Source organism: Flavobacterium cryophilum (genome assembly GCF_048286555.1).
Lineage (GTDB): Bacteria > Bacteroidota > Bacteroidia > Flavobacteriales > Flavobacteriaceae > Flavobacterium.
Map to the genome: position 1 here is coordinate 115344 of NZ_JBLVPZ010000007.1, position 104402 is coordinate 219745.

Consider the following 104402-nt stretch of genomic DNA (forward strand, 5'->3'; position numbering starts at 1 on the left):
TTTAGCTAATATAGATCAAACGACACCTGGTAGTTTTAAAGAGAAATTACTGAAAGAAAGGCGCGTCGAGCTCGCATTTGAAAACCACAGGTTTGCCGATTTAAAAAGATTTGGCGTACTAAAAGAAAAGGTACTTGCGGCTGAGCCTTTTATTGAAAGTTCAAGAATCAGGGAATCTTTTCTAATACCACAAAGAGAATTAGATATTAATAAAAATTTTGTGCAAAATAAATAATGAGATACCCGTTATGTGTAATTGCTGAAAAAGTCAATTTCGGGTATTTTTTGTGAAGTAAAATCCAATAAAAAAAACGTATCGAGAATCGGTTTTCAATAAATTGTTATTGTTCTCGATACTGTTTTCTTGTAAAATCACTCGGACTTATTAAAAATTATTATCAAATAATAATTACACCTAATTGGTTAATAAAATGTCTTAAAAAAATTAAGCCTTAAACATAAAACATTTAAACATGTCGAACAAATCTATATTACTAACGGTTATAAGTGTAGTTCTCTTTTGTGGTACACAAAATATAAAAGGTCAGGAAAGTATGAAAAAATTAAATATAATCGTTTTTGGAGCACATCCAGATGACTGCGATAATAAAATAGGAGGGACAGCGGTACTCTTTGCAGAAATGGGACATAATGTAAAGTTTGTTTCTGTAACCAATGGAGATGCCGGTCATTTTGAAAAAGGAGGAGGGGCTCTGGCTAAAATTAGAAGAGCAGAAGCAATTGAAGCAGGAAAAAGATTAGGTATAAAGGAATATACTGTTTTGGATAATCATGATGGAGAACTATTTCCTTCTTTAGATATAAGACACCAAATAATTAGAGAAATAAGAAATTGGAATGCTGATGTTGTCATAACCCATCGCCCTGTAGATTATCATCCGGATCATAGGTATACAGGTGTATTAGTTCAAGATGCTGCCTATTTAGTAATCGTTCCCAATGTAGTGTCGGATGTTCCACCACTTGAAAAAAACCCTGTATTTCTCTACTTAGAAGATCATTTTCAAAAACCATATCCTTTTCATGCTGATATAACGGTAGACATTACAAGTACTTTTAATAAGAAATTGATAGGCATGGATGCACATCAATCGCAGTTTTACGAGTGGTTGCCCTGGACAGAAGGTGATCTTGCAAATGTGCCTATGGATGCGTCTAAGAGAATGGATTATCTAAAGAGCAATTGGTCACGGTCTATATCTCCAGAAATAAGAAAATCACTAGTTAAATGGTATGGAGAAAAACAGGGGAATAGTGCTAAACATGCAGAATCTTTTGAAATCTGTGAATATGGAAAACAACCAACAGAAGATGAGATTCGAGCTCTTTTCCCAATGTTAAATTCTAAACTATAAAAAATGAAAAACACATACATATTATTATTTATGTTTTTATTTTTTTTGGGTATAACTAGTGCTCAAAACAATACAAGGGCATTGAATATAATAGCATTTGGAGCACATCCCGACGATTGTGATGCTAAGTTTGGAGGAACAGCAGCATTATATGCTAAAATGGGTCACAAAGTAAAATTTGTATCTCTAACTAATGGTGATGCAGGTCATCAGAGTATGGGCGGTGGTGTCTTAGGAAAAAGAAGACGTGCCGAAGCACAAAATGCAGGAAAAATTTTAGGGGTTTCTTATGATGTTCTTGACAATCATGACGGAGAACTTATACCAACACTAAAAGTTAGACATCAAGTAATTAGAAAAATAAGGGAATGGGATGCAGATATCGTTTTAGGTTTGCGCCCTAACGATTATCATCCAGATCATAGAAATGCTGGGATAGTTGTTCAGGATGCAGCCTATTTAGTAATAGTACCGAATGTAACTTCAGATACTCCTGCTCTTAAAAAGAATCCAGTATTCTTATATATGAAAGACAACTTCCAAAAACCTTATCCTTTTTCTACAGATATTGCTGTAATTATAGATGATGTTGTAGATCAAAAAATAAAAGCATTATCAGCTCATGAATCACAGATGTTTGAATGGTTGCCATGGGTAAGAGGAGATCAAGAAAAAGATATACCAATAGGAGAAACGGAAAGATTGGCATGGTTAAAAAATAATTATGCACCGAAACTTAATTTGACAGAAAAGGAGAGGTCATCCGTAAAGAAATGGTACCCAAATTTTGAAAGTACAGCGGTAAAGCATATTGAATTTTTTGAAATCTGTGAATATGGAAAACAACCCACGGATGCGGAAATAAAACAATTGTTCCCCATGTTAGGGAAAATTTAAATCTGTTTTAAGAATAATAATATATTTAGATATGATAAAAAATAACAGTTCGAAAAATAAAATTCATTATTCAATAATTACTCTGGTCATTTTAATTTTTTTTGTGATCTCTTTTATAACTAACATCCTTAATTCAATTATTGTTGATGTAAGAACCAGTTTTGATCTTAGTTTAACCTTAACGGGTTTGTTGCCATTTTCATTCTTTATAGCTTATGGTGTCATGTCGGTTCCAGCCGGATTATTATCAGAGAAGTACAGTGATAAAAAATTGTTGTCTATTTCTTTTTTAGTGATGATGATAGCTTCCTTGCTTTTTGTTTTGTACCCGGGTTATTTTGTTTTTAGTATTACCCTATTTTGTTTGGGATGTTGTATGGCCGTTTTACAAGTTGTTATTAATCCTATGTTAAGGGTAGCTGGCGGTGAGGAGCATTTTGCCTTTAATTCCGTATTGGCTCAATTGATATTTGGCCTTGCTTCCTTTTTAAGCCCTCATTTATATCAAACTATTGTAAGTAAGGATTCTAAGGAAGATGGGGTTATTCAATTATTAACAAGTATGGTTCCAGATAATTTATCGTGGGTATCCTTGTATGTAGTTTTTGCATTAATATGCTTTGTTTTGTTTCTGATCGTAATCATTACAAAATATCCGAAATTTGAGAAAAAGGAAGAAGAAAAGGCTGGAGATTCAAGTTCTTATTTTAGCCTTTTGAAAAACAAATGGACCCTTCTATTCTTTATTTCCATTTTTTGTTATGTAGGTGTTGAACAGGGTATTGGGAATTGGATTTCTCAGTTTTTATCAGAATATCATGGTTTTGACCCACAAACAGTAGGAGCAAGTACAGTAGCTTATTTTTGGGCAATGCTTACTTTTGGATGTCTTTTAGGGCTTTTTCTATTGAAGATTATGGACAGTAGAAAACTACTGATAGGTACAACAGTAGCTACTATTGGAGCTTTGGTCTTTGCTTTAACAGGAAGTTCGGATGTAGCTTTAATTGCTTTCCCTATGGTTGGTTTTTTCATTTCCATCATGTGGTCAATTATCTTTTCTTTGGCATTAAACTCGGTCTCGACAAATCATGGAACATTATCAGGTATTTTATGTACTGGGATTGCAGGAGGCGCAATTGTGCCTTTTATAGTTGGTTGGATAGGAGAATTAACAAGTTTAAAAATGGGAATGTTTTTTCTGATTGTCCCTTTGGGTTTTATACTGAGTATTGGTTTTTGGGCTTCACCTTTAGTAAACAATAAAACTATAATTATAAAAAAATAGGAGGTATGATTAAGGATAGTACAATTTTAGGAATTGACATTGGAGGAACAAACCTAAAAGTTGGGAGAATTGAAAACAGTAAAATTGTAAAACAAACGTATAATGCTGTCAATCTAAATGCATCAAAAGAGGAAACCCTTTCCTCTCTTTTTGAAGCTATAGATCGAGTGATTAATTCAGAAGTTAGCTCAATTGGTGTTGGAGTACCAGCTATTGTAGATCCTAGTTCAGGTGTAGTATATGATGTGCAAAACATACCAGTATGGAAAGAAGTTCCCTTAAAAGAAATATTAGAGCAACGTTATAAACTTAAGGTGAGTATAAATAATGATGCTAATTGTTTTGCACTGGGTGAAAAAATATTTGGTAAAGGACGAGGCTATGATAACTTCATAGGATTATCTATTGGAACTGGTATTGGGATGGGAATTATATTAAATAACCAATTGTACAATGGTATTCTTTGTGGCGCAGGAGAAGTAGGTATGCTACCTTATAAAGATGGAATCATCGAAGATTATTCCAGTAGTTTTTTCTTTACCAATAATTATAACATAAGCGCAAAAGACATGAGTCAGAGGGCCTCGAAAGGGGATATAGCAGCATTAAAATCCTTTGACGAATTTGGAAGACATTTTGGAGAAACAATTAAGGCTATTTTATACATGTTTGCTCCTGAGGCTATAATTTTAGGCGGCTCAATCAGCGAGTCCTTTCCTTTTTTCAAGAAGTCTATGGAATTTTCGCTAGAATCATTTGCTTATCAAAGTCAAATTAAAAATTTAAAAATTGAGCTCTCAGATCTAAATGGAATAGCTCTTTTGGGAGCAGCTTCTCTTTGTTTACAAGATTTAAATAATCATTTAAAAAAATAAATATGAAAACTAGAATTATATTATTGATGCTATTATTTCAAATAGTGGTAATGAATGCAGGCACTATAAAACAAATACCCATTAAAATTGAAAATAATATAGCTGGTGCTCCAATTACTATAGGGGTTCCGTTTCCAATAGGAGAGTTAGCCTCGATTGATCATATTCGATTGATAAACAGTCAGGGGAAAGAAATTTTAAGTCAGGTTACAGAAGTGACGACTTGGAAGCCTGCAGATGCGAGTGTAAAGTGGATTTGGGTGTTTTTCTTTGCAGAAAAATCTTCTGAGTATACGCTCGAATATGATAAAGATATTCAACCAATTAGAATTAAACAACCAATTATTTCTACTAATAATATGCGCCCTCAGGGCGGAATTACCGTAAATACAGGTCCATTGTTTTTTAGTATAAATAAACTTGGAAACGGTTTTTTAGATGAAGTAAAATTAGATTTAAACAAGGATGGGAAATTTAGTAGTGATGAACTTATTTCCTCGGCAGCAGAAAACAAGAGAGGATCTTTTTTAGATATACTAGACGAGTCAGGAATTGATTTTTCAGAAGCCAAAATTAATCAAGTATATAGAGAAAAAGGTTCTGGTCCAATGCATGTTATTTTTAGAGTTGAAGGAACTTATTTATATAGTAAGAAAGATAACAATAGTTCCCCTTTCACAATACGAATTCATGCTTATGCTGGAAAATCATATATACGAGTACTTCATACTTTAACTTATACTGGGGTTCCCGATAAACACAAAGTTGAGAAGGGAGAACACTCCAACATTGCTACCCAAGGAATAGATATACTATCTGAAGATACTGCAAATGATCCGGGATGGACGCAGCCCAATGATCAAATTTCGGGTAGTGGATTAACCCTTTTATATCATCTGGATAATAATCAAAAAATACAAACTCCTATATATGAATCCACGGGGCCTACTGGAGATTTAAAAGTACGTTTAGTAGAAATGAATGGATCACCCACAGATAAAACAAAAGTTATTCAAACAGGACCTAAACAGAATGATCCAAATGGATCTTCGAGCCCCACCCAGCCAATTAGTGGATTTGAAGCAAAAGTAATTCAAAACAAAATGGCGATGCATAAAGCGGAAAAAGCGAAAGGATGGATTGATATTTCAGATGCTTCAAAAGGTGTTGCAATAGGAATTAAAAATTTTTTTCAAGAATACCCTAAAGAGTTAGAAATTGATCCAAAAACAGGAACTATTACTGGATATATATGGCCTTCGGATATTGATCCGATGAGTTTTGAAAGAGAGAACACAAAGTTGGATGGAGAAATGTTAGGGAATTTTGCTCAGGGTTTAGCTAAAACAACCGAGTTTATCTACTATTTCCATGAAAAAACATCAGCAAAAGATATAGACCAAGTTATGGATTATTCCCTTAAGTCACCCGTAGCGCATGCTTCTTCAGAATGGTATGCTAAATCAAAAGTATATGGAAATATGGCACCTTTTTCTAAGAAAAATCCTGAATTTGAAAATGCACTTCAGTATAAATATGACTGGTGGATTTTTAATCAAAATTGGGAATCATGGTACGGAATGTTCAATTATGGTGATGGTAAGACCTATTATCACGATGGAAAATGGTTTATGTGGCAGAATAATGAACCACAAGCTGATTTCATGTTTTGGACCAATTTTATGAGAACAGGAGATGCGAAATACTATTATGCTGCTCAAAATATGAGTAATCATACCATGGATGTTGATAATATACATTGGCCTAAAAAAAGGGAGTATATTGGAGACAACAATGAATCAATAGATTATTGGAATTATGAAAATGAGCCAAAATCTACCCCTTATTTAGGAATTGGTAGAAGACATGGAAATGAACATTGGACAGCTCTTTTAAGCGCACATGTTTGGGTAGAAGGATGGATTGCTTCTTATTATTTAACAGGAGATGTTAGAGGTCTTGATGTTGCTAAAATGACAGGGGATACCTATTTGAATCGTATTTGGGAGGATCACGATTTAAGGGGGAGAAGGTTATATTTGTCTATCTTAAATTTAGTTGAAATATATGATGCCACTAAATTAGACAAATATAAAATAGAACTTGACGAGAGAGTTCAGATTTTAATCTCACTTCAGAAAGCGCAAGGAGGAAATATAATACTTGATCGCTATGGGTATAGTCAAAATTATGTAGCACAGGGCCTTCATAAGTATCTGCAGTTAACAGGAGACAAAGAAGTGAAAAATGCACTGATAGATCATGCTCGATGGGTGTTGGAAGTTCCTCCATTGAATCATCAGATGGAATCTTATTTAGCAAGTATTTATCCTTTACTGATTGGTTACGAATTAAGTGGGAATAAAATTTATTTTGATGAAGCGTGTAAAAGAGCAGAGGTTCTAAAAGTATCAAAATTAGAGAAGTCAAGTGGTGATTTTTTATCACAGAAGGAATATAGTGAGGCACTGTTAAAAGTTTCAAATTTACCTAGTGATGAAGGCAAACCTGCTATCTGGGACATAAATAATGGTTTACGTGTTTTTGGCTGGACGCATGCTTACAATATACCATATCTTTTATATTGGATGGACCAACAAACGCAAATAAAAACATTCTCAAAAGAAATAAAATTATGAAAAACCTTAATTCTATTAAATATTTTTCACCAGGAGCTTTTGAAGAAACCAGATTTGAAAAGATCCATAATGAAATTTTCATAAACTCTACAAATGCTTCAATAATTGTTGCCCAAGAAATAGGGCAATTAATTAAATCAAAACAGGAAGAAAAAAAGTTATGTGTTTTAGGATTGGCAACAGGTTCTTCCCCTATAAAAGTATATGAAGAATTAGTACGAATGCATAAAGAGGACGGACTTAGTTTTAGTAATGTGATCACTTTCAATTTAGACGAGTATTATCCGATGAATAAGGAGAACAATCAGAGTTATCATTATTTCATGTATCAGCATCTTTTCAACCATATTGATATAAAGCAGGAAAATATTAATATTCCAGACGGGACAGTGACGGTATCCGATTTAAAACAATATTTTATTGATTACGAGCTGAGGATTAAAAAAGCAGGAGGGTTAGATTTTCAATTATTAGGAATTGGACGTACAGGCCATGTAGGGTTCAATGAGCCAGGTTCGCATATTAATTCAGGAACACGGATTATAACTCTGGATCACATTACCAGAGTCGATGCCTTTTCTGACTTTAACGGTATCGATAACGTTCCTAAAAGGGCGATTACAATGGGGGTGTCAACAATCCTTAGATCAAAGAGAATTGTTTTGTTGGCTTGGGGTCAAAACAAGGCGGATATAATAAAAAGGACGATTCAGGGCGATATAAGCCCTGAAGTTCCCGCAACATTTTTACAAAATCATACCAATACGACATTCGTTTTGGACCAATCTGCAGCCTCAGAATTAACACGATTTAAAACGCCATGGTTGGTTGAGGAATGTATTTGGACACAGGAATTAAAAAGCAAAGCTATTGTTTGGCTTTGCCAAAAAACAAATCAATCGATATTAAAACTTACTGACAGAGATTATAATAATAATGGGATGTCTGACCTTCTGGCTTTGGAAGGTTCTGCTTACGATTTAAATATTAATATGTTTAATGTATTACAGCACACCATAACTGGATGGCCTGGAGGTAAGCCTAATACAGACGATTCCAATAGACCAGAAAGAACTAACCCAGCTCAGAAAAGAATTATACTTTTCAGCCCACATCCAGATGATGATGTGATTTCTATGGGCGGTACTTTTTCAAAATTAATAAAACAAGGGCACGATGTTCATGTGGTTTACCAAACCTCAGGAAATATAGCCGTTACTAATGATGAAGCACTCAAGTTTGTGGAAGTTTGCAGTGATTTTGTTGGAAATAATGAAACTAAAAGTGATTTTAAATCGATAATAGAATTCTTATGTAATAAAACGGTGAATCAGATTGACTCACTAGAAGTCCGTAAACTTAAAGGTCTTATCAGACGACGTGAAAGCTACGCTGCCACAAGATATATTGGTGTAAGAGAGGAGAATGTCCATTTTTTGGATATGCCTTTCTATGAAACGGGTCAAATAAAGAAAAAGCCATTGGGAGTAGATGATATTGCTATTGTAAAGAGTATCATCGATAAAATTAAACCTCATCAAATTTTTGCGGCTGGAGATCTTGCCGATCCGCACGGTACCCATGAAGTTTGTTTAGATGCCATTTTTGCGGCTTTGCATCAATTAGAAGCAAAACCTTATATAGAGGATTGTTGGTTATGGTTGTATCGAGGGGCTTGGCACGAATGGAATATTCATGAAATTGATATGGCTGTTCCATTGAGTCCTGATGAGGTTTTACTGAAAAGACATGCTATTTTGTACCATCAATCCCAGAAAGACAACGTGATGTTCAGAGGTGATGACAGTAGAGAATTTTGGCTTAGAGCTGAAGATAGAAATAGAGACATTGCAAAGAAGTATGATTTGTTAGGAATGGCAGAATATGAGGCTATGGAGTGTTTTAAAAGATATCACTATAAAACAAAATAATTTCATACTAAAATCGTAATGGGTGCCACTTCAGCTAAAACAGACGTCTGGACATGCTAACTTAGCCATCACAGAAAGTTAAGAAATAATCTTAATTTTAACCTAAGAAACAAGTGCGCAAAATTTGCGACAAAGCATTCAAAGAAAAAGCCGTCCAATTGAGTTATGAGAGAACAAACATATCAGAGCTGGCCAGAGAGCTGGGAGTAACAGCACCACAGTTGTACAAATGGCGCAAAGAGTTCGAGGAGTTTGGAGAGGGAAGTTTTCCTGGAAAAGGGAATTTAAAACTAAGTCCCGAACAAGAAAAAATTCACGAACTGGAGAAAAGACTCAAAGATGCCGAGTTAGAGCGCGATATATTAAAAAAAGCAATCGGCATTTTTTCCAAGAGCGGTCGATGATTTACAGTTTCATTAAAAACAATGAACAAGTGTTCCCGATTGAAAAAATGTGCAAAGTTCTACAAGTCAGTAGTGGAAGTTATTACCGATGGAAAAAACAGACAATCAGTGCAAGACAGCAACTAAAAATCGCCATAAAAGAAAAGATAACATTGATTTATTTTAAATCCAAACAACGATACGGAAGTCCTAGAATAACATTAGAACTTTGGAGTGTTGGTTATAAAATTTCAAGAATTACAGTAGCAAAATATATGAAACAGCTAGGCTTACGAAGTAAATTAAGCAAAAAATTCAAAGTAACAACCAACTCAAATCATAATTACTTAATCGTCGAAAACATATTAAACAGAGAGTTTACTGTAAAAATGCCGTCAAAAGCTTGGGTTTCGGATATTACCTACATCCAAACCAAAGAGGGTTTTGTATACCTGACAACGATTATGGATTTATATGACCGAAAAATCATAGGTTGGAGTTTAAGCGATGGAATGAATACAGATGAAACCTCGCTTAACGCTTGGAAAATGGCGGTTAAAAACCTAAATATTGAGGAAGGTTTGATTTTTCATTCCGACAGAGGTGTTCAATATGCAAGCAAAAAATTTGTAAATGTTCTTAATTCATATAAAAAAATAACCCGCAGTATGAGTCACAAAAGAAATTGTTGGGACAATGCGGTAGCGGAAAGTTTTTAAAACCTTGAAAACTGAATTAATTTACGGAAACAAACTAATTTCTAAATAACAAATGAAACTAAAAATCTTTGAATACATTGAAATTTGGTACAACAGAAAAAGGAGACATTCTGCTTTGAATTATGCAACTATTGAAGAATTTAACAATCAAATTAATTACAAAAATGTAGCTTAACTTAATGTGCAGTTTTCATTTGCATATCCAGTCTATTATTGATAATCAATTACTGTCATTTTATAATGATAATTTGGAATACAAATCAGAACCTGGGGATTTCGATTTGATGATCGGTTCCACATCTGAAGATATTAGAGTCAAAGACACCTTTGAATTGTTAAAATGGAACTATATTGTTATAAAAAAATACGCCTAAATTTTTAAGAACTGTGTGTGTAAATTAAAATTATTATTTATCATGAAAAAAATTCTGACAAATCTTACTACTTGGGTTTTAGTAGCCATTATTTCGGGAGCAATTTTAGGGCATTTTATGCCAGAAACAGCAACAAAAATGCAGCCATTAGGTACTTATTTTATAAATGTTGTAAAAATATTTATCAACCCAATAATATTCCTTACAATTTCTCTTGGAATTAGCGGAATGGGAAGTCTAAAACAAGTAGGAAGAGTTGGTGGAAAAGCGTTATTATACTTTGAAATTGTTACTACAATTGCTCTTTTAATTGGAGTTGCAGTTACTTGGATTATTCAACCCGGAAGCGGAGTTGCAACTGTTGTTGCCCAAAATGAAGAAATTTCAAACTACACAACCAGTGCAGAAAATTTTAGTTTATTAAATTTTTTAAAAAGCAATTTAACAATCCAAGTGTTAATGTTTTCTATCCTTTTTGGGATTTTTCTAAATAAATATAAGAACAGCGACAGAATTAAAAATGTTCTTACTTTCTCATCAAAATATGTATTTAAAGCACTTCATTTTGTAATGTTTTTTGCTCCAATTGGTGCTTTCGGCGGGATTGCTTATACCATTGGAAAATTCGGAATTGCAACTATGATTCCGTTAGCTAAACTGATGCTTACGGTTTATATCACAATGGCATTATTCGTTTTCGTTATATTAGGGTTTATTCTTCGCTATTATAAGGTCAGCATTTTACAATTTTTGAATTATATAAAAGAAGAATTATTAATCGTTTTGGGAACTTCATCATCAGAATCGGCATTGCCTTCTTTAATGGAGAAATTGGAAAAAATGGGTTGTTCAAAATCTGTGGTTGGATTGGTTGTTCCTGCAGGATATTCCTTTAATTTAGACGGGACCACAATTTATTTGTCAATGGCAGTTTTGTTTTTAGCGCAAGTTTATAATATTGATTTGAGTTGGGCACAAATGGGAACAGTTATAGGAGTTCTTTTGATTACATCCAAAGGAGCTGCTGGAGTTACAGGTAGTGGTTTTATTGTCTTGGCATCAACACTTTCTGCAGTAAAAGTTATTCCAATCGAAGGACTGGCTTTGCTTCTTGGTGTTGACCGATTTATGAGTGAAGCACGATCTATCACTAATTTTATAGGAAATGGTGTAGCAACAATTTTTTTATCAAATAATGAACAAGAATTTGACAGAGAAAAAATGAAAACTGCATTTTCAAAAGAAGTCTATGAATACAACTTAGAAGAGTTATGATTTATCGATGCATTTTTGTTGCGCCGAAAAGTTGCAAGTACGGATTCCTAAACGATTGGTGATATTAAGACACCTTTTGAATTATATTAGTTTTAATATAATTAGGTAATAAAATTTAAAATTTTATTATGACATATATGGTCTAGTTCTTCCTGTCTAATTCCCATGGACCTTTTTGTAATTTCAGGTGAGGAATTATTAAACAATTCACTGAGATAAAATAAAGCCTTGTCCGTTTCATTATTATTTGACCATAGTACAAAAATGTATTACGTTAAAACTGTAGTAATTTTTTCTTCAGTTGTACTAAAATTATGATGCAAACTCGTGTTAAGTTTTTCCTTTGGAAAAAAAAATAAATGGTATCGATGAACCTGAGGTCTGGATGTATATTAGTCACATTATCAAAGATATAGAAGTGAAATCTTTTGAATATTCTCACTCTTTGTTCGCACTAAGTGAGGTGTTATTTCTAATAAAAAAACCCTTAAACAGTTGTTGTTTAAGGTTTTGTATGTAGCGAGGACGGGATTTGAACCCGTGACCTCAGGGTTATGAAAATTGAAATCCCGATTTTTTAATTCGCTAAGTTGTTGATATTTAGCAGTGCTGTGTTTTACCAAATATTGGTTTATATCGTTTTTTTTTTACTTTTCCTCACTCCTTTTCCTCACTTCGTTGTTTTTAGTGATCATTTGTATTGCTGGATGAATATTCGGTTTTAAGATGATCGTGTGTTAAATTAATTTTTATTCAAAGTAATTGTTAAAATGTCAAATTTTCTAAGCGTAAAACATGGCATTTTAAAGCCATTGAATTTATATTAGTCTTAATTCGAGTCATATAAAAGGGGATGTATAATGAGTAGTTATTAACTTATTATATAATTAAGACAGTTCAAGAGTTTTAATATTGTTGCTATTTCAGCAATTTTAGGTGTTTAATTAGTTATAGGGTAATGCTTTTTAATTTAAAGTATATTAAAATATACTAATAGTGTGTTTTTTGTTATATTTGTATATTAAAATATACTAGTTATGTTAGGTGAAGCGAATATTAAAGATGTGAAAATTAAGATTGGAGAATGGTGTAAGCAGAAGAGACGTATGTATGAACTGTCTCAAGATGATTTAGCACAAGCATTAGAGATGTCACGACTCACAATCAGAAAACTGGAAGATGGTAAAAATGTTACCTTAGATACTTTACTAAAGGTAGTGAGTCATTTTGATATGTTGGAAGTTGTTTATAACGCAATTGATAATAATATTTCGGATAGTAATATTAACTCTTTATATTAATTTATGGCTACTAATGCACTTATAGATGTTTTTGCTTTTGGAATCGAAATCGGAAAATTGGGTTATGATATTGATGGGAAAAGAAGTTATTTTTAATATAATCCTTTTTTTTTAGATTCGGGTCAATACAGTAAGATGTTTCCCTATATCTTTAAGCGACATAAATATCCTCAGATATTTACCCAATATGAAGGTGCTGCTTTCAAGGGTCTACCACCAATGATTGCTGATTCACTTCCTGATATGTTCGGGAATATAATTTTTAAGGAATGGTTTGAATCAAAGTCTATGGCATTTGATAAAATTAGTCCATTAGATCAGCTTAGTTATGTTGCCAATAGAGGTATGGGGGCTTTGGAATATAAACCAGTAGCTGATATACCAACAACAGCGAATGTGAATTTTGATGAAATTGTTGCTGTGTTGCAGAAAGTACTTGAAATTAAAACAGGAGCTTCGCAGGAAAGCCTGAGTGATTTAGCACTTTTAAATATTTTTAAGATTGGAACTTCGGCTGGGGGTGCGCGCCCTAAAATATTGGTATCCGAACATTAAATAACTAAGGTTATTATTCCCGGAGATATTGAATGTTCTGAAGACTATAATCATTATCTCGTTAAGTTATACATGGATGAACTGGGTGGATATAACCGAGAAAAAGTAGAGTATGGGTATCATTTGCTGACACAGGCGGCTAGTGTCGAAATGATGGAGTGTAAGCTTATTGAGGATAAACATTTTGCCACATTGCGTTATGACAGGCAGTATGGAGAAAAGCAACATGTATTGACGGCTTCTGGTTTGACTGGTTGAGACTACAGTAGACCTGAGGATTCATCATATGAAAATTTATTCAAATTAGCGCTGGGACTAAAAGTTCCACACAAAGACATCAGGGAATTGTATCGTAGAATGATTTTTAATGTGGTTTTTGCTAACACGGACCATTTGAAAAACCATAGTTTTATCTATGACAGTGTGAATAATTCATGGAATTTAAGTCCTGCCTATGATATTACGTATCCTATTGATGCGTTGCATAAATTTTTAAATACGGCAAGAGCATTATCTATAAACGGCAAGCGTATCGATATTAAACTTGAGGATGTAGTATCTATTGCTGAAGCTATGGCTATTAAGAATCCGATTAAAATTATTGAAGAGGTACAAGGTGTAATTCCGGAATGGGATAAAATTGCAAGAAAACTTGAAGTTCCAGTCGCTTTTCGCTTATCGATAAGTAAAGATTTTAAAATTTTAAGATAATTATATCTTCAAAAATACCAAGTAATAAATATAAATGAAACTAATTCCATTAGCGAATTTATCAAAAACGCATAAGTCCTTAATTGACTTGAGGGAAAATAAAATTTTATAAGAATTATAATAACAAATCAGATCGTTTCCGTATCGATTCTCTTTCTTCCGATCCAATCGTGATGAAAAGATGATGTGAATTACTTTGTTTGTAAAATATTTTATTGACGGCGTTTATCGCCGTTATTTTTGTTTTTTTTAAATATTTCTGTCTTAGGTATTGTTTTATTTATTTAAGGAAAAAAAGTAATAGTATTATTGAACCTGAGGTCTGTTTACGTATTGTTCACATTATTAGGGTGATACCTTAGTGTTTTATTTGATTCCCTCACTCTATTTCCTCACTAAGTGAGGAAATAATTTCAATAAATAAACCCTTAAACAGTTGTTGTTTAAGGGTTTATGTGTAGCGAGAACGAGATTTGAACTCGTGACCTCAGGGTTATGAATCCTGCGCTCTAACCAACTGAGCTATCTCGCCATTGATCCCGAATGGATAACCATCCCTGAATGCGGGTGCAAATATAAAAATAAAATTAATGCATGCAAGTATATTTTTAATAAAAAAAAATATTTTTAAAAACGCTTTTTTTTCGGCGTTATATTTAATATATTTCGAAAAAAATTAAATGTAGCTCATGGATCAAAAAGTACGTTACGAAATCGAATTTCCTATAAATTCTTCGCCTCAGTTATTATATCAATATATATCGACTCCTTCAGGTTTGTCAGAATGGTTTGCCGATAATGTGAATTCTCGCGGTGAGTTTTTTACTTTCATTTGGAATGATTCAGAAGAAAAAGCTAGACTTGCTTCAAAGAAAACAGGTGAAAAAGTAAAATTCAAATGGGTAGATGAGAATAGTAAAGACACGGAATACTTTTTTGAACTGCATATTTTAGTGGATGAGCTTACCAAGGATGTCTCTTTAATGGTGGTTGATTTTGCTGAGAAAGATGAGGTTGACGAAGCTACATTATTGTGGGAAAATCAAATTTCAGACCTTAAACATCTAATTGGTTCTGTATAGTAAAATAGTATTTTATACCTTATATTTGCCCTGAATCAAATTTAGGGCTTTTTTTATGATTAATTTTAATGGGACTTTTGTAGCTGAGGATGCTACTGTATTGACACAAAATCGCGCATTTTTATATGGCGATGCTGTTTTTGAAACGGTTAAATTAGTAGACAATAAAATCCTTTTTCTAGAGGATCATTATTTTAGGCTAATGTCTTCAATGCGTGTCGTTCGAATGGAAATTCCAATGGATTTTACCATGGAATATTTTGAAGCACAAATACTTTCATTGGTCGCAAAAAATCAAGTAGGCAATTCTTCACGTGCTCGAATTACTGTTTATAGAAATGACGGTGGCTATTATCTGCCATTAACGAACACGGTGTCGTTTCTGATCCATGCTACAGCACTAAAAAACACGTTGTATTCTATTGAAAAACTACATTATGAAGTTGATTTGTACAAAGATTTTTACGTTACAAAACAACTGCTTTCGTCTATTAAAACCACTAATAAACTCATAAATATAACTGGAAGTATTTTTGCGAAGGAAAACAGTCTAGAGAATTGTTTGTTATTGAATGACAGTAAAAATGTTGTTGAAGCATTACAAGGAAATATTTTTATGCTGTTGGGCAATAAATTAATTACACCGCCGGTTTCTGAAGGATGCTTAAATGGCGTTATGAGAAAACAAATTCTGAGCTTGGCTAAAAAAATAGAAAATTTAGAAGTTGTAGAGGAAATAATATCACCATTTGACCTGCAAAAAGCAGATGAATTATTTATCACAAATGTCATAAAAGGAATCCAACCAATAACGCAATACCGAAAAAAAGGATTCAGTACGCGTTTAGCAATACAACTAGTAGAAAAACTTAATGAAATGATCCGTAGTACTTAATTTAAGTATGGATTTTCTGGAGCATTGGACCAGATAAGATATTCTCCACCCAATTCCATGATTTGCTCTTTCCAGAAATGTGTTGCTGATTTTCCAATTATTTTATTTTCATAGCTATTTGCAGTTATAATCCAGGAATGACTTTCCATTTCATTTTCTAATTGGTTTTCATTCCAACCTGTATACCCAAGAAAGAAACGGATGTTATCATTATTAATTGCACCTTTATTGATAAGTTCTTTTGTAGACTCAAAATCACCTCCCCAGTATATTCCATTTGAGATTTCGATACTATTGGGAATCAATTCTGGAATGTTATGTATGAAATACAGATTATCTTGTTCAACCGGACCACCATTGTAAATCCTAAATCGCGCATCAATATCCGGGATTAAATCATGTATAGTATATTTCAACGGTTTGTTAATTATAAAACCAACAGAACCTTCTTCATTGTAATCAGCTAATAAAATTACCGATCGGTTGAATGATAGATCCTCAATTATCGTAGGCTCTGCTATAAGCAAATATCCTTTTTTAAGTTTGTCTGTAATCATCGGGATATATTTTTTAATAAAATTAATTTTTTATTATAGTAGTACAAAATAAAGTCGATGAAACGTATAAAAAAACCTTCCATCTGGAAGGTTTTGATTATATTGGGGGAACTAAAATTAGTTTACCGCACCTTCTAATTCTGCACCTGCTTTAAATTTCACTACATTTTTAGCAGCGATTTGAATAGTTTTTCCTGTTTGAGGATTTCTACCGTCTCTAGCAGCTCTAGCAGAAACTGACCAAGATCCGAAACCTACTAAAGATATTCTTCCACCTTTTTTCAAAGTTCCACCTACATTACCTAAAAATGACTCTAAAGCCAATTTTGCAGCAGCTTTAGTAATTCCTGCATCAGCAGCGATAGCATCGATTAATTCTGATTTGTTCATAATAATTAGTTATTAATTGTTGGTTAAAAAAAATTGTTAATACACAAATTTAGTAGGAAATACGTTCCTTGCAAGTGTTTTGCGTGATTTTAGTTTATTTTGTTAATAACTTATATGTTTTGTCAATAAGACAAGAGTTATTTCTTGTTAAAATAATTTGAACACCCGCTTTTGTTGATGTTAATGAGCCTTTGCTTCAGCTGAAAACGTAATTCCATTAAGAAATTCTGGTGTATTCATCTTCTTTTTGCCCGGAAACTGTAAACTTAGCACTTCAATAAATCCATTTTCTACCGCAATCTTCATTTCTTTTTTGGAACAAATTATACTTCCAACAGTGTAATCATGATCTTCTAAAACAATTTTACTTTCATATATTTTTGCATTCCATTGTTCATTTTTGTCTTCAATAAAACACCAAGCCGCAGGATAAGGACTTAAACCTCGAATTAGATTGTTGATTTCTACAGCCGATTTTGTCCAATCGATTTTACAATTCTCTTTATTAAGTTTGTAAGCCGTTTTGATATCGGCAGTATCTTTTTGAATAATTGTCGTGACAGTGTTTTTTTTAATCATTTCCAAAGTGCCAATAACAGTCTTGCTTCCCAAATCCATTAATCGGTCATGCAATTGACCTGCACTTTCGGTTTCATTAATTAGTGTTTCAGTGCTTAAAATCATTGCGCCGGTATCAATTTTATCATCGATAAAAAAAGTAGTCACGCCCGTTTTAGTCTCTCCATTTATTATTGCCCAGTTTATAGGTGCCGCTCCCCGATAGTTCGGTAGGAGCGAGGCGTGTAGATTGAATGTTCCTAAAGTTGGCATTTCCCAAACCACTTTTGGCAACATTCTAAAGGCAACTACGATTTGTAAATTAGCGTTCAACATTTTTAATTCCGATAAAAAAGCTTCCTCTTTAAGATTTACAGGCTGTAATAACGGAAGATTTTTGGCCAATGCATATTCTTTTACAGCGGAATATTTTAATTTTTGTCCACGACCGGCAGGTTTGTCTGCAGCGGTAATGACGCCCACAACGTTGTACTTGTTTTGAAGTATTGTGTCTAATATTCCCACGGCAAATTCAGGCGTTCCCATAAAAACAATTCGTAATTTTTCCATTATGATCTTAAAGTATATTTATTATTTGGTTTAACCAAAATAGTGTTGTTTTCTAATAAGTCTTGGAGTATAGCGATAACTTCCTCCGGGTTATTTTTAGTTCTGTTTTGTATGTCTCTCGAATTTAAATCCTCTAATTGCAATAAAGTGATGATTTCTTTGGAAAGTGAGGTGCACTCTTTTTTCTTTTTTTTCTTGCTAATGCAAAAGGAACAAATTCCACAATCAACGTTTGTTTTTTCTCCAAAATAATTCAATATGAGCTTATTCTTGCACGTCTTTTTTTCGGAAATGAAATTCAGAACGGATTGGAGTTGTTCTTTTTTTAACTGATTTTGGTTTTCTAAATATTTTGAAACCCGACTGATGGTTCTTTCATCTTCGCGAACTTCATTAAAAATCAATGTCGAATCATTATTTTTTGAATGATATTCTATTATGTCTTTTCCTTTCAATTTATGCAAAACAGCTTGTATTTCAGCTTCCTTATGATTTGATTTCTTGGCAATCAATTGTAAGTTGAAAGCGGTTTGCATTTCATAAATTCCGGGATACGTTCGCAATATTGCCAAAATAATTTCCTCATCATTAGGATTTAAGCTCATATAACGAATCACTTCTTTGGAAGGAATTAGAAACTGCAACGTTATTTTTTCAGAGAATTCTTGAGACAAATTAATAATTCCCTGTCTGTCTAGAAATTGCATTGCATTGTACGTTTTCAATGTTGGAAATTCATATTTCAAACAAAAATGATGCAAATTGAATGTAAACTGCTCATTGATTCCTTCTCCGTAAGCAATCTGAAAATAATTGCAGAGTTTGACATACATGAGATTCAAAAATTTTTTATCGGGGAGAATATTTATAAATTGGTTTTTAGCCTGAGCAATATCTGATGGGCTTGTTAATAAAACAGCGTAGGCTTTTTCGCCATTGCGTCCTGCGCGTCCCGCTTCTTGGTAGTAATTTTCTAAATTTTCGGGTAGCTGAACGTGAATTACGGTTTTTACATTGGCTTTGTCAATTCCCATCCCAAAGGCATTCGTTGCTACAATAACTTGCACCTCTTGATTCATCCACAACTGCATGTTCTTATCTTTTTCTTTGGATGGAAGTCCACCGTGATAATAGGTTGCTTTAAATCCTAACGAATTCAGTTGTGCGGAAATATCCAGACAGGATTTTCTGTTTCGAACATAAATGATAGATGATTCCGGATTTTTAGTCAGGATTTGTTCTATTCTGAAAAGTTTATCTTCTACTTCAAAAACCATGTAGGCAATGTTTTCTCTTGCAAATGATTTCTCAAAAACGTTCGCATCCTGCAATCCCAGTTCTGTGATAATTTCTTGTTTGACCTTTGGAGTCGCTGTAGCGGTCAATGCAAGGAACGGTATTTTTGGAAAATGTTTTTTTAATGCTGAAATCTTCAAATACGCTGGTCGGAAATCATGTCCCCATTGGGATACGCAATGTGCTTCATCAATAGTAATTAAATTTATGGGAAGGTTTTTTATTCGTTCAAGAATCCAGTCAGATTGCAAGCGTTCCGGGGATAAATACAGGAATTTATAAGTACCAAACTGGCAGTTGTCCAGTAAATCAATCATTTCGTCAGATCTAATGCCGCCAGTCAATGCAATGGCTTTAATATTTCGCTTTTGCAAATTCGCAACTTGATCTTTCATCAATGCTACCAATGGCGAAATTACCAGACAAATTCCTTCGTTCATCATTGCCGGAATTTGAAAACAGACTGATTTTCCCCCGCCGGTTGGCATCAATGCAAAGGTGTCTTGACCACTTAAAACGGAATCGATAATTTCCTTTTGCAGCGACCTGAATTTGTCGTGTTTCCAATATTTTTGAAGAATAATTAATGCTTCTTGCATAGAGTACAGATTTCAATTCGTAGAAAACATCCCAAATTGTAAATTCAAAAATCACTTAGAAATTTCATCTAAGATAAAAAGAATTCTGTTATCCAAGGTGTTTTTAGGAACTTCTATGAGTTCGTAACCGTAACTTTGATACGTTTCTGTAAGGTGATTGTAAATGAGTTTAGCTTGTTCAAAGTTTTCATAACGTTCGTGATCGCTAATATAAATTTCTTCCCAAGGCGGAAGAATGAAGATTTTTGAATAAGCATGTTCGCGACAAGCAATGTCAAAAGAAGCAGGATAGCTATCGCCGATGTAGTGCATATAAGCCAAAACATCTGGAATTCCTCGGTCAATAAAAACCACTTCATGCGGCTCTTTGGAAGCATTATAAAACTGTTTCTTTCTGCCTTCAAGAAGTAATTCACTAAAGAGCAGTGGTTTTTCAAGGAATAATTGTTCAATTCCTTGTTTTTTTGCTTCCAAAGTTACTTCCCGTGAAATTTCGGGATAACAACAATGTCCTTTGGCTATCAATCCATCGATGATAGTTGTTTTGCCTGTTCCCGGACCGCCAATGATAACTATAATTTCTTTCTGCACTTTTAAAAAATAAAGGGCAAATTTACTTAAACTTATTGGGATTTGAAAAAATGATTGCTGTTAAAATAATATTAGGTAAAAAATCATAATTCAAAATTCATAATTTACTTTTGAAACTGTATATTTGCCTTTATTTTCAAATAAAAAATGGACAAGAACACTCAAGAATTTTATGATAGATTAAAAGTAGAGTTGGACCTGAGCAATACATGGCCGGCAGTGTACTTATTTAAATTTATTGTGCCAACAGAGAATGATAATATCGAACGTGTTCAGTTGGCTTTTGATTGTATGGGAGCGGTTGTAAAAACAACAAAATCGAAGACGGGAAAGTTTACCAGTATATCTGTAGACGTAACCATGAAAGATTCACAAGCAATAGTAGATAAATACCTAGAAGTTTCTACAATTAAGGGGATTATTTCTCTTTAGATATAAAACTAATTTTGATCCATGTACTATCGAATATTTAAATAATTTCGAAAAAGAGCAGGTTAGATCAAAAAATATACATTCCAATATGAATTCAAAATATATTAAAGAAAACTCGAATGATGTGGTTCACCATTTGGAATATAATGCAGAAAGATCGCATTTAATTATTCCAGAATATGGACGCCATTTGCAAAAACTAATTGATCAGGCGACGAAAATTGAAGATGATGTAGAACGCAACAAAGCGGCAAAATACATTATTCAGGTTATGGGAAGCTTGAATCCACATTTGCGTGATGTCCCTGATTTTCAGCACAAGTTATGGGATCAGATTTTTATTATGTCTGATTTTAAATTGGTAGCTGATTCACCCTATCCAATTCCATCCCGTGAAGTTTTACAATTGAAGCCGGATGTGCTAAGTTATCCTCAGAATTTTCCAAAATACAGGTATTATGGCAACAATATAAAATACATGATTGATGTAGCCAATAAATGGGAAGATGGTGAAATGAAAAGTGCTTTAGTGAAAGTTATCGCTAATCACATGAAAAAATCCTATTTGAGTTGGAACAAAGACACGGTGAAGGACGATGTTATTTTTGAACATTTATTTGAATTGTCAGGCGGCAAATTGAATTTGATTCAAAGTACCGAAGAGCTTCTTAATACGACAGATTTATTACGAACCAACAAGCGAGTTTCTAATAAAATCTCACCGGTAGGACCTCCAAAAATTCAAAGTAATAAGAATACAAAAACAGGAAAACCAAATCCGATACACAAAAACCAAAACAGAAAACCTTTATAAGTCAGTTATGATATAGGTGTCATAAGTTCTGAACTTTTTTAACAGTAACTTTTAGCCCGTAACTTTTTAACGGATAATTAATAATTTATAACTCATAACTGTAAAAAATGGGAATTTTTAAAATAGAAGGCGGTATTAGTCTTAAAGGAGAAATCACACCACAAGGAGCCAAAAATGAAGCACTGCAAATTTTATGTGCAGTTCTTTTGACTCCTGAAAAAGTGACCATTAATAATATTCCTGATATTATTGACATTAACAAACTAATTACACTTTTAGGAAATTTAGGCGTTAAAATCCACAAAACAGGATCTGGCTCGTATACATTTCAAGCTGATGAAGTAAATATTCAGTATTTAGAAACCGAAGCATTTAAGAAAGAAGGCGGTTCTCTTCGCGGATCTATTATGATTGTTGGACCGCTTTTGGCACGTTTTGGAAAAGGATATATTCCAAAACCAGGTGGAGATAAAATTGGACGTAGAAGATTGGATACTCACTTTGAAGGATTTATAAATCTTGGAGCAAAATTCCGTTACAACAGAGAAGATCATTTTTATGGGGTAGAAGCACCGAAAGGACTTAAAGGTGCTGATATGTTGTTGGATGAAGCATCGGTAACCGGGACAGCTAATATTGTTATGGCTGCGGTTTTGGCCAAAGGAAAAACTACAGTTTATAACGCTGCTTGTGAGCCTTATTTGCAACAATTATGTAAAATGTTAAACTCCATGGGAGCTAAAATTACAGGGGTTGGATCTAACTTATTGAGCATTGAAGGTGTTGAAAGTTTAAGCGGTTGTGAACATAGAATTCTACCCGATATGATTGAAATAGGCAGTTGGATTGGTCTTGCTGCAATGACAAAATCAGAAATTACAATAAAAAATGTAAGTTGGGAAAACCTTGGCGTTATACCTACTACTTTCAGAAAACTTGGAATTACACTAGAACGCAAAGGAGATGATATTTACATTCCTGCTCACGTAAATGGGTATGAAGTAAAAACGGATATTGACGGATCTATTTTAACAATTTCCGATGCTCCTTGGCCTGGATTTACCCCTGATTTATTGAGTATTGTTCTCGTAGTTGCTACGCAAGCTAGAGGTGATGTCTTGATTCATCAAAAAATGTTTGAAAGCCGACTGTTCTTTGTGGATAAATTAATTGATATGGGAGCTAAAATTATGTTGTGTGATCCACACCGTGCCGTTGTTATGGGACATGATTTCAAATCACAATTGAAAGCCACAACAATGTCTTCACCAGATATTCGTGCTGGCATCTCCTTATTGATTGCAGCGCTTTCAGCAAAAGGAACGAGTACTATTCAAAATATTGAACAAATCGATAGAGGGTACGAACACATTGACGAACGATTGAGAGCTATTGGAGCTAATATTGTACGCGCATAAAGCAAACAAATAATTACAAAAATTCGTTTAAGTAAGCCAAACAGGATTTGAATCTAATTATTCAATACGGTTTACTTAAGCGTTTTTAATTTTAATTAATCTTTAGGAAAAGCTTATGTCAATAGAACAAACAGCGATAAAGGCCACTTATTTCAGTATTATTGGAAATACATCGTTGGCCATTATTAAGGGTCTGGCAGGTTTTTTTGGGAATTCATATGCTTTAATAGCAGATGCAATTGAATCGACTACTGATATTTTTGCTTCATTTTTAGTCTTATTTGGAATCAAATACTCTAATAAACCTGCGGATAAAAATCATCCTTATGGTCACGGAAGGGCAGAACCTTTAATCACCTTTTTGGTTGTTGGTTTTCTAATCACTTCGGCCACCATTATTGCGTATGAAAGTATCATTAATATTGGAACCCCACATCAATTGCCAAAACCTTGGACATTAATTGTTCTCGGGGCAATAATTATTTGGAAAGAATATTCCTTTCGATTAGTGATGAAAAGGAGTATTCAAACGAATAGTTCTTCATTACGAGCTGACGCGTGGCACCACCGCAGCGATGCAATAACATCTGTGGCGGCATTTCTTGGGATTTCAATTGCTTTGATTTTAGGGAATGGGTACGAATCAGCCGATGATTGGGCCGCACTTTTTGCTTCTGGATTCATTCTTTACAATAGCTATCAAATATTTCGACCTGCTTTGGGCGAAATAATGGATGAACATTTATATGATGATCTGATAAAGCAAATTCGAATAGTTTCACTTCAAGTAGAAGGAATAATTGATACCGAAAAATGTTTTATTCGAAAAGCAGGGATGCAATATCATGTTGATTTACATGCAATTGTAGACTCGAATATTTCTGTAAAAGAAGGACATGACTTAGCTCATAAACTCAAAGATACCTTGCAAAATCAAATGCCGGAATTAGGTCACGTTTTGATTCATGTGGAACCGAATTAATTCAATTATTTAAACCTTATAATATTTAAAAAAGGCACAAGAAAATTGTTTCTTGTGCCTTTTTTAAATACTAAACTATTTATTGCTGAAGTTTTTATTCCAATATATTTAAAAACTTAAGTCCAAAAACAACACCGTCACCTTGAAAACCATTTTGGTACGAACGTACATAATCAACACGTAGCATTTTAAATTTTCCAAAACCTAAATTGTCAAGGCCAACTGTGATTTCAGTATAAGGGTTGTTATTTGGTGTAGAAAGTGCGTGAGCGCCCAGTATTAAAATTGATTTTAATTTATTCAACAATGGTATTTTATTCATGATATAGCCTTGGTCATTGTATTCCGTATGGGCTTCAAAATAGCTGTTATTTGTACTGTTAGAATAATATGGGAGCAAGTTAAATACATTCAAATAGCGTGCTGCCTGACCTATGTGTGTTTGATTGCCATTAAAGTGTTTGTAATCTACAAAGGAGATATTCTCAGCATTCAAAAATTTTCCGGCTTTTAGATTCAATCCTAGAATTCCCTTATTTCCCATTGTCAAATCATATGTTAGTCGGGTACTGAAGTGGTCGAACTCATATTTTTTTTCGTTCGCCGCAATTGCTTTTTCATAGCCCACATAAAGAGTTGGATATTTTTCATTTCGGATGTTAAATTTCCCATCGGGACGAGAGGAATATTTGTTTCCAAAATTGATTTTTGCAAGCAAATTAATTTTCGTCAAATGGTGTTTTTCAAATGCTGGAGTGTTAAAATCATCCGGTGCCAAAGGGTTATTAGAAGTATATAAATCATCCTTGTTAAAGTAAGAAAAAGCGGTGTTGTTGAATAATGGTTTGCGTTGCTGGTAGTCTATCTTTCCATTTAGATTCACTCCATTTGCAACATCCTGGCTGTAGCCAATTGCCGCCGATTCTAGGTTGTACAGCTTCATGAAATTGTTCTTGAATGCCAATGAACTTATCGTGTTTATCGCTTTACTGATGGGTTCATTCGGATTAAATTGCTTTACAGAACTTCCTGCTGTCAGATATAAAGTAGCATAATTCTTATTATTGAACCGATGGATAAATTGTCCCGTTGCACGCAAGCGATCTTCAGCAAAACCGTAATTGAGTTTTGTGCTTATTGACGTGTATATCCCTTTATTTTCTTGATTTTTCCAGTTGGTGTATCGAAACCCAGAATCAAAATTATAACCTTGTACGGTATTGAAACTTAAAGAACCCAGATTTAGTAATCCTTCATAACTAAAGGAATTTTTCTCTGAGCTATTTCTATATGTATAGCCGCTCAGTATCTTCATTAGTTTGAATTTATTTTCTTTAGTGTCAATAGAATCTAAATATTTTTTAGAATTTCGAACCTTGTAAATACTGTCTTTTCGAATGTAATCACTGCTTTCTTCGATGGTTAAAGGAATGGGTCTGCTGCTATTCCAAAAAATAGAATCTTTTTTATTTGAATTTATTTCAACACTAGTAATTTCATTTGTAAACGTTTTTTTTGCAAAGGAGTTTACAAATTCATAATTACTGTATACATAGGTATATTTTCCAATTAATTTTATGCCAAAAGCTCCGGCTGCAATATCAAGACTTTGAGTGTTTTTTGCCCAAATGGCATTACTTTTATTGTAACTAAAGTTTTGTTTTAAAGTCATGACATCGACTAACTCCTCTTTCATTCGGTATCCTTTAATGTCCAAGTCAACGGCATATATGGCCCAAGAATCTTCAACAATATAAACGTAGCCTTCAAAAACAGGTTCGCTGTCACGTTTTGGAATAACTTTTATTTTATTAACCAAATGATTATTGGCATCATAAAACGTACTCTCTAATTTGTATTTATAATAATTGAAAGCATTAATTGCGATAGGAGAAATCATATTAACTCCAAAGTCAATCGTGTTATCATAGAAGTCATAAAACGAAGATCTGGCCGTATTGTAGCTGTAACCGTTATCTTTTCCACTTACTTTAGAGGCGGTTACGACTTCTCTTAAATTATTGGGTTTCTCAAAAGTAATTTTAGAAAAAGTCTCTGACAATGAAATAATCCCCGTTCCTGTAGAATCCAAAGAACCATTTAGATCCCCAATTTTTTGACCAAATATTTTTTTAGGAGTATTTTTTAGTTTGAAAATGCCGCGGGAGTAAAAATCGGCATTAAATCGTGCTGTTTTTTGGGTGTTTTCTTTTTTGCTGGCAATTGCCTTTTTTATGATAGCAATAGCAGGATTAATTTTAGTGTTGATTACCACTTCATTCAATGAAAAGCTTTCTTCCATCATTCTGATATCAAAAGAATAGGGTAACTTATCCGTCTGAATTGTTATTTTCTGCGTTTTAAAACCTAAAAATTGAAATACAACGGTTTGCTTTTCCATTTTCTTCAAGTTTAATTCATATTTCCCTACTTCATTTGAGGTAGTTCCATTATAGGTTTCTTCTTGAAAAATAGTAACAAAAGGGAGAGGATTCCCTTTTTCATCAGAAACGGTTCCTTTTATTTGTGCATAGTTGGTAAGGGATACCAATGATATTAGAAGTAAGTAGTATTTTCTCATGAAAGTTTTTTCTTTCACAAAAATAGAAGAAGTTTAAAAAGAGGCTATTAATTATTTGTTAAACATTTATTAGAATATTTTTATTTTAATTTGGAGCTTACAAGAAAGATTGGATCGCCAATTCATAACTTTTTAAACCAAAACCTAAAATGACTCCTTTTGCATTTCCAGAAATATAGGACTGGTGTCTAAAACTTTCCCGTGAAAACGTATTCGAGATATGGACTTCAATAACTGGAGTTGTAATAGCTTTAATAGCATCTCCAATGCCAATAGAAGTATGGGTGTAGGCGCCTGCATTGAGAATAATGCCGTCGTTAGAAAAACCAAATTCTTGAATTTTATCGATCAGTTCACCTTCAATGTTACTTTGAAAATAAGTAAATTCAATAGTTGGAAATTTTATTTGTAAAGTTGTAAAATATTCTTCAAAAGTTAAACTTCCGTACACTTCTGGTTCGCGTTTTCCCAAAAGATTAAGATTTGGTCCGTTGATGATACTAATTTTCATAATTCTAGTTTTTGTAAAAATAAAAAAACCGTTCTAATTTAAAGAACGGTTTTGATAAATTAATTTTTTATTGGAATTAGAACGTAAATCCAGCTGATATTTGCACAACAGAATTTTTAACTTCAGCCGTTTTCGACGCTTCGGTTAATCCTAATACGTAGCGACCTTGTAGAAAAAAGTGTTTCGTAATATTAAATCCTAATCCGCCTGCAACACCAAACTCAAACGTTTCAGCGTTTTCTACGTCAAAATTATTTCTTTCACTTAATAAAAAGGAAGCTTGTGGTCCAAGATCCAGACTGACCGTTTTATTCAAATGAATTTTGGCTAGCACGGGGATAGACAAATAACCCAATTCATTTTTGAATTCTTCAAAAGCATTTTTATAAGTTGCGCCTTGAGTCGAATACAACAGTTCGGGCTGAATAGAAAAACCGTCCGTTAATTTAAGTTCAGCTACTAATCCTACGTGATAACTAGTTATACCATCAGTTTGGTAATTGTCACTATTTATTGTAATATCACTACCAGTTTGGTTCGCATAGTTTAAACCACCTTTAAGACCAAACTTTACCAATTGTGCTTGCATGTCAACAGACGCGGCAAGAAGTACTACAGCAACAAGAATTATTCTTTTCATAATTTTTTTTTTAATATTAATAATTAAATTGGAACTTTTACTTAAAACTATTTTGTTTAAGTATTATTGTCTAATTTTTCTTAAATACAATTCTTGCAAAAATTAGTCCAAAAAATTGTTAAAGCAATATTAATTGTCCGATTTTGACTGGTTTTTTATGTTTTAAAATGCAATAAAAATATAAAGGTAACACAATCAATTACTTGGGAACTATATTTCTATTGTTGTTGCTCTGATTTATTTAATGCACAATGAGTTTTTATTTCAGATAAGTTGTTTCCTATTTTTAATCAAAAGATGTTAATAACTTATAATAGGTAAGAAGTGTATTACTTTAAATATAGTTACTTTTATAGTATTATTAACAATTAAACATTAAAGATGAAAAGAATTATTTTAGTAATACTCGTTACTTTGCTTGGCTTCAACGGTTATTCGCAAAAAAAAGACGGTTTTAGAGTGGGTTTAGATTTAGGTGTTGTGCCCTCAAATGGAGGAGGAGGTATCTTAATATCATTGGAACCTAAATACAATATTCAGGATAATATGAATGTGGGTTTAAGAATGGGTGTTGCAGCAATAGTTCGTGATGTTGAAAGTACTAATGGCGAAATTGACAATGCTAAACTTTCAGCGAGTAGTTCATTTGTAGGAACGTATGATTATTATTTTAATGCATCAGGAAAATCGTTCGTTCCGTACGTAGGAGGAGGAGCGGGTTATTACGCTGTCGGAAATGTCGAATTTAATGAAGCGGATGTTAATGCTGGAACTGAATTGCAACCCAAAGCGAGCGGAGTATTTGGCGGTTTGGTTAGAGCAGGTTTTGAATGGGGAAAATTTAGAATGGGATTGGAATATAATTTAGTTCCTGACACTACGTTAGAAGATTCTAATGGAGCGAATAAAGGTTCAGTTGCAAATTCTTATTTAGGAATTCATATCGGATTTTATCTAGGAGGAGGGAAATGGGGAAAATAACCGATTATTCTATAAAATTTTTTTAAAACCACTCTTCGTAGGGGTTTTTTTATGCTCAAAAAAGCGTTACTTTGCAGCTATGAACTGGATTTCCTGCATAAAAAGTTATCAATCCTACTTGAAAATTGAACGCGGTTTGTCTAAGAATACGATCGATAATTATTCTTTTGATATTGAACGGTTATGTCTGTTTTTGACTAAAAATAAAATTGTAGTTACGCCGATTAAAATTGGAGAAGAAACGGTGCAGCAATTTATCTATAGTGTGGCTAAGGAAGTCAATCCACGTTCACAGGCCAGAATCATATCAGGTCTTAAAAGTTTTTTTAGTTATTTGATATTTGAAGATTATCGCCAAGACAATCCATTAGAACTTATTGAAACTCCTAAAACGGGCAGAAAGCTTCCAGACACTTTATCGGTGGATGAGATTGATAGCCTTATTTTCGCTGTAGATCTAACCACTAATGAAGGAGAACGCAATCGCGCCATGCTGGAAACCCTTTATGGTTGCGGATTACGGGTTTCAGAACTTGTTTCTTTAAAAATTTCCGACTTATTCTTTGAGGAAGAGTTTATTAAAATAACGGGTAAGGGGAATAAGCAACGTTTTGTACCAATTAGTGATTTGACGCAGAAATACATTCAAATCTACAGGAACTCTATTAGAAAGCATATCACAATTCAAAAAGGTTTTGAGGACACCCTCTTTTTAAACAGAAGAGGAAAACAGTTAACCAGAGCTATGATTTTTACAATTATTAAAAACTTGGCAGTAAAAATAGAGCTGAAGAAAACGATAAGTCCGCATACTTTCAGGCATTCTTTTGCCACTCATCTTTTAGAAAACGGGGCTGATTTACGCTCTATACAATTGATGCTTGGACATGAATCGATAACAACAACAGAAATATATGTGCATCTTGACAGAAAGTTTTTGACACAGGTTTTGAATTCATTTCATCCCAGAAAATAAAATTGGGTGATAATTTCTAAATTTAGCACGGAGAAACAAGAAATAGTTACTTATTGAATGTAAAGCGAGATTTTTAAAAATGCAGTTTAACATCGCATTGAACTGGCACAATTTTAATAATAGGCTGACAAATAAAAGAATATACTTTAAATTGTATTGGATTAAAATATTATAAAAAAATAGATGGTTTTTGATTTATCCCAGAACGAAAATTGCCAAGAGGTAAATGATTTTTACAGTAAATTATTTAAAGAAATTCCCGATTTAATTTTTGAATTTGTGATTGCTCCTAACAATACCTATTTATTTCCTTTAGTCAGTAAATCGGTAAACGATTTTTTTGAGTTGTCTTCAGACCATTTTGTCGACAGAGATAAGTTTTTTATTTATGACAGGATATTTGAAGCGGATCGATTGCCGTTTTTTCAGTCCCTGGTAAATGCTAAACGAAACATAGCGCGATGGGATTTTGAGTTTCGAGTTTTATTGCCTGCAAAAGGATTGAGATGGCTCAAAGTTTCTTCAAAACCAGAATTGTATCCTGATGGAAATATTGCTTTTTATGGAAGAATTTCAGATGTAACAGACATAAAAGAACAGGAAATCAAACTTAGAATTTCTGAAGAACGTTTTAAATTTGCTCTTGAAGCATCAACAGCCGGAGTATGGGACTGGGATTTGAGGACTAATAAAGTTTTTTATTCCTCGCAATCAATGAAAATCCTTGAGCAGGAGTCCTTGGATATTTTTGATAATCCAGAACGTTGGGACGAAATTGTGCATCCCGATGATTTAGAAAAATATTACGCTGAAATTCAGGATCATTTTGATAATAAAACACCTTTTTATGAAAATCACCACCGTGTGTTGACTTCCAGCGGTAAATACAAATGGATTTTGGACAAAGGAAAAGTAATTGAACGTGATCAAGATGGAAAACCGTGGAGAGTCATCGGTACTCATACTGATATCTCTTCACAAAAAGAAAAAGAATTAGAGTTAGTAAGAACTATGGAATTGTATAGTCAGCAAAATAGCCGACTATTGAATTTTTCGCATATTGTTTCCCATAATCTAAATACGCAAGCGGGTAATATTAAATCACTTTTAGACATTATAGATGGTGATGATGATGTAGAGAGTAACAAAGAAATGTTATCTCATTTACGCACTGTTTCGAATGATTTAAACGAAACTATAGCAAATTTGACCCAGCTGGTACTCATACAAAGTAATTCGAACATTCCGATTAAATCATTAGACTTAAATGTGTATTTAAATAAAACGTTGGACTTAATCAAGAATTTAAAAAATTATAATCTGGTAACCATCATAAAGGATATTCCTGAGGGCGTTTTTGTCGATTTTAATCCGGCATACTTAGAAAGTGTTTTGCTGAATTTTACAACAAATGCGATAAAATATTCCAAATTGAATAATCCTATTGTGATAAAGTACGCGTTTTCAATCGAAAACGCTAAGAAAACCTTATCAATTTCGGACAACGGATTAGGCATCGATTTGAAAAAATATGGAGATTCGCTTTTTGGGTTGTACAAAACATTTCACAAGCATGAAGAAGCCAGGGGATTAGGATTGCATCTTACAAAAAATCAAATAGAATCGATGAAAGGAACTGTTTCTGTCGAAAGTGAAGTTGGCGTTGGAACTACTTTTAAAATTATTTTCAACGACAGCGGGAATAATCAATAAATGGGTTTCAATTAATAAACTAAATATTTTTTAAAGCAAAACGACTTATAAAAAGGCAAAAAAAAACTTCTCAGTGATGAGAAGTTTTTTTTATAAGGTTTAAATCAAATATATTATTTAGCAATATTTACAGCTCTTGTTTCACGTATAACAGTTACTTTGACCTGTCCAGGATACGTCATTTCCGTTTGGATTTTTTGTGAAATATCAAAAGATAAGCTAGCGGCGTTTTCATCCGAAACTTTTTCGCTTTCCACAATTACACGAAGTTCTCTACCTGCTTGAATTGCATAAGCATTTTTCACACCGCTGAATCCGTACGCTACTTCTTCAAGATCTTTTAGACGTTGAATGTAAGAATCCAATACTTGTCTTCTCGCTCCTGGTCTTGCGCCTGAAATAGCATCACAAACCTGAATGATTGGCGATAATAATGATTTCATTTCTATTTCATCATGGTGTGCACCAATAGCGTTGCAAACCTCTTCTTTTTCACCATATTTCTCTGCCCATTGCATTCCTAATAATGCATGTGGTAAATCACTTTCAGCATCTGGTACTTTACCAATATCGTGCAATAAACCAGCTCTCTTAGCCAGTTTTACGTTAAGACCAAGTTCAGCTGCCATGATTCCACAAAGTTTAGAAACTTCACGGGAGTGTTGTAATAAATTCTGTCCGTAAGAAGAACGGTATTTCATACGACCTACCACTTTAATCAATTCAGGATGTAATCCGTGAATTCCTAAATCAATTACGGTACGTTTACCCACTTCTATAATTTCATCATCAATTTGCTTCGCAGTTTTGGCAACTACTTCTTCAATACGTGCCGGATGAATTCTTCCGTCAGTTACTAATTTGTGTAATGCTAAACGCGCAATTTCTCTACGCACAGGATCAAAACAAGAAAGTATAATAGCTTCCGGCGTATCATCGACAATGATTTCCACTCCAGTTGCAGCTTCTAGCGCACGGATATTTCTACCTTCACGACCAATGATTCTACCTTTTACGTCATCGGATTCAATGTTAAATACCGAAACACAGTTTTCTACTGCTTCTTCTGTACCAACTCGTTGAATGGTATTGATAATGATTTTCTTAGCTTCTTGTTGTGCGGTCAGTTTAGCCTCTTCAATAGTGTCTTGAATATGAGACATTGCTTTGCTTTTTGCTTCAGCTTTCAGTCCTTCTACTAATTGATCTTTAGCTTCTTCAGCAGATAAACCAGAGATGACTTCCAGTTGTTGCAGTTGACTTTTATGTAATTTGTCAACTTCCGTTTGTTTCTTATCGAGATTATCAATTTTAGTGGTGTATTCTAAAGTTTTGGATTCAAAATCATCGTTTACTTTTTTAGCTTTTGATAATTCATTCGAAATTTGAGATTCTTTATCGCGTACTCTTTTTTCTATTTCAGCAACTTTTTTGTCACGGGATAAAATAACTTGTTCGTGGTCTGATTTTAATTCAATAAATTTTTCTTTTGCTTGAAGAATTTTATCTTTTTTTATGTTTTCAGCTTCCAGATTTGCATCTTTCAAAATGGATGATGCCTCTTTTTTTGCGTTTTTAATTAAGTTTGAAATATTGCTTTTTTCTATCAATTTGGCGATAGCAAAACCTCCCGCAATACCTATAATTCCTGAAATAATAATCGTTAATATGTTGTCCATGTTTGTTAAAATTTATATATAAAAAAGCCTACATTAGAGTGAATTGAATAAACTCGAAAAGACAAGTTTTGAGCTAACTCACTGTTCAAGTTTCCTCGCCGAAGCGTGGCATGCTTTAGTAGTGATGATTTGCTCATTCTAAATTGTTAGTGTTGAGTTTACCAAATGTGAACTAATGTAGGCAGTATCTTAGTTTTTGTAAAGAACGTTTATTTGTCGAGATATTGATCTAAAATCGCATTGATTTTTTTAATTCTTTCGATGGTTGCTTCTCCATCTGTAGCTTTATCAATTTGTTTTTGTTCCGTTAGCGAGGCAAATTGTAAAGCACACATTGCTAAAACATCTTGCTTGTCACGAACAGCATAATTTTCTTCAAATTGCTTAATCATCGTATCAATTTTTTTAGAAGCGCTTCTGAGGCCTTCTTCCTGAGAGAAATCAACCGTTAACGGGTAGACTCTGTCTGCGATTGATATTTTAATTTTTAGCTTTTCGTCCATATCTTTTATTAATCGGATAGCTGTGCTATACAATAATCAATTTCGCGAATTAATGCATTTATTTTAAGCTTCGTATCTCTTTTATTATCGTCACTGCCTAGTAATGTATTTGCAACTTTGAGTGTTTCATACTGCGTTTTTAACGCTTCAATCTCCAGGGATTGCATTTGTATAAGGGATGCAGCTTTTGTTAATTCGTTTTTCAAATCTTGATTGTTTTTCTCCAAACCTTTCATTTTTAAAAAAAGTTTTTCAATCTTACTTTCAAGAGAATCAATAATTTCTGCAATTGCACTCATTATCTATCTTATTCATTACATAATCATACAAAGTTAGTATTCCTTTTTAATTTTGCAATATTTTATTATTTTTTTTGCATTAAATTAGTTAAATATCAGTTTTACAAATGATTACGAACTATTTTTTTTAGCGCTGTTTTGAATACTTTTTTTATCTTAGCAAAAATGTAAACAATGAGATTTTCTGTATTTTTTTTATTTTTTTGCGCCTCCGTTTTTGCACAAGCCGACTATCCAAAAGATTATTTCCGATCGCCTTTAGATATTCCGATTCAATTATCCGGGAATTTTGGGGAGTTGAGACCCAATCATTTTCATGCCGGTTTTGATATAAGAACGCAACAAAAAGAAGGGCTAAAGGTGTACGCAGTAGCCGATGGTTATGTGTCTAGAATAAAGATTTCTACTTTTGGTAATGGAAAAACAATTTATATCAATCATCCCAATGGGTATACGTCCGTTTATGGACATTTAAAAATGGCCAATGGTGAAATTGAAAACTACATCAAACTAACTCATTATAAGGAGCAATCATTTGAAATCGAAATGTTTTTTAAGCCTGATGAAATGGTGGTGAAAAAAGGGGAAGTTATTGCTTTTTCTGGAAATACCGGTTCTTCAGAAGGTCCTCATTTGCATTTTGAATTTAGGGATTCTGCAACAGAGTTTATTATCAATCCGATGCTTTTTGGGTTCAATGAATTTTTAAAGGACACCAAGAGTCCTGTTGTTTCCGGGGTTTACGTTTATCCTTTAGATTCGAAAACTACGGTTAACCATAGTAAAAGACCTTTATTACTAAATGTTTCGTTGCAAAAAGACGGAACGTACCTTGCAGATAAAGTAGTTGCAAATGGTTCAATAGGTTTTGGTATTTCGGCTTACGACAGTGATGATGTTTCATTTAATAATAACGGAGTGTATAAAGTACAGTCTTTTTATAATGGGAAACCAAACTTCGGATACGAATTCAATACCTATTCATTTGATGACATGCGTTACATCAACGCGCTGATTGATTATTCGCGTTATAAGAAAATGCAGCAACGGGTTCAGAAATTATTCATGAAAAGCCCATATAATTTGAGTTTCATTCAAGCCGATGAAAACAAAGGTGTTTTGCCAGTGCTTCCGAATTTGGCATCGCTGTATCGCATTGAAGTTTCAGATTTCTTTGGAAATAAAAAAACGATAGCCATCCCAATCCGATATGATTTGTTGTCTACAACGATCAGCCCGGAGCCTACTCAATCGAACTATTTTGTAAAAGCAAACAAAGACAGCAATTTTGCTTTAGCAAATATGTCGGTTTTCTTTCCTGCGGGAACTTTTTATGAAGATTTTGATTTAAATTTTGATGTAAAAAATGACACTTTGTTTTTACATGAGGACACGGTTCCTGCTCACACTAATTTTACGATTTCAATTGAAGACACAAAATCTACTGAAGCGCAAAGAGAAAAAATGTTCATTGGCAGAATCGAAGGAAAAAAAATAAATTACAATCCAACCTATAGAAAAGACAGCATTTTCAACACAAAGGTTAAGATTTTAGGTAAATATACTTTGGTCTCAGATACTACTGCTCCAAAAATAAGCATAGCCGTTCCCGTTGAAGGGAAATGGATCAGCGAGCAAAAAACAATTCAGCTTTCTATTTATGATGATTTGGCCGGTATAAAATCATACAACGGCTATTTAAATGGGAAATGGGTATTATTCGAATACGATAACAAAACCAGAAAATTAACACATTATTTCAGTGATGCAATTGTTGCTGATGGCGCCAATGATTTAAAAGTTGTAGTGATTGATAACGTAGGAAATTCAACTACCTTTGAAACTCGTTTTTTTAGAAGTCAAAAAAAATAAAAACCAAATCAATTGAGTGCTAATAAATTAATTTTTGTTTTCTTTTTTTTCTTCGCAATTCTACCTTTATTGGCCCAAACGGCTAGAATAAAAGGAATTGTTTTAGACAAAAACAATCAACCGGTAGAAAACGTAAATGTTTCGTATTCCAGCATTGGCACTCAAACCAATAATAATGGGTTTTATGATCTTAAGATCCCTGCGAACCAAAAAGTAACGTTAATTTTTACTCACCTCTCTTTGAAAAAAATTACGATTATTTTTTCTTTGGATTCTAATGAACAAAAAGAGTTTAACCCAGTGATGAGTGATCAGGAAGAACAGATGGGTGAAGTGGTTGTGACGACAAACAATAGAAAGTTGATTCAAGGAATTACTACAATTGAGCCTGAAATGATTCGAAAAATTCCCGGGGCGAATGCTGGAATCGAAAATATTTTGAAAACCCTACCCGGAGTAAATTCTAATAACGAATTGAGTACGCAGTACGCAGTGCGAGGCGGGAATTACGACGAGAATTTGGTTTATGTCAATGAAATCGAAGTCTATCGTCCGTTTCTAATTCGTTCGGGACAACAAGAAGGTCTGAGTTTTACCAATACGGATTTGGTACAAAATGTGGATTTCTCGGCTGGAGGTTTCCAAGCTAAATTTGGAGATAAATTATCGTCTGTTTTAGATATCACCTATAGAAATCCGGTTAAATTTGGCGCAAGCCTTGAAGCGAGCTTTCTTGGTGGTAGCCTTTCTTTTGATGCTGTTTCTAAGAATAAAAAATGGTCTGCAGTTACGGGAGTCCGATACCGCAACAACAGCCTCTTGGTGAAAAGCCAAGAGACACAGACGAATTTTACTCCCTCGTTTGCGGATATTCAAACCAATATAAACTACCAAGCGTCGGCTAAATGGCAATGGAGTTTTCTGGGGAATATATCTCAAAATAAATACCACTATAAGCCGTTAACGAGACAGACTAATTTTGGTACCATAGATAATCCTATGGCTCTTACCGTTTTTTATGAAGGTCAGGAAAAAGATAAATATGACACGTATTTTGGAGCTTTAAAAACAACGTTCAATGTATCTGATACTTTCATCTTAAAATTTATCGGTTCTGTTTTTCAAACTTTAGAACAAGAATATTTTGATATTTTTGCGCAATACCGTTTAGGCGAAGTGGATTCCAGTATTGGATCAGAAACTTTTGGAGAAGTTGCTTTTACAAGAGGAATTGGCTCCCAGCTCAGTCATGCCAGAAATGATTTAGATGCCTTAATTGTAAATGCGGAGATAAAAGGATTTCACGATTGGAAAGAAAACCAATTTGAATGGGGCATAAAATATACACGAGAATCCATTCGTGACAGAATAATAGAGTGGGAGGTCATCGATTCGGCTGGTTTTTCATTGAATTCACCAGTTATTGATCTGCCTAAAAATGATCAGCCGTATTCGCCCTACACTGGACCGCTTGTTCCGTATCAAAATATCCGGGCGACTAATTTCAACGACATCAATAGATTTTCGGGTTATGGCCAATGGAGTTTAAAATCGAATATTGGTTCTAGTAAAGTTTGGTACAATGCAGGCGTGCGCGCGCACAATTGGGAAGTTATGGGTGTTTTTACAGCTGGAAAATCCCAAATTACTATTAGTCCAAGAGCGCAATTTGCAATAAAGCCGGACTGGGATAAAGATATGGTTTTCAGACTTTCGGGAGGATTATACCACCAGCCGCCATTTTATAGGGAATTGAGGGATGCAGATGGAATAGTACAGCCTAATACCAAGGCGCAACAATCGATTCACGTTGTTTTTAGCAATGATTATAGTTTCAAAATGTGGGAGCGTCCTTTTAAATTAGTGTCTGAGTTGTACTATAAATCACTGACAGATGTAAATACCTATACCATTGACAATGTTCGCATTCGTTACGCTGCCAACAATAATGCAACAGCGTACGCGCAAGGATTAGACGTTCGCTTGAATGGGGAGTTTGTACCAGGAACAGAATCTTGGTTTAGTTTTGGTTATTTGAAAACAGAAGAAAGCAGTAACGATAAAGGATATATCGCCAGACCTACGGATCAAAGATTGAAATTCGGGCTTTTGTTTCAGGATTACATGCCTAATATTCCAAGTATAAAATTGTACCTGAATTTAATTTACAATACTGGATTGCCGGGAGGTTCTCCATCCTATGCCGATCCTTATTTGTATCAAAACAGGTTGAATGATTACCGCCGTGTGGACATTGGTTTCTCTAAAGTTTTTATCGATAATACAACCGTAAAAAAGAATACGGGTTGGTTTAAAGACTTTAAAGAGTTAGCGATCGGACTAGAGATTTTTAATCTTTTTGACAATCAAAATGCCATTACGAATACTTGGGTTCGCGATGTGTATTCTAAAAATCAATATGCAATTCCTAATTATATGACCACCAGAGTTTTTAATGTGAAATTGACAGCGAAATTATAACCGTAAAGAATTACTAAAGTTTAACCCAATTTTAATTCGTTAAATCAAGTATTGAATACCATTACCATTTTTAAAAATGACTACATTTGAATTATAATAGTACAACAACATGAAAAAACTACCTATCACAATATTAGGAATTGCATTTTTGCTTTTAGCCAGTTGTAAAGAGGAGGTTGAAAAACCAAAAGTTACTTACGATGGAACAAATAGAGCAAAAGAACTAGCTAAAGCTGATTCAACCCAAATACAAATTGCCGATTTGCCACTTCAAATGGAAGGAACGGATTATTTGATTCATCCTGTTGCTGATTTAAGTATTCGTGAAAAAGGGATAAAATCGAGATATGGTTCTTCCAGCGTTAACGATTTGAGTTTTACGATTTCCAATTATGGTGAATTTGAAATCACCGGTTTTTTACAGAATTTAAAATTTCAAAAAGTTGATTCGGATTCCATCAGAAAATTGACTGATAAACCTGTTTTGATTCAAACAGCTACGTATTTAAAGTCGGTTGCTGATAATACCAATAATCAAATTATGGTATACACGATGGTTGATATGGATACAAATAAAGATGGAAAATTAGATACAAGTGATATCAAAGCATTGTATTTAAGTGAAATAAGTGGCGAGAAATTCACTAAAATATCTTCTGATTTTCAGGAATTAATCGATTGGAAATTGATAGGATCGAACAATCGATTGTATTTTAGAACAGTTGAGGATACTAATAAAAACGGACAATTTGATAAGAAAGATGTGGTGAATTACTATTATATCGATTTGTCAAAAAAGGAGTGGAAAATAATTGGATATGAGCCGGTTTAGTTAAATCAAAATATCACTTTCCAAGTCTGATTTTTCAATGGTGAAAGCAAATCCCAATTGTTTAACTAGTTGAATGACCAGATTTTTATACCAGTTTTCAGATTTGGGATGGATGTATATTTTTTCGATTAACTGGTTGATATTTATATTGATTTTAAGTCCCTCATTGATTTTTACATCGCTTTCGCCAATGTCGGTAATGATGCGTACTTCGCCTTCATACTGAAAACTTTTTCGTTTGAACAAAAAAGGGAAAAACATATCGTCAAACGGAATGTGTTCTTTTTTGTAATCAATATAATTTACTTCCCCAATATATTGCTTGAAATAAGTTTCCGACGCAAGCGAGTCCTGCAATCGACCAATTGTAGATTGAATGGCTAAACCTTCATTGTTTTGCGTAAAAATCTGCCACATCGCAAACGATTCATATTCATTGATGTGCCAACTGCTGATGGCTACTTTTTCTCGATGTGTTTTGTAATAGTTTAAAAAGTCAGGCTTGTCAATAGAAAGTTTTTTTATCTCCTCAAAAGTAGGTTCGCTAAAGGTACCTTCATATTGATCTTCAAACTTATCAGATCGGGACATGAATAGCTTTTCTGACATTAACAAGTCTAAGAACTTCGATAAATCAAGGTACTTCCAAACAACCGTGTTTGGGTCTTTTGGAAGTTTTATGTTGGGATTGTTGATGTACATTTTTCAGACTTAAAGATTTAAAAAATAATAGTATTTAAAGATTTTAGTGGTCACAAAAAACGGTACTCTATATCGTTATTCGAAAGATTGCATAGACACTAATTTATTGTACATGCCATTCAATGCAATAAGTTCGTCGTGTTTTCCTTGTTCCACTATTTTTCCTTTTTGCATCACCACAATCAAATCTGCTTTTTGAATCGTAGAAAGACGGTGCGCAATGACAATTGAGGTTCTGTTTTGCATCATGTTCTCCAGCGCCACTTGAACGAATTTTTCGCTTTCGGTATCCAAGGCTGAAGTGGCTTCATCGAGAATCATAATGGGAGGATTTTTCAAAACGGCTCTGGCAATCGACAGTCGTTGTTTTTGACCTCCGGAAAGTTTGTTTCCGCTGTCTCCTATGTTCGTGTGAATGCCTAACGGTAAATCTTTGACAAATTCATAAGCATTGGCAATTTTCAACGCTTCAATAATTTCCTCATCTGTAGCGTCTATTTTTCCCAATGCGACATTGGCTTTGATCGTGTCATTAAATAAAATACTGTCTTGTGTAACCAAGCCCATCAACCCTCGAAGTGATTTTAAACTAAAATCTTTTATGTTGGTTCCGTCAATGGTGATTCCGCCTTCACTGGTGTCATAAAAGCGGGTGAGCAAATTAGCAATGGTACTTTTTCCGCTTCCGGATTGCCCGACAAGAGCCACCGTTTGTCCTTTTTTGACTTCAAGCGTAAAGTCTTTCAAAACATTTTCTTTTTCGTATTTAAAGTTAATGCTTTTGAGGGTTATATTCGAATCGAAAGTGTTTTTTTCGATCGCATTTTCTTTTGAAGTGATTTCATTTTCGACTTCTAAAACTTCAAAAACCCGTTCTGCGGCAGCTAAACCATTTTTCACGGCATAAGATGCTTTAGAAATGGCTTTGGCAGGAGTTAGAATATTGAAGGCCAACGTAAGAAAAACAATAAAAGCCGCGCCTTCAAGAGTTTTGTCAATTAACACTAAGTTTCCACCATACCAAAGCAAGGCAGCTATTGTTGTGATTCCTAAAAATTCACTCAATGGCGTTGCCAAATTATTTTTGTCTCCAATGCTATTTGATAAATGCAATAATCGGGTTACCGAATCGTTGAATCTGTTTTTAAAATTAGGTTCTGCATTATAGCTTTTAATTACTTTCAAACCGCCCAAACTTTCATCTACTATTGAAATCAGAAACCCACTTTCTTTTTGTGCCTGTAGGGATTGTGCTCTCAAGTTTTTAGCGATTTTTGAAATAATAAATCCCGAAATCGGAATAAAAACTAAAACAAAAAACGTAAGTTCTACGCTTATAAAAAACATGGTAACTATTGCAAACACAATCGTCAATGGTTCTTTTACGATCAGTTCCAGTATTGAAAAAAAAGAATTTTGAACCTCGTTCACATCACCTAGCATTCGCGCCATAATATCTCCTTTTCTTTTCTCTGAATAGTAGGATATGGGTAATTCAATTATTTTGTCATACATTGATTTTCGTAAATCACGTAACACACCATTTTTGAGGTGCATGATGTGATGAGAAGCGAGGTAATTGAACAAATTTTTGAATAAAAAAGTGACGATTACCAAAGAAACGACAAGTAAAAGGGCAAACTGAGGACTATTATCTTTTGTTAATTCGGTAATTTTAAAATACAAAAGATCAGTTCCGTAATCTTTTATATTTCCAATTCCGGTATATATTGGCTCTTTTTCAATTGTTTTGACTTTGCCAAAAAGCACTTGAAGTACCGGAAGCAGAGTCAGCATAGAAATAGTGCTAAACAACGCATAAAGAACGTTGTACACCACATTCCAGATAATATGAGTTTTGTACGGTTTAGTAAAAGGAATTAATTTTATTAAATTTCTGTCCATTAGTTCAATTGCATTGCAATAATAATATTTTTAATTTTTTCGTTTAAAACGGTTTCTACTTCGTTGAAATCTTCAACTGATTCCAATTCCGTATTTACACTGATGTAAAATTTTATTTTTGGTTCCGTTCCGCTTGGTCTGGCACAAATTTTTGATCCGTCTTCCGTATAATAAATCAATACGTTCGATTTTGGAATATTCATTTTGGTTTCCTCATCCGTAAGCAAATTTTTCGCTATCGATGATTGGTAATCTTCCAGCATAATCACACGTTGTCCGTTGATTTCTTTCATTGGATTCTCTCTCATGTCAATCATCATCTGATTGATTTCCTGCAAACCATCCATTCCTTTTTTAGTCAACGAAACTAAGTATTCTTTGTAAAAACCGTTGTCAACATATAGTTGTAGTAATTCTTTGTATACTGTGCTTCCTTTGGCTTTGGCTTGAGCTGCAAGTTCGCAAATCAATAGAGTAGCCGCAACAGCATCTTTATCGCGTACGGCATCACCTACCATATAACCAAAACTTTCTTCACCACCACCTATGAATTCCAACTCAGGAAAATCCTTAATCATCTTGGCGATCCATTTGAAACCGGTCAAACCCACTTTGCATTCTACATCGTAGTTTGTGGCTAATTCCATCATCATAGGAGTAGAAACGATTGTAGAACCTACAAATTGTTTTCCATTGATCTTGCCAGCTTTTTTCCATTGTTCCAATAAAAAGGCAGTCATCAAAATCATGGTCTGATTTCCGTTAAGCAACGTCATTTTGCCTTCGTTATTTCTAACGGCAACTCCCAAACGATCACAGTCAGGATCAGTTCCAATAACAATATCCGAATTCGTTTTGTCCGCCAAAGCCAATGCCATTAACAGTGCTTCCGGCTCCTCTGGATTTGGAGATTTAACGGTTGGGAAATCACCATTCGGCACTCTTTGTTCTTCAACAATATTCACGTTTGGATAACCTGCTTGCGATAAGGTATCAGGAACTAAGGTTATGGAAGTCCCATGCAAAGAGGTGAAAACAATATTCAGATTTTCTTTGGCGTCAGCCGAAGTTCCGAAGCTGGCATTTTCGATAGTCGATTTGATAAAAGCTTCATCAACTTCCGTATCAATATAATGTATCAAGTCTTCATTGGCAGTAAACTTGATTTGATTGTAATTTAAATTCTCGATAACAGAGATGATTCCCTCATCTTCTGGTGGCACAATTTGTCCACCATCTTGCCAGTATACTTTGTATCCGTTATATTCCGGTGGGTTGTGAGAGGCAGTAAGAACAATTCCGCATTGACAACCTAAATGTTTCACCGCAAATGACAGTTCCGGAGTAGGTCTCAATTCCGAAAACAAATACACTTCAATTCCGTTAGCCGAGAAAACATCCGCAACTAGTTTGGCCAACGTATCGCTATTATGACGGCAATCGTAAGCAATAACCGCTTTCAAAGGCTGGTTAGGAAAAGCAGTATGCAAGTAATCCGAAAGTCCCTGTGTGCTTTTTCCAAGCGTATATTTATTGATGCGGTTGTTTCCTACGCCCATAACACCGCGCATTCCACCAGTTCCAAATTCAAGATTTTTATAAAAGCGCTCTTCCAGTTCTTTAGGCGAGGTAGTCATCAATTCTTTAATAGTTTCCTGTGTAGCGGTGTCAAATGTAGGCGTGAGCCACTCATTTACTGCATCCAAAATGTTTTGTTTGATTTCCATGCTATATGTTTTTTAGTTTCTAAATTCGTAATTAAAATTTAAATACAGTCGTTTTATTTTTTAGGAGCTATATCCTGCTATCTGCTGTATCTTTTTATTTTTTTAAAGAAAAAAAAGAAAAAGGATGCCGCTGTTATCAGGGCTAGTTTATTAGTTACATGAGAAAAATTATCTTTTCATTTAGTTTTCGTTGATACTATAAAAAATTAACTTCACTAGACACTTTATAACGCTCTTCATTATTTTTTGTTCGCAAAATTATTTCGCCAAGAAATCCAGCCAAAAACAATTGTGTTCCCAAAACCATTGTGGTAAGTGCGATATAAAACCAAGGGTTATTTGTTATCAAACTATAGCGCATGTCATTGTACATATGGTATAATTTTGAAATGCCAATATATCCGGCAAGCATAAACCCGATTATAAACATTACAGATCCCATGGCGCCGAATAAATGCATCGGTCGTTTTCCAAATCTTGAAAGAAACCAAATGGTAATTAAATCCAGAAAACCATTAATGAAACGTTCCATACCAAATTTAGTTTCGCCATATTTTCTGGCTTGATGCTGCACTACTTTTTCGCCAATTTTTCCAAAACCGGCATTTTTTGCCAAAACAGGAATGTATCGGTGCATTTCACCTGAAACTTCAATGTTTTTTACCACAATATTTTTATAAGCTTTCAGTCCGCAGTTAAAATCATTCAATTCCACTCCCGATGTTTTTCGGGCAGCCCAGTTGAACAATTTAGACGGCAAGTTTTTTGCCACAACGGAGTCGTAGCGTTTCTTTTTCCATCCGGAAACTAAATCATAGTTGCCATTGGTAATCATATCGTACAAACCCGGGATTTCCTCTGGGCTGTCTTGCAAGTCAGCATCCATAGTAATTATAACATCACCTTGCGCTTTTGCAAAACCAGCATGCAATGCTTGTGATTTTCCAAAATTCTTCATGAAACGAACCCCTTTTACATGAGGGTTTTCATTTGCAAATCCTTCTATAATAGTCCAAGAATTATCGGTACTTCCATCATCCAGAAAAATGATTTCGTACGAATAATTATGAGATTGCATCACTTTAATGATCCAATGGTAAAGTTCATTAAGTGATTCCTCTTCATTGAGAAGCGGTATGAGTATTGATAAATTCATTAATTTTTATTCTTGTGTAGATTTGCTTTTAAAGAATGCGGCCAAAATTAATCCGAAAATTGAACTAAAAACAATACTAAAAACAGATCCTTTTAGTAATTCTAATGTAGAATAAGGATTATTATCTTTTAATTTTGCGATAGCTTCGTTAATGGCTGATGCCGGTGTGTTAAATTTTTGCATCATATTGACAGTGTATTTAATCATTAATTCACTTAAAGTCTCTTTAGCAGAAGGATCAATGAAATTGAATAAAAGAACATTAAAAAGAGTTGAAATTAAAATACCTATTAGTGTAGCTATGAAGTAAGTCGTAAAAGCATCCTTGAAAGAGAAAACATTGTTCAACTCTTTTTTTGTTTTTGTAAGTAAAACAATTCCCAATGTAAGATAAACCAAAATACTTAAGACTCCAATCCACCAAGAAGTAAACAAATTTAAATCAATAGCGTAAATTGTTGAAGTAATTAATGCAGAAACAATTCCAATTGTTACTCCAAAGGTTATTCCATTCTTTTTAATAATTTCATTTATCATTATTGTGGTTTTAGAATTAATCCACAAATATAACAATTCCCAATATATTCGGTGCTAAAAATCACTTTTTACGATTATATAAAAAAAGTGAGACAAAGATTTGTTTATTGGAAAATAATTGTAAATTTGCAAACTCAAAATAATATTGTAAAACAAAAAGTTATAAGGAGTTTATACCTTTTCTGTTAGAAGAAAAGCTTCAAGACAAATTATAATTAACAAATAAAAAAGATTCACAAGATGAAAAAAGGAATTCACCCAGAAAATTACAGATTAGTTGCATTTAAAGACATGTCAAATGACGAGGTTTTTATCACTAAATCTACTGCAGATACAAGAGAAACATTAACAGTTGACGGAGTTGAATATCCAGTTGTAAAAATGGAGATCTCTAGAACTTCTCACCCTTTTTACACAGGTAAATCTAAACTTATTGATACTGCAGGACGTATTGATAAATTCAAAACTAAATACGCTAAACACGTTAAATAATTTTAACTTGTTCATACTTATAGTAAAGCCTTTCTTTTCGGAAGGCTTTTTTTTATTTTAAAACTTTGTAACTTTGAAGACAATAGTTAAAAAAGGAAGTTGTTTGAACTAATTTTTAATCAACATACAACCAAATCAACAAATAATCAATTTATGAATTACATACTTTTTGACGGTCCTGCTCGAAATGCCTTATTGCCTTTTACTTTCACACGCCCGGTTGCTGATATTCTTATTGGAATCATGACGATTCGTCAAAAATGGGAAATGCGTCTGGGTTCTACTACCACCACATTGACAGAAGAGTATTTGTCAGAGAAATTCCCAATGGTAGAATTAGAGGAAAATGTAATGATAAATGCTTCCTTTCTTCCTAATGATGTATTGGCGGAGATGGTGAGTAATCTGGAACCCAATCAAGCTATTTTTAAAGGAGATGAAGTCATCGCTTTTTATACAAATGAGGAGCAGGAAGAAGTAGATTTTGATACTTATGAAATTGTCGAATATACTGATGAGTGCATAACAGTAGAACATACTTGGGATATTTTTGCTAAAAATGATGCTGCGATACGAGAAGATTTTGATTATTTAACCGACGATAGAAAATCGCAAGCAATCCCAAAAAGTGTTAATGTCATTGCACCTGAAAACATATTTATAGAAGAAGGAGCAAAATTAGAATTTGTGACGCTAAATGCTTCTGCAGGCCCTATATATATTGGTAAAGATTCTGAAATTATGGAAGGTTCGGTAATCAGAGGCCCTTTTGCCTTGTGCGAAAATGCAACTGTAAAAATGGCTGCCAAAGTCTATGGAGCAACAACTGTAGGTCCACATTCAAGAATTGGTGGGGAAGTCAATAATTCGGTATTGTTTGGCTATGCAAATAAAGGACATGATGGATTTTTAGGAAATTCAGTACTTGGTGAATGGTGTAATATTGGGGCGGACAGCAATAATTCTAATTTAAAAAATAATTACGAAGAAGTAAAATTGTGGAGTTATGAATCGGAAGGTTTCGCTAAAACAGGTCTTCAGTTTTGCGGATTGATGATGGGCGATCACAGCAAGTGCGGCATTAACACTATGTTTAATACGGGAACGGTAGTAGGAGTGAGTGCTAATATTTTTGGCAGTGGATTTCCGCGCAACTTTGTTCCTAGCTTTTCTTGGGGTGGTGCTTCCGGTTTTACTACTTATGTGACCAAAAAAGCTTTTGAAACAGCTCGATTGGTAATGAGTCGCCGAAACGTGGATTTTGATGAAAGAGAAGCCGCTATTCTAGAACATATTTTTGAAGAATCAAAAAAGTGGAGAAAGGAATAATTGTTTTTGCTACTGAATTATAATTATTAAAAAAAAGGAAAAATGCTCCATTCAATCGAATAAAGCATTTTTTTTTAATTTAATTAAAGTGGAAAGGGTACTGCAAATTCTTTTATTAGGGTTTTGGAAGGCTATTACTTGTTTTTCTTCGGCATAATGGCATGGTTTTATAAAAATTATTTTTTGAGATTATTAATGTAAATTGAATATATGGAAAAGATTATCAACGTTATAAATGGAATAGTTTGGAGTACGCCTTTAATAATTTTATGTTTAGGAACGGGTCTTTATTTTTCTGTCCGCACTCGTTTTCTTCAGTTACGGCATGTTAAAGAAATGTTTCGTTTGCTATTTGATGGAAAAAGTTCCGAATCAGGTGTTTCCTCTTTTCAGGCTTTATCGATGTCTTTAGCAGGTAGAGTTGGTACGGGAAATATAGCAGGTGTGGCTACAGCTATAACCTTTGGGGGTCCGGGTGCTTTATTTTGGATGTGGGTAGTTGCTTTTTTAGGCGCAAGTACTGCTTTTGTAGAGGCTACGCTGGCGCAAATTTATAAAGAGAAACATTTGGGACAGTTTCGCGGAGGTCCCGCTTTTTATATTGAAAGAGGATTGGGTGTAAAGTGGTTCGCCATTTTGTTTGCCATCGTTTCCGTTATTTCAGCAGGCATTTTATTACCCGGTATTCAGTCGAATTCAGTGGCTGACGGTCTGAACAATGCCTTTAATCTTGACACTAGAATTACCGCCGTTATTGTTGCTGTTGTATTTGGAGCAATTATTTTTGGTGGGGTAAAAAGAATTGCAAAAGTGACTGAAGTGGTAGTTCCTATTATGGCTCTCGGCTATATTTTGATTGTACTAGTGATAATAGGGATAAATTTTCAAGCGCTGCCGGGCGTTATATCGTTGGTTTTCACGAGTGCTTTTAGTCAGGACGCAGCATTTGGCGCCGTTATTGGGCTGGCTATTCAATGGGGTGTGAAAAGAGGACTTTATTCCAATGAAGCCGGACAGGGAACAGCACCACATATTGCTGCTGCAGCAAATGTGTCTCATCCGGTAAAACAAGGTTTAGTGCAATCTTTTTCTGTTTATATAGACACATTATTGGTTTGTAGTGCAACAGGTTTTATGTTACTGATCACTGGGAAATATAATGTTGAAAACCCTGTTTTAGGTGCCAATGGGGCTACTGAATTTTTATACGAGGGCGCGCAGAATGTAACTGCTGGTACGGGATTTACACAAAGTGCTATGGATAGCGTTTTACCTGGTTTTGGTTCTTTCTTCGTGGCAATTGCGTTATTTTTCTTTGCTTTTACCACTCTTTTGGCTTATTATTATATTGCCGAAACTAACATTTCTTATTTGACTAGAAAGATGAACTCCCCAATTTTTAACCGAATATTAAAAATTCTCATGATAGTAGTCGTTATGTACGGCTGCGTCAATGAAGCTGCATTGATATGGACTATTGGTGATATTGGAGTAGGGATTATGGCTTGGTGTAATATTATTGCAATTCTACTGTTGCAAAAACCAGCTTTAGCAGCATTAAAAGATTATGAAAAACAAAAGAAAGAAGGCAACAACCCTGTTTTTAATCCAAAAAATATTGGTGTTATGAATGCGCCATTATGGGACGAAATTAATAAAAATAAAGAAGTATAGTTATAGTAGCTTCTTTAAAAAGCTTCCGGAAAAAGAATTTTTATTCTCTTTCCGGAAGCTTTTATTTATAGCAAACAAAGTACTTTATTAAACTATCTTTGCACTTTTTAAAAACAACTCGGTTTTCAACTTATAGAAGTAATGAATTACCGAAATTATACATCAACAATACAATGATTACAGTCAACGATATATCCGTGCAGTTTGGTGGGACGACACTTTTTAGTGATGTTTCTTTTGCCATAAATGAAAATGATAAAATTGCCCTAATGGGTAAAAATGGAGCTGGAAAATCGACGCTGCTTAAAATAATTGCGGGTCAAACGAAACCTTCAACAGGAAATATTTCGGCGCCAAAAGATGCTGTAGTGGCCTATTTGCCACAACATCTATTGACTACTGACGGTGCCACGGTGATGGAAGAAGCTTCGAAAGCTTTTGGAGAAGTTTTTGCTATGAAAGCAGACATCGACGAAATCAATGAGCAATTGACGATTCGTACCGATTATGAAAGTGATGCTTACATGAAATTAATCGAAAGAGTTTCTGACCTGAGCGAGAAATTTTATGCTATCGAAGAGATAAATTATGAAGCCGAAGTAGAGAAAATTTTAATTGGTTTGGGTTTTGTCCGCGAGGATTTTGTCCGTCAAACTTCAGAGTTTTCTGGAGGATGGAGAATGCGAATTGAACTTGCCAAAATACTTTTGCAAAAACCAGACTTAATTTTACTGGATGAGCCTACCAATCACATGGATATTGAAAGTATTCAATGGCTGGAAGACTTCTTGATTACTTCAGCCAAAGCAGTAGTGGTGATTTCTCATGATAGAGCTTTTGTAGATAATATTACCAATCGTACCATTGAAGTTACAATGGGGCGTATTTATGATTATAAAGCGAAATATTCTCATTATTTAGAACTTAGAAAAGACAGACGCGTGCATCAGCAAAAAGCGTATGACGAACAACAGCGCATGATTGCTGATAACAGGACTTTTATCGATCGTTTTAAAGGGACATTCTCGAAAACAGATGCTGTTCAATCCCGTGTTAAAATGTTAGAGAAGCTTGTTATTGTTCAAGTTGACGAGGTGGATAATTCGGCTTTAAAATTAAAATTTCCGCCTGCTGCTCGTTCCGGACAATATCCAGTAATTGTAAAGGATTTATCAAAAGCGTATGGAGATCATGTGGTTTTTTCGAATGCAAATATGGTGATTGAAAGAGGGGAAAAAGTCGCTTTCGTAGGGAAAAATGGAGAAGGAAAATCGACGATGATCAAAGCCATTATGAAAGAAATCGAAATAAATAGTGGCAGTTTAGAAATTGGACATAACGCACAAATTGGTTATTTTGCCCAAAATCAAGCCTCTTTATTAAATGAAAATGCCACTATTTTTGAAACTATTGATGATATTGCCGTGGGAGATGTTCGAACTAAAATCAAAGACATTTTAGGAGCATTCATGTTTCAGGGCGATGATGTAACCAAAAAAGTGAAAGTACTTTCCGGTGGGGAGAAAACGCGTTTGGCAATGATTAAATTATTATTGGAACCAGTGAATTTATTGATTTTAGATGAGCCTTCTAATCACTTAGACATGAAAACCAAAGACATTATCAAAGATGCGCTGCGGGATTTTGACGGAACATTAATCCTAGTTTCTCACGACAGGGACTTTCTGGATGGATTAGCAACTAAAGTTTTCGAGTTTGGCAACAAAAGGGTAGTGGAACATTTTGAAGATATTGCTGGTTTCTTGGCACATAAAAAAATGGACAGTATGCGAGAGATAGAAAAATAGTATTTAGTTAGATCATTCTAAAGAGGGTTCAATAGCATGCGAAGACAGTTTTTTTACTGCGATTCTTTCGGGTATGGCAGCAATGGATAAGGTTTGTACACGCTAAAGCAAGTATTTCTGAAAAAGTGTATATTTACTTTTTCAATCACAAAAAAACTTTCAAATGAAAAAACTTCAGATTTTATTTTTATTTTTTATTCTGGGCCATACGGTACATTCTTATGGTGCAAAGGCAGATACGTTGCAAATTCCGAGCTTGGCTATGAACAAGACCTACAAAGCTGCGGTAGTATTGCCAAATTCTTATGCTAAAAGTAAGGTGAATTATCCTGTTCTTTATCTGTTGCATGGCGCCTACGGTCATTTTAATGATTGGCTTTCTAAAACTCCGGATAAAAATTTATTGCATAATTTAGCGGATCAGTACAATATCATAATTGTAATGCCGGAAGGTGAAACATTCAGTTTTTATCTCGATAGTCCTGTTAATAAAGGAAGTCAGTTTGAAACGTACATTACTACAGAAGTTATCCAGAAAGTAGACCATACATATCGCACAATAAATGACAGAAAAGGACGTGTAATTACCGGGCTTTCTATGGGAGGTCACGGAGCATTGTTCCTTTCGACAAAACATCCGGAACTATTTTGTGCCGCAGGAAGTATGAGCGGAGCGGTGGATATGGGTAGCATGATTAATCCGGAATCTAAGGAAAGAGTTACAAAATTAATGGAACCAGTTTTTGGAATTGAAGGAGTTCCTCAGGAAGTGTACGCTGCAAATGCTGTTTTAAATATGGTTGATAAAATAAAAAGTAACAAATTAGGATTGATTATCGATTGTGGAGTGGATGATTTTTTAATTGAATCTAATAGGGAATTGCACCGAAGACTTGTTTATAATAAAGTTTCGCACGATTATACGGAACGTCCCGGAGCCCATACTTGGGATTATTGGGAAAATGCATTACCTTCTCATGTATTGTTTTTTAGTAAAATTTTAAGAAATAATAGTACTGCAGAAAAATAGAAATTAAGAGCAGAGTTTAATTTTTACCATAAAAGGCCTTTCAGCAATGAACGGTCTTTTTTTTTGTTATTTTTTAAATCTTATAAGTATTTTATTGATAAAAGCAATGTTTTAAGTTCTCCAAGAATTTATTGAAACATTTTATCAATTCATTGTCAGACCTTAAATGTAGGAAACTTTTAATTGAATGGCACTTCAAAAATAGACGTCCGTAAATCATATGTTAAAGCTATTTGCTATTTTTTTAACATTGATTTTATATTAACAAAATTTAAATAATAAAATGATTAATTAATTGACAGTCAATTAGTTAACGAGTAATTATGTAATAAAGTTTTGTAGGTGTAAACCTTTTCTTAGCGAATAGTGTTACTGGTCGAGAAATATAGAATTTTGTCTTGTTTAGGGTAGTTTTTTTTTTCTTTTTTTGATGTAATACTTAACTTTGATTGAACATAATTTAAGATTGAGTTTTTTTAAAACAAGTTTGTTTCGTTAAAAATAATGTTTTACGCTCTTTATTATAAAATGTAATTTATTTATTAGAATGCTTCCTGTATCTGTTTTTTTATGAAGATATTTCGTTTGTTGAAAGTTGTTTTTTGACATAGAAATATTCTCTTTGAATCTTTATTAATTTTAATACTACATGATTTAGATTAAAGTTTTAAGACTGCTTGATAAAGCAATTATTTGGTTGTTAAAAGAATTTAGTTATTGTTCTTCACAATAAAAATCTTTTGTATGATGGATTACTTCGTAAATGTGTTTATGAAGGTTGATTTGTATCTCCGTAATTTGTAATGCCCCAGTTTGTAACTTCCTTTTTTTCTAATTTATGGTATTAAACTACACTCTATGAAATAGGACCTTTTCACATCTTCGAAAACCCACTTCTACATGCGCTTTCTTATTAATAATATGGTCTTAAAACCAAATTATTATGAAAAAATTTATATTCTATACGATAAAAAGTGTTCAAGAATACTGGCACACTTTTACCTGGCTATTCAACGCAGGTTTTTCAAAATTTAATTTCAGAGCTCCTATTAGTCAGCTGTCAAAGCCACTGCTCAATTGTTGGGGTCAATCACTTGCTTCGATTTTTATATTTGGGGTAATTCTTATGACGGGTTATACAGGTAATTCACAGAATATTCAAGGAGTAGTGCCTGTATCCACTCCAAGATTAGGTTCAGGAGTGGACGGCGATGCCTTTGCTCACGAACCTATTGGTACTATTTATGAGGGTGTAGGCGACTTGTTTGACAAGTTGCATCCTACCATTGCAGGTCATGGGCTGATTAACCCATTTACCGGTGAAGTATTTTACAAACCCACCATCCCTGCCACTGTTCCGGTCAGTTATTTCCTTCAAGATCCTTATCTAAATGATCCAACTACATTCACCTCCTCCAATAAAATAAATGATAATCCAAACACCTACACTTGGGGAGCAGGAACTTCACCTGATAAAAATGAAATCCAAAATACTGGTGTTCATTTTAGCTACGGTGATCCGGGCGTAATAGGTGGAGTAAGTATTGATGGTCAGACCTTTGTTGCCGGTACTAGTGGACCTGGAGTTGCTACGGATTTATGGGCTCTTTTTGCAGGAGACCGTCAGGTGACCAATGGGAGCAGTTACATAGATTTCGAGTTTTTACAGGCTCCGTTATCAATTACTGGCGCCACCTTAGGCGCCGTTGACCCCCTAACTGGTATTGCACAAATTACAGGGGGCAGTGGTGGATTTACAACATTAGGAACCCAAGGTGGACGTACAGTCGGTGATATATTAATCACTATTGAATTTGTTCAGGGAGGTGGTGATGCTACCGTCGTGATTCGAATATGGACGCAAATAACACCTGGTGTGTATCAATATGTAGTTCATCCCAACTCTGAATTTTTTGGCGAAATTTATTTAACGAATAATTTTTCGACTACCACAGTACCGTTTGATACCTATGGAACCTTTCCGGGTGTTTATACTCCTAATCAATATGCTGAGGGTGCTATCAACCTTACACAAGTGTTCTCAACAGCAAATAGTAATCCATGCTTTACACTAAGTACGCTGTTTATTAGAACACGGACTTCAGGAAATTCAACGCAATCTGAATTAAAGGATTTTCCGGGAGCTCCCATTCAGTTGAATTTAAATTTTATTCCAATTGCCAATGCTGGTGTTGATAAAGTGTTAACCTGTACAACAACTTCCATTGCCTTAAGCGGAAGTTCAACCACATTGGGAGCGACATTCTCTTGGGTTGCTTCTAATGGGGGTAACATCGTTTCTGGAGCAAATACAGCCACACCAATTGTTAATGCAGCAGGTACGTATACCTTAACCGTTACTAGTCCGGCCGGTGCTTTATGTACCGCTACCGATGTAACCTTGGTAACGTTAAACAATACGCCGCCAAATGGCAATGCAGGAGCTGACAAAGTGTTGAATTGTACCACTACTTCAATTGCCTTGAGCGGTTCATCCTCAACAGCAGGAGCGACTTTCTCATGGGTCGCCAGCAACGGTGGGATCATTGTGTCCGGTGCTACTACAGCCACACCAACAGTTAGTGCGGCCGGTACGTATACGTTAACTGTTACCGATCCAGCTAATGGATGTACTGCTACTGATGTAGCGTTAGTAACTCTTGATGCTGCTATACCAAATGCAAATGCAGGAGCAGACAAAGTGTTGAATTGTACCACTACTTCAATTGCCTTGAGCGGTTCATCCTCAACAGCAGGAGCGACTTTCTCTTGGGTTGCAAGCAATGGAGGAAATATTGTTTCTGGTGGTACCACAGCAACACCAACTGTAAATGCAGCTGGTACGTATACATTAACAGTGACTAATCCAGCAAATGGATGTACTGTAACTGATATAGCATTGGTAACGTTAAATAATACAACACCAATTGTAAATGCAGGAGCAGATAAAGTGTTGACTTGTACTGTTACTTCAATTGCGTTAAGTGGATCGTCTACAACGGCGGGTGCTACCTTCTCATGGGTTGCCAGCAACAGTGGAAACATCGTTTCCGGAGCAACAACAGCTACACCAACAGTAAATGCAGCCGGTACGTATACCTTAACCGTTACGGATCCAATTAATGGATGTACTGCTACCGATGTAGCATTGGTAACGTTAAACAATACTGCGCCAAATGCAAATGCGGGAGCTGATAAAGTATTGACCTGTACTGTTACTTCCATCGCCTTGAGTGGCTTGTCAACAACAGTTGGTACTACCTTTTCTTGGGTTGCCACCCTTGGCGGAAACATCGTGTCCGGAGGTACCACAGCTACACCAACAGTAAATGCAGCCGGTACATATACCTTAACAGTTACTGACCCAATCAATGGATGTACGGCTACCGATGTAGTTTTAGTAACGTTAAACAATACTGCGCCAAATGCAAATGCCGGAGCAGATAAAGTATTGACTTGTACTGTTACTTCAATCACCTTAAGTGGTTCGTCTACAACAGCAGGTGCTACGTTTTCATGGGTTGCCAGTAATGGCGGAAACATCGTTTCAGGTGGTACGACAGCCGCACCAACTGTAAATGCAGCCGGCACTTATACATTAACCGTTACTAATCCAATAAATGGATGTACTGCTACCGATGTCGCGTTGATAACTCTTGATGGTAATATTCCAAATGCAAGTGCAGGGGCCGATAAAATGTTAACTTGTACGGTTACTTCAATTGCTTTGAGTGGAATGTCTACAACAGCAGGAGCTACTTTCTCCTGGGTTGCAAGTAATGGCGGAAATATCGTTTCAGGTGGTACGACAGCCACACCAACTGTAAATGCAGCCGGTACATATACATTAACTGTTACGAATCCAACTAATGGATGTACAGCTACTGATGTAGTTTTGGTAACGTTAAACAATACTGTACCAAATGTCAGTGCAGGAGCCGATAAAGTGCTGACTTGTATCGTTACTTCTATTGCTTTGAGTGGTTCGTCTACAACAGCAGGAGCTACCTTCTCATGGATCGCCAGCAATGGTGGGAACATTGTGTCCGGTGGTACTACAGCCACACCAACAGTTAGTGCGGCGGGTACGTATACGTTAACCGTTACTAATCCAGCTAATGGATGTACTATGACAGATGTAGTCTTAGTAACGTTGAACAATACAGCACCAAATGCAAATGCAGGAGCCGATAAAGTATTGACTTGTACGGTAACTTCAATCGCCTTAAGTGGTTCCTCTACATCAACAGGTGCTACCTTCGTCTGGCTTGCCAGCAATGGCGGAAACATTGTTTCTGGAGCTACCACAGGTACGCCAACTGTAAATGCAGCTGGTACGTATACGCTAACGGTTACTGATTCAATCAATGGATGTACCGCTACCGATGTAGTGATGGTAACTCTAAATAGTAATGCGCCAAATGCAAATGCAGGAGCTGATAGAGTACTGACTTGTACTGTTACTTCAATTTCCTTGAATGCTTCGTCTACAACAGTAGGTGCTATGTTTTCTTGGGTTGCGAGCAATGGCGGAAATATCGTTTCCGGTGCTACAACAGCAACACCAACTGTAAATGCGGCGGGTACGTATACGTTAACCGTGACTAATCCGCTAAATGGATGTACCGCTACCGATGTAGTATTGGTAACAGTTGACGCTACTTCGCCAAATGCAAATGCAGGAGCCGACAAAGTATTGACTTGTACCGCAACTTCAATCGCTTTAAGTGGTTCGTCTACAACAGCAGGTGCTACCTTCTCGTGGATTGCTAGCAATGGTGGCAATATCGTTTCTGGTGCTACAACAGCAACACCAACTGTAAATGCAGCCGGTACCTATACAGTAACGGTTACTAATCCAGTTAATGGATGTACTATGACAGATGTAGTCGTAGTGACGTTGAACAACGCAACACCAAATGCAAATGCAGGATCAGATAAAGTATTGACTTGCACTGTGACTTCAATCGCCTTGAGCGGTTCGTCTACAACAGTAGGAGCTACCTTCTCTTGGGTTGCCAGTAATGGCGGAAACATCGTTTCCGGTGCAACTACTGCCTCTCCAATTGTAAATGCAGCCGGGACCTACACAGTAACGGTAACTACTCCAACGAATGGATGTACTGCTACCGATGTGACTTTGGTAACATTAAACAATACGCCTCCAAATGTAAATGCAGGGGTTGATGTTCAAATATTATGTGGAGAAACTACTGTATTATTATCTGGGTCTTCAACCAACGTAAATGCAATTTACTCTTGGGTTGCCACTAATGGCGGAATCATAGTTTCTGGAGCCAATACTGCCACACCAACCGCAAATGCAGCCGGTACGTACACATTAACAGTTACAAACCCAATAAATGGATGTACTGCGACTGATGTAGTTCTGGTTACCAATCAAATTTGTGTATTTGAAGGTTGTACATTAGGATACTGGAAAAACCATACTGATAGATGGTGTTCTAGCTACACCCCTTCAATGTTGTTTGGAAATGTGTTTGTGAACGCACCTTCTACTCTTGCTAATTTAACTTTATTGCAAGCACTGAATTTAGGTGGAGGAGGTATTTATAATTTAGCTCGTCAAGGAGTAGCCGCTCTATTGAATGCTTGTAGTGATGAGGTAGATTATCCAGCACCATATTCTGAAAGTCCACAGTCTGTAAAAGATGCGGTTAATCAGGCCTTTATGACTGGAGGAACTGCACCTGGAAAATTAGCAACTCAATTGGATATTCTTAATAATTCAGGATGTCCATTAGGAGGAACGAGTGCAACAAAAAAAGGAGATGATTTGGGTGATAAAGCTAGTTTTGATGCCTTCCCAGTTCCTTTTCAAGACCAACTGACTATTAGATATAATTTTGATTATGTATCTGATGTGAAAATCGACATACTTAATTCACAAGGAGTCTCTGTATATTCAAAAATGGATACTAGTAGTTATATGAACAAAGAAGTTACACTCAATCTTACTTCTTTTGTAGATCGATCAGAGGTGTATGTTGTAAAATTAACTACCGATAAAGGGAGTAGTGTGAAAAAAGTTATTTCTTCAAAATAGTAGTTTTTAACACTAAACTGGTTCGAAAACTAACACGGATCAGTATATTAAACTAAACCTCGAAAGTTCAACTTTCGAGGTTTTTTATTAAACACAATTATCTGATTATCAGATAATTAAGTTTAAGTACAAATTATTTTAAAGCATACTATTTTTCTTAATTAATAAGTTTTTTATCGAATATATATGCCTTTTATCTGATTTGCTTTCCGCTTTAAAATGGGGATTTAATTCATTGATTATCTTTGATATAGCAAAGTAAAATTCTTTTTTTTTACTGTTTAATACACTGTTTTACAAAATAGTTTACAGGTAAAAAAGGATTTTTCAATATCCTTTTGGTGAAGGAGTTCTTCAATTTTTATTGAAGGTGTTTTAGAATACGGGAAGTTTTATCGCTTATATCGAAAAACGTTGTATTTTCTCTTTTCTTACATTATTTATTAATTTAAAATTATGGTTTTTAAGTTTGTTTTAAAGCCCCAATTTGGTTAATAAAAGATAGTTTATTCCCCAATATAAAATATTTTTTTGATGACGGCGTACTTCATAATTTTTTGTGGAGGTATTTGTTATACCTGTTTTTTTTCTATCCCAAGTTTACTGATTTCCTATTTTTTAACAACTATGGAGTAAAATTACAATATCATGAAAAATAGTACACTTCAACAGTTTTTCGAAGCTGTATCGAGCAAAAATATAGTTTGCTTTTTATCGAAAAACAGAGTCTCATCATTACGTTTTTTAATGCTTAATGAGCGAGATTATTATCCAAAATCACAAAAAAAGAATACTCTGATCCGATGTTTTATTCCAGACAGTTTTCTGAAGCTATTGGGTGATCGAACTTTTTTTTCTTTCACAAATGTATGTATGTTTTTAATAATTAATTATTTAGGCGCAGCTACTGCATTTTCACAAGTTTTTCCAGATCCAAAGAGATGTACTTCCAAAGATTTGCAATTGGTTGAAGCAAGACTTACTGGTGGCGATCCATGTAATTCATGCACTCCGGGAAATACTGTGACCAGAACTTTGACATTATCGATTAACAATACCACAGGATCAAACAGAACCTCTTTTGCTTTTTGGGGAACTCTAGAACGATATAATGGTACTACTTTAGTTTCTGCTGACTTAATAAGCGGATGTAATAGTACTCCACTTCCTGGAAATGAAGCTGCAGTTCCACCCAATCAGATAACAGCTTTGAATTTTGGGAGTGTTACCTATTTATGTGGACAAAGATTGGTGATTACTAATTTGTACCTTGCATGGACTTCAGCAGCTGATAATGCATCATGTCCCTTGGAACCAAGTAAAATTGCTCCGAAATGCGGTACCTTACCTTTTATAGCAATTAATGCCGGCGTTAATGGGACTGTAACTGCGACCAGTGCAACTTGTACTGCAGGAGGTTCTATTACTGCAGCTCCATTTGGTGGTGTACCGCCCTACAGTGTCAAATTAGGAAATGGTACTCCAGTGTCTGTTGCTGCTGGTGGCTCAACAAATTTTAACAGTCTTACTGCCGCTGATTACACTGTTACCATAACCGATTCCACTCTTCCTACGGCCTGTAGTATTACAATACCCAAAACTGTTGGAGGACCGAATGCAATATCTGCTCCAGCTGCTACAGTAACTCAACCGACCTGTAGTATTGCTGCCGGAACTGTTACCGTAATATCGCCAACAGCTGGAGTTGCTTATACACTTAAGCAGGGAGGGGTTGTACTGTATTCAGCTAATTCTAGTGGTGTATGCAGCCCCGTAGTCTCAGGAACATATCAACTTTTTGCATCTATTGGTACCTGTAGTACGCAAGGTGACAATGTGATTGTGAATCTACAACCTGGAACACCAGATGCGCCACAATTAAAAATAACCCAGCCAACTGCATCACTTTGTGGAGCAACAACAACTGGAAGTATCGAGGTTTGTAATCCTATTATTGGATACACCTATAAAATAAATGGTGGTAATCCCGGTATTACGGCTGTGGTAAATGTGCCAGTTTTATTTAGCGATCTTGCGGCAGGTTCTAATCCAAGTATTACAGCTACGAGCCCGGCAAACTGTACTTCAACGCCGGCAAATTGTAGCAGTGCGACGGTTATTTGTACAGCTCTAGCATCAACTGCTAAAATGACAAAAGCTATTGTTCCCGAAGAAAAAGATACAACTATCGAAATGCAAAAAGCAGGTTTTGATGCCTATCCTGTTCCTTTCAAAGATATGCTTACAATCAAATATAATTTTGATTACGTTTCCGATGTGAAAATTGAGGTATTTGATGCACAGGGTATTCCAATACTGTCTAAAACAGATACTAATGGCTATTTTAATAAAGAAGTTACGCTTGATCTAAAATTGAATAGACAAAGAGACCAAGTGCTTGTTGTAAAAGTGACTACTAATCGTGGAAGTAGTGTTAAAAAAGTAATTTCTTCTAGATAATTTAAAATTATATTAATTAATAAGCATCTGTCTTCGCAGGTGCTTTTTTATGTTTTTATAAACTGATTACTTTATCCAGTTTCAAATATAATATGCAGTTTACCGTCTTTTAGGTGAACTTCAAATTTGATGATTTTCAACGAATATTTTTCTTTAAATGGGTTGTTCCGCCTATCAAAAATTGAGGATGAATAATTTATCGGACCCCGAATTTTCAGAATCAGCGTTAGCTATAATTTCAATTGTGAAATCAGCAACAGTAACAACTTCTTTTCCAGCATCAATATAAAGTTTCCCTTTGGCTTGGGCTAAAAATCTTTCCTATGCGGAATCAAATCTTGCAACGAATTACGTATTCCAAAAAAATATTGTATTGTCGGTAAATCTGCCTTGCGGTGTTTAGCCTATCATCATCACGTTATAATTTAAGTTTTTTATCCATTTTTAAAAGTACCTTATTCTTCAAAATAAACTTTGGCACAATTAATGGATACAGTTTTGTAATATAAATTATTAAAGCTATAACTAATGAAAAAAATTACCTTATTTTTAGTTTTCATCGGGATGATGACACTACAAAGTTGTGAAGTAAACGATACTGTGGATAATGATACCATTAGTGAAGTTTTTGAAATTACAACTTCATTTAATTCCAATAATAACTACAGCAAATTGGTTGCTTTTAATCCACCAATTTATTCGTCGGATGTAGTTTTAGTGTATCACTTGTATGATACGGTAAATGGTGAAGACATTTGGAAACTAATGCCTCAAACCTATTATTTCAGTGATGGGGGAGAGTTAGATTTTAATTTTGATTACACAAAAAACAATGTGAATATTTTTCTGTCAGCTAACTTTGGTCTTGATACATTACCATCAAGCTGGACGCAAGATCAAACTTTTAGAATCGCAATTATACCTGCAAATTTTGCTACTACAGTCAACAAAAACAACATTGACGCAGTAATGTCAGCACTAAAAGTTAATAAGAGTGAGATTCAGAAAATTAATTTGTAAAGAATACTTTTCATAATAAAAAAAAGGAAATCGTGAGATTTCCTTTTTTTTTATGCGTTTTGTTACGGAGTTTTTAGACGAATTCTTTACTGCTTTTTCTAAGTGATACTGCAATTCCTGCGATAAGTGCTAAAGCAATAAAAGCGAGAGAACCCCATTCCGGAATTTCAATAAAATCATGAAGCAGCATTTTTAATCCTACAAAACTCAAAATAGCAATAAGGCTGTATTCTAAATAACTAAATTTTGCCAACATATTTGCGAGGAAGAAATACATAGATCGCAATCCTAAAATGGCAAAAATATTAGAACTAAATACTAAAAAAGGATCACTTGTTATTGCTAAAATCGCCGGAACGCTGTCAATTGCAAAAACGACGTCCATAACCTCAATAACAACCAGCGCAACAAAGAGTGGCGTTGCGGCTGTAATGTGCCTTCTTTTTACAAAAAAATGCTCTTCGTCCATGTGATTGGAGATGGGCATTATTTTTTTAAGGTTTTTATAAACAAAAGATTTTTTAGGTTGAAATTGCTCCTCTTCACTGCTAAACAACATTTTCATAGCAGTATAAAGTAAAAAAGCGCCGAATATATAGGTAGTCCAAGAAAATTTATTGATTAGCATAACGCCAAAAAAGATCATTAAACCACGAAAAACGATAGCGCCTAATATTCCCCAGAATAAAACACGGTGTTGGTATTTTTGTGGAATTTTAAACGCCGAGAAGATTATGGCAATGACAAATATATTGTCTATACTTAAGGATAATTCGATTAAATAACCCGTAATAAATTTTATGGATGCGGTTGCTGGCTTCAATGCATCAGGATTAGCAATATAATTAGTGCTATAGAGCCAGTAAATTACTCCTGAAAACATAAAAGATAATGTAACCCATATTGCGGTCCACTTTCCCGCTTCTTTTGAACTTATGATATGTGGTGTTTTGTTGAAAACACCTAAATCAAGAGCTAAAAAAAGCATTACAGCTGCTAAGAAACATATCCAGACAATCATAAATAAAATATTTAAAGTTGCACAAAGATACTTGTTGGTTTTTTAACTTCCATAAATATTTAATTTAAAGTTTTTATGTAGTAAATGCTATGCTAATTTTTTGAAGAAAATTGGCGTAAAAAAATATATGCCTTTTAAAATTGTTATGTTGGTATAATTAGTTGACTTTTTTGAGAATTTGATAAATTTAAGTCATTTACCCATAAAAATGAGAGGTAAAATTTTATAAAAGTAATAATTAAATTATATTTGCATCAAAATATTAGGGGTTTAATCAATTAAAATAATTTTTTATGTCAACATTACGTTTTCAAGCTTTGAGAGAAGCTTCAAACAGAAAGCCTGTTCAATTTGAAGAAACCGATAGAAAATCAACGATTTTTGGTTCGAACGTGTTTAATGATAAAGCAATGAGGCAATATTTAACTTCGGATGCTTTTAAAGGAGTACAAGGTGCTGTTCAGCATGGAACTAAAATTGACAGGAAATTAGCTGATTATATTGCAATGGGTATGAAAGAATGGGCGCTGTCAAAAGGAGTAACCCATTATACACACTGGTTTCAACCACTTACAGGGACGACTGCTGAAAAGCATGACGCTTTTTTTGAAACTTCATACGATGGTAGCGATCCAGTAGAAAAATTTGGTGGTGCGCAATTAGTACAACAGGAACCAGATGCATCTAGTTTCCCAAATGGAGGAATTAGAAACACGTTTGAAGCAAGAGGATATACAGCTTGGGATCCAACTTCTCCAGCATTTATTTTTGGAACTACGTTGTGTATTCCAACCGTTTTTATTTCGTACACCGGAGAAGCCTTAGATAATAAAATTCCTTTATTAAGAGCATTATCTGCAATGGATGACGCTGCAACTGATGTATGTAAATATTTTGATAAAAATGTAAAAAAAGTTACTGCAACCTTGGGATGGGAGCAAGAATATTTCTTAATTGATAAATCATTGGCAGATTCTCGCCCTGATATTGTCATGACTGGTAGAACTTTGCTAGGACATACCTCTGCAAAAGGACAACAATTAGATGATCATTATTTTGGTTCGATTCCTACCCGTGCCTTAACGTACATGAGAGATTTAGAACAAGAATGTATGTTGTTAGGAATTCCAGTTAAAACACGTCACAATGAAGTAGCTCCAAATCAATTTGAGTTGGCACCTATTTTTGAAGAGACTAACTTAGCGGTTGACCACAACTGTTTATTAATGGATGTAATGCAAAAAGTGGCGGAACGTCATGATTTGAAAGTGTTATTCCATGAAAAACCGTTTAAAGGAGTTAATGGATCAGGAAAACATAATAATTGGTCACTGGCAACTGACACTGGAGTAAACTTGTTGAGTCCAAGTAAAACGCCGATGAGCAATTTACAGTTCTTGACTTTCTTTATTAATACTATAAAAGCGGTAAATGATTATGAAGCATTATTAAGAGGAGCTATTGCTTCTGCAAGTAATGACCACAGATTGGGAGCTAATGAAGCGCCACCGGCAATTATCTCTGTGTTTATCGGGGAACAATTAACTAAAGTTTTAGCTGAATTAGAAGGCGTAACGGCAGGGAAATTATCTCCAGAAGAAAAAACAGATTTAAAATTAAATGTAGTAGGTAAAATTCCAGATGTACTTTTGGATAATACAGACAGAAACAGAACTTCACCATTTGCTTTTACAGGAAATAAATTTGAGTTTAGAGCCGTAGGTTCTACAGCAAACTGTTCTAATGCAATGACAACTTTGAATGCCATTGTGGCCAAACAATTAAAAGATTTCAAAAAAGAAGTTGACAGCTTGATTGAATCTAAAGACATGAAGAAGGATGATGCTATCTTCAATGTATTGAGAGAATATATCAAAGTTTCTAAAAATATCCTTTTCGAAGGAGACGGTTACAGCGATGCTTGGGAAATCGAAGCAGGAAAAAGAGGTTTGAGCAACTTTAAAACAACTCCTGAAGCATTAAAAGCAAGAGCTTCTCAACAAGCGTTAGATTTATTTTCTGAAATGGGTATCATGAACCACATTGAAGTAGAAGCGCGTTACGAAATTGAATTGGAAGAGTACACTAAGAAAATTCAAATTGAAGGTAGAGTTTTAGGTGATATTTCTAAAAATCACGTTATCCCTACTGCTATTCGATATCAAAATACTTTAATAGAAAATGTTAAAGGATTGAAAGATATTTTTGGCGCTGAATTTGAATCAATCGCGAAAGAACAAATCATCTTAATAAGAGAAATTTCGGGTCATATCGAAGGAATTAACTCTAAAGTTGAAGCCATGACAAACGAAAGAAAGCAAGCAAACAATTTGACTGATGCGCAAGCAATGGCAGAGGCATATTGTAATAATGTTAAACCATATTTCGAAATAATCAGAAACCATTGTGATAAATTAGAGTTACTGGTAGATAACGAACTTTGGACTTTGACTAAATACAGAGAATTGTTGTTTACAAAATAAACGGAAAATCTCTAAAAGATTAGACCCGATAGGTTTCAAAACCTATCGGGTTTTTTTATACTATTTTTTTTATTTGTGCGTTATTTTAGAATAATGCTCAATCGTTTTACATGAAAATAAAACTTTTTTTGATTTTGTTTTTTCACATACTTACTTTGTCTGCCCAAGATAAACTAACATTGTTTTTTGATTTTAATCAAGATTTAATTAACGAGAAATCACAACTCGATTTTTGCACGTGGTTAGCGCAATCAAAAGATAAAGAGATTCTAAAGATTCAAGGATATTGTGATAGCATCGATTCCAATTCTTACAACAAGGAACTATCTTTTCGAAGAGCTAACAATGTTCTCGCACTTTTAGAATTTAATAAAGTTCAGCTCAGTGAAAAACTTGAATTATATGGTTTGGGAGAAGACTTTCAACAATTAAAAAATCAAGGCGATAACCGAAAAGTTGTAGTTTATTATCAAGATAAGACATCCGTCAGGAAGAAAACGGAAAATGAGAATGTAGTTTCTGAAAACAATCAAGATAAAGAAGTTGCAGTGAAGGACACAAAAAGGAATAGTTGGCTGATTGAAAAAGTAAAAAATGCTAAAGTAGGGGATTTAATAAAACTTGAAAATTTAAATTTTTATTTCAATTCAGAAAAAATAATTAAAGAATCGGAACCAATTCTTTCCGATCTTCTTCAGGTTTTAAAAATGAATCCTCAATTAAAAATTTATGTACACGGGCATATTTGTTGCAACAATGATCCAAATGACGTAAGACTTTCCTACAGAAGATCAAAGTTTGTTTTTGATTATTTAATTCGAAACGGAATCGCGACTTCACGATTGGGTCATCGAGGATTTGGCAGCACAAAACCGATATACGCGTTGCCTGAAAAGAATGAAGCAGAACGAATTGCCAACAGAAGAGTCGAGATTCTAGTGGTAAAAAAATAGTGAAAAAAAAAGTAATAACATTTTGAAAATTATCAAAGTCAGTGGTGCAGAATACAACTACTTAAAATAATGAACGGAAAACATTGACTACATATATGAAATATGTCTGGTGTAATAGCTACCCTTTTTTTGATTTAATACATCGAATTCTAGTGCGTTAAACAGTTTCTTCTGCAGTTGTCGGATCAATGACTGCAGATATCCGATTTATGGAATTTGCAGGAAACCCTCCTTGTCTCGCGTGTTCACGAATCATTTCTTCGTTTGGAGCAATATAAGTACAATAAATTTTGTCAGCGGTCACCTGGCTGTTAATCCATTGGATTTGTGGTCCCATTTTACCCAATACTCCACAAGAAGTTTGCGAAATAGCTTTCAGTTGTTCGGCGCTTAGTTTACCAGCACCCGGAATCTCTCTTTCAATTACATATTTAGGCATGATATTCTTATTTTAATTTCCTACTCGTATGGCTTTTCGGCAAGGCCCCGTTTTTTATAGTGGTCACTGGTTTCCACTTTTCTAAGGTTAATTTACGGTTTAAAAATTTGTTAAACTTTAAAAAGTAAATTATGCATCAACGTCAATTAAAATCAATATAAACTTAGGATAATATCTACTGAAGAAATGATGTTTTATGAATTGGTTTCGTTTTTAATAGTCTAATAAATAAATAGTTACAGCAAATTTAATAAAATAAACTTACACTTTAGTGATGGATTATAGATTTAACTAAACACTTGAAAACCCCATATAGGTCAAACGCATTAAAAATTGAGCCACACTTCGACTTTGCTCAGTGCTGGCTCGAAACATAGAATTTAATTTATTTTTTGATTTAAATCTGTTTCGAACAGTCTAAATTTAGGTGACATAGAAAAAAAAGCCAATGCTTTTTTTTCTATTGTGAACTCTTATCACAGTCAAAATTTATTTTTACAGGATTAAACACTATGTTGCTACGTGGTTTAAACTTCAGTTTATTTTAATTCGTTTGACCTGAACCCCATAGGCAAAACCCAAAAAAATAATTATCTTTGCCGCACAACTACTTGCGACAACGCAGGCTTCACAATTAAACTACATGAGTTCAGATACTTCAAAAAGATATGCGCTTCGCGGTGTTTCGGCATCTAAAGAAGATGTTCATAATGCCATAAAAAACATTGATAAAGGATTATTTCCACAAGCTTTCTGCAAAATTGTCCCTGATTATTTAACTCAAGACGAAGAGTATTGTCTTATCATGCATGCTGATGGAGCAGGAACTAAATCCTCGTTGGCGTACATGTATTGGAAAGAAACGGGCGATATTTCCGTGTGGAAAGGCATTGCTCAAGATGCTTTAATCATGAATATTGATGATTTATTATGCGTGGGAGCAACCGATAATATTTTGCTGTCGTCCACTATTGGAAGAAATAAAAATTTGATTACCGCCGAAGTAATTTCGGCAATTATTAACGGAACCGAAGAACTAATCAAAGAACTGGATTCTTTTGGTGTGACCATTCATTCTACAGGTGGAGAAACGGCAGATGTGGGTGATATTGTTCGAACAATAATTGTAGATTCAACCGTTACAGCTCGTATGAAACGCGCTAAGGTGATTAATAACGCTAATATACAAGCTGGAGACGTTATTGTAGGGTTGGCCTCTTTCGGTCAGGCTACTTACGAGAAAAGCTATAATGGCGGAATGGGAAGCAACGGATTAACATCGGCGCGTCATGATGTTTTCGGGAAGTATTTGGCATCCAAATATCCGGAAAGTTACGATGCTGCTGTCCCTGAGGAATTAATCTATTCCGGACAAGTAAAATTGACCGATGCCGTTGAAAATTCACCAATCGACGCCGGACAATTAGTGCTTTCGCCAACGAGAACCTATGCGCCAATTATCAAGAAAATCTTAGACCAATATTCGTCCAATGAAATTCACGGAATGGTGCATTGCAGTGGAGGAGCGCAAACTAAAATTTTACATTTTGTAGAAAATCTACACATTATAAAAGACAATTTATTTCCGGTTCCGCCATTGTTTCAGTTAATTCAAGAACAATCTAAAACGGATTGGAAAGAAATGTATCAAGTTTTCAATTGCGGTCACCGTATGGAAATTTATGTTCCGGAAACAGTTGCACAAGACATTATTGCGATTTCAAAATCATTTAATGTTGATGCACAAATTGTAGGTAGGGTAGAAGCTGCTACTACTAAAAAACTCACAATTACCAGCGAATACGGAACTTTCGAATATTAAAAAGCTTCAATTAAAGTTAATTTTTCAATCTTTCAATTCTCTAATCTTAATTTTTTATCTATGTACGAATTGGTTTTTTGGAAATATCTCGAGGGAATTTATCTCAACCATCACGAAGTTTATGAAGCTATTTCAGAAGAACAAGCTGAAATTGAAGGTCTTGAAGAACTTCCGGTACAAGTCATCTTGAACAGAATTGCTTCTGTATTCTCAAAATGGGAAAAAGTAGACGATAAAAGTTGGAAAAACAACGATGGCATAGGCGCTTTTCACATCAGAACGACTCCCCAAAGTATAAAATTGGATTGTTATGGCACTGAAGGAAAGACAATGGATTCTTTAGTGAATATAATGGTTGAATTCAACTGTCCGCTGTATGATCCGCAAGTTCCGGAGCGTTACGACGAAATGAGTGAGTGATTTTTTTAGGAGCAATTCCAGCGCTCCGTTACAATCCTCCCTTAAAAAAATATTTTTCTAAATCCTGAAAGGAGCTTCCGTTGGTCGCTCTTTCAGGACAAGAAAAATTATTTTTTTTGCAGTCGGGATTTTCACTTCGATCCGGGCTATGACAACCAGTGCTGTATAATCTTACTGTACAATGAATGTTTATTTTATCGCCGGTTTATTTAAAAGAATAGGCTCGCCAAAACCAACTTGCTCCAGCTTTTTCAATTGCGTTTCAGCATCACCCACCACTAAATAAATCATTTTATCAGCATTCAAATACTGTTTTGAAAGTTTTTTTATGGCGTCAGTAGTACTGTTTTTTACAATGCTTTCTTGTTTTTTTGCGTAGTCATCAGAATAGTTGTAATTGCTAATATCATACAGCATTTCCAGTTTAGCCGAAAGTGTTTCAAAAGCTCTGGCATTACTTTTTATTAAGTATCCTTTCGTAATTTCAAGATCATCCTCGCTGAAGTTTTTTCCATACTGCGCTACAATTTCTTTTATTAAATTAACGGATTCTAGCGTTACATTAGAACGCACCCCACTGGCAATAGTAAACGGGCCTTTGTTAACAGAACCATTAAACGAAGAGTTGATGCCATACGTATATCCTTTTCCTTCACGTAATTCTTGCGTTAATTGGGAGGCAAAACTACCACCACCTAAACGGTAATTCATAATTTTAACAGGATAAAAATCAGCATCAGTGGCAGCAAGTGCGGGATAACCAATTCGGATTACAGATTGTTTTGCACCAGGAACATCATAAAAATAAATTTTTGACGCCGTTACCGTATTTGTAGCGGTTATTTTAGGAATTGTAACTTTTTTAGCCTCCCAGTTTTTATTTAAAGTCGCTAGTGAATTAGTCACATCGGTTTTCGAAATAGCACCAACAATTTGAAAATCAGCAACAGATGGAGCCGTGTTTTTAGTGTAATAATTTTTTAAATCATCAATAGTAATGCTGTTTATAGTGTTTTCGGTACCAATGCGGTTGTTGGATAAAATAGATTCCGTTCCATAAATTAATTTTTTGAACTCATTTCTGGCGATACTATTTGGATCGGCATTCTGTTGTGTAATTTGACTTAAGGTACTTTGTTTGATCAAATCAAATTCCTTGGTATCCCAACGAGGTTGCAATAGTATTTCTTCAACTAATGCCATAGTTGCTTTATAATTCTTAGCCAGTGTATTTCCTGTAATATAAATGGATTCGTCAGTTGCATAGGCTCTTATGGTTGCGCCAAGACTTTCGATAGCATTTTCCAACTGCTCTGGAGTTTTGTTTTTTGTGCCTTTCGTCATCAGTTCTGCCAGCATGTTCGAAACTCCAATTTTATTTTTTTCTTCAAGTAACATTCCGCCTTTAATTTGCAATTGAAATTGAACAAGAGGTACTTCGTGGTTTTCAATGCCAAAAACGTTTAAACCGGATGACAACTTACTTTTCCACACCGATGGTAATTTTACATCAGGGCTTTCTCCATAAGCAGGTTCCACACTTCGATCAAATTTAGAAGGTGTTTTTTTATAGGTTGCAGCTATGCTGGCATCGAATGAGTCCTCTTTACCATCAATAATTTTTTCCTCCACAACGGTTGCTAAAATGGAGCCTTCCAGCATTAAATTAGCTTCTCCTTTTGGAACAAAACTAGTGGCCACAAAATGCTTTCCTTTGATGTATTTGTGATACACACGCATTACATCTTCGGTAGTAACCGCCAGAATATTTTTTACATCTTGATTGATATAATCCGGAGTTCCTGCAAAAATCTCATATTGTGCCAGTTGAAATCCTTTCCCTAATACACTAGATAGATTTGTGTAAAAAGCAGTTTCTTGTCCCGCTTTAATCCGATTTAAATCCTGTTGCGAAATCCCTTCAGCTTCAAATTTTTTAAAAGCCTCGTTCACGCCATTCAGTACATCATTTAAATTTGTTTTTTCAAACGCCGTAACGCTCAACATATACTGACCTGCTATTTCTGAATTGTATTGGAAAAGGTCAGTGGCATCCGTTAATTTTTTGTCCTCCACAAGGGTTTTGTACAAAGGTGCTTTTTTACCTTTTGAGAGATAACTAGCCAAAACTTCCAAAGCATAACTATCAGGATGGTATTCGTAAACCGAAGGCCACGTCAGTGTGAGTTGCGGTAACTTGGCAAAATTATCTTCATAATATAGTTTTTTAGTGGCTGCTAATGTCACCGACTGTTTTTCCATTTTAGGAATTTCTTCGCCACGTTTAATTTCTCCAAAGTATTTTTCGACCCAATCTTTAGTTTGTTTAACATCAAAATCTCCGGCAATAGTTAGCGTAACATTGTTTGGCACATACCACCGATTGTAAAAACTTTTTACATCTTCAAGCGTAGCATTTTGTAAATCTTCCAAGGAACCAATGACATCCCAGCTGTACGGATGTGTTACCGGGTATAAATTTTTAGAGATTACAGAAAAATTGTGTCCATAAGGTCGGTTGTCATAACTCTGTCTTTTTTCATTTTTAACCACCTGCTTTTCTTTGGCCAAGACGGGTTCAGTTACGGTGTTGATGAAATAACCTAATTTATCGGCTTCGGCCCAAATCATTTTTTCTAATGCATCTTTAGGAACCGTCTGAAAATAATTAGTACGATCTCTGCTGGTAGAACCATTGGCACCAGCCCCACCAATGCGAGCACTCATTTTATCAAGACCTCCTTTACCCAAGTTTTCAGATTCCAAGAAAAGTAAATGTTCAAATAAATGGGCAAATCCGGTACGACCCGCTTTTTCTCTAGCAGATCCCACATGGCTTGTCAAAGCAACAGCAACTACGGGATCAGATCGATCAATATGCAAGATTACATGCAGTCCGTTTTCTAGGGTGAACTGTTCAAATGCTACTTTAAACTCTTTTGATTTATCTGTTTTACTTTGACTCTGAGAATAGGAACTGAATGCCGTAAAAAGAATGAAAGGAAGGATTAAAAACTGGATTGATTTCATTGTTTTATTTTTAAAAATTGGAGTTTGGAGTTATTTATTTAGTTCAGCTAATTTTTTGCTACCGGTAACGAAAATAAGAAAATAAAAATAATTAACCTCTAAATTGTAAGAAGTTAAATTTTAATATTTGTATTAAATTTACGACTTCATTTGATGTCGTTCGGCGCCGTACATTTCGATTTCATTATTTGAATAAAAAAAACAGAATGGTATAAGTTATTCTCATAAATAAAACATCCGTAAGGATTAAGATTTTTACGCACTAATGAACATAAATATGAACATAGCTTTATCCCAAAATACCATTTTAGAAGACGAAATGGTTTTATTGCGCCCATTACAGGAATCTGATGTTGAAAATCTATTGGAAATTTCCATAAATGAACCTGACACTTGGAAGTATTCCCTTGTTCAGGCAAATGGAAAAGAAAATTTAGAAAAATACATTCAGATTGCCATAAAAGGGAGAGAAAAAGGAATGGAATTTCCCTTTATAATTTTCGATAAAAAATCAGGGAAATATGCGGGGAGCACCCGTTTTTACGATATAAATTTAGAATTCAAAACACTTCAACTGGGCTACACCTGGTACGGTGGTGCGTTTCGGGGAACAGGGTTAAACAAGCATTGTAAATTTTTACTATTGCAATTGGCATTCGAAACTTTAGGGATCGAGCGCGTAGAGTTTCGCGCTGACAATACTAACGAACGAAGCATTGCTGCCATGAAAAGTATCGGTTGTAAAGTAGAAGGTGTATTGCGCAGCCATATGCCGACGCTGGAAAGTGACGTTCGACGGGATAGTATTATATTAAGTATTTTAAGGAATGAATGGTTTATGGACGTTAAAGAGAATTTAAAAAGAAGATTATAGTACCTAAGCACTGCTGCCTTGACGCACCTTCAGTCTTAAATCATGGTATCCGTATTGCCTTTTCGAAATCCTATTAATTGTCTGTATTTAGATTCGGATTCTTTTAAATCTGCCTCCATCTGTTTGTATTTGCTAATGTCTTTTATCGTTACAACAGCTGCGACCACATTGTTATTTTGATCTACTAATGGCCTACCGCTAATAAGTACCCTTTTCTTTTCTTGTGCTTTTGGGTTCCATAGAATTATTTCAACGTCAGTAGTTATTTCTCCACGTAGCGCACGATCCATGGGCAAGTTTTGCGACGGGAAAATGGTTTTTTCATCAGGGAAATAAAGCTGGAAATAATTGCTTAGATCGGGTGATATTTTATCGTCTTCTTGGATTCCAAAAATCTCATTGGCCATGTTATTGGCCATAATTATTTTTTTATTGGCATTTGCCACAATAATTCCTTCACTGATATTTTCGACTATCAATTGTAATTTTTCTTCGTTTTCATATAGATTGTCGATGGCTTTTTGCTGTTCATTTTCGAGCTCCACAAGTTCCGTAACATTGCGGCCAACAGAATAAAAAACTTTGTTTTGAAGATCCATGTTACTGTTCCAATCGATCCATTTGTAAGAGCCGTCTTTGCAAAGAAATCGTGTTCTGAAATTAATAACCGAATCTCCTTTTAAATGTTTTTGCAATACTTCTTCAGCTGTTTTCCTATCATCAGCGTGAATTAAATCCATGAATTTAATTCGATCCATGTCATCTTGATTATACCCAAGGGTTTTCGTAAAAGCTTTATTAATTTTGATAAAATGATTGTTTTTGGCAACGGTTAAAATATCGAATGCCATGTCAAAAAACATATTTGCAATCTTTAAGGATTCTTCATTTTTAATGAGCTCCGAAACATCTCTCGCAACGGCATAAATTATTCCCGTTTGAATATCGATTGTGCTTGTCCAATCAAAACATTTATAAGAGCCGTCTTTTAATCGTTGTCGTGCTTTATGACTTAAAACGGAGTCGCTATCGTGTAGCTTTTTAATTCCGCCCATAAAAACAGCAGCATCGTCAGGATGAATGAAATCTAAAACTGGTTTGTTGATTATTTCTATTTGGTCGTATCCAAGTATTTTTGTGAAAGCAGGATTTACTTTTACAAATTTTTCGTTTTTTATTACAACAAACATATCAAAGGACATGTAGAAAAAGGTATTAGCGACATTTAGTGCAGTTTCAGTCTCTTTCTGAGCGGTGCTATCACTGGCAACAGCATACAATAATCCAGTCGAGACATCAGGAAATACCGACCAAATGAGCCATTTTATCGAGCCATCTTTACAAATATATCTATTTTCGAATTTTATAGTTGGAATTCCGGATTGAAGTTTAGAAACTTCTTTTCGAGTGATTTCAATATCATCTGGATATGTAAATTCCAGAAAGCTTTCATTCAGTAATTCTTCCTCAGAATATCCTAAAATTTTACTGACTGCCGGATTCACTTTTATAAATTTATCCTTAGAGGAAATAATCATCATATCAACTGACATGGTAAAGAATTTATCGGCTGCTTTGAACGATTCTTCCAGTTTTTTTCGTTCGGAGATATCTGTGAAAATGCCTCCAATAGCATAAATTCTTTTTGTGGCGTCATAAATAGGAAACTTCACGGCAATATAGGTGTGCATGCCGTCGTACTGTTGAATTGTTTCTTCGGTTTTTAATTCTTTTAATGCTTTTACAACCTCAATATCGGAGTTTCGGTAGACATCCGCTATTATTGGAGGTAAAAAATCATGGTCGGTTTTTCCTATTATTTCTTCATTTGAGATTTTATACAATGATTCAAACTGTTTGTTAATTAACACATATTCACCATTTATTTTTTTAATAAATATTGGGCTTAATGTGTTGTCAATAATTGATTGCAGCAACTGTTTATTATCTAAAAGTAAGTCTCGGGAAACATTTTTAGCCCTAAGTTGGGACCGAATAATAAAGTAAACTACAGTTAGTAAAATGACGGAAAGGACGAGTAATAAAATTTCTATCCAATCCAAAGAAGTATCTAACGCTAAGTTTCTCCTTTTGTCAATTCTTAAAATAAAAATCCACGCAATAGCAAAAACAACGAATAGATTGATGATAAAGCCAATGAGTATTTTTTTTTCAAAAGAAATTTTCATAGTAGTAGGGTATAAAAATTAAGCAGTAGTCGCTCATTATCGAGAATTAGCAATTCAATGTTATGTATATGAAAGTTAGTTAATTATATTTAATTAACAAGTAATATTTTCATATTTGTTACTAAGTATGGAGTACGTGTATTTTGGGATTCGAGGAAATAAGTACTGCTGAACACCGTAATACCTAAAAACTTTTTTTTAATTTCAGCATAATTCTAGCCTATAATTCTTGACAATCATTTAATTAGTAAAACCAGTATTGTCGGTTTGCTTTACGTACCAGATTTTAGAAGTGTAATTTCCTATTTTCGATTCACCATTAATTACCTTATTTGCATTCAAAGTAATCCTTTAAAATAAATGATGTGCTACTTTTACTTTGGCCAAGTGCAATAAAACAATTCTGTCTACATTGCTCATTCGAATCATGTTTTTCCGGTTTGACGGAAAAGGTTCATCATTTAACTATTTCACTTAATCGCATTTTTATCTAAAATTCCCGGGATAAGAAACAGTTCATGCGTTTGCCCTTCGCGGTCATTCTTTCCATTAATTTTGCATCTTAAAAAATATATAGGGAGAGACGAGAATGCAAATCGGAACCAGAATCCAAAGATTTCCTTTCATAATATTATAATCATCTAATAAAGTACTCCATGAATTCCCTCTGTAAAGACCAAAACCAAATTCAAATCCAAGGGTTAATACAACCCAAAATAGACCTATAATCAATGATTGGATCGGAGATTGAGGAGGATATTTTTTAATGACAAAAAATATATAAATACCTAATAGAATAATTAAAGACACTGTCGAAATCTGGCGGGCAGATAATTCACCAGTATACTTTTTATACCATTCTCTTATTGTACCATTAATGATTGCAATAAAAATCATAGGAAACCAAAGTAAAAAATATTTAAACATATTGTGATCTGCTTTAAGTTATCGAAATTCACAATCTTAGTGTATTATCGTACATGTTGCTTTGCTACAAGTGGGGTGAAACCTAGGCCATGTTAGCAGGGGTTAACTATTGATATGAATGTTAATTCGATCAATTACATTAGCTAGCGGAGTTGCAATTGCATTTATAAATTGGAAATTCCCATTGCTATTATTATTAATCGTCAATTGTATTGGACATGCTTCACTTTGAACAGCATTGACTTTAAAAGTACTCGATTGCTCCTCCCATTTTATGTACGGCGCACCGGATGATCCAAATCGAAAATAACCTTTAATTAAATATCTCAAACCCTGAAAAATATAGTTTCCACTAATCCGTTCTGGCTGTACGCTGAATTGATCAATTAATCCTTCAATATTGGCTTCGTTAAGCATTCTTCCGGGGTTAGCATCTGAGGGCGCACTTTGCAAACAAAAAAAGTCTTTATCAGACGAGTCATAAACTTCAGTATCCATTTCAAAAGCAGGCAAGTTGTCAACTATGTCTTGTGGCGTATTTATAATTCTATATAGCGCAATATCGTCCGAAAGATATGCTTCGACCAACTCTGTTTCAATTAAATACGTTTGGCGTTGCGATAACGGATCGGTTAGAATTAAAGTGGGATCAAATTGTGCGTGCACAACCTGATTATTAAAATACTGCATAGCACGCTGTTGAACAACCAGATAAGGCTTACATACATTATTTAAATATAGTGTTGCTACTCTAGTGTCATAATTTATTTTTTGAAGAATAGTTACTAATTGGGGAAGTTCAACATCTGAAATATTCAAATATCTTTTGTTTGTTGCTCCGTCGAAAAGATACCATTGATTAAACTGTTGCACTTCTAAAGCATTCAAATGTGCTAAAATGGTAGACTGGAATTGAATTTCTTCCATTGAGCGGAAAAAAGTCATTTCTGCTTGTAAAGGATGAGCAACACTTAATAAGTAACCTTTACCAATGTGAAAAGCACAAATATTGTTTTCATATTGTCTTCTTAACGGTTCATTATCATTATATACTGACATAATCCTAAAAAGAGGGGATGTTAAATCATTTATTAATGCAAGTTTTTGTGTTTTCATACGATTTTGGGAGAATTACCGCTAACTTGTTACACCCGCTCTAAAACAGCTGTTTACAGCTAATTTTGGTTGATTGTAGGCTACCTTGTTTCGTTTTTTACGTTTTCAAATATATTAAAATTTTTCTAAAGGATTTTAAATTGTTCCTATAAAAAAGCGCTCCTTTTCAGGAACGCTTTAATAAAGTTTATAGAATAAATTATTTTTTATCCATCCATTTTCTGGCATTGACAAACGCTTCATGCCAAGGCGAAACTTCATCGTCTCTATCTTTTGGATAATGTGCCCAGTTCCATTGGAACGTAGACCGCTCAATGTGTGGCATCATAACTAAGTGACGTCCTGTTTTGTCGCAAAGCATTGCAACATCAAAATGTGAACCGTTTGGATTAGCAGGATAGCCTTCGTAGGCATATTTAGAAACAATATTATAATTCTCTTCACCCATTGGCAAATTGAATTTACCCTCACCATGCGAAACCCAAACTCCAAGTGTACTTCCTGCTAATGAAGAAAGCATCACTGAATTATTTTCCTGTACCGTTACCGATGTAAAAATACTTTCGTGTTTGTTACTTTCGTTGTGCAACATTTTCCCGTGTATTTCATGCTCCGGATTAATCACTTCCAATTCCATAAATAATTGGCAACCATTACAGATTCCAACAGACAAAGTATCGTCTCTCTTGAAGAAATTGTCTAAAGCTGTTTTAGCTTTTTCATTGTATAAAAAGGCTCCGGCCCAACCTTTGGCAGAACCCAAAACATCTGAATTGGAGAATCCACCAACAGCGCCAATAAACTGAATGTCTTCCAAAGTTTCACGACCTGAAATTAAATCGGTCATGTGAACATCTTTGACATCAAAACCGGCTAAGTACATGGCATTTGCCATTTCACGCTCGGAGTTACTTCCTTTTTCTCGGATAATAGCAGCTTTAGGTTTTGGTTTAGAATTGTCGATAACTGGTTTTTTTCCTGTAAAATGTGCTGGGAAAGTATAGTGCAGCGCTTGATTTTTATAATTATCAAAACGCGCTTGAGCCGCTCCGTTTTTCGATTGTTTTTGGTCTAATAAGAAAGAAGTTTTGTACCAAACATCTCTGTATTTTGCAATGTCTAATTTACAAGGACCAAAATTTAAAGTCGCTTCATTTGTAGCGGTTCCTAATTTATAGAAAGAAACATTATTGGCGTTTAATTTAGATTCCACATCAGCATCCGATTTAGCTTGAAAAACAATTCCTATATTTTCAGCAAAAAGATATTTGATGATGTCTTTTTCTTGGAAAACAGAGAAATCTATTTTAGCTCCCAAATTCACATCTGCAAAACACATTTCCAGTAGAGTAGTAATCAATCCACCACTTCCAATGTCGTGTCCTGCAAGGATATTATTTTCTAAAATTAATTCTTGTATTGTATTGAACGCTCTTTTAAAAAATGCAGCGTCTTTAATCGTTGGTACTTCCTTTCCAATAGTATTCAACGTTTGTGCAAACGAAGAGCCACCTAATTTGAAATCATCTTGTGACAAATTAATGTAATAAATAGAACCGCCGTCTCTTTGTAAAACAGGTTCTACTACTTTTCTAATATCAGTACAATTTCCACCTGCTGAAATAATGACGGTTCCCGGCGCGATTACTTCTTCATTTGGATATTTCTGTTTCATGGAAAGTGAATCTTTCCCGGTTGGAATATTGATTCCTAATTCGATTGCAAAATCCGAACAACCTTGGACTGCTGCATATAAACGTGCATCTTCCCCTTCGTTTTTACACGCCCACATCCAGTTAGCGGAAAGAGAAATTCCGTCTAAACCATCTTTTATTGGAGCCCAAACAATGTTAGACAATGCTTCTGCAATGGCTGTTCTGCTTCCCGCTTTAGGATCAATCAATGCTGCAACAGGAGAGTGACCTATTGAAGTGGCAACTCCTTCTATTCCTTGGTAATCCAAAGCCATTACACCGCAATTGTTCAATGGCAATTGCAAGGGACCGGCACATTGTTGTTTGGCCACTTTACCACCCACACAACGGTCTACTTTGTTTGTTAACCAGTCTTTACAAGCAACCGCTTCCAATTGAAGCACTTGCTCTAAGTAGGTTGAGATATTTTTTACAGTATAGTCTAAATCGGCATACTTTCTTTCGATTGTTTTGTCCGTCATCACCACTTTTGGAGAACTTCCAAAAAAGTCTTCCAAAGCAAAATCCATTGGCTTAGCACCAGTTGATTTTGATTCGAAAGTAAAACGGTGATCTCCGGTTACATCACCCACTTGATACATTGGGGAACGTTCCCGGTCAGCAATTTTTTGCAGTAAATCGATGTTTTCTTTACCAATAACTAATCCCATTCTTTCTTGAGATTCGTTACCAATGATTTCTTTTGCCGAAAGGGTAGGATCTCCCACAGGCAATTTGTCTAAATCAATTAATCCACCGGTATCTTCCACTAATTCCGAAAGACAATTTAAATGTCCTCCAGCTCCATGATCGTGAATGGAGACAATTGGATTAATATCGCTTTCTACCAGACCACGAATGGCATTTGCAGCACGTTTTTGCATTTCTGGGTTCGAACGTTGGATGGCGTTCAACTCAATCCCTGAACTGAAAGCTCCGGTATCTGCTGAAGAAACGGCAGCTCCACCCATTCCGATTCTATAATTTTCACCACCAAGGATAACAATTTTATCGCCTGTTTGCGGTTTTTTCTTAATTGCTTGGTCTAATTTTCCGTAACCAATGCCACCCGCTTGCATAATCACTTTGTCGAAACCTAATTTACGAGCGTCTTCTTCGTGTTCGAAAGTCAGGACAGAACCTGTAATTAACGGTTGTCCAAATTTATTTCCAAAATCAGAAGCTCCGTTTGATGCTTTGATCAAAATATCCATTGGGGTTTGATACAACCATTTTCTTTCGGTCATACCGTTTTCCCACGGTCTGCCCTGAGCGGAGTCGAAAGGGTCTTCTAAACGGGAGTATGAAGTCATGTAAACTGCCGTTCCGGCCATTGGCAAAGAACCTTGTCCTCCTGCTAAACGATCCCGAATTTCTCCACCAGAACCTGTTGCAGCTCCGTTGAAAGGCTCTACTGTTGTTGGGAAATTATGTGTTTCTGCTTTTAATGAAATAACCGAATCAAATTCTTTTATTTCGTAAAAATCAGGTTTGTCAGCGCTTTTTGGAGCGAATTGTTGTACTCGTGGGCCTTTTACAAAAGCAACGTTATCTTTATAAGCCGAAACAATATCGTTCGGATTTTCCTGTGATGTTTTCTTGATCAATTTAAATAAAGACGACTCTTTTTCTTCACCATCAATGATGAATTTTCCGTTGAAAATCTTATGGCGACAGTGTTCTGAATTGGCTTGTGAGAAACCAAAAATCTCTGAATCCGTTAGTTTTCGTCCTAATTTAATCGCTAAATTGTCTAAATATGCTACTTCTTCTGGACTCAAAGACAATCCTTCTTTTTGGTTGTAGGCAGCAATATCATCAATGTCTAAAATAGCTTCTGGCAGAACATTAATAGTAAAAATGTCTTGATTCAACTCGGCATATTTTTGCGAAAGCATCGGATCAAAATCAGAAAAATCAGCGGTTGCTTTGTGAAATTCTTCGATTCTGATAATTCCGGATATTCCCATATTTTGGGTAATTTCCACAGCATTGGTGCTCCACGGCGTTATCATTGTGGCGCGAGGACCAACAAAAAAATCCGTCAGTACGGATTTTTCTATTTTATTTGAATCGGCAAAAAGCCAGTTGAGTTTTGAAATGTCTTGAGCCGAAATTTCGTTTTGCGCGTGTACGGCAAAAACAGTTTTGCTTTGGTTTTCAAAGAAATGGATCATTGTTAAGTAGTTTGTTGTATTGCGGTGCAAATTTAGTCAATTAAGATTAAATTTTGAATAAAAAAAAAGCGGCAATTTGCCGCTTTTTTAATTAGTTGATTATTAATTTCTTGATGACTGAATTTGAATCGATAGTAACCCGAACCAAGTACGTTCCTTTTGTGATATTTGGTAACGTAATTTCTGATTTGGTACTGTCTTTCTCTTCGAAAATCTTCTGACCAATTATAGAATAAATTTCTATGGAATACACGTTATTCGAATTGTTGATAGAGAAATTTCCATAGGATGGATTTGGATAGAGGGCGATATCATTTATATCTAAGGCAATACTGGTTTTTGACGCGTTTTCGGCCATGCGACTTCCTAAATTGTTACACGTATCAGAAGTGTAAGAATCCCATTGGGTTGTTTTGTTGAAAGTAGTCGTTGGTGCCGTAACGGTAGATTTTCTTCTGATAGTTTGATCCGCTGCAAAGTTTGCTGTTCCGCCGTTAAAAGTTCCAATGATGTCAATTAAGACTCCGTTTTTGAATAAACCTACCGCATCATTTCCATTAAAAGTCATTTCAGTTGCCGCTGTCGAAAGATTTGCTGATGAGGTAGGATAACAACTGGACGCCATTAAACTATTTACAACAGTGAATTTACTTCCGTTGTTTAAAGTTCCGGTTAGGCTTAGCCCTGTACTCCAAGCACCGGCACCGTTCGTTTGTTTTTTGATAGTATAAATCGATAAGTTGATCGCTGCGCCAGTTGCATTCGAAATTTCCAGCGCTTTGTTGTTTGAGGAACCTTCAATATATTCTGAAAATAATAACTCGGTTGCAGTTGAACCACCCGCTGCAGCAGTTGTCACATTTACCGTGTTACTTGCGCCAGAGATATTTCCTGCGGCATCTTTAGCTTTTACAAAGAAAGAGAAGGCAGTAGAAGCGGTTAGTCCAGTGATAGTTGCTGATGTGCTGGTTACAGTTGTTTTTAAAGCACTGTTCTGGTATACATTATAGCCACTCACTCCAGTATTATCAGTGGAAGCCGTCCAGCTTAATGTAACTGAATTTGATGTTGTTCCGCCAGCTACTAAATTTGCTGGAGTTGTAGGGACTTGTGCATCAGCGGTTGGGTTCCAAATGGATTGTACATATTCCGGATGATCAATATAAGGATTTCTATTGTTTTGGGAATTATAAATAGCGTTATTACGGGCAATTTCTCTAGTGCTAACCGGATCTTGATTGTGCCAAGTGATCAATAAGTTTAAAAATGCAGTGGTAAAAACTTGATTGCTAGAGCCATTGAACATCGCGTAAGAATAACCAGCAACAGTATTCTCATATCGTGTGGCAAAATAAAAGTACATTCGGGCAATATCACCTTTAAATTCATTGATAGGTTCGAAAATAGGTCCAGAATAACCAGCAGTTGTGCTGGATCCAAGTTTACTGCCGTTTTTGGAGGTCCACGTTGGAGAAGTAACTGGTCCGTGCGGGTAATTGGAACGTTGTCCGTTTACTTTACCGTCTGTTGGTGTGATGAAATGGGCATCTGAAACCATTGGAGCTGCTGAACCAAAAGTAGACTGCGGAATAATGTGTTCTCTATTATAGCAATCGCCTTCTACGCTATAGGTGCCGCATCTTTGAGTGCTGCCGGCTGAATAAGTGTACGGATCTGTTCCTGATGGATTTTCAGAATACATGTCTAATATCGTAGCATCATTTTCATAGTAATAATCCCTGTCTGAGGTTTGATAAATTGTGTATAATCCCGAATACCCATTATCTGTATGGCCTTTGATGATGTTGTATAATTGTGTTTTTAAGGTGTAACTGGTTCCTGTAGCGGTCGTGTAATAGCCACTTGGTATTTGGGCTATACTTACTGTAACAATCAGGAATAATAAGGCTGAGTAGATTTGTTTCATAATTTTAAACTGTTTTAGGTTATTGGGGTTAGTGTCCGGTTCTAAAACTTGATTCTCAAATTGTAAAACACCGAAGACATGCAAATTTATAACTTTTCTGATGGTTTATGTTAAGGAATTATGAAATTAATTGTGAATTTCTTAACATAATTAGTTACGTTTTGTGCGGTCGTAATTCAATTTTTAGTTGTGCAATAAAATGTTTAATGACGTAACATCTCGACATTCAGGGCGATTTATTTTGGAAAAACTTTGTTTTGATAGGCACCCAAATCTGGGGGTAAAGTTCGTAAGTTTCCTCTAATATCAAGCGGAATTAGATACGTCGAATTCCCTTTTGCAACAGCGGCTGAAGTGTCGTCAATGTTAAATTTGTTGTTCAGTATATTAAAAAATTTTGGGTTCTTGTTCAAAATTATAGCATTGTAGTGTGCGGTGTCAACAGTGAATTGATAATCGGGATCCGTCGTAAATTGATTGAATACGTTGTCAAATTTTATCAGACAATTATTGAATTGGTATTTAAAAGCAGCTCCCGTTTTCTTATTTAAACTCATCTCGTAAGAGAACGAACCATAAATAATGCAATTGTTAAATGTGGCTGCCGTTAAATCTTTTACTTCAGGAACTGCTCCCAAAGTATAATTACTTACCAAAACCGCCACTTGTTGTGAACTGTTCCAGTTATTGTTGAAGGTGGAATGTGTAAAAGAGTAATTTCCGCCATAAGTACAGGCTAAACTAGCTATTCCGGCGTTATTGATGACTACATTTTCGCCTTTTATTTTAGCGGTCTGCGCCAAAATTCCGTAGGTACTGCTATTGTAAATTTGGGTATTTTTGACAGCAACCGTAGTACCATTATTGTTTTGAATGAGCAATCCAATAGTAGCATTTTTAATTGTCAAATGATTGATAGTGTTATTTGTACTGCCATCCGTAAGCCAAATAGTTCCCCATTGTCCCGGAACGTCAGAAAAATTTGGCTCAAAACGGTCACCTTCAAAAATAACTTCCTTTTCTAGGTTATCGGTTGTTGAGCGCGTTCCATTAATATTTATAGAGGCATCCTTGGCTATAATAAGTCCAGAATTAGCATGGAAATGGACTCGAGTTCCTGCTTCAAAAGTAGCCGTTTTATTGGAAGGTACAGCTGCATAGCCATAAATCACATACGGTTTATCATTGGTAAACTGTAATTCATTTCCATTTACAGGATCATTGGCATCAAGATAAAATCCATCAATTTTTTCAGCTCCAATAGGAAGTGTTTCAGTGGTTCCGTCAGCAAAGCGTTTTGGAAACAGGAAAATAGCGTCCTGTATTAGCGTTACTAATTCCACCTTTTGTAAGTTTTCACCACTGTCAAATTGAATTTGATCGGTGTATAAAAAATTAGTTGGATTAACGTCAGCGATATTTACGGTGGTTTCAATGAAAATGTACAGACTGTCTTTGGCTAATAAATCCACATTGTTGAAAATTTTTCCGTTTGCTCCCTGCATTCCATCAACGGTCATTCGGTATCGTGAGTTTAATCCTTTACCTAATTTAATGCTTGGAATGGTGATGTCATTTTTACTTTTGTTGTACACTTTGAGTCGGTATGTACTGGAACCTATGTTGGTAAAAACGGTATCTAAATAAATGGTGTCTTTCGAAAATTTTAAATCTCCAGTATTGGCCATCGTCTCAAAATCAGAACGACAAGAAAGAGCAGAAAACACTATTCCGATAAAAAACAGTAATGTGATGGGACGCATTTAGTTATATTTTTTGTAAAAATAGGAAAAATCTAATATTAAAAAGAGCGATTTTTACGTTTGAATTTAGAATAACAATTGCATTTACTGTTTTGTGACTTATCTTTTAATTATTTTTACATTTTCAAAGTCACTTTTATGATATTAGATAAAGATAAAATGCTCGAATACTGTAATCGGTTTTCAAAAAATACGTTGATGGAAACCTTACATATTGAATATATAGATGCAGGCGAAGGTTTTCTGGTAGCCAAAATGCCTGTTAATTCTGCTGTTCATCAGCCCATGGGATTGTTGCATGGCGGTGCTTCGGTGGCTTTGGCGGAAAGTGTGGGAAGTACGGCTTCTCATTTTTTTATTAATGAAAAAGAGCAGGAGGTACGCGGAATTGAAATTTCGGCGAATCATTTAAAAAGTGTTCGCGAAGGATTTGTTTTTGGAACGGCGCGAATCATTCACAAAGGAAGAAGCCTGCATCTTTGGGAAATTAAAATTACAGACGAAGAGGGAAATTTGGTGTCGCTTTGTAAATTAACGAATATGGTTTTGACCAAAGAAAAAAATAGGAAGGGACTGTAGTTTTTCATTGAAATCCATTTTAAAAATTTAGTATATGATTGATTTTTTTATAAAAGTAAAACAACAAAAAGCTCAAAATTTGCCGTTTATATTATTCAGAAAACCAAATGACATCAAATTAGTGGGTTTTTTTCAAAATAATGATCATTTATACTTTGCTGAAAATTTTGAAGAAACGGGTTTTATTTTTGCTCCTTTCGAAGGCAGTCAAATGATACTTATTCCTAAAAATCAGTCTGTAAAATGGGAAGCCCTGATTACTTCTTTTAAAGATAAGGATGATTTTGATAGGACAGATTCAGAAGATGTTGCGGCCAAAGAACATTTTGAAATGCTTGTTCAAAAAGGCATTGACGCTATTGCAAAAGGGACTTTAAAAAAAGTGGTGCTTTCAAGGAAAGAAATTATTGGTATGTCAAATTTTGATTTAGTATCCGTTTTCGAAAAATTAATTCAAAGCTATCCAACTGTTTTTTGCTATTGTTGGTTTCATCCAAAAATAGGCTTATGGATGGGCGCTACACCGGAGCGATTGCTAAAGGCTAATAATAACACCTTTTTTACGATGGCATTAGCCGGAACGCAAAAACTTCAAAGTAGAGCAGAAGTAATTTGGGAGAAAAAAGAAATGGAAGAGCAGCAATTTGTTACTGATTTTATTTTAAATAATTTAAAGGATCTGACGTCAGAGGTGGCAGTTTCTAGTCCGTACACATTACAAGCGGGAACTTTAGCGCACATTAAAACAGATATTGAAGGAGTGATAAATGAGAATTCAAGCCTAAAGAAAGTAGTTTCAGCTTTGCATCCAACCCCCGCAGTCTGCGGACTGCCAAAAGAGGTCGCGAAAAATTTCATTATGGAAAATGAAGGCTACGACAGAAAATATTATACTGGTTTTTTAGGGGAATTAAACAAAGAAGGATTTAATAAAGACGAATTAAAGTCTGATTTGTACGTTAATTTGCGATGTATGCAAATCAAGCTTGCTGAGGACCTTACAAAGACAAAAGTGCATTTGTATGTAGGTTGTGGTGTCACAAAAGACAGCGTTCCTGAAAAAGAATGGCGGGAAAGCGTCAATAAAGCGGCGACCATGAAAAAAATACTAGGTTTACAATAGTATTAGCGACGTGATTTTTGTTTTAAATGCAAAAAATACACAGTTCATAGATTGCAAATGATTTGCAACTTTAAACATTAAAAAAATAATTAAAAGAATTTTAAATGAAATTAGATATACTTGCTTTTGGTGCGCATCCTGATGATGTGGAATTGGGTTGTGCAGGAACCATTTTAAAAGAAATCTCTTTAGGGAAAACAGTTGGAATTATTGATTTGACCCGTGGCGAATTAGGAACCCGAGGTACAGCTGAAATCAGAGATCAAGAAGCGAATGCGGCTGGAAAAATTCTGGGTGTTTCAGTTCGTGAAAATTTAGAAATGCGAGATGGTTTTTTTGTCAATGATGAAAAACATCAATTGGAAATCATAAAAATGATTCGCAAGTATCAACCAGAAATTGTTTTGTGTAATGCGATCGATGACCGTCATATCGATCATTCAAAAGGTAGTAAGCTAGTCTCTGATGCTTGTTTTTTATCTGGATTAGTGAAGATTGAAACCTCAGTAGAAGGAGAAAAGCAAAAGGCTTGGCGACCAAAATTAGTGTATCATTACATTCAATGGAAAAACATAGTGCCGGATTTTGTGGTTGATATTACCGGTTTCACTGATAAAAAAATTGAAGCTATTTTGGCTTATGGTTCTCAGTTTTATGATGCCAATTCCAATGAGCCAGAGTCACCAATAACCAGTAAAAATTTCTTTGAAAGCCTTAATTACCGTTCGAGAGATTTAGGAAGGCTCACGGGAGTAGATCATGCGGAAGGTTTTACCGTAGAAAGATATTTGGCTGTCAATAGCTTAGGAGATTTGATATAAATTTCATGCAATTTTTTTTAATTTTTTTTTGCAGAAGTAAACTTATGTCGTATCTTTGCCACCGCTAAGCAAATGGTGGTTGTAGCTCAGTTGGTTAGAGCATCGGTTTGTGGTACCGAGGGTCGCGGGTTCGAGCCCCGTCTTCCACCCAGAAAGCAAAAGCTTCGAAGAAATTCGAGGCTTTTTTTGTGGGATAAATTTTAGTGAAATTGTAGGCACTATTTATTGGTAATACTACTGTAACACAGAATAATATTACAGTACAAGAAAGGAGTGAAGTAAGATTTTATGTTCAAATAAATTAAGACATGAGCTTTTCGGGCGTACATTCTTCTGTTACGGGTTATATTCTCTATTTTACATAAATCGTATTTTCTTTTGTGTATCTTTGAACACATTGCATAGGTAAATCAACTGAAAATATACTTTCAAAATTTTAAATATTTTTTATATAATTTAATGGAAAAAGAGAAAATTAATTCTAAAATTCTTAAAAGTAATTACGTTCCAACAGCCGAATTTTATGGCCAAATAATAGATAGTTTACAAGATTATTCAATTTTTACTCTTGATAATGAATTTATAATAAATAGCTGGAGTTCAGGCTCAACTAAAATATTTGGACATGAGGCAGACGAAATTATAGGACAACATTTTGATGTTATTTTTACTGAAGAGGATATACAAAATGGTATTCCAGAAATTGAAATTCAGACGGCATTAAAAGAGGGAAGAGCTACCGATAACAGATGGCACATTTGTAAGGATAGGAGTGTGTTTTATGCGTATGGATTGGTTTTTCCGCTAATTGGAGTTGAAGGCGAGATGTTAGGATACGTGAAGATCCTGCGAGATTTGACGGAGAGAAAGAAAGCAGAGGATGCCATAAAAAAATATGTTAAAGAACTGGAAGATCTCAATACTCACAAAGAGAATGTTCTTGCAATTGTTTCCCATGATTTACGAAGTCCATTATCCGGAATTATAGGAACGGCAGAATATTTGAAAACAAATTTGGACAGATTGGAGTCTCACAAGGCAAAAGAAATGCTTGATTTACTTCATAAAACTGCAGTAGATGAACTAAACATGCTGGACAATTTAGTGGAATGGGCTAGAATAAAATATGCATCGGAAGTATTTGCTCCGACAAAAATTGAGCCTTTTTATTATGTGCAAAAGGTTTTTGAATCATTGCAAGAAACGGCTGCTTTAAATTCTATAAACCTTCATAATGAAATTGAAGCTGATACAAGTGTTTTTGCAGATGGGAAGATGCTACTATGTGTTGTTCAAAATATAGTTAGTAATGCCATCAAGTATTCTTTACCTGGAGGTGACATTATTATTTTGGCGAAAATTGAAGCCGAAAAAGTAATATTTCAGATAAAAGATTTTGGATTAGGAATGTCAAATGAGGTGCAAAGAAAACTTTTCACCCCACAAATGAACACACTTTCTAAAGCAAGAAAAGATAACAAAGGTGCCGGTATAGGATTGTTATTGGTGAAAGGGTTTTTAGAAAAAAATGATGGTGAAATATGGGTTGAAAGTACTGAAGGAAAAGGTTCGTCTTTTTATTTCACATTGCCTCTTGAGGAACCTTTACATAAAATTGATAGCGCAGATAAAATAGAATTTGACGAAAGAGTGTAATAGATAATGGGTAAAAAAAAGAGCTTTGAAGTAATTCAAAGCTCTTTTTTTTTGAAGTCTGCACAAGGGATAGCAGTGGAAATCCTTTTATACCTAGTCAGGGCTTTTCCCCTGACAGGGTATACAAGATTGAAATGCATAGCCCGACCGCGCTGTAACGCTAGTGAAAGCGAGGATGTGCCCAAATATACAATCTATTTTTTATCGACAACAGGTCTTTCACGACGGTTTGCCAGTTCCCAAGCGGTTACAAACGCAAATTGAGCTCTTTTTGTTAACGCATCGTATTCAATTTTGTCCGGACTGTCCGTTGGTTTGTGATAATCAGCATGTACACCATTGAAAAGGAATACGGAAGGAACGCCATTTTTAGCAAAGTTATAATGGTCAGAACGCTCATAGAAATGATTCGGATCTTTAGGATCGTTGTATTTATAATCTAAATCTAATTTTGTGTAGGTAGCGTTTGCTGTAGTAACAATATTATCTAAATCAGTAGATAATCGGTTAGCACCAATGACATATACGTAATTATTGCTGCTTATATGTGCTTCATCACGACGGCCTATCATGTCAATATTGATATCCGTAATGGTGTTTGCTAATGGAAACAAAGGATTTTCTGAGTAATATCTGGAGCCATGCAAGCCGTGTTCTTCGCCGGTTACGTGAAGAAATAACACGGAACGTTTTGGGCCATGTCCTTCTTTTTTCGCGATTTGGAATGCTTGTGCAATTTCAAGTAAAGCAACTGTTCCTGAACCGTCATCATCGGCACCGTTATAAATTTCTCCATTTTTTGTGCCAACGTGATCATAATGGGCAGAAATTACCAGCACTTCATTAGGTTTTTCAGAACCTTCAATATAGGCCCAAATGTTTTCGGAATCTGATAAGTTCTCATCGCGTTTTGCATTTAGGAACGCGGCTGGTATTTTTTGGTAATAGTCAGAAGCGCCAGTTGGAAAGGGAACTTCGTTTTTCTTGTATTGATCGATGAGGTAAACACCTGCTTTTTTCTGCCCTGCAGAACCAGTTTCACGGCCTTCCATTTCATCTGAAGCGACTATGTAAAGGTGTGTTTTTAGTTCGTCAGCAGTAATTGTTTTCATGTATTTTGTAGGGTCGGTATTTTCTTTACTAATTTTTTGAGTAGTACAGCTTATATTTAAAACGACCAGTAGACCTAATAAAGGGATTTTTTTCATGTTTTTTAATGTAAATTGATAAATGTATAAATGGCAAAAATTGATAATATAATAATAATAAGTATAAAGTTTATGAAAAATAGTATGCTGCTTTTTATGAAGGAGATGAAACGAGTTTCCCCATAAAAGCGATGGTGTGCGGGAAAGAAATAATAAATCATCCATCCTATACCTATGAAATTAATGATGATCTGTAGGAAAGAAACAAGCCCAAATGTTGCAAATGGGGTCAAGCATTTGTTTATTAGAAATAATAGCAAAAACAGCAATAACAAAAAAGAAAAGTAATGTAAGGTGAAGATACCATGATCAAAGTAATACCAACGTTTCGTATTGTGGAAAAGCCAGAGAAAAAAAGCAAAAATAGGCATAAACACAAACAGTACTTTAGGTAAATTATGAGTGAAGGAGCTTACGAATTTTTCTATAATTTCGCTTTGTGTGTTGTTTTCTTTAACGATTTGGATTTTTTTATTGATCCAATAATTTAAATCGGATAATTTTTCAGACTCAGGAGCATGCTTTTGAATAGAGTCTAATTGTTCCACAGATTCGTAACCAAACTTTATGAACGTATCCTCGTCATTTGAATCAGCTTGACGCTTTTTAACGGAATCATTTACGAAAATGGTATTTTGAAATGATTTGTTTTTAGTGGTAATCGTAGATTCTTTTTTGATATTTTTTTCTGAGGAATTGATCTCACTTGGGAAAATTGCTATTAATAGAAAGGTGATGAAACTTATAAAGATGTACAATCGAACTGGAGCCAAATAAGACAATCGTTTTCCGGAAAGGTATTCTTTAGTTAGTGCTGACGGTTTGAATATAAGATTTTTTATGGTTCTCCAAAAAGCATTTTCATAGTGGGTTAAATCCTCGAAAAAATGGATAAAAAGGTGATGAAAGGTCTTTCGGGTATCAGTATTTTCTTGTCCACAATTTGGACAGAATTTATGTTCTACCACAAACCGGCAGTTGAGGCATGTTTTGTCGTTTCTGATTTTACTTTTGGACATAAAAAAACAGTATAAATTCTAAATTTTTTATTGGCTTTTAATCTATAAAACTAACAAAAAAACCGAACTTATACTGTTTTTGAAAAATTATTTTAAAACTTCTTTTAAGAACGAACTCATACGTTCCCAAGATCGTTTTGCTGCTTGTGCATTATATGCGGCTCCTTTAGAATTATCGTTTCCCGCTTCAGGATCTGTAAAAGCATGTACTGAATTAGCGTAATAAATCATTTCCCAATCTGCTTTTGTATCTCTCATTTCTTGTTGAAAAGCGGTTACATCAGCTACTGGAACATAAGTGTCATCAGCGCCATGAAGCACTAAAATTTTTGCAGTAATTGGATTCTTTATTCTTGCCGCATCTCGTCCTAAACCACCGTGAAAGGAAACAACTCCTTGAATTTTCATTCCAGCTCGCGCTGCTTCGAGAACACCTGTTCCCCCAAAACAATAGCCTATCACAACAATATTATTTGGATTAGCACCTGCTTTCACTAATTGATCTAAGCCAAGTTGAATCCGTCTTTGATAATCAGCCACATTTTTTTTATAAAAATCAGCTTGCTTTCCCGCTTCTTGTGTGGTTGTTGGATAATTTCCTTCGCCATAAATGTCAGCTACAAATGCATAATATCCCATGATTGACAGTTTTTCTGCCGATTGCTTTGAATGCGTATCGATCCCTTTCCAAGCAGGAAGAATTAAGATTCCAGGTTTAGTTTTGCTTCCTTTTTTAGGAGCAATAGACAGTCCATTTAATTTTTGATTTCCATCTGTGTATTTTACTGCTTTTAACTGTGCGAATGCGCCATTGGAGAACAATAGAATTCCTAAAAAGGCAAAAAAGATGTTTTTCATATCGGGTATATTTATTTTTTACAAATGTCTCAATAAATTAGTCATATAATTAGCACTTTGATTTTTTTAACTTATAACTGCATTTTTAATTTTTATGGCGAAATAAGGAACGATTATTCGCCAGGATGATACGTTTTTTCTGCATTTTTTTCAACGTCGTCTTTATAAAACAAGACGTCTTTGAATTGTCCTTTTCGATACCTATCAGCCTGATCGTAAAAATGTTTCGACTGTAAATCTCCGCTGTTCCCACCTGCAAGTAGTGACTTTGCTTTTATTTTTGTGCCAAATTCTACCGCACACACAAAACTATTTCCGTTAGTCCCGTAGCGTTTTTTAGTATCTTTTTGATAACTGCTTTTAAAAGCGGGTAAACTTCCCCAAATCGCGGGTCCGAAACGAATAGGTAGACTTTCCAAGGCATCGTTGTAAGTCATTGATATTTCGCCAGAAGTTCTTTGGAAGCGATTAATTTCTCCCCAAGGAATTTGCCAAGTACCAAATTTACTTTTCAATTCGTTGATTGCCATTTGTAACGGAGGAAATAGTTGATCTGGAGTTGCATTTTTTACAAAATTTATAGTATTTTCTACTTGGTCCATTTCGCCTTCGGCAATAGAAACTTTTTGAATAATCGGGTTTAATTTATAGGCCCATTCCACAGCTACAGTTGTAGCGACAGAATTTTCTTGGGCATAATAATCCCAATTTTTTAATAAGGTAATCGGTTCTGAAAGTTCAGTATAAAGTGAATTATCCGTACTGATGTTTTTTTCGAAACTGGAAATTAAAGAGGGAATTAAAAATTCGAAAGCGGTAAGTTTAGTGTCGTAACCGTCAGCAATTACTTTGTCTAGCGTATAGTTACTGCCTTTGCTCAATAATCGAACGGCATTTAATCCTCTGAAACTTTCGCCATCTGGCGCCATGTAAGGCAAGTAGTTTTCTTCTTTTGGACTGTTGTCCCCCGCTACAGTATAGGGAGTAGAATTACAGTTTTGTAGCCAACCGTTTACGGGATTGTAGGAATGTACTATTTGTGAAACCTCGTGTAAGCCTTTCCACTGTGTTGCTGGTGTTGTACCGTCCATCACTTTTGACCAATTCAGTTTTTTGTCTCGAATAGGAACAAAATTTCCATGCCAGTAGGCAATATTTCCTTCTTTATCTGCATAAACTGTATTGTTAGAGGTATTGGCTTTCAAATCCATTGCCTTTTTATAATCCTGAAAACTTTTCGATTTTGTTCTCACCCAACTTTGTTCCAGACCTTTCATCGAACGATTATTCGATTTCAAGCTAATCCATTTACCATCTCTTTTGGCCATGATCGGACCGTGGTTAGTGTAATACGTATTGAATGTTTTAGGAATGAGTTTTCCGTTTTCCAGATACTTGATGGTTATTTTTTTCTCGATAACCGGAACTAATTTGCTATCGTATTCATAAAATAGCTTTTTGTTTTTAGTCACTATTTTCTCGGCATACATATCTGCTACATCTACATTTGAAGAGGTATGCATCCAGCCACAGTTTTCGTTAAATCCTTGGTAAATAAAAAATTGTCCCCAAGTAACCGCTCCGTAGGCATTCAGTCCTTCTTCACTGCTCATCTGTATTTCAGGTCTAAAATAAAAAGTGGTGTGCGGGTTAATGTATAAGATGGCATTTCCAGACGCAGTTTTTGTAGGCGCAATTGCAAATCCATTAGAGCCTGTTTGCACGTTCTTTTCACGTTCTACGTACGCCACTTTATCGGTGTTTCCTGAATAAAAAGCTTTTAATTCTCCAGTTGAAAGATCGGCTGTACTGATTGCTCCAATACTTCCATCGGTCCAAAGTAGCGGAAACCAAGGTTCAAAATGAGTCAATAAAGCGGGTTTTACTTCGGGGTGATTGTGAAGGTAAAAGTTGATTGCGTCCGCGTAACTGTTTAATAATTTTTTTAACCAAGGTGCTGCTTTTTTATAGTCGGCTTTGGCTTCTTCAGCATCAATCAAAAGTTTAATTTCTAAATCATTGTATAAAACCGACTGTCCTTTTATTTCTGAAAGGCGTCCCAGTTTTTCAATGTAATTCATTTCTACCCGTTTAAAATCGTCTTCACATTGCGCATACAGCATTCCAAAAACCGCATCAGCATCAGTTTTACCATATACGTGTGCAATTCCCCAATTGTCTCTAATAATAGTCACTTGTTGTGCACTTTTTTTTAATCGTTCTACTTCTTTAGCCGTTGTGTTTTGAGCGAAGATTGGAACACTAAAACAAAAAATTAAAAATGCGAATGGTACAGAATTCTTGAAATTCATCGTTTTTGACTGTTAAGTTAGAGAGAAACATTTCTTTTAAAAGCACATCCCAGTTCGATTATAGAATCAGTTTTAGCTATACCGGGAATATTGTCTATTTTTTCATAAAGAACTTTACGCATGTGTTCATGATCTTTGGCAATAATTTTTATGTATAAGGTAAAAGATCCGGTTATATAATAGCATTCTGTTATTTCCGGAATTTTTTTCAATTCCTCAATAATCCGGTCAGAATCTTGGTCTTTATTTAAGGTAAGTCCTGTAAATGATCCCCAGTCATACCCCACTTTTTTTTCATTAATTACCGGTTTTATCCCTGTGAGTATTCCTTGTTCCGTCAATCTATTAATGCGCTGATGCACCATTGTATTTGATATTTTTAGATTGGCTGCAATAGCTGAATATGCCATTCTTCCGTCTTTCTCTAATTCTTTGATAATATTAATGTCGAATTCGTCTACTATATCCATATTGGTCTACTTATAAATGATGCTTTTGTGTTCGTATAAATGTACTTATTTTTATTTATTTCAAAATAGATCTTAAAATTGAATCGTAAATTTAAAAAATGACTTAATTTTAATCTAAATTAAGAAAATATTTTCAAATAATATCTTTTTAAAAGTCAAAATATTTATTTTGATTGGTAAATTGAAAAAAAACAGTAATTTTGTACTTTTAAGTATAAAAATCATAATATCATGGAAAATACAGAACAAAACCTTTCTTCAAAATCTGAAGCGTTGATAGCAAAAGAGAATCAGTACGGAGCTCACAATTACCATCCTTTACCTGTAGTTTTAGAAAGAGGCGAAGGTGTTTTTGTTTGGGATATTGATGGAAAAAAATATTATGATTTTTTGTCAGCATATTCTGCCGTAAATCAGGGACATTGTCATCCAAAAATAGTTGGTGCCATGATAAAACAAGCACAAACATTGACCTTGACTTCACGTGCTTTTCATAATGATCAATTAGGACCTTTCGAGGAATATGTGACCAAGTATTTTGATTTTGATAAAGTATTGCCAATGAATACTGGTGCAGAAGCGGTTGAGACTGCCTTGAAATTATGTCGAAAATGGGCGTATGAGGTAAAAGGAATTCCTGAAAATCAAGCACAAATCATCGTTTGTGAAAACAATTTCCACGGAAGAACAACAACAATTATTTCATTTTCCAATGATGAGAGTGCCCGTAAAAGCTTTGGACCCTTCACGGCAGGATTTATAAAAATTCCATACGATGATGTTGAAGCATTAGAAAACGTATTAAAATCAACACCTAATATTGCAGGGTTTTTAGTGGAACCTATTCAAGGTGAAGCCGGAGTTTATGTTCCTTCCGATGGGTATTTAGCCCGAACCAAAGCACTTTGTGAAGCGCACAATGTTTTATTTATTGCTGATGAAGTGCAAACAGGAATAGCTCGTACTGGAAGATTATTGGCAACTTGTGGAAATTGTGACTGTAAAAAAGGTTGTGAAAACAAACCAGAAGTAAAACCTGATATTCTTATTTTAGGTAAAGCTATGTCAGGTGGTGTTTACCCAGTTTCGGCAGTTTTAGCGAATGATCATATTATGAATGTAATTAAGCCAGGACAGCACGGATCTACTTTTGGAGGAAATCCTATTGCTGCTGCTGTTGCCATAGCAGCGCTTGAAGTGGTAAAAGAGGAAAAATTGGCGCAAAATGCCGCTTACTTAGGCGAAGTTTTAAGAACTGGACTTAATGAGATTGCTTCTAGAAATCCTTTAATTACATTGGTTAGAGGAAAAGGCTTATTGAATGCCATAGTTATCAACAGTGATGAAGAATCCGATTTGGCTTGGGATATTTGTATGAAATTTAGAGATTATGGATTATTAGCAAAGCCAACGCACGGAAACAAAATTAGATTTGCTCCGCCATTAGTAATTACTGAAGCGCAAATACACGAATGTTTGGCTATTATTGAAAGAGCTTTAAACGAATTCAAATAATTTAAGCAATCATGGGAAAAGCACTAAAATTAATAAAGAACAGATCCGACATCGGTGCGGGTACGCGAGGATCCGACTTAGGGATTGATGCTATCGAAATTGCAGCGATTAATCAAAACAGTGATTATTTTAATCAATTTGAATTTGAAGATGTAAAAACGCATAATGAATCCATATATGATAAAAATAGAAGTTCGTTTGCCAAAAGAATTGAGCATGTTGTGGAACAATGCACCAGAGTTTGCAATGCAGTCAAGAAAAATTTAGACAGAAATTATTTTCCAATTGTTTTATCAGGAGATCATTCTTCTGCTTTAGGAACTTTAAGTGGTATAAAAGCAGCGTATCCTGAGCAAAATATTGGCGTGTTTTGGATTGATGCACATGCTGATTTGCATTCGCCTTATACGTCGCCATCAGGAAATATTCATGGAATGCCATTGTCAGCGGCTCTTGCGGACGATAATTTGAGTTGCCAGAATAATGAAGTAACTCCAGAAACCCAACAGCATTGGGAAAACATGAAAAATATTGGAATCAAAGGGCCAAAAGTTTTAGCTGAAAATTTGATTTATTTTGGTGTCCGTGATACTGAAGAAGCAGAAGACAAGCAAGTTGAAAAGCTGCGCATCAAAAATTATAAAGTTGATGAAGTGCGGTACAGAGGATTACTAACGTGCGTCGCTGAAGCCTTATCAAGATTGACGCATTGTGAAGTTTTGTATATTTCTTTTGATGTAGATTCCATGGATTGTGATATGATTTCTTATGGAACAGGTACGCCAGTTTCCAAAGGATTTGATCAGTATGAAATCATAGCAATCATTAATCAAATTATTCAAACAAAAAAAGTAGTTTGCATCGAATTTGTGGAGGTAAATCCATTATTGGATACCAAAGGGAATAAAATGGCAGAGACCGCTTTTGAAGTTTTGGAAGCTATTACTTCAGAGCTCATGGTTCCTGCTGAATAGCTGATTTTAAAATTTATAGAAATGCCCAAAATCTTATTTTAGATTTTGGGTTTTTTATTTTATAGTTGTTGCAGAACATTAGAACCTATAAAAATTTTCGCGATTACAAATGGATTAATACAGATTATTTCACTGGATTAACTTTTTTATCAAGCTCTTTAATTTTGTATTTTTCGTGAATTAAAGAAAGATTTATATTAATGTGTCAGGTTGCTGGATAAATAAGAAAACTTTAAATTAAGTCAAAATTGTTTATCTTGCTGACCTCACAGAGAACGGTACTTTGTAAATTCAGATTTTTAAAGTAATCTTGAAACAGGAAATAAACAAGAAAGCATGAATAAAGTAGTTCATTTTATTGACTTACACAGCGGGGAAGAAGACAAAAAGAAGGTCTTAGACAATGTTAAGGCAAACATCTCTTTTCGAGGATCAAATTTATGGATTTTAGCCTGCGCAATTGTTGTCGCTTCTGTAGGTTTGAATGTAAATTCAACTGCCGTTATCATTGGGGCAATGCTTATTTCGCCTTTGATGGGCCCCATCATTGGTGCTGGTTTTGGTTTAGGAATATATGATTTTAATCTGCTCAAAAGATCACTTAAAAATTTGCTGATCGCTACTGTGGTGAGTTTGGTAGTTTCTACGATTTACTTTTTTTTAAGTCCTTTTAAAGACACGCAGTCGGAGCTTTTGTCAAGAACATCACCTAATATTTACGATATTTTTATTGCTTTTTTTGGAGGACTCGTTGGCGTAATAGCCATCACAAGGGTAGAAAAAGGAAATCCTATTCCAGGAGTTGCCATCGCAACGGCATTAATGCCTCCTTTGTGTACTGCAGGATATGGCTTAGCTTTGGGGAATTTTAGATTTTTTTTTGGTGCGATGTATTTGTACACCATTAATTGTGTTTTCATTTGTATTGCGACCTTTATAATTGTCAAATATTTGAAATACCCATTTGTTAAACAAACCAATTTTAAGAATGAAAAGAGAGTTAGGTATATAATTTCTTTTTTAACTTTAGCACTGATAGTGCCCAGTATCTTTTTTGCGTATCAGCTTTTTCAAGAAAAAAAATACAAACAAAAAGTGGAACAATTTTTACAAGTTGAGTTTATTGATAAAGGATATACTGTTCTGTACAAAAAAACACAATTTACTTCAAACCCAAAAAAAATAGATATTGCTTTTTTGAGAAGGAGACTTGATAAAAACGAAATAAAAGAAGTTAATGAAAAATTGAAAACGTACGAACTGAACAACACAGTTTTAAATATTATTCAAGATACGACCGACTTAAAGCAGGATATTTTAAATGAAATCACTTTTAACAATAAAACGATGAGTGAGAAAGATTTGATTATTGCCAAGCTTCAAAGTCAAATTACTTCTTTAAAATTTGATAACAATGCTGTTTTAAATGAAACAAAAATACTGTTTCCTGAAATTGAAAATATTGCCATTGCGAATCATATCTTTAATGAAGATAAGACTACTAAAAAAGTGATTACGGTAGTGCTTTATGAAAGTAAAAATGATCTAAACACCACCGAAAAACAAAAGCTGACAGCGTGGTTAAAGAATAAATTCAAGACTGATGTTGTAGAAATTTATAAAAGGCAATAAAGAGTTTAAATCTCTGTAATAATTTTATTTTCAAATAAACTGATTTAGTTTTTCTGCAAATATTCAATAATTTCGTTACAGGTTTGTTTGGCATTTCTGTTAATTCCAATGAGTGTTGCAGATGCATAACCAGTCCAGCTACCGTAACCCGCAAGCCACAATCCGGGAAGTTCAGTTGCTTTGCTTTCTTTGGTTTTTATAATGCCTCTTTCATCTGGTGAAACAATATTTTTCAAGAAAGAGGTCGCATAACCAAAACCGGTACACCAGATTATTGCATCAAAATATTCTTTATGTCCGTCAGACCAAATCACACCGTTTTCATTAATTTTTTCAAAACTACCACTTGAAATAAGAATTCCTCTGGATCGAGCTTCCTGAATTGGCGGGACCATTACAATATTTCCCAAATCATAATTGGCCGCATTAAATGGTTTTCCTCCTTTTTCAGCGTTATATTTGGCTGTTGCCACGTTGAAAAGATAAAAACCGTCCACTTCATCTGGTAAATATTGTGGTGGTTTTCTGGTTGACCATTTAATGGAGGTGACTTTAGAAACTTCGGCTACAATTTGCGCTCCTGAATTACCTTCGCCAACTACTAGTACGTTTAAATTCCTAAACTGTTCTGCATTTTTGTAATGGGCGGAATGGATTTGAATTCCTTTAAAAGTATCTATTCCTTTTATCTTTGGAATAAAAGGATTGTTCCAAGTTCCCGCCGCCGCAATAATTGTTTTTGAAAAATAGATTCCTTTCTTGGTGTAAACTTTAAATACTTTATTTTCAGAAGTTATGTTTTCTACAGTAACGGAGCGCTCCATTGGCAATTCGTAGCGCTTTTCATATTGGCACAAATAGTCAATTACTTCTTGTTTTAAAGGAAATAGATTTTCAGATTTTGGCATCAACCAACCCGGCAAAGAGCTGTGTTCGGCAGGAGAAAAAAGCGTCAAACTGTCCCAAGCATGAAGCCAAGCACCACCGCATTTTTCTTCTTTATCCAAGATGAGAAAGTTGAGTTTATGGCGACGTAAATAATATCCAGAAGCCAATCCGCTTTGTCCGCCACCTATAACAATAACATCCAGAATTTTGTTCATTGTAATGTTACTTTAAGTTGTTTTTAGTGTAATATTTCTTTCTTAACCAAAAAGCGACATTTACTAAAATTATCAACGCGGGAACTTCTACTAATGGACCAATAACTCCTGCAAATGCTTGGCCGCTGTTAATTCCAAAAACTCCTATAGAAACAGCAATTGCCAATTCAAAATTATTTCCCGATGCGGTGAACGAAAGCGCAACGGCATCTCTATAATTGGCTCCGATTTTTTTTGAAACAAAAAACATTAGGAAAAACATTATGGTGAAGAAAATGACGAGCGGAATAGCAATTCGTATCACATCAAGTGGCAAATCAACAATCATTTCACCTTTTAAACTGAACATAATTACGATTGTAAAAAGCAAAGCAATCAAAGTTATGGGTGAAACAAAAGGAATAAACTTTTGATTGAACCATTTGTTACCAATGAATTTCTTAATCGCATAACGGCTAATTACAGCTAATGCAAATGGAATTCCTAAATAGATCCCCACTGTAGTAGCAATTTCAGCAATGGTAATATTTAATTCCAAACCTTTTATTCTGAATATCGGGAGCATAATTTCCAAATAGAAATAGGCATACAAGCCAAAAAAGAACACTTGCAGTAAACTATTAATTCCGATTAAGCCCGCTGTTAATTCCCTATTTCCCTCAGCTAATTCATTCCAGACGATTACCATCGCAATGCATGGCGCTATTCCTATTATTATCAAACCCATCATGTATTCCGGATAATCTCTTAAAAAAAATGTTGCCAGTGAAAACATTAAAAATGGACCAACAATCCACGTGATGAGGAAAGAGGCGGTCAGTAATTTTGGTTTTTCTAACATTAATGGAATTTTTGAAAAATCAATTTTAGTGAGTGGTGGATACATCATTAATATTAATCCAATTGCCAGTGGAATATTCGTTGTTCCGCTGGAAAAGGAATTGATAAAGCCGCTGCTTGAAGGGATGAAGTATCCTATGGAAACGCCAATAGCCATTGCTAAAAATATCCAAAGTGTAAGGTAACTATCAAGAAAATTCAATCTTTTTTTATGTGCTGCCATTAGTATGATTTTATTTGTGAGAATACATAAAACATTTCAGTTGCAATTTGTAAACTGCGTTCCTGGTATTTTTCTGCTTGTTGTGGTGTATTGTCAAATGCTTTTGGATCTTCAAAAGTAATTGGAATTCGTTTTTCAGCACCAGCAATAAAAGGACAACCTCCATCTGCTTGAGAGCAAGTCATGATTGCTGCAAATTCACTTTGGGGATTAAAATCATCATCATAGGTTTTTGAAAAGGCAATAATTGGATGCTCATTTTCTCCATATTTTATGGCATAAATTGGGTTAGTTCCTACTGCAATGGTTTTGATTTTAAAACCAGATTGTTCCAATGTTTTGGCGGCCATAGGAAATAAAGCGGTTGCCTCGGTGCCACCAGAATAACAAAATACATTTTTAATATTGAAATGCGCCGCTGCTGTTTGTGCCCATACTTGGGTTAGATGGCTTCTTCTGGAATTGTGAGTGCAAATTAAGTTCAGCCTAACTTCTTGTAGATTGGAAATTTTGTTTTGGATATAGTCAATAAGCGGTTGTAAAACCATTTTACGTTCCTCTGAAATGCTTTCAAAATCAAAATTTTTTATTGTTTCTTCGATTGCTAGAAATACGATTGTTTTAGTAGTTTTCATTTTAAGTACAGTATTAAACATTAGCAGCAGCCACCACCAGGAATGCAGCTATTGGCTTGGCTTTTAATTTCAGATAATTTTACATTTTGTTTTTCTACAGGAATTCCGCATTGGTCTTGAGCCAAACAAGCTGTTTGTTTGTTCAGAAGAGTGAATGCAGTTCCGTTGAAACCTAATTCATATTTACCAATCGTTTCTGCTTGATATTCTACTTCAATTTCGTAATCTTCGATTCCTAACACTTTTTCCGAAAGGGCGATAATGTTTAAAAGCTTTTGTGGTTTTAAGCGGTGTTCAAAGTCATTAGCATCCCATAACTGGAAATTTACCACAGTTTCTTGTCGAACTTTTCCGCCGCAGTCGATAAAATTTTTTGTAATCAAACCCACTTCGGTTACGTGAAAATGTTCTGGAACATAAGTGCCGTTTGGTAATACAAAAACAACGTTTTCCAACGTGCTCAACTCTTTTTTAATTTCGGATAGTTTCATTTTTTTATAATTTAAAAATTAACAACATTGATTTTTCTTATTTTCTAAATAGGTATTAATGTTTTTAAAAAATCCTTTGATTTTCTCAAAGCCTTCTTCATTTAGGCAGTAGCAAATGGAAGCCCCTTCAAAATTGCCTTTTATGAGTCCGGCATTTTTCAATTCCTTCAAGTGTTGAGAAACGGTAGGTTGTGCTAGAGGCAGTTCGTTAACGATGTCACCACATACGCAACTGTTTACTTTTATTAAATGTTGGATTATGGCAATTCGGGCAGGATGACCAATAGCTTTCGCCAATGTTGCCAATTCGTTTTGCTCGTCTGTAAAATGTTCGGATTTAGTAATTCCCATCGTTATATATTTATATTGCAATATTACGATATATCTTAATATGTGCCAAATATAAAATCAATATTTTCGTGTATATTTTTCCAATGACTATTTGGTACACCGTACGTTCTTGCTTTTACAGGTATTTTTTAGTTTTTACGCGCACTGCAATATTTTCCAATGAAAGTATTGTGTGATAAAAAAAATACGGTGATGAAACAATCTCGAGCATTAGAATTAAATACCGTTTATGAAAAAACATAAAAGCTTTGATAACCTTTTAGTAATAACGTGAAATCTTGAAACTATTTTGTTTTCATTGTCACTAATAGATGTACCTTTTGAAGTGTGGACGTGAACATCCTTGGGGAAATTTCAGTACTCAAATGTACATCCTGTATTTCCTCTACTTCTACACGTTAATATTAATTTCCAGTAAAGCATTATCCACAATATTTTGTCGTTAAAATTTTGCCATGATTACCTAAAGTTTAATGATCATTCAGTATAATCAGGCTTTTAGTTTTTAAATTATTAAATGGATAATTGACTGGTCTAACTGTTAATTGGGTATTGTGTCGTGAATAATATATCTAATTTAAGCTGTTTTTATTTAAAAATGTTTAACTTAGTAAACTGAAAATCAATTAAATAAGACAAAAATGAACAATAGAAACGATAAATTGAATTATGATAAAAGAAAACCAGGTAAGAAAGATAAAAATTCAATCCCGGATTCTCTTTTGTACCCTCCGAGTGAAGATATTTACAACCAATTCCATAAAGAAATAGAAATAGATCCGGAAAATCTTTCTAAGAAAAAATCTCCGGTTGAAATAGATACTAACCGGAAACGGAATGAGAAAAATTTTGAAGAGGATGTTTCTGGCGGTGATTTAGACATTCCTGGTTCAGAATTAGATGATGAAATGGAAATCTCTGGAAATGAAGATGAAGAAAATAACCATTATAGTATAGGTGGAGACAACCATAATAATTTAGAGGAGAATGATGGAGATAAAATTTAGTTATTAGCTTTGTCGTAATTGTAGATGCTGATTTAATTAGTTAGTTCATTTTTGCAACAAGATTAATCTATACTTTTTAATGTGAAATAAGGAACTTGGAAAAATAAAAAGGGATAATAAAAACTATTTTGGCGTTCCACCTTATATAAAGAGAGGCAACTATTATATATAGTTGCCTCTCTTTATATAAGGAGTCGGGCTATGCGCTGCAAGTCCTCGCAAAACTCCATTTCATTTCGTTTTTCTGCGGGCTTTCCGCTTCTATCTCTAACGCAAACCTTGGTAAGCCAACGTTTTTAGTTGTTTCGACGAATATTTTGGTACCTTATATATAGGAGAGAATAGAAAAGAGAATTAGTATAATATAATGTATAGGACAAAAACCTTAGTCAGTTTAATCAATGCTTGAATAAAGGCACGGAAGTTATATGTAAAGTTGCAAAGCGTACTGATGAGCTATAAATAATGCAATAATGTTTGAATTTCGAAAGATGTACTAAACAAAGCAATGCTATTGAAGGTACTCTTTCGTTACTGGAATAGGGGATTTTGACAAGAAAACGAGTTTAACGGGTACTGGATTGTAGTTTTGTATAAAAAACTTCTTCCTTCAAAAAACGTGATATCAGTGAGTTAAAGAAAAAGACAATAAAAGGTCAAAAAAAAGGTTAAAAAAAGCTTGTAAAAGCGAATAAAGGGTGTAGTTTTGCACCCGCAATGACGCAGACGTTCTTTAAAATACTGGCAAGTAAAACGGATTAAAGTTGAAAATTTATTTTCAAAAAAAGATTCAAAAAAGCTTGTGAGAATAGAAAACGGATGTTACATTTGCACCCCGCAAAACGTGCAACGTTCCTTGACAAATTGATAAGAAAAAGCGAAGAAAAAGAAATAAAATATTTCTCAAAAAAACTTCAAAATTTTCTTGCCAGTTGAAAAAAGAAGTTGTACTTTTGCACCCGCTTCGAGAAACACTTTAATGAGTGTTAATTGATACGAGAAACAAGAAGAACACGTTCCTAGACATATTGAATTGACAGCCGTTTTAAGAGAGATCTTAAGACAAAAGAATAAGAGTAATAGAATCGAGAGATTTGAAAAAACCACTAGAATTTAGTCGAATAACAATAGCTTGAAGCAATTCGAGCAGACAATATACGATGAAGAGTTTGATCCTGGCTCAGGATGAACGCTAGCGGCAGGCTTAACACATGCAAGTCGAGGGGTATAGTAGCAATACTAGAGACCGGCGCACGGGTGCGTAACG

General features: G+C 34.7%; 81 protein-coding genes, 2 tRNA genes, 1 rRNA gene and 2 pseudogenes (1 of these 86 only partly in view). 50 read left to right on the forward strand and 36 right to left on the reverse strand.

Annotated features, from left to right (window positions below; translation table 11 throughout):
* The 15 genes and pseudogenes from ACNQGJ_RS11460 to ACNQGJ_RS11530 form a co-directional block, all read left to right on the forward strand.
* Positions 1 to 235, forward strand: partial view of a RagB/SusD family nutrient uptake outer membrane protein gene (locus tag ACNQGJ_RS11460; RefSeq protein WP_417972863.1) — the 3' portion only. 1157 nt of this gene lie to the left of the window's left edge; only the last 235 of its 1392 coding nucleotides appear in the window; its start codon lies beyond the left edge, outside the window; the stop codon is at positions 233 to 235.
* A 238-nt stretch (positions 236 to 473) separates the two neighbouring features.
* Positions 474 to 1376, forward strand: coding sequence for a PIG-L deacetylase family protein (locus tag ACNQGJ_RS11465; RefSeq protein WP_417972864.1), 903 nt, complete (start codon positions 474 to 476; stop codon positions 1374 to 1376).
* A 3-nt stretch (positions 1377 to 1379) separates the two neighbouring features.
* Positions 1380 to 2273, forward strand: coding sequence for a PIG-L deacetylase family protein (locus ACNQGJ_RS11470; RefSeq protein WP_417972866.1), 894 nt, complete (start codon positions 1380 to 1382; stop codon positions 2271 to 2273).
* Positions 2274 to 2304: 31 nt separating this feature from the next.
* Positions 2305 to 3561, forward strand: coding sequence for an MFS transporter (locus tag ACNQGJ_RS11475; RefSeq protein ID WP_417972868.1), 1257 nt, complete (start codon positions 2305 to 2307; stop codon positions 3559 to 3561).
* Between the two features lie 5 nt (positions 3562 to 3566).
* A complete protein-coding gene (locus ACNQGJ_RS11480) occupies positions 3567 to 4436 on the forward strand; it encodes an ROK family protein (RefSeq protein WP_417972870.1) in 870 nt (289 codons plus the stop codon).
* 2 nt (positions 4437 to 4438) lie between these two features.
* Positions 4439 to 7075: an exo-rhamnogalacturonan lyase family protein gene (locus ACNQGJ_RS11485; protein WP_417972872.1), complete on the forward strand. Its 2637-nt coding sequence runs from the start codon at positions 4439 to 4441 to the stop codon at positions 7073 to 7075.
* On the forward strand, positions 7072 to 9006 hold the full coding sequence (gene nagB, locus ACNQGJ_RS11490; RefSeq protein ID WP_417972873.1) for a glucosamine-6-phosphate deaminase: 1935 nt from the start codon (positions 7072 to 7074) through the stop codon (positions 9004 to 9006). The genes ACNQGJ_RS11485 and nagB overlap by 4 nt, the downstream gene beginning before the upstream one ends.
* A gap of 113 nt (positions 9007 to 9119) precedes the next feature.
* Positions 9120 to 9329, forward strand: a pseudogene (locus ACNQGJ_RS11495) (transposase); the annotation flags it as partial.
* Entirely contained in the window at positions 9236 to 10108 is an 873-nt protein-coding gene (locus ACNQGJ_RS11500; RefSeq protein ID WP_417972875.1) for an IS3 family transposase, read from the forward strand. The pseudogene ACNQGJ_RS11495 and the gene ACNQGJ_RS11500, both read left to right, overlap by 94 nt.
* A gap of 52 nt (positions 10109 to 10160) precedes the next feature.
* Positions 10161 to 10283 (forward strand): IS3 family transposase, encoded by a 123-nt coding sequence (locus ACNQGJ_RS11505; protein WP_417972877.1) that lies wholly within the window; start codon positions 10161 to 10163, stop codon positions 10281 to 10283.
* Between the two features lie 4 nt (positions 10284 to 10287).
* Positions 10288 to 10482, forward strand: coding sequence for a hypothetical protein (locus tag ACNQGJ_RS11510; RefSeq protein WP_417972879.1), 195 nt, complete (start codon positions 10288 to 10290; stop codon positions 10480 to 10482).
* A gap of 42 nt (positions 10483 to 10524) precedes the next feature.
* Entirely contained in the window at positions 10525 to 11757 is a 1233-nt protein-coding gene (gene dctA / locus ACNQGJ_RS11515; protein ID WP_417972881.1) for a C4-dicarboxylate transporter DctA, read from the forward strand.
* A 1037-nt stretch (positions 11758 to 12794) separates the two neighbouring features.
* A complete protein-coding gene (locus tag ACNQGJ_RS11520) occupies positions 12795 to 13058 on the forward strand; it encodes a helix-turn-helix transcriptional regulator (RefSeq protein WP_417972883.1) in 264 nt (87 codons plus the stop codon).
* 135 nt (positions 13059 to 13193) lie between these two features.
* A complete protein-coding gene (locus ACNQGJ_RS11525; RefSeq protein WP_417972885.1) occupies positions 13194 to 13613 on the forward strand; it encodes a HipA N-terminal domain-containing protein in 420 nt (139 codons plus the stop codon).
* A 72-nt stretch (positions 13614 to 13685) separates the two neighbouring features.
* A pseudogene (locus tag ACNQGJ_RS11530) lies at positions 13686 to 14324 on the forward strand (type II toxin-antitoxin system HipA family toxin).
* Between the two features lie 458 nt (positions 14325 to 14782).
* On the opposite strand, the gene ACNQGJ_RS11535 reads toward ACNQGJ_RS11530, so the two are convergent.
* A tRNA-Met gene (locus tag ACNQGJ_RS11535) sits at positions 14783 to 14856 on the reverse strand.
* 157 nt (positions 14857 to 15013) lie between these two features.
* Between ACNQGJ_RS11535 and ACNQGJ_RS11540 the strand changes: the two genes are divergently transcribed.
* Both ACNQGJ_RS11540 and ACNQGJ_RS11545 read left to right on the forward strand, forming a co-directional pair.
* Positions 15014 to 15406: an START-like domain-containing protein gene (locus ACNQGJ_RS11540; protein ID WP_417972887.1), complete on the forward strand. Its 393-nt coding sequence runs from the start codon at positions 15014 to 15016 to the stop codon at positions 15404 to 15406.
* Between the two features lie 55 nt (positions 15407 to 15461).
* Positions 15462 to 16301 (forward strand): aminotransferase class IV, encoded by an 840-nt coding sequence (locus ACNQGJ_RS11545; RefSeq protein WP_417972889.1) that lies wholly within the window; start codon positions 15462 to 15464, stop codon positions 16299 to 16301.
* On the opposite strand, the gene ACNQGJ_RS11550 is transcribed toward ACNQGJ_RS11545, so the two are convergent.
* The 5 genes from ACNQGJ_RS11550 to ACNQGJ_RS11570 all read right to left on the reverse strand — a co-directional run bounded on the left by ACNQGJ_RS11550 (position 16298) and on the right by ACNQGJ_RS11570 (position 20862).
* A complete protein-coding gene (locus tag ACNQGJ_RS11550) occupies positions 16298 to 16858 on the reverse strand; it encodes a YqgE/AlgH family protein (RefSeq protein ID WP_417972891.1) in 561 nt (186 codons plus the stop codon). The genes ACNQGJ_RS11545 and ACNQGJ_RS11550 overlap by 4 nt on opposite strands.
* Before the next feature lie 117 nt (positions 16859 to 16975).
* Positions 16976 to 17248 carry an HU family DNA-binding protein gene (locus ACNQGJ_RS11555; RefSeq protein WP_417972893.1) on the reverse strand — a complete coding sequence of 91 codons (273 nt, stop codon included), beginning with the start codon at positions 17246 to 17248 and terminating at the stop codon, positions 16976 to 16978.
* A 180-nt stretch (positions 17249 to 17428) separates the two neighbouring features.
* Positions 17429 to 18376, reverse strand: coding sequence for a methionyl-tRNA formyltransferase (fmt, locus tag ACNQGJ_RS11560; protein ID WP_417972895.1), 948 nt, complete (start codon positions 18374 to 18376; stop codon positions 17429 to 17431).
* Positions 18376 to 20271, reverse strand: a complete 1896-nt coding sequence (locus ACNQGJ_RS11565) for a RecQ family ATP-dependent DNA helicase (RefSeq protein WP_417972897.1) — start codon at positions 20269 to 20271, stop codon at positions 18376 to 18378. Before ACNQGJ_RS11565 ends, fmt begins: the two co-directional genes overlap by 1 nt.
* Before the next feature lie 51 nt (positions 20272 to 20322).
* The gene (locus ACNQGJ_RS11570) at positions 20323 to 20862 is read right to left on the reverse strand and encodes an AAA family ATPase (protein ID WP_417972899.1); all 540 of its coding nucleotides are present in this window, start codon (positions 20860 to 20862) and stop codon (positions 20323 to 20325) included.
* A 147-nt stretch (positions 20863 to 21009) separates the two neighbouring features.
* Here ACNQGJ_RS11570 and ACNQGJ_RS11575 point away from each other — a divergent pair, with 147 nt between their 5' ends.
* The 4 genes from ACNQGJ_RS11575 to ACNQGJ_RS11590 all read left to right on the forward strand — a co-directional run bounded on the left by ACNQGJ_RS11575 (position 21010) and on the right by ACNQGJ_RS11590 (position 24508).
* Entirely contained in the window at positions 21010 to 21294 is a 285-nt protein-coding gene (locus tag ACNQGJ_RS11575; RefSeq protein ID WP_417972901.1) for a DUF493 family protein, read from the forward strand.
* Positions 21295 to 21382: 88 nt separating this feature from the next.
* Positions 21383 to 22108 (forward strand): DUF4290 domain-containing protein, encoded by a 726-nt coding sequence (locus ACNQGJ_RS11580; RefSeq protein ID WP_417972903.1) that lies wholly within the window; start codon positions 21383 to 21385, stop codon positions 22106 to 22108.
* A gap of 107 nt (positions 22109 to 22215) precedes the next feature.
* Positions 22216 to 23526: a UDP-N-acetylglucosamine 1-carboxyvinyltransferase gene (gene murA, locus ACNQGJ_RS11585; protein ID WP_417972905.1), complete on the forward strand. Its 1311-nt coding sequence runs from the start codon at positions 22216 to 22218 to the stop codon at positions 23524 to 23526.
* A gap of 115 nt (positions 23527 to 23641) precedes the next feature.
* Positions 23642 to 24508 carry a cation diffusion facilitator family transporter gene (locus ACNQGJ_RS11590; protein ID WP_417972907.1) on the forward strand — a complete coding sequence of 289 codons (867 nt, stop codon included), beginning with the start codon at positions 23642 to 23644 and terminating at the stop codon, positions 24506 to 24508.
* Between the two features lie 94 nt (positions 24509 to 24602).
* Here the strand turns inward: ACNQGJ_RS11590 and ACNQGJ_RS11595 are convergent, their stop codons facing one another.
* The 3 genes from ACNQGJ_RS11595 to ACNQGJ_RS11605 all read right to left on the reverse strand — a co-directional run bounded on the left by ACNQGJ_RS11595 (position 24603) and on the right by ACNQGJ_RS11605 (position 28240).
* Positions 24603 to 27089: a DUF5686 and carboxypeptidase regulatory-like domain-containing protein gene (locus ACNQGJ_RS11595; RefSeq protein ID WP_417972909.1), complete on the reverse strand. Its 2487-nt coding sequence runs from the start codon at positions 27087 to 27089 to the stop codon at positions 24603 to 24605.
* A 97-nt stretch (positions 27090 to 27186) separates the two neighbouring features.
* Complete coding sequence (gene aroQ, locus ACNQGJ_RS11600; protein WP_417972911.1) at positions 27187 to 27600, reverse strand: type II 3-dehydroquinate dehydratase; 414 nt, start codon at positions 27598 to 27600, stop codon at positions 27187 to 27189.
* 76 nt (positions 27601 to 27676) lie between these two features.
* The gene (locus ACNQGJ_RS11605) at positions 27677 to 28240 is read right to left on the reverse strand and encodes a porin family protein (protein ID WP_417972913.1); all 564 of its coding nucleotides are present in this window, start codon (positions 28238 to 28240) and stop codon (positions 27677 to 27679) included.
* A gap of 381 nt (positions 28241 to 28621) precedes the next feature.
* On the opposite strand from ACNQGJ_RS11605, the gene ACNQGJ_RS11610 reads away from it, so the two are divergent.
* From ACNQGJ_RS11610 to ACNQGJ_RS11620, 3 genes are all read left to right on the forward strand, one after another.
* On the forward strand, positions 28622 to 29221 hold the full coding sequence (locus ACNQGJ_RS11610; RefSeq protein WP_417972915.1) for a hypothetical protein: 600 nt from the start codon (positions 28622 to 28624) through the stop codon (positions 29219 to 29221).
* Between the two features lie 79 nt (positions 29222 to 29300).
* Entirely contained in the window at positions 29301 to 30197 is an 897-nt protein-coding gene (gene xerD / locus ACNQGJ_RS11615) for a site-specific tyrosine recombinase XerD (RefSeq protein ID WP_417972917.1), read from the forward strand.
* 183 nt (positions 30198 to 30380) lie between these two features.
* Positions 30381 to 31910, forward strand: a complete 1530-nt coding sequence (locus tag ACNQGJ_RS11620) for a PAS domain-containing sensor histidine kinase (RefSeq protein WP_417972919.1) — start codon at positions 30381 to 30383, stop codon at positions 31908 to 31910.
* A gap of 113 nt (positions 31911 to 32023) precedes the next feature.
* Here ACNQGJ_RS11620 and rny read toward each other — a convergent pair whose 3' ends face one another.
* From rny to ACNQGJ_RS11635, 3 genes are all read right to left on the reverse strand, one after another.
* Positions 32024 to 33589, reverse strand: a complete 1566-nt coding sequence (rny, locus tag ACNQGJ_RS11625; RefSeq protein ID WP_417972921.1) for a ribonuclease Y — start codon at positions 33587 to 33589, stop codon at positions 32024 to 32026.
* Positions 33590 to 33798: 209 nt separating this feature from the next.
* Positions 33799 to 34092, reverse strand: a complete 294-nt coding sequence (locus ACNQGJ_RS11630) for a cell division protein ZapA (protein WP_417972923.1) — start codon at positions 34090 to 34092, stop codon at positions 33799 to 33801.
* Between the two features lie 8 nt (positions 34093 to 34100).
* A complete protein-coding gene (locus tag ACNQGJ_RS11635; RefSeq protein ID WP_417972925.1) occupies positions 34101 to 34391 on the reverse strand; it encodes a hypothetical protein in 291 nt (96 codons plus the stop codon).
* A gap of 174 nt (positions 34392 to 34565) precedes the next feature.
* On the opposite strand from ACNQGJ_RS11635, the gene ACNQGJ_RS11640 reads away from it, so the two are divergent.
* The 3 genes from ACNQGJ_RS11640 to ACNQGJ_RS11650 all read left to right on the forward strand — a co-directional run bounded on the left by ACNQGJ_RS11640 (position 34566) and on the right by ACNQGJ_RS11650 (position 39576).
* On the forward strand, positions 34566 to 36263 hold the full coding sequence (locus ACNQGJ_RS11640) for a M23 family metallopeptidase (protein WP_417972927.1): 1698 nt from the start codon (positions 34566 to 34568) through the stop codon (positions 36261 to 36263).
* 12 nt (positions 36264 to 36275) lie between these two features.
* Positions 36276 to 38744: a TonB-dependent receptor gene (locus ACNQGJ_RS11645; protein ID WP_417972929.1), complete on the forward strand. Its 2469-nt coding sequence runs from the start codon at positions 36276 to 36278 to the stop codon at positions 38742 to 38744.
* A gap of 109 nt (positions 38745 to 38853) precedes the next feature.
* Entirely contained in the window at positions 38854 to 39576 is a 723-nt protein-coding gene (locus tag ACNQGJ_RS11650) for a hypothetical protein (RefSeq protein WP_417972931.1), read from the forward strand.
* Here the strand turns inward: ACNQGJ_RS11650 and ACNQGJ_RS11655 are convergent, their stop codons facing one another.
* From ACNQGJ_RS11655 to ACNQGJ_RS11675, 5 genes are all read right to left on the reverse strand, one after another.
* On the reverse strand, positions 39577 to 40278 hold the full coding sequence (locus tag ACNQGJ_RS11655) for a hypothetical protein (RefSeq protein WP_417972933.1): 702 nt from the start codon (positions 40276 to 40278) through the stop codon (positions 39577 to 39579). It abuts the gene before it with no gap.
* A gap of 75 nt (positions 40279 to 40353) precedes the next feature.
* Positions 40354 to 42183, reverse strand: a complete 1830-nt coding sequence (locus tag ACNQGJ_RS11660) for an ABC transporter ATP-binding protein (RefSeq protein ID WP_417972934.1) — start codon at positions 42181 to 42183, stop codon at positions 40354 to 40356.
* The gene (locus tag ACNQGJ_RS11665; protein WP_417972936.1) at positions 42183 to 43910 is read right to left on the reverse strand and encodes a phospho-sugar mutase; all 1728 of its coding nucleotides are present in this window, start codon (positions 43908 to 43910) and stop codon (positions 42183 to 42185) included. Before ACNQGJ_RS11665 ends, ACNQGJ_RS11660 begins: the two co-directional genes overlap by 1 nt.
* Before the next feature lie 196 nt (positions 43911 to 44106).
* The gene (locus tag ACNQGJ_RS11670) at positions 44107 to 45066 is read right to left on the reverse strand and encodes a glycosyltransferase family 2 protein (protein WP_417972938.1); all 960 of its coding nucleotides are present in this window, start codon (positions 45064 to 45066) and stop codon (positions 44107 to 44109) included.
* A 6-nt stretch (positions 45067 to 45072) separates the two neighbouring features.
* On the reverse strand, positions 45073 to 45603 hold the full coding sequence (locus tag ACNQGJ_RS11675; RefSeq protein ID WP_417972940.1) for a DUF4199 domain-containing protein: 531 nt from the start codon (positions 45601 to 45603) through the stop codon (positions 45073 to 45075).
* A 240-nt stretch (positions 45604 to 45843) separates the two neighbouring features.
* Here ACNQGJ_RS11675 and ACNQGJ_RS11680 point away from each other — a divergent pair, with 240 nt between their 5' ends.
* The 8 genes from ACNQGJ_RS11680 (at position 45844) to ACNQGJ_RS11715 (ending at position 61483) form a co-directional block, all read left to right on the forward strand.
* Positions 45844 to 46095: a type B 50S ribosomal protein L31 gene (locus ACNQGJ_RS11680; RefSeq protein WP_039109118.1), complete on the forward strand. Its 252-nt coding sequence runs from the start codon at positions 45844 to 45846 to the stop codon at positions 46093 to 46095.
* A 153-nt stretch (positions 46096 to 46248) separates the two neighbouring features.
* Positions 46249 to 47424 carry a GlmU family protein gene (locus tag ACNQGJ_RS11685; RefSeq protein ID WP_417972942.1) on the forward strand — a complete coding sequence of 392 codons (1176 nt, stop codon included), beginning with the start codon at positions 46249 to 46251 and terminating at the stop codon, positions 47422 to 47424.
* 210 nt (positions 47425 to 47634) lie between these two features.
* Positions 47635 to 49098, forward strand: a complete 1464-nt coding sequence (locus ACNQGJ_RS11690) for an alanine/glycine:cation symporter family protein (RefSeq protein ID WP_417972944.1) — start codon at positions 47635 to 47637, stop codon at positions 49096 to 49098.
* A gap of 173 nt (positions 49099 to 49271) precedes the next feature.
* Positions 49272 to 50906, forward strand: coding sequence for an ABC-F family ATP-binding cassette domain-containing protein (locus ACNQGJ_RS11695; RefSeq protein ID WP_417972946.1), 1635 nt, complete (start codon positions 49272 to 49274; stop codon positions 50904 to 50906).
* Between the two features lie 163 nt (positions 50907 to 51069).
* The gene (locus ACNQGJ_RS11700; protein WP_417972948.1) at positions 51070 to 51936 is read left to right on the forward strand and encodes an alpha/beta hydrolase; all 867 of its coding nucleotides are present in this window, start codon (positions 51070 to 51072) and stop codon (positions 51934 to 51936) included.
* A 943-nt stretch (positions 51937 to 52879) separates the two neighbouring features.
* Positions 52880 to 58003, forward strand: a complete 5124-nt coding sequence (locus ACNQGJ_RS11705) for a T9SS type A sorting domain-containing protein (protein WP_417972950.1) — start codon at positions 52880 to 52882, stop codon at positions 58001 to 58003.
* Positions 58004 to 58876: 873 nt separating this feature from the next.
* The gene (locus ACNQGJ_RS11710; protein WP_417972952.1) at positions 58877 to 60463 is read left to right on the forward strand and encodes a hypothetical protein; all 1587 of its coding nucleotides are present in this window, start codon (positions 58877 to 58879) and stop codon (positions 60461 to 60463) included.
* 528 nt (positions 60464 to 60991) lie between these two features.
* Positions 60992 to 61483, forward strand: a complete 492-nt coding sequence (locus tag ACNQGJ_RS11715) for a hypothetical protein (protein WP_417972954.1) — start codon at positions 60992 to 60994, stop codon at positions 61481 to 61483.
* 73 nt (positions 61484 to 61556) lie between these two features.
* Here the strand turns inward: ACNQGJ_RS11715 and ACNQGJ_RS11720 are convergent, their stop codons facing one another.
* Complete coding sequence (locus tag ACNQGJ_RS11720; protein WP_417972956.1) at positions 61557 to 62504, reverse strand: TerC family protein; 948 nt, start codon at positions 62502 to 62504, stop codon at positions 61557 to 61559.
* A 293-nt stretch (positions 62505 to 62797) separates the two neighbouring features.
* On the opposite strand from ACNQGJ_RS11720, the gene ACNQGJ_RS11725 reads away from it, so the two are divergent.
* Both ACNQGJ_RS11725 and ACNQGJ_RS11730 read left to right on the forward strand, forming a co-directional pair.
* Positions 62798 to 64987 carry a glutamine synthetase III family protein gene (locus ACNQGJ_RS11725; protein ID WP_417972958.1) on the forward strand — a complete coding sequence of 730 codons (2190 nt, stop codon included), beginning with the start codon at positions 62798 to 62800 and terminating at the stop codon, positions 64985 to 64987.
* A 110-nt stretch (positions 64988 to 65097) separates the two neighbouring features.
* Positions 65098 to 65940, forward strand: a complete 843-nt coding sequence (locus ACNQGJ_RS11730) for an OmpA family protein (protein ID WP_417972960.1) — start codon at positions 65098 to 65100, stop codon at positions 65938 to 65940.
* A gap of 157 nt (positions 65941 to 66097) precedes the next feature.
* On the opposite strand, the gene ACNQGJ_RS11735 is transcribed toward ACNQGJ_RS11730, so the two are convergent.
* Positions 66098 to 66379, reverse strand: a complete 282-nt coding sequence (locus ACNQGJ_RS11735) for a DUF4242 domain-containing protein (protein WP_417972962.1) — start codon at positions 66377 to 66379, stop codon at positions 66098 to 66100.
* Positions 66380 to 67022: 643 nt separating this feature from the next.
* On the opposite strand from ACNQGJ_RS11735, the gene ACNQGJ_RS11740 reads away from it, so the two are divergent.
* Both ACNQGJ_RS11740 and ACNQGJ_RS11745 read left to right on the forward strand, forming a co-directional pair.
* Complete coding sequence (locus tag ACNQGJ_RS11740; RefSeq protein ID WP_417972964.1) at positions 67023 to 68201, forward strand: AIR synthase related protein; 1179 nt, start codon at positions 67023 to 67025, stop codon at positions 68199 to 68201.
* A gap of 60 nt (positions 68202 to 68261) precedes the next feature.
* Complete coding sequence (locus tag ACNQGJ_RS11745; protein WP_417972966.1) at positions 68262 to 68621, forward strand: hypothetical protein; 360 nt, start codon at positions 68262 to 68264, stop codon at positions 68619 to 68621.
* A 189-nt stretch (positions 68622 to 68810) separates the two neighbouring features.
* On the opposite strand, the gene ACNQGJ_RS11750 is transcribed toward ACNQGJ_RS11745, so the two are convergent.
* Complete coding sequence (locus tag ACNQGJ_RS11750; RefSeq protein ID WP_417972968.1) at positions 68811 to 71651, reverse strand: M16 family metallopeptidase; 2841 nt, start codon at positions 71649 to 71651, stop codon at positions 68811 to 68813.
* 277 nt (positions 71652 to 71928) lie between these two features.
* On the opposite strand from ACNQGJ_RS11750, the gene ACNQGJ_RS11755 reads away from it, so the two are divergent.
* Positions 71929 to 72525, forward strand: a complete 597-nt coding sequence (locus tag ACNQGJ_RS11755; protein WP_417972970.1) for a GNAT family N-acetyltransferase — start codon at positions 71929 to 71931, stop codon at positions 72523 to 72525.
* Between the two features lie 35 nt (positions 72526 to 72560).
* Here ACNQGJ_RS11755 and ACNQGJ_RS11760 read toward each other — a convergent pair whose 3' ends face one another.
* The 6 genes from ACNQGJ_RS11760 to ACNQGJ_RS16835 all read right to left on the reverse strand — a co-directional run bounded on the left by ACNQGJ_RS11760 (position 72561) and on the right by ACNQGJ_RS16835 (position 84318).
* A complete protein-coding gene (locus ACNQGJ_RS11760; protein ID WP_417972972.1) occupies positions 72561 to 74714 on the reverse strand; it encodes a PAS domain-containing protein in 2154 nt (717 codons plus the stop codon).
* A 549-nt stretch (positions 74715 to 75263) separates the two neighbouring features.
* Positions 75264 to 75611: a hypothetical protein gene (locus tag ACNQGJ_RS11765; RefSeq protein WP_417972974.1), complete on the reverse strand. Its 348-nt coding sequence runs from the start codon at positions 75609 to 75611 to the stop codon at positions 75264 to 75266.
* 132 nt (positions 75612 to 75743) lie between these two features.
* Complete coding sequence (locus tag ACNQGJ_RS11770; RefSeq protein WP_417972975.1) at positions 75744 to 76757, reverse strand: hypothetical protein; 1014 nt, start codon at positions 76755 to 76757, stop codon at positions 75744 to 75746.
* 199 nt (positions 76758 to 76956) lie between these two features.
* Positions 76957 to 80628, reverse strand: coding sequence for a phosphoribosylformylglycinamidine synthase (purL, locus tag ACNQGJ_RS11775; protein WP_417972977.1), 3672 nt, complete (start codon positions 80626 to 80628; stop codon positions 76957 to 76959).
* A 91-nt stretch (positions 80629 to 80719) separates the two neighbouring features.
* The gene (locus ACNQGJ_RS11780) at positions 80720 to 82555 is read right to left on the reverse strand and encodes an endonuclease (RefSeq protein WP_417972979.1); all 1836 of its coding nucleotides are present in this window, start codon (positions 82553 to 82555) and stop codon (positions 80720 to 80722) included.
* Positions 82556 to 82791: 236 nt separating this feature from the next.
* Positions 82792 to 84318 (reverse strand): hypothetical protein, encoded by a 1527-nt coding sequence (locus ACNQGJ_RS16835; RefSeq protein WP_470303339.1) that lies wholly within the window; start codon positions 84316 to 84318, stop codon positions 82792 to 82794.
* Between the two features lie 138 nt (positions 84319 to 84456).
* On the opposite strand from ACNQGJ_RS16835, the gene ACNQGJ_RS11790 reads away from it, so the two are divergent.
* From ACNQGJ_RS11790 to ACNQGJ_RS11810, 5 genes are all read left to right on the forward strand, one after another.
* A complete protein-coding gene (locus tag ACNQGJ_RS11790) occupies positions 84457 to 84897 on the forward strand; it encodes a PaaI family thioesterase (protein ID WP_417972981.1) in 441 nt (146 codons plus the stop codon).
* Positions 84898 to 84931: 34 nt separating this feature from the next.
* Positions 84932 to 86020, forward strand: a complete 1089-nt coding sequence (locus ACNQGJ_RS11795; protein ID WP_417972983.1) for a chorismate-binding protein — start codon at positions 84932 to 84934, stop codon at positions 86018 to 86020.
* A gap of 104 nt (positions 86021 to 86124) precedes the next feature.
* Positions 86125 to 86841, forward strand: a complete 717-nt coding sequence (bshB1, locus tag ACNQGJ_RS11800) for a bacillithiol biosynthesis deacetylase BshB1 (RefSeq protein WP_417972984.1) — start codon at positions 86125 to 86127, stop codon at positions 86839 to 86841.
* 74 nt (positions 86842 to 86915) lie between these two features.
* Positions 86916 to 86991: transfer RNA gene (locus ACNQGJ_RS11805), tRNA-His, on the forward strand.
* A gap of 309 nt (positions 86992 to 87300) precedes the next feature.
* Positions 87301 to 88497 carry a PAS domain-containing sensor histidine kinase gene (locus ACNQGJ_RS11810; protein WP_417972986.1) on the forward strand — a complete coding sequence of 399 codons (1197 nt, stop codon included), beginning with the start codon at positions 87301 to 87303 and terminating at the stop codon, positions 88495 to 88497.
* A 194-nt stretch (positions 88498 to 88691) separates the two neighbouring features.
* Here ACNQGJ_RS11810 and ACNQGJ_RS11815 read toward each other — a convergent pair whose 3' ends face one another.
* The 5 genes from ACNQGJ_RS11815 to ACNQGJ_RS11835 all read right to left on the reverse strand — a co-directional run bounded on the left by ACNQGJ_RS11815 (position 88692) and on the right by ACNQGJ_RS11835 (position 94364).
* Positions 88692 to 89705 carry a M28 family metallopeptidase gene (locus tag ACNQGJ_RS11815; RefSeq protein WP_417972988.1) on the reverse strand — a complete coding sequence of 338 codons (1014 nt, stop codon included), beginning with the start codon at positions 89703 to 89705 and terminating at the stop codon, positions 88692 to 88694.
* Between the two features lie 5 nt (positions 89706 to 89710).
* Positions 89711 to 90724 (reverse strand): DUF3667 domain-containing protein, encoded by a 1014-nt coding sequence (locus tag ACNQGJ_RS11820; RefSeq protein ID WP_417972989.1) that lies wholly within the window; start codon positions 90722 to 90724, stop codon positions 89711 to 89713.
* Between the two features lie 87 nt (positions 90725 to 90811).
* Positions 90812 to 91582 carry a dienelactone hydrolase family protein gene (locus ACNQGJ_RS11825; protein WP_417972991.1) on the reverse strand — a complete coding sequence of 257 codons (771 nt, stop codon included), beginning with the start codon at positions 91580 to 91582 and terminating at the stop codon, positions 90812 to 90814.
* Between the two features lie 113 nt (positions 91583 to 91695).
* Positions 91696 to 93894: a penicillin acylase family protein gene (locus tag ACNQGJ_RS11830; RefSeq protein WP_417972993.1), complete on the reverse strand. Its 2199-nt coding sequence runs from the start codon at positions 93892 to 93894 to the stop codon at positions 91696 to 91698.
* Positions 93895 to 93911: 17 nt separating this feature from the next.
* On the reverse strand, positions 93912 to 94364 hold the full coding sequence (locus tag ACNQGJ_RS11835) for an Lrp/AsnC family transcriptional regulator (RefSeq protein ID WP_417972995.1): 453 nt from the start codon (positions 94362 to 94364) through the stop codon (positions 93912 to 93914).
* Between the two features lie 231 nt (positions 94365 to 94595).
* Between ACNQGJ_RS11835 and rocD the strand changes: the two genes are divergently transcribed.
* The 3 genes from rocD (at position 94596) to ACNQGJ_RS11850 (ending at position 98485) form a co-directional block, all read left to right on the forward strand.
* Positions 94596 to 95879, forward strand: a complete 1284-nt coding sequence (rocD, locus tag ACNQGJ_RS11840) for an ornithine--oxo-acid transaminase (RefSeq protein WP_417972997.1) — start codon at positions 94596 to 94598, stop codon at positions 95877 to 95879.
* Between the two features lie 11 nt (positions 95880 to 95890).
* On the forward strand, positions 95891 to 96853 hold the full coding sequence (locus ACNQGJ_RS11845) for an arginase (RefSeq protein WP_417972999.1): 963 nt from the start codon (positions 95891 to 95893) through the stop codon (positions 96851 to 96853).
* A gap of 336 nt (positions 96854 to 97189) precedes the next feature.
* On the forward strand, positions 97190 to 98485 hold the full coding sequence (locus ACNQGJ_RS11850) for a TIGR00341 family protein (RefSeq protein ID WP_417973001.1): 1296 nt from the start codon (positions 97190 to 97192) through the stop codon (positions 98483 to 98485).
* Positions 98486 to 98529: 44 nt separating this feature from the next.
* Here the strand turns inward: ACNQGJ_RS11850 and ACNQGJ_RS11855 are convergent, their stop codons facing one another.
* The 5 genes from ACNQGJ_RS11855 to ACNQGJ_RS11875 are packed head-to-tail and all read right to left on the reverse strand — an operon-like array spanning position 98530 to position 102128.
* Complete coding sequence (locus tag ACNQGJ_RS11855; RefSeq protein ID WP_417973003.1) at positions 98530 to 99588, reverse strand: ArsO family NAD(P)H-dependent flavin-containing monooxygenase; 1059 nt, start codon at positions 99586 to 99588, stop codon at positions 98530 to 98532.
* 7 nt (positions 99589 to 99595) lie between these two features.
* Positions 99596 to 100651: an ACR3 family arsenite efflux transporter gene (gene arsB, locus ACNQGJ_RS11860; protein WP_417973005.1), complete on the reverse strand. Its 1056-nt coding sequence runs from the start codon at positions 100649 to 100651 to the stop codon at positions 99596 to 99598.
* A complete protein-coding gene (locus ACNQGJ_RS11865) occupies positions 100651 to 101286 on the reverse strand; it encodes an arsenate-mycothiol transferase ArsC (RefSeq protein WP_417973007.1) in 636 nt (211 codons plus the stop codon). Before ACNQGJ_RS11865 ends, arsB begins: the two co-directional genes overlap by 1 nt.
* A gap of 20 nt (positions 101287 to 101306) precedes the next feature.
* The gene (locus ACNQGJ_RS11870; protein ID WP_417973009.1) at positions 101307 to 101777 is read right to left on the reverse strand and encodes a DUF6428 family protein; all 471 of its coding nucleotides are present in this window, start codon (positions 101775 to 101777) and stop codon (positions 101307 to 101309) included.
* Positions 101778 to 101795: 18 nt separating this feature from the next.
* Positions 101796 to 102128 (reverse strand): ArsR/SmtB family transcription factor, encoded by a 333-nt coding sequence (locus ACNQGJ_RS11875; RefSeq protein WP_417973011.1) that lies wholly within the window; start codon positions 102126 to 102128, stop codon positions 101796 to 101798.
* Positions 102129 to 102769: 641 nt separating this feature from the next.
* Here ACNQGJ_RS11875 and ACNQGJ_RS11880 point away from each other — a divergent pair.
* Positions 102770 to 103135 carry a hypothetical protein gene (locus ACNQGJ_RS11880; protein WP_417973013.1) on the forward strand — a complete coding sequence of 122 codons (366 nt, stop codon included), beginning with the start codon at positions 102770 to 102772 and terminating at the stop codon, positions 103133 to 103135.
* 1157 nt (positions 103136 to 104292) lie between these two features.
* Positions 104293 to 104402 (forward strand): 16S ribosomal RNA (locus ACNQGJ_RS11885); the annotation flags it as partial.

Coding starts and splice junctions, on each gene's coding strand:
- ACNQGJ_RS11575 (WP_417972901.1), top strand. CDS start 21,010: ATGGACAAGAACACTCAAGAATTTTATGATAGATTAAAAGTAGAGTTG.
- ACNQGJ_RS11725 (WP_417972958.1), top strand. CDS start 62,798: ATGTCAACATTACGTTTTCAAGCTTTGAGAGAAGCTTCAAACAGAAAG.
- ACNQGJ_RS11695 (WP_417972946.1), top strand. CDS start 49,272: ATGATTACAGTCAACGATATATCCGTGCAGTTTGGTGGGACGACACTT.
- dctA (WP_417972881.1), top strand. CDS start 10,525: ATGAAAAAAATTCTGACAAATCTTACTACTTGGGTTTTAGTAGCCATT.
- ACNQGJ_RS11865 (WP_417973007.1), bottom strand. CDS start 101,286: ATGAAAACTACTAAAACAATCGTATTTCTAGCAATCGAAGAAACAATA.
- ACNQGJ_RS11770 (WP_417972975.1), bottom strand. CDS start 76,757: ATGAAAACACAAAAACTTGCATTAATAAATGATTTAACATCCCCTCTT.
- ACNQGJ_RS11815 (WP_417972988.1), bottom strand. CDS start 89,705: ATGAAAAAAATCCCTTTATTAGGTCTACTGGTCGTTTTAAATATAAGC.
- ACNQGJ_RS11700 (WP_417972948.1), top strand. CDS start 51,070: ATGAAAAAACTTCAGATTTTATTTTTATTTTTTATTCTGGGCCATACG.
- ACNQGJ_RS11850 (WP_417973001.1), top strand. CDS start 97,190: ATGAATAAAGTAGTTCATTTTATTGACTTACACAGCGGGGAAGAAGAC.
- ACNQGJ_RS11630 (WP_417972923.1), bottom strand. CDS start 34,092: ATGGACGAAAAGCTAAAAATTAAAATATCAATCGCAGACAGAGTCTAC.
- ACNQGJ_RS11505 (WP_417972877.1), top strand. CDS start 10,161: ATGAAACTAAAAATCTTTGAATACATTGAAATTTGGTACAACAGAAAA.
- ACNQGJ_RS11750 (WP_417972968.1), bottom strand. CDS start 71,651: ATGAAATCAATCCAGTTTTTAATCCTTCCTTTCATTCTTTTTACGGCA.
- ACNQGJ_RS11780 (WP_417972979.1), bottom strand. CDS start 82,555: ATGAAACAAATCTACTCAGCCTTATTATTCCTGATTGTTACAGTAAGT.
- ACNQGJ_RS11745 (WP_417972966.1), top strand. CDS start 68,262: ATGTACGAATTGGTTTTTTGGAAATATCTCGAGGGAATTTATCTCAAC.
- ACNQGJ_RS11480 (WP_417972870.1), top strand. CDS start 3,567: ATGATTAAGGATAGTACAATTTTAGGAATTGACATTGGAGGAACAAAC.
- ACNQGJ_RS11595 (WP_417972909.1), bottom strand. CDS start 27,089: ATGAGAAAATACTACTTACTTCTAATATCATTGGTATCCCTTACCAAC.
- ACNQGJ_RS11845 (WP_417972999.1), top strand. CDS start 95,891: ATGGGAAAAGCACTAAAATTAATAAAGAACAGATCCGACATCGGTGCG.
- ACNQGJ_RS11660 (WP_417972934.1), bottom strand. CDS start 42,183: ATGGACAGAAATTTAATAAAATTAATTCCTTTTACTAAACCGTACAAA.
- aroQ (WP_417972911.1), bottom strand. CDS start 27,600: ATGAAAATTAGTATCATCAACGGACCAAATCTTAATCTTTTGGGAAAA.
- ACNQGJ_RS11510 (WP_417972879.1), top strand. CDS start 10,288: ATGTGCAGTTTTCATTTGCATATCCAGTCTATTATTGATAATCAATTA.
- ACNQGJ_RS11715 (WP_417972954.1), top strand. CDS start 60,992: ATGAAAAAAATTACCTTATTTTTAGTTTTCATCGGGATGATGACACTA.
- ACNQGJ_RS11710 (WP_417972952.1), top strand. CDS start 58,877: ATGTTTTTAATAATTAATTATTTAGGCGCAGCTACTGCATTTTCACAA.
- ACNQGJ_RS11620 (WP_417972919.1), top strand. CDS start 30,381: ATGGTTTTTGATTTATCCCAGAACGAAAATTGCCAAGAGGTAAATGAT.
- xerD (WP_417972917.1), top strand. CDS start 29,301: ATGAACTGGATTTCCTGCATAAAAAGTTATCAATCCTACTTGAAAATT.
- ACNQGJ_RS11655 (WP_417972933.1), bottom strand. CDS start 40,278: ATGTACATCAACAATCCCAACATAAAACTTCCAAAAGACCCAAACACG.
- ACNQGJ_RS11735 (WP_417972962.1), bottom strand. CDS start 66,379: ATGCCTAAATATGTAATTGAAAGAGAGATTCCGGGTGCTGGTAAACTA.
- ACNQGJ_RS11720 (WP_417972956.1), bottom strand. CDS start 62,504: ATGATTGTCTGGATATGTTTCTTAGCAGCTGTAATGCTTTTTTTAGCT.
- ACNQGJ_RS11565 (WP_417972897.1), bottom strand. CDS start 20,271: ATGCAAGAAGCATTAATTATTCTTCAAAAATATTGGAAACACGACAAA.
- ACNQGJ_RS11500 (WP_417972875.1), top strand. CDS start 9,236: ATGGCGCAAAGAGTTCGAGGAGTTTGGAGAGGGAAGTTTTCCTGGAAA.
- ACNQGJ_RS11830 (WP_417972993.1), bottom strand. CDS start 93,894: ATGAATTTCAAGAATTCTGTACCATTCGCATTTTTAATTTTTTGTTTT.
- ACNQGJ_RS11760 (WP_417972972.1), bottom strand. CDS start 74,714: ATGAAAATTTCTTTTGAAAAAAAAATACTCATTGGCTTTATCATCAAT.
- ACNQGJ_RS11520 (WP_417972883.1), top strand. CDS start 12,795: ATGTTAGGTGAAGCGAATATTAAAGATGTGAAAATTAAGATTGGAGAA.
- ACNQGJ_RS11705 (WP_417972950.1), top strand. CDS start 52,880: ATGAAAAAATTTATATTCTATACGATAAAAAGTGTTCAAGAATACTGG.
- ACNQGJ_RS11485 (WP_417972872.1), top strand. CDS start 4,439: ATGAAAACTAGAATTATATTATTGATGCTATTATTTCAAATAGTGGTA.
- ACNQGJ_RS11550 (WP_417972891.1), bottom strand. CDS start 16,858: ATGATTACAGACAAACTTAAAAAAGGATATTTGCTTATAGCAGAGCCT.
- ACNQGJ_RS11665 (WP_417972936.1), bottom strand. CDS start 43,910: ATGGAAATCAAACAAAACATTTTGGATGCAGTAAATGAGTGGCTCACG.
- rny (WP_417972921.1), bottom strand. CDS start 33,589: ATGGACAACATATTAACGATTATTATTTCAGGAATTATAGGTATTGCG.
- ACNQGJ_RS11470 (WP_417972866.1), top strand. CDS start 1,380: ATGAAAAACACATACATATTATTATTTATGTTTTTATTTTTTTTGGGT.
- ACNQGJ_RS11675 (WP_417972940.1), bottom strand. CDS start 45,603: ATGATAAATGAAATTATTAAAAAGAATGGAATAACCTTTGGAGTAACA.
- ACNQGJ_RS11790 (WP_417972981.1), top strand. CDS start 84,457: ATGATATTAGATAAAGATAAAATGCTCGAATACTGTAATCGGTTTTCA.
- bshB1 (WP_417972984.1), top strand. CDS start 86,125: ATGAAATTAGATATACTTGCTTTTGGTGCGCATCCTGATGATGTGGAA.
- ACNQGJ_RS11820 (WP_417972989.1), bottom strand. CDS start 90,724: ATGTCCAAAAGTAAAATCAGAAACGACAAAACATGCCTCAACTGCCGG.
- ACNQGJ_RS11610 (WP_417972915.1), top strand. CDS start 28,622: ATGAAAAGAATTATTTTAGTAATACTCGTTACTTTGCTTGGCTTCAAC.
- ACNQGJ_RS11795 (WP_417972983.1), top strand. CDS start 84,932: ATGATTGATTTTTTTATAAAAGTAAAACAACAAAAAGCTCAAAATTTG.
- ACNQGJ_RS11870 (WP_417973009.1), bottom strand. CDS start 101,777: ATGAAACTATCCGAAATTAAAAAAGAGTTGAGCACGTTGGAAAACGTT.
- ACNQGJ_RS11635 (WP_417972925.1), bottom strand. CDS start 34,391: ATGAGTGCAATTGCAGAAATTATTGATTCTCTTGAAAGTAAGATTGAA.
- ACNQGJ_RS11650 (WP_417972931.1), top strand. CDS start 38,854: ATGAAAAAACTACCTATCACAATATTAGGAATTGCATTTTTGCTTTTA.
- ACNQGJ_RS11690 (WP_417972944.1), top strand. CDS start 47,635: ATGGAAAAGATTATCAACGTTATAAATGGAATAGTTTGGAGTACGCCT.
- ACNQGJ_RS11670 (WP_417972938.1), bottom strand. CDS start 45,066: ATGAATTTATCAATACTCATACCGCTTCTCAATGAAGAGGAATCACTT.
- ACNQGJ_RS11765 (WP_417972974.1), bottom strand. CDS start 75,611: ATGATTTTTATTGCAATCATTAATGGTACAATAAGAGAATGGTATAAA.
- ACNQGJ_RS11740 (WP_417972964.1), top strand. CDS start 67,023: ATGAGTTCAGATACTTCAAAAAGATATGCGCTTCGCGGTGTTTCGGCA.
- ACNQGJ_RS11685 (WP_417972942.1), top strand. CDS start 46,249: ATGAATTACATACTTTTTGACGGTCCTGCTCGAAATGCCTTATTGCCT.
- arsB (WP_417973005.1), bottom strand. CDS start 100,651: ATGGCAGCACATAAAAAAAGATTGAATTTTCTTGATAGTTACCTTACA.
- ACNQGJ_RS11605 (WP_417972913.1), bottom strand. CDS start 28,240: ATGAAAAGAATAATTCTTGTTGCTGTAGTACTTCTTGCCGCGTCTGTT.
- ACNQGJ_RS11755 (WP_417972970.1), top strand. CDS start 71,929: ATGAACATAGCTTTATCCCAAAATACCATTTTAGAAGACGAAATGGTT.
- rocD (WP_417972997.1), top strand. CDS start 94,596: ATGGAAAATACAGAACAAAACCTTTCTTCAAAATCTGAAGCGTTGATA.
- ACNQGJ_RS11880 (WP_417973013.1), top strand. CDS start 102,770: ATGAACAATAGAAACGATAAATTGAATTATGATAAAAGAAAACCAGGT.
- purL (WP_417972977.1), bottom strand. CDS start 80,628: ATGATCCATTTCTTTGAAAACCAAAGCAAAACTGTTTTTGCCGTACAC.
- ACNQGJ_RS11580 (WP_417972903.1), top strand. CDS start 21,383: ATGAATTCAAAATATATTAAAGAAAACTCGAATGATGTGGTTCACCAT.
- ACNQGJ_RS11730 (WP_417972960.1), top strand. CDS start 65,098: ATGAAAATAAAACTTTTTTTGATTTTGTTTTTTCACATACTTACTTTG.
- ACNQGJ_RS11640 (WP_417972927.1), top strand. CDS start 34,566: ATGAGATTTTCTGTATTTTTTTTATTTTTTTGCGCCTCCGTTTTTGCA.
- ACNQGJ_RS11835 (WP_417972995.1), bottom strand. CDS start 94,364: ATGGATATAGTAGACGAATTCGACATTAATATTATCAAAGAATTAGAG.
- ACNQGJ_RS11540 (WP_417972887.1), top strand. CDS start 15,014: ATGGATCAAAAAGTACGTTACGAAATCGAATTTCCTATAAATTCTTCG.
- ACNQGJ_RS11475 (WP_417972868.1), top strand. CDS start 2,305: ATGATAAAAAATAACAGTTCGAAAAATAAAATTCATTATTCAATAATT.
- ACNQGJ_RS11590 (WP_417972907.1), top strand. CDS start 23,642: ATGTCAATAGAACAAACAGCGATAAAGGCCACTTATTTCAGTATTATT.
- ACNQGJ_RS11825 (WP_417972991.1), bottom strand. CDS start 91,582: ATGAAAAACATCTTTTTTGCCTTTTTAGGAATTCTATTGTTCTCCAAT.
- ACNQGJ_RS11465 (WP_417972864.1), top strand. CDS start 474: ATGTCGAACAAATCTATATTACTAACGGTTATAAGTGTAGTTCTCTTT.
- nagB (WP_417972873.1), top strand. CDS start 7,072: ATGAAAAACCTTAATTCTATTAAATATTTTTCACCAGGAGCTTTTGAA.
- ACNQGJ_RS16835 (WP_470303339.1), bottom strand. CDS start 84,318: ATGCGTCCCATCACATTACTGTTTTTTATCGGAATAGTGTTTTCTGCT.
- ACNQGJ_RS11680 (WP_039109118.1), top strand. CDS start 45,844: ATGAAAAAAGGAATTCACCCAGAAAATTACAGATTAGTTGCATTTAAA.
- ACNQGJ_RS11875 (WP_417973011.1), bottom strand. CDS start 102,128: ATGGGAATTACTAAATCCGAACATTTTACAGACGAGCAAAACGAATTG.
- fmt (WP_417972895.1), bottom strand. CDS start 18,376: ATGGAAAAATTACGAATTGTTTTTATGGGAACGCCTGAATTTGCCGTG.
- ACNQGJ_RS11810 (WP_417972986.1), top strand. CDS start 87,301: ATGGAAAAAGAGAAAATTAATTCTAAAATTCTTAAAAGTAATTACGTT.
- ACNQGJ_RS11525 (WP_417972885.1), top strand. CDS start 13,194: ATGTTTCCCTATATCTTTAAGCGACATAAATATCCTCAGATATTTACC.
- ACNQGJ_RS11555 (WP_417972893.1), bottom strand. CDS start 17,248: ATGAACAAATCAGAATTAATCGATGCTATCGCTGCTGATGCAGGAATT.
- murA (WP_417972905.1), top strand. CDS start 22,216: ATGGGAATTTTTAAAATAGAAGGCGGTATTAGTCTTAAAGGAGAAATC.
- ACNQGJ_RS11545 (WP_417972889.1), top strand. CDS start 15,462: ATGATTAATTTTAATGGGACTTTTGTAGCTGAGGATGCTACTGTATTG.
- ACNQGJ_RS11855 (WP_417973003.1), bottom strand. CDS start 99,588: ATGAACAAAATTCTGGATGTTATTGTTATAGGTGGCGGACAAAGCGGA.